The following is a 91,992-nucleotide window of genomic DNA, read 5'->3' on the forward strand; positions in this document are numbered from 1 at the left end:
GGAGATAATCATCCTTTGACACAAAATGTTAATGAATTAGTCATTGATTTTGATGTTTGGATTGAAGGACTATCTTCCGATCAACAACGTTATAGAGCCGCTATGAATATCAACTCACCAAGCGGTTTAGAAGGTTTAGTCATTGCTTCACCTGAAACCAAGGGGATATTGATTTATGGGGTAACACACTGGACAACTCGCACTGCTTCTTTGTTTGATATGACGATTAGCATGAGTGGTTTAGATGTAGAGATTAACCGTTTTGTAACACGAAAAAATGCCATTATTAATATATTTAAAACCTGTATCTCCACTCAGGAATGGATGAATGTCATTCAACATGTGCATCCTCGTGCTGAAACCCAGTCCAAAAGTAATATGCAAAAAATTGAAGGGGATATTATTCGCTTTTTAAACTATGGTGAAGATGCCAGTATTGCTGAAGATATTATTATTGCGCTCAATTCGCGGCAAGATTACGCAGGTGGTCGAGAGAACCAATGGTTAAAAGATTTCCTCAAATACCGTAAGCAGGCAAAACCGATACAAGGCTACCCTTTGAATCATTTAATTGTAAAAAATCAAGATGATATGCAATTTAAACAGTTAGATTATATGGGGGGTTATGCAGACAATACTGCTATTCTAGCATCAAATTTAGATATTCTAGCGCCATTTGAAGATCAGGAAATACAACTCTATCAAACATGATAGAGTTGTATTGGGTGAGACTACATAATTTTTTTAGTTTGGTTTACTACACAGCGTACAGAGTTGTCAAAGTTTGGATTGATTACTCCCTTAAATCTTTCAGGGAAATCTATTGGTTGAATAGGGTGGGTATGACTACGCCGTACGGTTAAACCCTCTCCCATCTGCAAGGTTTGTCCATCTAAAGGTTTAGCACTACGTAGTACTTTTTCGGCACCTGTTTTAGGGCCTTGCGGGTTTTTTTCTGGGGAGTGTTGATAGTAATCTGCTGCATACCAGTCGAGCATCCATTCGTAATTGTCTGTCGTTAAATCATAAAAACCTAGAGCTGAAGGTGGGTATTGTCCTACTTCAGAGATAAGTGACTTAGGTGCTTTATATTTTTTACGTAACTGTATACGTTGCTCAAAACTCCACACATTTACTCCATCTTCAATTTTTCCTGTATTGGTTGGAAAATGAATTTTTTGACCTCTATTACGAGCAGCATATTCCCATTGGGCTTCGGTCGGGAGATCTATGTCAAGTTTTAGTTGTTTTCCTAACCATTGGCAATAATTTCGTCCCTCTTGCCAAGAGACACCAGCAGACGAGTTAGGATATCTTGCTTTTGAAGATAAGGATTCAGTTGAGACCACTTTAGGCGTATTGGTTGCAGCACTGTATATGTCTAAATCTGCATAGGTGGCTTTATAAGCAGACATGCTAAAGCTATCTAGAGTTACTTTGTGAACAGGTTTGCTATCAATCTTGCTGTCATAATGATCAAAATCTCCCATCATAAAAGTACCACCTTCCACAAAAATCATGTTCTTCTTGGTTTTTTCTAGCAATTTTTGAATTTGTGCTTGTAATTCGGGAGAAACATTTTTTTGATTAGTAGAAGGAGTTTGTGGCTCATTCGCACTTTTTGCACAAGCACTTAAAGCAAAAGTAGATAGTAAAATAATGGCTAAATTTCGATTGATCATATTCTTTAAAATTATAGAGTTGTTAAAATACTGCCAAAGAATAAAGCAATTTTAATATCTCAAAAAGAGAGTTTTTGTTATTTAAACCCTTTAGATGTAAAAAAAGCCCCTCAGGGCTTTTTTAATATAAATCAAGGCAACTGCTTAATCGGACTGCCACCCAACGCCTGCATTAAAGTCACATAAGCATTGTATTGACTTTGCTTGGTTTGAACCAAAGATAGTCGAGCATTACGTGTGGTCTCCTGTGCATCAAGCAAGTTTTTCAACGCAATTGCACCATTTCGATAACGTACTTCAGTCAAACGCTCAGTCTTTTCTGCAAGCTGTACATTACGTTCTTGCAAAGCAACTTGTTGACTTAACTCAGTGCGGTTGGATAGCGCATTTTCCACATCGGCAAAAGCCTGATACAAGGTCTGACGATATTGAATAATAGATTTTTCATAATCTAAATCACTAATCGCAAGGTCTTTCTTCATATCGTTATATTGCAAGAAAGGTAAACTCAAACTCGCACCCAAAGCCAAAGCAGGGTTTTGTAATAAATTACTCAAAGAGGTACTACTCGAGCCTAAACTGCCAGTCAAACTGATCGAAGGGTAGTAACTCGCTTTCGTTGCATCTTTATTTGCCAAAGCTTTACGTAATCTTAACTCGCTTGCTTGTAAATCTGGACGGCGAGACAACAACTCGGCTGGTAAACCCGCTGCAATCGTCGGTAATGCAATTCGAGGTAAACGCTGCGGCTCTGAAATATTCAGTTGTTGCACAGGTTGATGTAATAACACAGCCAATGCAGTACGTGTTTCCACTTTTTGTTGGGCAATTTGGCTTAAGGTCGATTTTTGACTTTGGACCGACTGTTCGGCTTGCGTCAAATCCAAACCTGAAACAGCACCCGCTTTGTACTGAACTTTGACTAGATCATACGTCTTTTGCGTGCTGGCTAAATTCTGCTGAGCAATGCTATAGCGCTCATTTAAATAACCGAGCTGCCAATAGAGATTAGCAGTCGTAGCAATTAAACTTTGTGCAGTGGCTTGTAAATCTTGCTCAGTTGCCAAAGCTTCCCATTTGGCTGCTTCGGTTTGACTTGCCAGACGTCCAAACAAATCCAGTTCATAGCTTACACCTGCGCTAGCAGATAGTCCCCTAGAAGAATCATCCCCTGAGTTCAGATCAATATTGTGCCCAGTCGACACACTTGAACTCACGCGTGGCCCTTGTTTATTTTCAGCTAAACCTGCTTGTAGTCGAGCTTGCTGTAAATTAATACCTGCAACAGCAAGGTCTGTATTGGCAGCTAAAACTTGATTCACCAACTGGTTTAATTGAGCATCATTAAACAATGTCCACCATTGGTCAGCATAAGTATCTGCATGAACTTGCTGACTCATGGCTTTCGCATTTTGAAATTGCGTCGGGATTTGTGTTGCAGGGGCTTCATAAGGCGTCTTAACCACAGCGGCACAGCCGACTAAGCTACTTCCGAGAATGAAGGCACTTGCAAGTTTAGTTAAGGTCATTTGCATCATTATTTCCTTATTCGCGAGAAAGCGCATCGACAGGGTTAAGCTGTGCGGCATTACGTGCAGGAATAAAGCCAAACACAATACCAATCATACTTGAGCAGACAAATGCAGCAACGATAGACGTCGTTGAATAGGCCATTTGGAATGTTCCACCGGCAAAATGACTAATCAATTGTCCAATACCTAAAGATAATAAAACCCCAAGCACACCGCCTAAGATACACACCAACACCGCCTCAATCAGGAACTGCTGTAAAATATCACTTTGACGGGCACCCACGGCCATACGTACACCAATTTCTTGAGTACGCTCAGTCACCGAAACCAACATAATGTTCATGACCCCAATACCACCGACGATCAATGAAATCACCGCAATCGCTGAAACCAGTAAAGTCATTGTTGCAGTGGTTTGTTGAATGGTTTCACGGATACTATCAGAGTTTTGTGTAAAGACATCTTGCGCGCCATGACGTTGCACCAACAAGTTCAATATGGCGTTCTCAGCCGCAGCACTTGGGTATTCATCTTTTACGCGGACAATGATGCTGCGTACATTCGACTGACCTAACATACGACTCATGACCGTTGAATAGGGCAAATACACATTCAGGCTATCTGAGTTGCCCATCATGCTTTTTTGTTCTTCGATCACGCCAATGATACGGCTCGGCACACTGCCTAATAAAATCACTTGACCCACAGGGTTAGTGCCATCTGCAAAGAAGGTATTTTTAGTATTACTATCAATCACCACATCTTGCGCTTGCTCATTCACACTTTCTTTATCAAAAGGCTGACCCGAAGCGAAGTTCATTCCTTTGACATAGAAGAAATCTTCACTCACGCCATTCACTGTGGTCGACGCTTCTGTGTCTTTAAAACGTGCTGTGACAGATGAATTGACTGAAGGACTAACGCCATCGACATAAGGCTGCTCAGCAAGGGCCGTCGCATCGGCTGGAACCAATGTTTTTACTTGGGAGGATCTGGAATTATCACCAAAGCCTCGACCTTGATACACCGTGATGGTATTGGTACCTAAACTGCTGATATTTTCTAAAATTTGCTTTTGTGAACCATTCCCAAGAGCCACAACAGAAACCACAGAAGCGATACCAATAATGATCCCGAGCATGGTTAAAAATGTTCGCATACGGTGAGCATTCATGGCTAAAATCGCCATACGGAAGGCTTCACCTAAACGGTCAACGGCAGAGCGCCAGCTTGAGGTTTTTTTCTGTGTGTTTGGAACGAGTTGCTGTTTTTCTAAAGGTTCATCATCTGTTTCAGGCACATTGGACTGATCTGAAATGATATTACCGTCAGAAATTTCAATAATACGCGTCGCATTTTTTGCAACATTATGGTCGTGCGTGACCAAAATAATGGTATGACCTTTGGCATTGAGTTCGCGCAAAATCCGCATTACTTCAATACCACTATTCTTATCTAGTGCACCGGTCGGTTCATCGGCAAGAATAACATCGCCACCATTCATGAGGGCACGCGCAATCGATACACGTTGTTGCTGACCACCCGAGAGTTGGCTCGGACGGTTTTGGGTTTTTTCACCCAGTCCAAGATCGGTTAGTAGTTGCTTGGCACGTGCATTGCGTTCGGTTGCATCTGCACCGGCATAGATTGCGGGAACTTCGACGTTACCTGCAGCATTCAAATCACCGAGTAAGTGATAACGCTGGAAAATAAAGCCAAAATATTCACGGCGTAACTGTGCCAGTTCATCTGGTTCAAGTTCACGAGTTTCACGCCCCTTGACTTTGTAACTGCCATTGGTTGGCTTATCAAGGCACCCCAAAATATTCATGAGGGTAGATTTACCAGAACCGGACTGACCTACAATCGCTACCAGTTCACCTGGATAAATCTCAAGATTCACCCCTTTTAGAATCTGGACGGTGTTTTCTCCGGCAGGGAATTCACGCGTCAGATTCTTGACCTCGAGTAGAGGTGTTTGATGTTGACTCATGATTACATTCTCATTGGGCCGCCAGCACCACCACGGTTGCTGCGTTTCGCTGAATCATTAGAGGTATCTGAACCGTCGGCAATCACGACTTTGTCACCTTGTTTTAAGCCACGGATCACTTGTGCGGTCACACGGTTATTTAAACCAAGTAATACCGGTTGAGGTTGCGCAGAACCATCGACTTGTAGTACACGCACCATGGCAACGCTCGCTTTACCTTGTTTGACCAATGTTTTTTCAGCTTCAGTCAGTTCTAAACGTTTAGGACGGTTTGGATTGTCTTTGTTCGATCTAGTTTCTGCGCTGGCTTTTTTATCAGCAGATTCACCATTTGCAGATGCATTATTACGGCTACGTTGTGGACGGTTCGAGGTTTGAACGGCTGCGGCAGGTACAGTCAAGACATTCTTGGCTTCATCTAAAATGATATACACCTGAGCAGTCATATCGATACGCAATTTACCGTCTTCATTTGGGACATCAAATAACGCGTTGTAGTAAACCGCAGTACTTGAAGACGAAGAGGTGTTGTTGTTACTTTCGGTGTTAATTGAGTTTGGCGCAGGTTCAACTTGGCGCAGGGTAGCATAGTGTTTTGTTTCACTGTCGCCCAAGGTTGTAAAATAAACGTTTTGACCTTCTTGGACTTTCATCACATCGGCTTCAGAAATTTCCGCTTTAATGGTCATGGTGTCGAGTTTTGCCAATTTCACAATGGTTGGCGCACTTTGGTTGGCATTTACGGTTTGGCCTTCTTCAGTCACAATCGCCACGATGGTTCCATCCATAGGTGCAACAATTTGTGTATAGCCTAAGTCTTCTTTTGCAGTCGCTAAAGTTAAACGTGATTGTTCGATTTGTGCATTAATGGCTGCAATATCAGCTTGCGCAGTTTTATAACTTGCTAGCGCAGATTCAAGTTCTGCACGACTAGTCGCGTCTTGAGCGTACATTGCTTGTTGACGATTATATTCAGCTTGGACTTTTGCAAGATTTGCTTGTTTAACTGCCAATTGCGCTTGTTGGTTTTTGATGCTAGCTTCTGCAGTTTTTAAATCATTTTCCTGACGTACCGAGTCAATACGGGCAATCAGCTGACCTTGTTTAACTTCATCGCCGAGCTGCACATACATCTTTTTCACCTGACCAGAAACCTGTGCACCAACACTCACCATTTTGGTTGCTTCAAGTACACCTGTTGCAAGCACAGAGTTTTCAATGTCACCACGACTCACTTCAGCAGTAATATATTGCGGCTGAGTTTCTTTAGGTTTTAGGAAATGCCATGCAGTGACAGCGATTGCCAAAGCAACGATGATGGCTACGATCAATTTTGCTGGTTTTATTTTTGTCATGATTGGCAGTTAAAAGTTTATAAAGATGATTGAATTATAAGATTTAAATACGGATAAATTGTGAACTTTTTGAACAAACAGTAATGATAATTATTCTTTTATACTGGAATGTAAGTTATTACAGCCTTTTATTAGACTAAAAGAGTCTGCGCCCACACAAGCTGGCAATAGCTTGTTGTACCAAGTGCTCAGGATTTTCATGACCTAAACCTTTTATTGACGCGTCTAAACGAAGTAATAGGGCAGGCCAAGTCAAAAAATCGTTCGCATTTAAACGGCGTAACGCTTGTTGATACAGCCCGACTTTGGTTTTCCAAATACCAATTTGCAAGGCATTTTGTGGCTGCTCAAACAGTTGCATCAGCAAACGCATTTCCTTACTGATACTCCATAAAATCAGCGACATCGGCTCGCCTGAAGCGATTAAGTATTGAAAAATTTTAATTGATTGCGCCAAATTGCCTTGCAGCATGGCATCATTTAAATCATAGGTGGTGTAGCGTGACTGATCTTGTAAGCAAGAGTACAGATGATCTATCTGGATCATCTCTGCTTCAGGAAAAGTATCTGCAACACGCATTAAACTATTTTTTGCAGCCAGTAAGTTGTGCTCATGATGCTGTTCTAGCCATTGCCAAGCATCATTGGCGAGTTTAATGCCGAGCTTTTGTGCTTCAACGGCCAAAATTTGCTGACGATCTTTAGGGTAGTTTGCAGTCAGTGCAACATTGACTCCATTGGCATCAATGGTTTGGAAAAAACTGGTCTTTAAACTCGCACTGTCTTGCTTCGGCATGACCACGAGCAGCAAGTTACTTTCATTTTGCTGCAAATAGCTTTTTAACAATTTTAGTCCATTGGCATCGGGTTTAATGCTGCCATGTGCCTCAATTGCCAGTTGACTGGAAAATAATGACAAGCTATTTAAAGCATTAAAGACATTTTTCCAATCAGCAGCAGAGCTAATGTCATACCGTTGACGCTCGACTTCTCGAGTGTTCCAACTCTTACGAAATGCATCGAGGAGATTTTGTTCAAGTAATGGCTCTTGACCATGTAGCACCCAGGCACCTTGCGCTTCATCTACACGTTTTAATGCCTGAAGATAGTCAAGTTTCATAAATCAAAATTACTCAGCTTTGGTTGGTGCAGTTAGTGGGTTCGCTTTTGGTAAACGGTTTGATGAAATTTGGCGCACGATCTGTTGTGCAATGTCATCAATAATCACTTGTTTTAAATATTTTTCTTCTTGGTCATCGGTGTTCACGGTTGCTACGTCGTATTGGTAGCTACGTGTTGCCATCAATGTGCGGGGTTCAGTCACAGGGTTGCCTTGGGCATCTTCAATTTGGAACGTCACATTCAAACGCAGTAAAGTTTCAACCAATTTACCATTGAGTTCTAAACGTCGCGGAGTGTAATCCAACACATGTAAGACATATGCATTTTGATTATTGCTCAATTGCACGCCTGCAGAACCTAAATAAATCGCTAACTTTTCATGTAAGTCATCTGTATCTTCAGGAAGTGCCAATCGCATATTGGAATAGGCTACAGGTACAGCAGCAGGGTTGGTGCCTTTTAAATGAAAACCACAACCGACCATGCCTGCGCTCAGGCCCATAGTTAATACAATTGCAGCAACACGTTGAACCAAGTGCATAAAGTGTCCTCTGTTTCCCGAAGGGATAATGTTGAAATCCTGTGTGGATTGTAAAGTCAAAGCCCGTTGACTCGCAACGGGCTTTGTTTGGGAATTGTTTTTTAATCCCTCCCGACCTCCCTTTAAAAAAGGGAGGAGATCCGATTTTTTGTTGGGAGCGGGAAGTCCCCCTTTTATAAAGGGGGATTTAGGGGGATTAAATTAAACCACCAAATTCACTAATTTATTCGGCACCACAATTTCTTTCTTGGTTGGACCAGTCAAGAATTGCTGAACTTCAGGTAATGCTTTTGCTTGTGCCAAAATGTCATCTTTAGAGGCATCGACAGACACTTCTAATTTGCCACGAAGTTTACCGTTCACTTGCACTACAATCGTTTGTGTATTGCGAGTCAGCGCAGATTCATCTACAGCTGGGAAGCGTGCTGATGTTAATTCGATACCAAACTCAGCCAATAAGGTTTGGCTTAAATGTGGTGCAAACGGAGCAAGTAAAGTTAGAAGGGTAATGATTGATTCACGTGCAACAGCGGCATCGTTATCATCTTTTACTTCAAACTTATTGTTTGCGTTTAGAAGTTCCATCATCGCAGCAATCGCGGTGTTGAAGGCGTGACGACGTGCAATGTCATCACCCACTTTTTGAATGGTTTCGTGTGTTTTACGACGCAAGTCTTGTGCAGCGGTAGATAGTGTCGCTTTGTCGATGTTTGCAGCAGAGTTGCCTTGTTCAAGGAAACCAGATGCTAGGCGCCATACACGTTTTAAGAAACGGTTTGCACCTTCAACACCTGCGTCAGACCATTCAAGTGATTGATCTGGCGGCGCAGCAAACATCATGAATACACGTGCAGTATCTGCGCCATATTGGTCAATAATCGCTTGCGGGTCGATACCGTTATTTTTCGATTTCGACATTTTCTCTTGACCACCAACCACGACGTCTTGACCATCACCTTGATATTTCGCAGAAATGATACGGCCTTTTTCATCACGTTCTAAATCGATGTCAGCAGGGTTAAACCAAGTTTTCTTACCTGACTCTGATTCACGGTAGTAAGTATCCGCAAGCACCATACCTTGAGTAAGCAAGTTAGTGAATGGTTCGTTACCTTGTACTACACCTTCATCACGCATCAATTTATGGAAGAAACGTGCATAAAGTAAATGTAGAATCGCGTGTTCAACACCACCGATGTATTGGTTCACAGGTAACCAAGTTTGACCCGCTTCAGGTTTCACCATACCGTCAGTGAAATCTGGAGATGCATAGCGTGCATAGTACCAAGACGATTCTACGAAAGTATCTAAAGTGTCTGTTTCACGACGAGCATCGCCACCACAGCATGGACAAGTTGTTTCGTAGAATTCAGGCATTTTGTTTAGTGGGTTGCCTGAACCATCCGGCACCACGTCCGTTGGCAATACAACTGGAAGCTGTTCTTCAGGTACTGGAACCTGACCACATTTTTCACAGTTGATCATAGGAATTGGACAACCCCAATAACGCTGACGAGAAACACCCCAGTCACGTAAACGGAATTGAACTTTTACATTTGCAAGCTTTTGAGGCTCAAGTTTTGCAAGGAATGCATCGAATGCGCCTTGGAAATCTAAACCGTCAAATTCGCCTGAATTCACCAGTTTGCCTTCTTTAGAACCGTACCATTCTTGCCAAGTGGTTGCGTCAAAGTCTGCATCGTCTGCACCTTTGGCATCAATCACTTGCTTGATGGTTAAGCCATATTTGTTGGCAAATTCGAAGTCACGTTCATCGTGTGAAGGCACTGCCATCACCGCACCTGAACCGTAAGACATCAAGACGTAGTTTGCGATCCAAACAGGAACTTCTTCACCTGTAACTGGGTGCTTCACAGAAAGACCAGTTGCCATGCCTTTCTTTTCAGCAGTCGCAAGATCAGCTTCTGCAACAGAACCCATACGGCATTCTTCAATAAATGCAGCAAGCTCTGGGTTGTTTTCCGCAGCTTTAAGTGCCATTGGATGCTCTGCTGCAACTGCAACATAAGTCACACCCATTAAGGTGTCAGCACGAGTGGTAAATACAGTTAAGCCATCTGCATAAACGTCTGGATTCGCTGAAGGGAAGGTAATTTCCATACCCTGTGAGCGACCAATCCAGTTACGTTGCATGGTTAAAACTTGCTGTGGCCAGCCGTCTTTTAATGTGTCTAGATCGTCAAGTAATTCTTGCGCATAGTCAGTGATGCGGAAGTAGTACATTGGAATATCACGTTTTTCGACCAATGCACCTGAACGCCAGCCACGACCATTTTCAACTTGTTCGTTTGCTAAAACAGTTTGGTCTACAGGGTCCCAGTTCACTGTTGAAAGCTTACGGTAAATTAAACCTTTTTTATAAAGCTGAACGAATAACCATTGTTCCCAACGGTAGTATTCAGGTGTGCAAGTTGCAAATTCACGATCCCAATCTACAGAAAGACCTAACTTTTTAAGCTGATTACGCATGTAATCAATGTTTTCAAAAGTCCATTTTGCGGGTGCCACCTGATGTGCAATTGCCGCGTTTTCAGCAGGCAAACCGAAAGCATCCCAACCCATGGGTTGTAGCACAGTTTCACCTTGTAAACGGTGGAAACGGCTGATCACATCACCAATGGTGTAGTTACGCACATGACCCATATGCAGTTTGCCACTTGGATAAGGGAACATAGAGAGGATATAACGACGTGGTCCTTCTACTTGGTCGGCAACTTTAAAGGCTTTGCGATTTTCCCAGTCTTGTTGGACTGTAGGTTCAATCGCACTGGCTTGATATTCAGGGTCAATGTGAGTAGTCATAAACGTAAATAGAAATAACGGTTAAAAAGTTTGTGCTACAGCATAGCGCAAAATACGCCTAGAGTGAATTTTGCGATGCTGTGTAGATGTAAATAATTTAAGTCAAAATTGAAGGCTTTGGCGTAAATTATTGTGGTGCGGAGGCTACGGCTTGACCTTGGCGGAGCGCTGCATTGGCTTCGCGTTGTTGTTCCGCTAGTTGCTCATTTTGTTCATTCGACTGTTCGGCTTCACGTGAAACCTCTTCTTGGTTTTTTGCTGGAGTTGATTGCGTAGTCGTTGTTGCACCATAGGTATTCACTTTACCTTTACGCTGCGCATTTTTTGGCGGTGGCGTGGTGGTGTAATGCGTTGAACCTTTTGCATCCACCCACTTGTAATATTCTTTCGCTGAAAGGTCCAAACTGGTCAGGCAAAATGCCATGCTAGATAAAATACAGGCAGTGCGAGCAATCGTCTTCTTCATCATAAATTCAGTCCCATAGTTAGAGTGATCATGCAAAATTATGCTGAAAATTTTGCGCTTTTTTGACAGTAGAATCTATGCATTTTTTAGCACAAAGGATAAAAGGGGCATCGTGTGGAATGAATAACTTTGTGAATGATGAATTGTGGAATTAATAAGCAATCAAAATATTGTGTTTTTATCATTTAATCCATGCCTTAAGTTGAAAGTGAGGCAATTGAATTAAAAACCCACAGCAATTCATTTAATTTATTTATTAGATTTATAAAAGTATTTTATTAAATACATGCTAACTGGTTATAAATAAACAAACTACAAAGAATGCAAAGAACGGGAGTGTGCTTAAAAAGCAAACGGTCTGTAAGTAATCAGAAAAAAGCCCATTTTTAAACTTGACTTTAATGGTTGAAACTACAAAAATGCTGTCTTTAGTTTTATATGCCTTAGATCGATCACCCTTCGAATGAGTGCATTTTAGCAATGGACTTCTTCTCTAGCCGAGACGTTGAACAAAGCCAACAAAATATGTTTATCCCAACATGTTTTAGACCCCATATTGCTCAAACAGCAAGCAGGTCAGATTTTTTTCTTATTGCTATGAAAACTATGAAATTTGTGTGCTATAACAGAGCACACAGTTAATGAATTAACCACGACAAATGCCCTCCATTTGTGCGTGAAAAAAGATTAGGGTGAATCACGTTGGAACTTTTATCTGGTGGTGAAATGCTTGTTCGCGCTTTAGCGGACGAAGGCGTTGAACATGTTTTTGGATACCCAGGCGGCGCAGTACTCCATATTTATGACGCGCTATTTCAACAAGAAAAAATCAATCATTACCTAGTGCGCCACGAGCAAGCTGCTGGTCATATGGCTGATGCTTACTCACGTGTCACAGGTAAAACAGGTGTCGTATTGGTGACATCTGGTCCTGGTGCAACAAATACCGTAACTCCAATTGCAACTGCCTATATGGACTCAATCCCAATGGTGATTTTGTCAGGTCAGGTTGCAAGCCATCTTATCGGTGAGGATGCGTTCCAAGAAACGGATATGGTCGGTATTTCGCGCCCAATCGTAAAACACAGCTTCCAAGTACGTCATGCAAGCGAAATCCCTTCGATTATTAAGAAGGCATTTTATATCGCTTCAAGTGGCCGTCCGGGTCCTGTTGTTGTTGATATTCCAAAGGATGCGACGAATCCAGCAGAGAAATTTGCTTACGAATATCCTGAAAAAGTGAAAATGCGTTCGTATCAACCGCCGCATCGTGGTCACTCAGGTCAAATTCGTAAAGCAATTGATGAATTGATTCATGCTAAACGCCCAATTATTTATTCAGGCGGTGGTGTGGTTCAAGGCAACGCTTCTGCACAGTTGACAGAACTTGCACATTTATTGGGTTATCCAGTAACCAGTACTTTAATGGGTCTTGGTGCGTATCCGGGCAATGATGAACAATTCATTGGTATGTTGGGTATGCATGGTACTTATGAAGCCAATATGACGATGCACAATGCAGATGTGATTTTGTGTGTAGGTGCGCGCTTCGATGACCGTGTAACCAATAACCCAGCGAAATTCTGTCCAAATGCGAAAGTCATTCATATTGATATTGACCCAGCAACGATTTCAAAAACAATTATGGCGCACATCCCAATTGTGGGTGCAGTAGAGCCTGTATTGACTGAAATGTTGGCGCAATTAAAACAATTGAATGTGTCTAAACCAAATCCTGAAGATATCGGGGCTTGGTGGAAACAAATCAATGAATGGCGCCAAGTTCATGGTTTGAACTATGACAAACCAACTGATGGTTCGATGAAGCCACAGCAAGTTGTTGAAGCGTTGGATAAAATTACCAATAGTCAAGCCATCATTACTTCAGACGTTGGTCAACACCAAATGTTTGGTGCGCTTTACTACAAATACACACGTCCACGTCAATGGATCAACTCAGGTGGTCTAGGAACCATGGGTGTAGGTTTGCCATATGCTATGGCAGCTAAACTTGCCTTCCCAGATCAACAAGTAGTGTGTATTACTGGCGAAGCATCGATTCAGATGTGTATCCAAGAACTATCTACATGTAAGCAATATGGCTTGAATGTAAAAATTCTATGCTTGAATAACCGTGCATTAGGTATGGTTAAGCAATGGCAAGACATGAACTACGAAGGTCGTCACTCAAGCTCGTATGTTGAGTCACTTCCAGACTTCCCTAAATTAATGGAGGCGTATGGTCATGTAGGTATTCAAATTGACCATGCAGATGAACTCGAGTCGAAGCTTGCTGAAGCGATGGCGATCAATGACAAGTGCGTGTTTATTAACGTGATGGTTGACCGTTCAGAGCATGTATATCCAATGTTGGTTGCTGGCCAGTCAATGAAAGACATGTGGTTAGGCAAAGGAGAGCGCACACAATGAGACATATTATCTCTGTACTTGTAGAAAACGAAGCAGGTGCGCTTTCACGTTTGGTAGGTTTATTCTCTCAGCGTGGTTATAACATTGAGACATTAAACGTAGCGCCAACAGAAGATCCGACGCTTTCGCGTTTGACTTTAACCACGTATGGCGATGAGCATAAAATTGAACAAATCACCAAACAACTCAACAAGCTTGTCGAAGTTGTTAAAGTTGTTGATTTGTCTGAAGGTGCTCATATTGAACGTGAATTGATGTTAATTAAAGTCAAAGCACTTGGTTCAGCGCGCGCAGAAATTAAACGTACTGCGGATATTTTCCGTGGACAAATCGTAGACGTAACACCAACGACATATACCATTCAAATCGCAGGTACAACTGAAAAGATAGATGGTTTTATTGATGCCTTAGCTGAAAATACAATTCTAGAAGTTGTACGTTCAGGTGTTTCAGGTATCGCACGTGGCGAAAAAGTTTTAACTATCTAATTTTATAATTCACCTCACTCCTATGGGTGAGGTACTTGAAACGTGAATAATCAAACAGAATCACGGTATCAAGTTAAAGGAAACGAAAGCATTTTAGCGGAGACAGCAATGCAAATTTTTTACGATAAAGACACAGACTTATCTATCATCCAAGGCAAAAAAGTAGCAATCATTGGTTATGGTTCACAAGGCCATGCTCATGCGCTTAACCTTAAAGATTCAGGCGTTGACGTAACTGTAGGTCTACGCGCTGGTTCTACTTCTTGGAAAAAAGCTGAAAATGCTGGTCTTAAAGTTTCAGAAGTTCCTGCTGCTGTAGCTCAAGCTGACTTAGTTATGATTTTGACTCCAGATGAGTTCCAATCACAACTTTACCGTGACGTAATTGAGCCAAACATCAAGCAAGGTGCAACGCTAGCATTTGCTCATGGTTTCTCTGTTCTTTATAACCAAGTTGTTCCACGTGCTGACCTTGACGTAATCATGGTTGCTCCAAAAGCGCCAGGTCATACTGTACGTTCAGAATTCCAACGTGGTTCAGGTGTACCTGATCTTATCGCTGTTCACCAAGATGCTTCTGGTAATGCACGTAACGTTGCGCTTTCTTACGCTTCAGGTGTTGGTGGCGGCCGTACTGGTATTATCGAAACTTCATTCCGTGAAGAAACTGAAACGGACCTTTTCGGTGAGCAAGCAGTTCTTTGTGGTGGTGCTGTTGAATTGGTTAAAATGGGCTTCGAAACTCTTGTTGAAGCTGGTTATGCACCAGAAATGGCTTACTTCGAATGTCTACACGAACTTAAATTGATCGTTGACTTAATGTTCGAAGGCGGTATCGCGGACATGAACTACTCAGTATCAAACAATGCTGAATATGGTGAATACGTAACTGGTGTTGAAGTAATCAACGAACAGTCTCGTGAAGCGATGCGTAATGCGCTTAAACGTATTCAATCTGGTGAATACGCGAAGATGTTCATCCAAGAAGGTGCGTTGAACTATCCTTCTATGACTGCTCGTCGTCGTCAAAACGCGGCGCATGGTATCGAAGTAACTGGTAACAAGTTACGTGCGATGATGCCTTGGATCCAAGCGAACAAAATCGTTGATAAAGAGAAAAACTAATTTCTTGAATCAATTGATTTGAATATGAAGACCCACTCATTTTGAGTGGGTTTTTTAATATCTAAAGTTACGTGCCTTAAAAATAGAAAAGCATACTTTTCTATTTTTGCGTACCTTGGATCCAAGCGAACAAAATCATTGATAAAGAGAAAAACTAATTTCTTGAATCAATTGATTTGAATACGAAGACCCACTCATTTTGAGTGGGTTTTTTAATATCTAAAGTTACGTGCCTTAAAAATAGAAAAGTAGTGCTCTCATTCCTTACGCGTCACTCAAAACAGTGTGCTGCCTCGTTGTACTTCGTACAAAACAATGTTTTGTAATCGTTCATACTTTGGATCCAATCGAACAAAATCGTAAGCAAAGAAAAGAATTTATTTAATTATCTTTTGAGTTTTATGATACAAGGAACCCAATATTAGCGTGGGTTAGAATAATGATTTTATATAAATATGTGAGTTTTGAAGCTGCTTTAACGATTTTGAAAACAAAATCTCTAGGTTTTTCACATTTAGAAGATTTTAACGACCCATTTGAATGCACTGGTTTTGGTTTTTATGATTTGGATGTACCGACATCCGTAGCAATAGGGGCATTCCGTAATCAGTTTTCTAGAAAGTATGTGATTTTAAGTTTGACTAGAACCGCTTTAAATCCACTCATGTGGTCACATTATGGGGATAGTTACAAAGGTGTTGTGATCGGAATTGACACATGCAAAGCAGGTTTTGAAGATGGTGATCAATTTATTATTCCTTCAACAAAAGGAGAGTTGAGATATTTAAAAACAGCGCCGAAGCAGGCCAATGTGGCAAGTGTTGAAAAATTAATGTCGGTAGGAAATTCAAATATTTTAAATTGGGATAATGAAGAAGTTTTAATAAAGCATGGTTTGCTTTATAAAATGCAGGAATGGGCATACGAAGAGGAAGTACGTATTGTAAAGAATATTAGCGATGCTCAATTCGGGTATCACTTTTCTACAAAAACACATGCATATATCAATGACCAACTTTGGCAAAGAGTCCAATTGCAAACGCGTCCAATTTATACATTAAAATTGCCTGAAGAAGCCTTTGTTGAAGTATATGTTGGGAAAAATGCATATATTGATCTTAGAAGAAAGCAAGAGCTTGTGAAACCAGTAATTGATCATAAGGTAGATCAGTTTGAATTGCTGAAAGATCTATGTATTCAATTTAATATTGGTTTGAAATGCATTTCATTAGATTTGGAAACTTGGGCTTTAAAAGCGACTCCAATTTAATCTGATGATTTGAGTTGTAGGTGGTTTCAAAACTCCTATATTTGTGTCATCTGTGTTGAATTTAGGTTGTGATAGAGTAGGCATTATTCATGCTGTATGGAGTGTGTAATTGCAATGAAAATATCAAAAATCTCTCTTTTACTCGCTCTTTGTCTACCAGTGGTGAGTTTTGCACAAGAGGCAGATATAACACTGCCTGAGTTAAAGCCTTTACCTGATGTTCGGATATCCATGCAGCGGATGCTTCGCTCGACTGAAGGACGCTATTTCTTAGATTTGTATGCTGGTATATGGAATCCGCACGGGACTTTGACTGATCTGCAAGAGCCCAAACAAATTAACTTTAAAGGGACTCAAAAAGCTGATTTTATAGATCTGAATTCAGTCAATGTTGGGACTGAACAAAGTGCGGCAACTGCTTATCGATTGGCAGGAACCTTGAATGCAAATACAGGCTCGTTTAAAGCTGAACTGATGGAAAAAACGGCATCACCATCTACAAGTTATCTACAGTTTGAACCTGCGTTTAAAGCAGTAGATAAACCTATCCTGTTGTTTAAGTTCTATGGAGTGCAATCCGCAGATCAGCCTTATGGCAAATCTCTAAAGCGCGTAGATGTAATAAATAAGTCAAATGGCGAGGTACTACAGTCATTACAAGGCTTTAATGCCTTTGGGAGTAGTATGGGATTCTTAGATGTAAACTTTGATGGATACTATGATGTTGTACTCTCAGACACTTCTGATGGTCGAAAAATAGAAGATAAGCGATTTATTTATTGGATGTACAATCCTAAAACGAAGAATTTTCAACGCTCACCGCAATTGGAGAAAATTGCTGGCTTCCCAAAATTAAAAGGAGAGCTGCAGCAGATCGACTTTGGATCAGGTCAAATCTTTCGAGTCGATCAAGGATTGCTTTATCCAGTCAGTGAGTAAGTTAAATTTTTTAAAAAGCCCCATAACTTGGGGCTTTTTTATTTATAGAATTTTCTAAAGAAGAATTCAGGCAGTTTTAAAAGAGGTAGTCCGTATTTTGAATAAAAAAGCAAAGTAAAATGAGTGTTGAAAGAGAGGCGGTGAATTTCTATATATGTGATAAATCACGTAATAAATGAGATTCTAAAAATTTGAAAAACAAAAACTGAAATTTCAATAAAGAAAATATGATTTACAAAAGCTTAACATTGGAAACTAAGACGTGTTTCAAAACCTGTAATTTAATACAAAGGCTCAGTATTTGGTGACGTAATTCTTGTATTGCGTTTCAAAAGACATACCTGAAAGTAGTGATTATATATTTAAGATTCTATTTAAAATTTAAATTTAATCGGTCTTTACTATTAATATAGTTGAATATTCACGTAGTATTTTTTTGTTTGAAAATTATTTTGAACTATTTCACAAATATTTGGTGAAATATGTAACAGCCTATATTATTTTTAATGCTACTAAATTTAATGAAAACAATAAGATATAATATACCAAAAAATAGGGATATGAAAAAAATCCCCAAAATTTGGGATAAAGAGGAAAATTAAATAAAAACATAAAAATTAAAAATATTTAATATATTACAAACACATAATTTAAATATTTGTAAAAAATAATATTACATGAATATTCGTGTGAAATTTCCATTTTAGGTTCTTTTTTTCTCAACATGATTAAGAATGAATCAGCACCTAGGGAAAGTAAGATTAATTAGTTTTTCTTAATAAATATCCTTTGATGCACATACTAATAAATCTCATATGAGAATGGAGAAGTGAAATGTCTACATCTAAAATTTTAACCGCAGTACTATCTGCAACATTGTTCGTAGCACTTCCAGCAACATCTGCAATCGCTGGTGGTAAAAAAGAATCTAAACAATGTGGCGGTGCGCCGTGTGAAGGCGAAATCGACATCGAGTTACAGATTCTGAAAGCATGTGAGCTTTTGGTAGGTAAAGACATCAAACTCGTTGAAGACAGTTATACAGGTGCTAGTAGCTTTCAAGTTACAACAAACACCCCATATACACTGAATTTATCTACACTGAATGCAGGTACAAGTGCAGATACTTTTGTAAAACATGAAACGACTACTGATAAAGTAGCTACAAAAATCACGACTTCAAAAGGTGGTGTGAATTATCCAATAGGCTCTACACCTGTAGCTGGTATGAGTGTTGATAACTTCACAGTATCTGTTGCTCCAAAAACTGCAATTTCAGCGACTCAACGTGCTGGTACATACAAAGATACTTTATATATCAAAGTAGCTTACTAATCCAAATTTAGGGAGTTGATTCTACACAGTTAGGGTCAACTTCTTTTTATTTTGAATTGATAATAATATTTAAATGTACTGGGGTGAGTATATGAAAAGTTTATTCAAAGTCGTTTCATTAAGTTTAATGACTTGCTTATTGAGTGCTCAAATATTTGCAGGTATTTCAATTAGCCCTGTGCAGTTATATTTAACCGATAAATCTAAACAACGCAGTGCGACATTTACTTTGGAATCGAAAGGGGATGATGAGACACCACGTATTTTTGAAGCTCAAGCATTTAAATGGACTCAAAATGCTGCAGGTGAAGATATTCTTTCACCTGAATCCAATATTATTATCAATCCGAAAAATTTCATTCTAAAACCAAACTCAAAACAAATGGTTCGTGTGGGTTTTACTCAATCTGTAGAGAGTATGAATCTACAACAAGAAGAAGCATGGCGTATTATTTATACTGAGCTACCTCAAGTGACGAACTCTGAATCGAAAATTGCACTGTTATTAAGTATTAATGTGCCATTTTTTGTCGGCAAACAAGAACCAGCTTATTTAAAATTTATTGCCAAAAAAATGAATGGTCGTACCATTATTCAGGTTGAAAATTTAGCAAAATCACACATTCAAATCCAAAAACTTTATGTCATCGATAAAAGCAAAAAAACAGTCGCTGAATCTTCCGATATGAAATATTTATTGGCATTAGGTAAAAACCAATACGACATCGGGAATGTTTCTTTACAAGGCGCTAGTAATTATAAAGTCGTTGTGGAAACAGATAAAGGTGACACTCCTTTGGAGTTTAATTTAGTTGAGTAGTGGCTATGAACAGAATGACATTGCTTCTATATTGTATTTTATGTGCTAATTCTGCTCATGCAGAAGCCGTTGATATGCCTGATGATTTATTTCCAACCAGTATTTGGGTAAACGAAGTAGACCGCAAGAGCGAAGTATTATTACTGACTGAAAATAACAAGTTTTATATAGAGTGCGCAGATCTTGATAAGCTGCAAATCAAAGTAGAAATTCTGAAACGACATGCAACTAAAAATTCATTTTGTTTGGTAACGGATCAAGATATTCAGTCTGGATTTGATCCTCAATTGCAAGCTGTCAAAATTAATCTTCCATCAAAATATTTCTTTGGGCTAGAAACTGATACCTTAATCAGCCAGCCGATGCCTGCAAATTTTGGTGCATTTCTTAATTATGAAATGCATTTTGAAAATAATACTCAACATAATAATTTTGGTGTGCTACCTGAACTGGGCGTGTTTAAAGACAATTGGATTTTAAGAAATAATGCCTTTTATCGAAATAATAAAGGGGATGATTATCGTGAAGAAAAATTCGTCAGGTTAAATAGTAGTCTTGAGTTTGATTTTTCTAAAAGTGCGACCAAACTGATTATTGGTGATACGACCTCTGCATATAGTGCATTAATTCATGGTGTGCGATTTGGTGGTTTGAGTTTTGGTACAGACTATATGTCACGCCCAGATTTTGTGTATTGGAATATTCCAAGTCTAAAAGGCAGTGCGGTTTTACCTTCGACTGTTGATTTATATATTGATGGCGTAAATATTTATCAGAAAAAGATTTCACCTGGAGATTATAACTTACAAACAGGTGCCAATATTGAAAGTGCCGGTACAGCGCAAATGGTTGTACAAGATGTATTGGGGAATACTACTGTTAGAAGCTTCCCGGTATTAATTAGTAGTAAATTGCTTAAAGAAGATTTAAATGATTACAACATATCATTAGGGAAACTACGCTTCAGTTATGACGAAGAAAATAGTGATTATCGCGATTTTTTTAGTTCAGCCTATTGGCGTAGAGGTGTCACCAGTCGTACCACGTTGGGTGCAAGTGCAACCTATAGTGACAAAGTAAAAAATGCAGGACTGCTATGGACGCAAGCGGTCAATCGATGGTTTGTTTTAGACAGTATTTTTTTAGGCAGTAAAACCGATGACGACGATGGTTATTCTGCAGGTTTGGCTATCAGTCGTAATTTCGGGAAACTCAATTTTGGTGTGAGTTCACGCTACGCTACAAATGATTATCGGGCGCTGGGCTATGAAGATAATCATATTTTTCCAAAATTTGAAAATATGGCGTATTTAAGTTTTGCTAATTTTCCATTCTTTCAAAATTTAAACCTGAACTATATCGAACAAACCCAGTATGAATCTAATGATCCTTTATTTGAATTAGAGGATCGCAAAATGCTCACAGTGGGTGTGAGTCGCGAAATCACACAGAATTTAATGTATACCGCCAATTATTTTAAAGAATTTGGTGATAGCGATGACTCAGGTGCCTTTATTACATTTTCTTATAATTTTGGTGGTGGTAAGCGTATTCAGGCTGATGCAGGTACCAATAAATCCGGCGGTGTACGTTTCATCCAAAATGCATTTGGTGAATATGGTGCAAATTATGCGCTAGGTGTGGATTATCGTAATGATGAAACAGTATTAAATGCCTATGGTGGTTTGTCCACTGATGTAGGTGATTTAACCCTAAGTCATCTCTATAGTGAAAATGATTCAACAACCCAGGTTGGCTACCGTGGTGCTATGGTGTGGTTGGGTGGTCAATACGCATTGACCAGTTTTGTAGATAATGCCTTTGCTTTAGTGAATGTTGGTGGTCGTGAAGATATTGATGTCATGCGATCAATGTCTCCAGTCGCGAAAACCAATAAAAAAGGCTATGCCTTTGTACACGATATCGTTCCTTATATTAATTACGATATTTCATTTGATGAAAACCAATTGCCGATCGAAAGTAAAGTTCCAAATGCTGCACATCGTTTAGTCGCATTAAGACAGCGTGGTTATAACATTAATTTTTCAGTATTTGATACACAACAAATATTGGTCAAAATATTGGATGAACAAGGTCATCAATTTGTGGCAGGAAGTGAAGTTGCAATTGATACCCCAGAAGCTGATGTTTATCCAGTGGGTTCAGATGGCACGGTAATGTTATATGGTTTGGTTGAAGGCTACTACAAGTTGACGGTGAGGACCAGTGGTGGTCGATCTTGCCAAACAGCATTAACAGTGCCGAAAAAGGTAGAAAACCAAACTCCTGAATTAATTACATTGCAGTGTAAATAAAGGAGTATTTCCAATGAAAAGTATTTTATTCATCTCAGCAGCGTTATTTAGTTCAATGACATTTGCAGCACCGAGTCGTTGTGAAATGGGACGAATCAGTGAAACCAATATGCGCTTGGCAAATTACTATAATAGTCAAGCGGCGAGTTCATTTAGTGTCGATTGTTCAGGTAAATACCGCATACGCTTTAATAGCCGAAATTTGCAGGATACTTCGGGCAGTAGTTTTGTGACGAATGGCCCGATTAAGCTCAAAACACGGATGACTGTTTCAGGTGCGATGGAAAATTTGTGGAATGTTTCTACCGAGCAAGGCGCTGGCAAAAATAACTATGTGATTGCAGTGCGTTTGGTGGAGCGAGTGAATGCAACGACACCTGCAGGAATCTACCGCGATACAGTCTTTGTAAATATGGTGTTTTGAGTTGCTTAGCGACAAAATTTATTTCAAGGCCAAGATGATTATATGCAGAGTGCTGATTTCGTTCATACCGCTAGATTGAAGCTTGAGGATAGATATTTAGGTGAATCTTGGGCTTCAATCTAAGGAGCTTAATTTTCTGTTATGCGTATAAAGTCAGAAATGAAGAAAATTTGATTTCAGCATATGCTTCCCCGAAAACTACTTTGGGTGTGGCGATTATTTTTGCACTACGCTTGACTAAAAGTGTAAGACGAATTGAAAAATTTAATGGCACTTTGGCCACACTGGTCACACAAACAAATGAGAGTAAATACACATTTTACACAATCATTATCAGTTGGAAATGGAAAATACTCGCTTGCAAGAGCGTATTCAAATAGCACATGACCTACATGATGGCTCAGCTCGATCATTGCGATTAATGGCATAGGCTGAGCAGAGCGCCAAAGATCTGACTAATCCACAATTTTTATCGATGTTGAAAATTTTAAGAGATGATTTACGACAGATCATTGATAGTGGTCCTAGTTTAGGCACTAAACTGCCTGAAACCCCTTTGTTATGGATGGCACCCTTTAGACACCGTTTTAATCAGTTATTTGATGAGCTCGATGTACACGCTAAATGGTCAGTTCCTGCAAAATGGGAAGTGGATGTTACCCCATTGGAATGTCTAAGCTTACAGCGTGTAGCTGAAGAAGCATTAACCAATATTGTGAAGCATAGTCATGCGACCGTGGTGCAGATCCGAATTTATTATGAAAACTCGGCGTTGATAATGGAAGTTGAAGACAATGGCGTGGGGGGGATGTGGATCTGGTTAATCAAGCTGGTTTAAGTGTGGGGCTTCGTAGTATGAGTGGGTGTTTAGTACGGATGAGCGCAGATATGCAAATCACTTCTAATGCGGGTCAGACGATTTTAAAACTGATTAAAAATTACGGATAAATCATGATTTTGTAGATGAAATAAGATAATTTTTTTTCAACAAACTGTCATCAAATAATCATCAAAATGCAAAAAACTGCTGCTTAAACTGTGGATATACATTTATAAGAAGCATGTAAGATCATGACAGAATCGGCTATCAATTTAGGGCGTATGCAGGATGAACCTGCACGCTTTCAGTTCCACTTTAAGCATATGCAATCACGAATGGATGTGCAAACGGTCTCAACTTTAATCCGTCCAGGTCTAAAAATCGCCATTGTTACAGATACGTGGGCGCCAGAAATTAATGGTGTTGCACATTCTTTATTACAACTGTGTAAGGGCTTGCAGCAACAAGGCAACTCAATTTTTTTAATACGTCCTGAACAGTCCAAAAGTTGTCAGGATTTTCGACCTGATCAGGAATGTTTGGTTCGAGCGCAGTCGATTCCTAAATATTCAGGTTTACAATTTGGCTGGCCGCAACTGATCAAACTCAGTAAAGCTCTAAAAAAAGCCCAAGTCGACATTGTGCATATAGTCACTGAAGGGCCTTTGGGATTTGCTATGCTTCAACTGGCGCGTTCTTTACAGATTCCTGTGTCCAGTGGTTTTCATTCGGCCTTTCATGATTTTAGTCGATTCTTTGATTTAGCGTTTTTAATGAAGCCTGTACAACATTATTTACGATGGTTTCATAATAATACTCAACTCACCTGTGTCCCGAGCCAAGATACTGCGGATGCCTTGCATCGATTAGGTTTTAGTTGTCCATTGGTGGTGGTGGGGCGAGGTGTGGACCATAGTCGATTTTCTCCCTCACATTATCGAGCAGATCTGAGACAACAGTGGCGAGCAGATGAACATACCCGCGTGATGCTGTATGTCGGTCGGCTATCTCCTGAAAAAGAGGTAGATGTTTTAATTTCAGCCTATCGTTCGATGTTGGCCATGGATGCACGAACGAAATTGGTCATTGTGGGTGATGGGCCTGATCGTGAACGATTAATGCAACTGGCAAAATCCCTAGGTGTTATTTTTATGGGAAGTTTAAGTGGTCAGGCTTTATCGGAAGCCTATGCTAGTGCGGATGTTTTTGTTTTCGCAAGTCAGGTTGAGACCTTTGGTAATGTGGTTTTGGAGGCGATGGCCAGCGGATTGCCTGTGATTGCATATAATGCTGCATGTGCCCAACTGCACGTGAGAAATCAGCTAACGGGCTGGTTATGTCATTTATCCCGAACCGATGAATTTATTCGTCTTATGCAACAATTGCCGCAACGTGCTAAATTAAAAACCATGGGCATCGAGGCGGCAAACGACGCAGCTAAAATCGGATGGCAATATCCTGTACAGCAATTTGAGCAAGCGCTATATCGCGTGGTGGATCAAGCCATGATGAGCCAATGGAGCTAGCGCTATTGGTTATATACTGGTTGAGCATCCTCATAACCAATATTCATTGAACTGTCATCAAAGCATCATTGCACTGTCAAAAAGATAACTTAAGCTGAGTCAAGTACAGATCTCAACTTGTAAAAATAACAACACAAATCTAGCTCAACCCCAACACAGTCAGGCTTTGACTGTAGATAGGAGATTAGCGATGAATTTTAAAAATGCAAAAACAAGAATGCTGCATCTCGATTTAAAAGGCTGTATTTATCTCAATCATTTTTCACATCAACAAGTTGTTGCTGACATATTTAAAATGGTGAGTCGACTTGGTGATGGTATGTTTTGGTATGTCATGTTGGCGACGGTTTGGATCGTGCAGGGCATGTCTTACAGTGTACAAATCGTCTATGTATTACTGGGTGGTTCCGTCGGCACCTCGATCTATAAACTCCTCAAAAAGAAAACTGTGCGCCCAAGACCGTACCAAGTGCATCAAGTGATTCGCTTAGGTGAACGCCCTCTAGATCATTTTAGTTTTCCATCGGGGCATACTCTACATGCGGTCATGGCAACAACAGTGCTGGGCTATATTCAACCCATGCTGTTGGTCCTGATGTTGCCCTTCAGCTTATTAGTGGCATTATCTCGCATGATCTTAGGTTTGCATTACCCGAGTGATGTTGCCGTCGGTGCTGCAATAGGCGCTGCAGTGGGTGCCGCAATGATTCTCTGTGCACCTCTTTTCGGTTTGGTTTTATAGTTTGATGTGGACATCTCAATTGCAAAATCTGGTAATAAAAAAAATTAAAAGGGTTTATCACGTCGAATTGCTGAAATTTGTTAAAGTAAGCCATCATTCTATAGACGATGTTAGGAAGACCCATGGGTTTACGCTGGACAGATACCATTGATATCGCAATTGAGCTGTATGAAGCTCACCCTGATGTTGATCCGCAATGGATTCGCTTTACTGACCTACATGCATGGGTATGTGCATTGCCAAATTTCACTGATGACCCAGAAAAGTCGACTGAAGGTCTGCTTGAGGGAATTCAGATGGCCTGGATTGATGAGGCAAGTTAATCCCTACATCGAAAAAAGCAATTTTTTTGTATAGCAAAAGCAGAAAATAGCGCATTATTCGGTATAATGCGGCAAATTTTTCACGTCAAATTGACTTAAGGAGCCTCTCATGGCTATTGAACGTACTTTATCTATCGTTAAACCAGACGCAGTTGCTAAAAACCACATCGGCGACATCTTTGCTCGTTTCGAAAAAGCTGGTCTTCAAATCGTTGCAACTAAAATGAAACACTTGACTCAAGCTGAAGCTGAAGGCTTCTACGCTGAGCACAAAGAACGTGGTTTCTTTGGTGACCTAGTTGCATTCATGACTTCTGGTCCAGTTGTAGTTTCAGTTCTTGAGGGCGAAAACGCAGTTCTTGCTCACCGTGAAATCCTTGGCGCAACTAACCCTAAAGAAGCTGCTCCTGGTACTATCCGTGCAGACTTCGCTGTAAGCATCGACGAAAACGCTGCTCACGGTTCTGACTCTGTAGCATCTGCTGATCGTGAAGTTAACTACTTCTTCGCTCAAACTGAGATCGCTCCACGTACTCGTTAATTCGAAGTATTCAAACCAGATAAGTGGTATACTGCTTGTCTGGTTTTTTTATTCTCTGAATAATTCTTCGCTCAAATACTGAGCATCTCCTTTGATCTTTAGACATGGTTTAGGTAATTACACATGAGTACTGAAGTAGTCGCTACATCAGCTGTTTCTGATGCACAGCAACAATCTCCATCCGCTCCGACGCAGCAAAACACTGTGGAGAAAGTGAATTTACTGGGCATGTCACGTCCACAAATGGAAAAATTCTTCGAAGATATGGGGGAGAAGAAATTTCGTGCTGGGCAGGTGATGAAATGGATTCATCAGTTCTTCGTGACTGATTTTGCTGAAATGACCAATATTTCAGGCAAATTGCGTGAAAAACTAGAAAAGATTTGTGAAATTAAAGCGCCTGAAGTGGTGCATAAAAATTACTCAAAAGACGGTACTCGTAAATGGGTGTTCCGTGTAGGTGAAGGTGCAGGTTCATTGGTTGAAACTGTGCTCATTCCTGCAGAAGATAAAACCGGCGCACGTAAGACCTTGTGTATTTCATCACAAGTGGGCTGTGCTCTGGACTGTTCATTCTGTTCAACTGGTAAACAAGGCTTCCAACGTGACTTGAGTCAAGCTGAAATTATTGGACAGCTTTGGGTGGCGAACTTCTCTTATATGGAAGATGTGCCAGTTGCTGATCGTGAGCGTTCAGTGACCAACGTGGTGATGATGGGTATGGGGGAGCCACTGTTGAACTATGATGCCGTATTGAATTCAATGCGTATCATGCTGGATGACTTTGCGTATGGCATGTCGAAGCGCCGTGTGACTTTATCAACCTCCGGTGTGGTACCTAAAATTGACCAATTGGCACAAGACATTGATGTAGCCTTGGCAATTTCACTCCATGCGCCAAATGATGAACTACGTAACGAACTTGTTCCGATCAATAAAAAATATCCGTTGGAACAGTTGATTGCAGCGTGTCAGCGTTATATCGCCAAAGATGGTAATGAAAGTTCACGTAAACACGTGACCATCGAATACGTGATGTTAGATGGTGTAAATGACCATCCTGAACATGCACAGCAAATGTTAAAGCTGTTGAAAAACCTACCAAGCAAAATTAATTTAATTCCGTTTAACCCGTTCCCGCATGCGCCATACGGTCGTTCAAGCCGTAACCGTATTATTTCTTTCCAAAAAACTTTGTCTGATGCCGGTTTTGTGTGTACGATTCGTCAGACACGTGGTGATGATATCGACGCTGCGTGTGGACAACTCGTGGGGCAAGTTGCTGACCGTACTCGTCGTGCGGAGCAATGGAAAAAGAAAGTTGCGCAGCAAAATGAGATACTGCGCTCACAAGGATAATAAAGAGGCAGCCAATTGAAAAAGTTAACGTATAAGTTCACTTTCGTTTCAGCTTTATGTGCATCGGTTTTGGCATTAACAGCATGTCAAACGCCTGAGATTGGGAAAAAAGACCCAGAGAAAGCCGTAAAAATCAGAACGCAATTGGCTGTTGAACACCTGAAAGCAGGGGATTTGGACTCTGCTAAACGTGCATTAGATCAGGCTTTAGAGGTGGATTCTCGCGATTCCCAAGCCAATATGATGATGGGTGTCTTACTACAACGAGAAGGCAGTCCAGCCAACTTAGAAAAAGCAGATAGTTATTTTAAGCGTGCAATTTCAGCAGACTCAAAAAATTCTCAAGCACGTAACAACTACGGTACGTATTTATACCAAGTTGAGCGCTATAATGATGCGATTGAACAGTTCAGCATCGCAGGTTCAACTTTAGGTTATGATCAACGTTTCAAAGCATTGGAAAATTTAGGTCGAATTTACCTGAAAGTGGGTGATGTGGCGAATGCTGAAAAATCATTCAAACAAGCTTTGCAGGCTAATCGTGATTCCTATGTTTCAATGTTAGAGTTGTCTGAAATCTTTTATTTGAATCAGCAGTTCCCTGCTGCCACACAAATGTATGAACAATTTGTACGTGCAGTAGGACAAAAAAATCAGGGTGCGCGTGCACTCTGGATTGGCATTCGAACAGCGCGTGCCAATGGCGACAATTTGGGTATGCAAGTACTGGTCAATCAGTTACGTGCTTTGTTCCCAGAAAGTCCTGAATACCAACGCTATTTGCAATTACAGTACAGTACTGAGGCCGTATGGAAGTAAATCCTAATTCACCGCAATCGAATGGTTCGAGCGTAGCTCCAAATGCATTAGGAAATGTACAACGCCCAGGTGAGTATTTACGTCAAGTACGTATTACGCAAAAACTGGAACTTGAAGCTGTCGCATCAGAACTCAATATTCCATTAAAAACACTGACTGCACTTGAGCAAGATGATTATAAGTCATTGCCTGAAGCGACCTTTATTAAAGGTTACTACCGCACTTATGCCAAATATTTAAAAGTTGATGCCACCAATATCATTCAACGTTTTGATGATATTTATGCCAACGATACGGGATTGTTGCCAAATCACGCGTTAAACAATTCACCGATTAAAATTATGGGTAAATTACCCGGTTCTAACCGTGACCGTAATCGTAAATGGATCAAACGTGGTCTGATTGCATTGGCGGTGTTGGTGGTCATTGGTGCGATCGTGGCAGCGATTCAGGGCATGACCTCGGGCAGCGATAATGAAGACGCTGTGACCAGTGAAGTCGCTTCAGAAGTTCAAGTCCTCGACATGAATGGCGGGAATGCAACAGTCAGCGGTGATCAATTGACATTGACCTTTAGTAGCCCGACTTCAGTACATATTGTTGATTCGACGGGTAAGGTGTTGGCGACTGGTCGTCAAGCATCGACGCTCAACTTAAACGGTGAAACACCATTCCAAATTCGTTTGGATGATGCAACAGCAGTGTCATTAAGCTTAAATAATGAAAATATTTCATTGTCACCATATACCGTAAACGGCAAAGCAGATTTCCGTTTATCACGTTAAGGGACAACAGAGCAGACTGAACAATGATTGAAAATCCAATTAAGCGCCGTCCAACGCGTAAAATTAAAGTAGGTTCGGTGTATGTCGGTGGTGATGCGCCGATCAGCATCCAAAGTATGACCAATACTGAAACCTGTGATGTCGAAGCGACCGTGGCACAGATTCAGCGCTGTGTAGATGTCGGTGCGGACATCATGCGTGTTTCTGTACCGAGTATGGAAGCTGCTGAAGCTTTTGGTGAAATTCGTAAACGTGTGCAAGTGCCACTGGTTGCCGATATTCACTTTGATTATAAAATTGCTTTACGTGTTGCAGACCTTGGTGCAGATTGTTTGCGTATTAACCCGGGTAATATTGGTTCTGAAGCCAAAATCCGTGAAGTGGTAGCTGCTGCACAACATAATGACATCTCTATGCGTATTGGTGTCAATGCAGGCTCACTGGAAAAAGATATTCAAAAGAAATATGGTGAGCCTACAGGTCAGGCCTTGCTTGAATCTGCAATGCGCCATATTGATATTTTAGACCGTTTAAATTTCCATGAATTTAAAGTGTCAGTCAAAGCATCGAATGTATTCCTGACTATGGATGCTTACCGATTACTTTCTGCACAAATTGATAACCCATTACACTTAGGTGTGACTGAAGCAGGTGTCTACCGCACGGGTTCAGTCAAATCTGCTATCGCTTTAGGCGGTTTGTTGATGGAAGGCATTGGTGACACCATGCGTATTTCATTGGCAGCAGAGCCTGAAGAAGAAATCAAAATTGGCTTTGATATTTTAAAATCATTGGGCTTACGTTCAAACGGCATTAACTTTATTGCATGCCCAAGTTGTTCACGCCAAGAGTTCAATGTCATCAAAGTCATGCAAACATTGGAAGAGCGTTTAGAAGATATTCGTACCCCAATGGATGTATCGGTGATTGGTTGTAAAGTAAATGGTCCGGGTGAAGCCAAAGAAGCCGATATTGGTGTAGTAGGTGCAAGTCCGCGTTCACTGGTGTATCGTAATGGCGAAAAGAGCCATTTAATTGACACAAATCAGTTGGTTGACGAAATCGAAGCGATGGTTCGTCAACGTGTTAGCGATCTTGAAGACGCTAAAGCTAAAGAGATTATTCGCACAAGTTTTTCTGAGTAGATCATGAGTTCAATCGTCGCAATCAAAGGTTTTAATGACATTCTCCCTACGCAAAGTCCTGCATGGAGACGTCTAGAACAGCATCTATCTAGCCTGATGGATGCTTATGGTTATCAGCAAATTCGCTTGCCGATTGTGGAGCAGACTCATCTGTTCAAACGTTCTATTGGTGATGCAACGGATATCGTTGAAAAAGAAATGTACACATTCTTAGACAAAGGTAATCCGCCTGAGTCTTTGACTTTGCGTCCAGAAGGAACAGCAGGGTGTGTGCGTGCAATGCTTGAACATAATTTACTTCGTGGTGCTACACCGCGTGTATGGTATGTCGGCCCAATGTTCCGCTATGAAAAACCACAAAAAGGTCGCTACCGTCAGTTCCATCAATTTGGCGTAGAAACCTTTGGTGTTGCAACACCAGATCAAGATGCAGAATTGATTTTAATGACTGCGCGTTTGTGGAAACGCATGGGCGTTGCAGATAAAGTTCGATTAGAACTTAATACTTTAGGTGAGTCTGATGAACGTGCTGCCTATCGTGCGGCATTGGTTGAATTTTTAGAGTCACATAAAAATGACTTAGATGAAGATTCACAGCGTCGTCTAACTACGAATCCACTGCGTATTTTGGATTCTAAAGATGCAAAAACACAAAGCATTTTGGAAAATGCGCCAAAACTTCACGACTTTATGGGTGAAGAAACGTTGGCTCACTTTGCTCAATTGCAGCAGTATTTGACTGACGCAGGTATTGGCTTTGTGATCAATCAAAAATTGGTTCGTGGTCTCGATTACTACAACAAAACGGTCTTTGAATGGACAACTACACACTTAGGTTCTCAAGGAACGGTATGTGCTGGTGGTCGTTATGACGGTTTAGTCGGTCAGCTTAAAGGTAAAGCAGACCAGTCGGTGCCTGCTGTTGGTTTTGCAATGGGTATGGAGCGTTTGCTTCTTCTACTTGAACAAGTGGAAGACAATACCCCAGTGCGTGACTGTGAGCTATTCTTGGTTTCAGATCCTGCAACTCAAGGTAAAGCATTGGTACTTGCTGAACAAATTCGTGATCAACTTGAAGCGGCGGGTAGCAACATTCGCTTAAAAGTTGGTTCACAAGGTTCAATGAAATCGCAAATGAAAAAAGCCGACCAATCGGGCGCTTTATTTGCTGTGATTTACGGTGAACGTGAGCAAGCAGCTGGGCAAGTGCTGGTAAAAGAGCTAGCCATTGCAGAACAACACGAAGTGAATGTGGCAGACTTTGTTGCCTTCATTATCGAAAAAATTTCTTCAAAATAATCCCTATAACATAAGGAAAAAGGTAATTTCATGAGCGCATTGAGTGAAGAAGAACAACTTGATAATTTAAAATCGTTTGCTAAAAAATATGGCTCTGCCATTGTTAGCGGCATTTTAATTGCGTTGATTGCCTTTTTCGGATGGGAATACTGGCAGAAGAAAACTTTGGCTGAATCACAAATGCAAACAGCCAAAGTCCAGCAGTTAATGGATGATGCTCAGTCGGCGACGGGTGACGCTTTTACACAACTTTCTGCGACTGCAGATAAAATTGTAAAAGAAGCACCAGATTCGCCACAAGCCATTCAAACTCAGTTGCTTATGGCAAAATTGGCGTATGATAAAGCGGATTATGCCAACGCTGAAAAAGCTTTGAAAAAAGTTGAAAATTCAAAAGTTGACGATGCGGGCTTAGTTCAATTGGTGAAATTACGTTTAGCGTATGCACAATTGGCACAAAAGAAATTTGATGAAGCATTAAAAACTTTAGAAGCGGTTAAAGAACCTGCTTTTCAAGCGACTGCAGATGAAGCCCGTGGCGATGTCTATGTTGCAAAAAATGATATCGAAAATGCAAAGAAAGTTTATCAAAGTGCATGGGATGCTTTGGTTGAGCGACAAGAAGAACGTCAAATTTTACAAATTAAACTCGAAAGTGTAGGCGTTTTAGTTGATGATCCTGAAATTGAACGTCCGATTATAGATACACAAGTGGAAGCAACTGAATGAATAGAAAATACAAAATTACCTGTGCGCTGACAGTTTTAACACTTGCTTTGGCTGGTTGTGCAAATAAAGGAAAAGTAGAAAAAGTAAAACCAAATCCTTTACCAAAATTGGAACAGGCAAAAACTTTAGCACCTGTATTTTCAAACAGTGTGGCTTCAACTGAAGAAGCAGATCCACTGCGTTTACGTATGGATGCAGATAATGGCGTTGTTTTTAGCGTAAATCCTAATGGTGAAGTTCAAGCCTACAAAGGCAAAGAGCGTTTATGGCAGAAGAAAATCTCTAAACAAGGTTTGACTGCAGGTGTAGAAGCAGCTGACGGAATTGTGGTTGTTGGTAATGCAAAAGGTCAATTATTTGCATTAGATCAGGCAACAGGTGAACAAAAGTGGACTGCGCAATTAACCGGCGCGTTACTTTCACCGTCATTGATTCAAGCAGGTCGCGTTATTTCAGTTACCAATGATGGTACGGTATACGCAAACGATGTGGCAACGGGCCAACAAACTTGGACCTATAACTTGCCAAATGTGCAGTTTAGTTTACGTGGTATGGCAGCACCGGTATCACTCGATGCGCGTCATGTTCTCATCGCTTCTTCAAATGCCTATATCTATGTGATTGATGCATTGAGCGGTATTCCGAAAATGCAGCGTCGTGTTGCAGTGTCAGACGGTCGTTCAGATGTACAACGTCTCATTGATATTGACGGTGAACCGACTGTAGCAGGTCAATTTTTAATTACCACCAGTTACCAAGGCCAAGTGACAGCACTTGATCTTGCATCACAACAAGTGATCTGGAGTAATGATGCGAGCAGTATTCAGCGTCCTGAAGTTGCAGGCAATGGTGTCTTTGTAACACAAACTGATGGTAAAATTGTGGCTTACGAAATTACCACTGGTCAAACATTGTGGGAAAATGACCAATTGCTTAATCGTAATTTGAGTAACCCAGTGATGTTAGGTCAAGACCTTGTGGTTGGTGATCTGGATGGTGTACTTCACTTAATCAACCCAGCGACAGGTGAGTTGGTTGGTCGTTCTAAAACCAGTGGTGAAGTGCGTTCACTACGTGTAATTGACAACCAATTATATGTGTCGACACGTAAGGGTGCATTAAGCATTTGGCAGAACCGTTAATTTTTCTGCGGCTTATGTTAAAATAAGCCAAACCGTATTTTTAACGCGGGGGATTGAATCATCAATGCCCCGTGTTTTTATTTATTTTAGGCATTTATCCTATTTCCATTCTTCCTAAGCTTTCTGATGTTCAGACCAGACCAAACTGGCTGATCTGGAATAAAGGTTAATCTATGAAACCCGTAATTGCGCTCATTGGTCGTCCGAACGTCGGAAAATCAACGTTGTTTAACCAGATAACCAAGAGCCGTGATGCTCTCGTTGCTGACTTTGCCGGTCTGACTCGTGACCGTAAGTATGGTGACGCGACTTATCAAAATAAATCCTTCATCGTCGTTGATACTGGGGGTATTGGCGAAACTGAGGGCGGTATCGACTCGTACATGGCAGAACAGTCAAAAACTGCCATTAATGAAGCAGATATTATTGTCTTCGTGGTCGATGCGCGCGCAGGCTTATTGGCATCTGATGAGCAAATTGCACGTGACTTACGTACGCTAGGTAAAAAAGTTTATCTTGTTGCCAACAAAGTTGATGGTGTACATGCCGAAGCAGCTTTAGTTGAATTCTTTAAATTGGGTATGGGTGAACCACTTCAAGTGGCTGCCAGCCATGGTCGTGGTGTTCAGCAAATGCTTGAAGAAGTGTTAGCTGAAGTGCCTGAAGATGAAAGTGAAGAACAACACGATAAAGACACAGGCTTACGTTTAGCGATTATTGGTCGTCCAAACGTGGGTAAATCGACTTTAGTGAACCGTTTGTTGGGTGAAGACCGTGTGGTTGCATTTGACCAGCCGGGTACTACACGTGACTCAATTTATATTCCATTTGAACGTGACGGTCGTAAATATACGTTAATCGATACTGCGGGTGTACGTCGTAAAGGTAAAGTGGACGAAATGATCGAGAAATTCTCGATTGTGAAAACTTTACAAGCGATGAAAGATGCGCATGTTGTCGTTATTGTTGTGGATGCACGTGAAGGGATCGTTGAGCAAGACTTGCATTTGATCGGTTATGCGCTTGAAGCAGGCCGTGCGATGGTGATTGCCATCAACAAATGGGACAACATGTCTGACTATGACCGTAAACAGTGTAAATTAGATGTTGAACGTCGTTTTGACTTTATTCCATGGGCAAAAATTCACTTAATTTCTGCACTTCACGGTACAGGTGTTGGTGATCTTTATCCATCGATCCACCGTGCTTATGATTCTTCGCATTTGAAAGTATCACCTGCGAAAATCACTCAGATCTTGAATGATGCAACTGATGCGCACCAACCACCAATGGTTCAAGGTCGTCGTATCAAAATGCGTTATGCGCATATTGGCGGACAAAATCCACCGACGATTGTGATTCATGGTAACAAAGTCGATAAAACGCCAAATGACTATCGTCGTTACCTAGAAAACGTGTTCCGTAAAGTTTATAAACTTGAAGGTACGCCAGTCAAAATTGAATTTAAAACCTCTGATAACCCATTTGAAGGTCGTAAGTCGCAAATCGATGAGCGTACGGCTGCACGTAAACGTCGTTATGTTCAGAAGTTCAAAAAAGCGGAAAAGAAATTCAAACGCTAAGTTTGGATAAGAAAAAAAAGCCTGCAGATATGCAGGCTTTTTTATTTCACTTTATTTATCTAAAAAGATGTAGAAATTAGTTTTTACACTTTTTAGCTTGGCGGTAAATATCAATATTATCCAGATTAGCTTGAGCAATTTCCATGGCTTGCTGTGCGCTGCTGCTATCCTGTTGTGTATTTTTATTGCCAGAAAAAGCCGTAGCAAATTGTCCCATACGCGCCGCTGTTTCAGATTGACCTGAAAATGCGGATAGCGCGTTGCCAGCAAGACCCGCCCATTTTGAAACTTGATTATTTTGCTGTGCAGACGCTTGGCTTAATGCCAGTTGCGATGCTTCCAATGTACGTTCGAAAGTTTTACGTTCAACGCTCAGATCAGTGCAATCTAAGGTTTTTAAATAACTGGTGCTATAAACACTATTGTTGGTTTGGTTAGCTTGATTGAAATTTGAGGCATAGCCACGGTCTGCTTGAGCCACGGCATTGGCAGCTTCTTGACGGCTTTGATTCATACGAGCTTCAGCTTGGTCCATAATCGCGCCATTTTTGGCACCCATTACTGCAACAGCTGCATCCAATAAGCCTGCTTGAGCGAAACATGGTAGGACACAAAGTGAACTGATTAACGTGATTTTTCTTAGCATCTGATTTACCCCGAGTTTTAAATTAAAGTTATAAGAATCTAGAGTATTTTATCTAATTGAAGATGTATTTAAAATATTTATTATACTTAAGTATTTGAATATATTTATAATATTAAGTATTTCTTAAGTGGGTTAAAATATTTTTAAACTGAGTTTTAAAATCTCGACGAGTCAAAGGACCGATGCGCTCATCTGTATTGTGGTGTATTTTGTGTCGGAGAGTCGCATAAAATATAGCGTCATGGACGTAGTGTAAAAGATATTGGATCAATAACTTATGGCGAAAATTCAGCTTGAATATAGTGCAATTACTGACTTCTTTGTGGAGCCGCATGGCTTGAGTCGTCAAGAGGTAATTGCTGTGCGTAAACAAGCCATTTACCAATATCGCAATCAATTACTTGGGCAGCGGCTAAATAGGTCAGTTGAAAATTCAGATTTTTCAAAGTCTGCATTTGGTAAGCCTTTTCTTCCTGATTTTCCACACTTTCATTTTAATCATAGTCATAGCCAGCAGCATTATGTTTTGGCCAGCAGTGAAAAAATCGTCAATATTGGTGTTGATATTGAGGATTTAAATCGAAAAGTGCGTTTTGATGCGATGGCTCAACACAGTTTTCATCCCGAAGAATTGCTTCATTGGGAGAGCTGTGAGCATAATCCTGATTATTGGTTTAAAGTTTGGACCACCAAAGAGGCGGTACTTAAAGCGTCAGGTTTAGGGATTCGAGTGAACCTGAATGAACTGAATACACAGTGTCATCCTGAGCAGAATGGTGGGATGTGTAGTCATCCCGCAATTGGCACTTTTGCTTATCAGAATATTCAACTGCCGCATGTGATGTTGACGGTGGCATGGGAAAGTGAACAATCTTGCCGAGGCTTTCATTTGCCGAAAATTGAGTTGAATGTCTTATAAATCGGTATGAAATAGAAATCACCATGAAAAAAGCCCTGTTCTGGCTGAACATGGCTTTTTTAAATCAATCTAAACTGGCTTTAGATTAGATTTTGCATTTTTTAGAACCTTGGTAGATACCAATGTTGTCGATGTTTGCTTGAGCAGCAGATTTGTTCGCTTGTTGAAGTTCAAGGTTGCCTGCATCAGAAGTATCTTGCTCACCAGCCAAGCTGTTTGCAATGTTGCCTGCACGAGCAGCTTTTTCAGAGTTACCACCGAAAGCAGCAAGAGCGCCACCCGCTAAACCAGCAAATTTGCTCAATGATTTGCCTGGCGCTTGAGCAGATGCTTGGATGTTTGCAATGTTTTTGTCAGCAGCTTCTAAAGAGCGCTTAGCATTCGCTTTTTCAACAGCAAGAGTTGCACAATCCATCGCTTTTAATTCTGAAGATGCGAATTGAGTTGTAGCAAAAGCAGAAATTGAAATAGAAGTAACAGTTGCAAGAACAAGTAATTTTTTCATGAAATAATTCACTTTTATTGTTAGAAAATAAACGCCCGAAAGTAATGGGCGGGTGAATATTATTCAAAAAAAGGAATTTTGTCCTGTTAAAATGTGACAATTGTGTAACTTTGTGTAATTTGCGTACAAATATGATTGCAAAATTAAATGATTAGTAACACGTTGCTATTTGGGTTTTTGTGCAATCCAAATATTACTTAAGCGGTTGACAAATTGCGGGCTAAACTTCGATAAATTAAATAAAAATTTAGCTTTCATCCCCACAGGTGTATGTGTGGCCATTAAGACCGAATCCCGTTTTTGTACCAAGGCATAAATTTGCTGAGCGACATCGCTCGGTTGAAGATTGACGCCCATTTTCTTAATGCTTTGGGCATCCATGTCTTGCACCATCGCGGTTTGAACAAATAAAGGCATCACATCTAAAACGCGAATATTGTATTTTTGCCATTCAATATCCAAGCTTTCAGTGAACCCACGTACAGCAAATTTAGATGTGGCATAGCTGGCTAAATCAGCTTGTCCATAAATTGCTGAAGCTGAAGAGAGGTTAATCACACGAGCAAAATTGCTTTGTTTTAAATAGGGGAATGCCGCATAGCAACCGTTTATCACCCCTTTGACATTGATATCAATCGTACGGTGGTGTGCAGACAATTCCGTATGTTCAAAGCTGCCTGAATACAGAATTCCGGCATTATTGACTAAGATATTCAGCTGACCTGCCCAAGCAACAAATTCAGCTAAAGCGCTTTGCCATTGCTCTGGTTGTGTCACATCTAAAAGCCCAGCTTTGGCATGGCTACCGAGTTCAGCAGCTAATGAGGTGACTTGAGATTGGTTGATGTCGTAAAGCCCAACTTTATAGCCTTGTTGTATGAACAGTCGTGCAATTGCTGCGCCAATCCCTTGTCCTGCACCGCTAATAAAAATACTTTGCATGTTATGCTTCCCTGAATTGAGTTGCTCATTCCCTGAGTGAATTTTGAGCATATCAAATTCTGTAATCGAAACAATGTACTGATGAGTAAATAGCTGGAGTTCACATGGAACAATTATTAGCAGTGATGAAAGAATTACGTGAAAAATGTCCATGGGATCAAAAGCAAACCCCAGAAAGTTTGACTCGTTATGCCATCGAAGAAGCCTATGAAGTTGAAGCGGCAGTTCGTTCAGGTCAGAGTGATGATGTACGAGATGAACTGGGGGATTTGTTGCTGCAAGTGGTTTTTCAGTCGCAGATGTATAGCGAACAAGGCGCATTTGATTTTCAAGATGTGGTGCAAGCCATTACAGATAAATTAATTCGCCGTCATCCCCATGTGTTTCAGGCAGAGCAATTCTCAGCACTCAATGCGGATGATGTGGCAACACTATGGAAACAGATTAAACAACAAGAAAAAGCAGGGAAATCAGTATCTAGATTAGATGAAGTTAAACATGGTCCTGCATTAAGCCAAGCAGATGAAATCCAAAAAAATGTGGCGAAAATTGGCTTTGATTTTCCAGATATTGAAGAGGCTTATGGCAAGCTTGAGGAAGAGCTAGGGGAGTTAAAAGAGGCCTTAGCAGGCAAAAAATCCGACGAAATATTTGATGAATTCGGTGATTGCTTATTTTCTCTAGTGAATGTTGGACGTAAGATTGGCATCTCAAGTGAGATGGCACTTTTAAGTACCATTCATAAATTTAGAAGCCGTTTTGCTTATATTGAAGCACAGGCCACATTACAACAAAAACATGTAGAAGACTTGTCCCTGACTGAAATGGATCAGTTGTGGGAACAGGCAAAACAACAATTAAAACAACAGGCTAAATATGTACCACACCCTAAAGAATAAATACTTTACACAACTACTTGTCTTGGTTTTGAGTTTAATGGCAAATTTGACTTATGCTCAAAGCCCTTCGGGCTACGCGGAATGGAAAGCCATGCAACAAGCTCAAGATTAACAATTAAAAAAGCAATCTGAGGCTCCTAAGTCTAATGTGACAACTGCATCCAGCAATGCTAACTATTATTTGTCACGACCCACCACCCAACAAAATAGTCGAACAGATCAGGTACGTTTAAATACAGCCTCAGTCGATGAACTGCAAACATTACATGGAATTGGTCAGAAAAAAGCAGAAGCCATTGTGCAATATCGCAAAAGTAATGGCTTATTTAAAACGATTGATGATATTCAACAGGTTAAGGGAATCGGTCCTGCGCTGTTTGCTAAAAATAAAGCAAAATTGGCACTTTAAGTGAAGTGTAAAAAAAAGAATTAGGTTAAGCTCAGCTTGAGCATCGAGATAATCAAATTGCCCTTTGATTGTGTTAGAGATATCATTAGCGACATCTTAAGAATTTTACGTTCAGACGTAGGAGACAGCGTCTTTTGCAAACTTTGCGCGCGTCCAAATGTGGTTTATCAACCGCACAATTACCTTCTTCCATTTTAGATGTGATTGATGCCTTAACTAAGGCAGGCTATGAAGCTTATATCGTGGGTGGCAGTGTCCGCGACCTAATGTTGGGTCATGCACCTAAAGATTTTGATGCCGTAACTAATGCGACACCAGCTCAGGTGAAAGAAGTCTTCGGGCGACGTTGCCGGATTATTGGTCGTCGTTTTGAGCTGGCGCATGTCTACTCAGGACGTGAACTGATCGAAGTTGCGACCTTCCGTGCGCCGCCTAAAAAAGCCGTGACTTCTGCTGCGGGCATGATTTTACGTGATAATAATTGGGGTACGATTGAGCAAGACTTTGCACGTCGTGACTTCTCGATCAATGCAATGTATTACCAACCACGCAAAGGTGAAGTGCTAGATTTTTGTCATGCAGTAGATGACATTAAGCATAAAACGTTGCGTTTATTGGGTGATCCACAATTACGTTTTGAAGAAGATCCTGTGCGGATGCTTCGGACTTTACGTTTTGCAGCCAAATTAAACTTTAATATTGATGAAAAAATTCTGGATGTCTTTACTCCAGAACTTACTCAATTGCTGCGTGATGTGTCTCCACATCGTTTATACGATGAGTCACAAAAGCTCTTTACCATGGGGCATCTCAATCGCGTCTTACCGATGCTGATCGATTTTGGTATTTGGTATCAGTTATTTGCAGATATCAAACCGGTCGTAACCCCATTTATTGAGTTGGCTGCAAAAAATACCGATCAACGTATTTCGATTGGGAAAACCATTAACCCTGCATTTTTCTATGCCGTGTTATTGTGGATTCCGTTCCAAGAACGTTGTACGTTCTATCTAAACAAAGGTGTAGTTCCTGCTGAAGCACGTGCTCAAGCTGGTTTAGATGTATTGAAACGTCAGGCTACACGAACCATTATTCCACGCTTTGCAGAAACATTTATTCGTGAAGTTTGGGAAATGCAAACCCGTTTACTAAGTCCAAAACCCCAGCAAATTGAAGCACTTTCAGGTCATGCACGTTTCCGTGCAGGCTTTGACTTTCTGCTGTTGCGTGAAAAATCGGGCGATACAAGCACGCAAGGCATGGGGCAGTGGTGGGATGCTTATCAGCAGATGAGCACTGACGAAAAAGAACGAGCAATTAGCCAATACAATCGTCAACGTGCCAAGAGTCGTCGTAAAGCGGCGCATGAAGATGTGGAAGCCAAAACTTCTACTCATCAGCAAGTTGAAATTGAACCGCTGGTGAATGAACCAGAAAGCAGAAGTCGCCGTCAACGTAAGCCTAAATCACATGCCAATAGTCTAGAGACAGTGTCAATCGTTGCAGCGTCAGCCTGTGGTGAAATTGGTGCAGATCATCCGATTTTAAAACGTAAACGTGTGAAACGAGATTTGACTCAGGTTATTTTTGGGCCAACACAATGACGCTGACATATATTGGTTTAGGCAGTAATTTAGGTGATTCTCTACAGATCCTCAGTGAAGCGGTGCATAAACTTGCAACGCTCGGAAAAGTGAAAGTCTCAAAACTGTATCAAAGCCCGCCAATGGGGCCACAAGATCAGCCGAATTATTTAAATGCAGCGGTTGCATTAGAAACTGATCTAGCACCTTTGGCCTTGTTGGATGAATTGCAACGCTTTGAACAAGAGTCGGGGCGTGTACGCCTACGTCATTGGGGGGAGCGTACACTGGATTTAGATTTACTGATTTATGGTGAACAGCACATTCAAAATGAACGTTTGACGGTGCCTCATGTTGGTGTTTTAGAACGTGATTTTGTGTTGAAACCTTTGTTGGATTTAGATGAGAATCTACAGATTAAAGGACAACCATTAAAAGATTTACCTATTTTGAATAATCCAAATTTAACTGTATTGGATGCAGGAAACTGGGCCCATCTTTAATTTTTGTATGACCACTTGAGAAAGCCGTCATCTGAGGAATATTGAAATGATTAGTCTAAGTGACTTGAAAAAATTTAAAGCGGAAGGTCGCAAATTCTCCTGCCTGACTTGCTATGATGCGAGCATGGCAAAAGCAATGGAAGTTGCTGAAGTCGATAGTATTCTGATTGGTGATTCATTGGGGATGACCATTCAAGGGAATGACTCAACTTTACCTGTCACTGTTGAAGATATGGTATATCACACTGCAGCAGTGCGTCGTGGCAATAAACATGCGTTTATTTTGACTGATTTGCCCTTTATGACCTATGCCACTTTGAATGACGCTTTAGTGAATTCAAAGATCGTGATGCAAGCAGGCGCGCAGATGGTCAAATTGGAAGGTGGCGCATGGTTGTCAGAAACAGTTGAAGTATTGACCCGTAATGGTATTCCGGTGTGTGTGCATTTAGGGTTAACTCCGCAATCGGTTCATGTGTTTGGCGGTTATAAAGTGCAAGCACGTACACGCGAAACCGCGGATCAACTCATTGCAGATTGTAAAGCTGTGGTTGATGCAGGTGCAGCAATTTTACTTTTGGAATGTGTTCCTGCCCAAGTGGGTAAAGAAATTAGTGAATTATTCCCAAATACACCTGTGATTGGGATCGGTGCCGGTGCAGAAACGGATGCTCAAGTCTTGGTTCAACAAGATATGTTGGGACTGACGTTTAGTCACGTGGCGAAATTTGTTCGCAACTTTATGAAAGAGCAAGCAGGGGAAACAGCAATTGTGGATGCGTTTAAGGCGTATCATGCTGCCGTACTTGATGGTAGTTTCCCTGCCAAAGAACATACATTCCAAATTGAGCTGTAAGACATGAAAACTGAAACAACGATTCAAGGTTTAAGTGCATCGCTAAATCCAGCACGTGCTGCGCGCAAAATCATTGGTTTTGTACCAACGATGGGGAACTTGCATGAAGGTCACCTTAATTTAGTTCGTGAAGCACGTAAACTGTGTGATGTCGTGGTGGTGAGTATTTTCGTTAACCCAATTCAGTTTGGTCCAAATGAAGACTTTGACAACTATCCACGTACTTTGGAACAAGATCAGCACTTATTGGCTGAAGTGGGTTGTGACATCGTGTTTGCACCGACTGTTGAACAAATGTATGGCAACAAACCGCGCTTAACCAATATTAGCGTGGGCGGCATTACCAATGATTTGTGTGGCGAACAGCGTCCGGGTCATTTTGACGGTGTTGCTGTTGTTGTGACAAAACTCTTTAATATTGTTCAACCGAATTTTGCATTCTTTGGGCAAAAAGATTACCAGCAACTTGCAGTGATTCGTCAGTTTGTACGTGACTTAAATATTCCACTAGAAGTGATTGGTGTGCCGATTACTCGTGCCGAAGATGGTTTGGCATTGAGCTCACGTAATGGTTATTTAAGTGCGGAAAATCGTGCGATTGCACCAACGATTTACCAAAGCTTGAAAACGGCTGAGGCAGAATTACATGCTGGAACTCGACTTGCAGATGTGTTAGCGAATATTAAAGCAACATTGACAGCAGCGGGTTTTGTTGTGGACTATGTTGAAGCACGTACACCTGAATTACAGAAAATTGAAGAATTTGATCAAGATGTGGTGTTGTTTATTGCGGCTAAATTAGGCGCAACACGTCTTATTGATAATATGCAGGTTAAATATACTGCAGTTTAAAACGGCTATGGGGTAGCAAGCGATGAAGCGCATTTTAATTGTTACAGGACAATCTGGATCTGGAAAGTCATCTGCATTACAGATACTTGAGGATTTGGGCTATTACTGTATCGATAATTTGCCATTGGCCTTACTCCCCGAAATTGTTGAAAAACTCGATTCAGAAAATAATCTTGAACAATTGGCACTGGGTGTGGATGTCCGCAGTACACGTGCAGATTTACAAGAGTTCGATTTGGTTTTTCAACAGCTACAACGCCATGGCTCAGTCGATATTATTTATTTGACCACGCGTGATCAGGAATTGATTGCGCGATTCAGTTCATCTCGACGTCCCCATCCGTTGGCAAGTCGTTTCAAAAGTTTAAATGAGTGCATACAGGAAGAAAAATCTTTACTGTTGCCGATTCAATTACGCTCGACAGTACATATTGATACTACAGATAAGAGTGTACATGATTTAAAACATACCTTGCTGTCTAAACTTGGACAGGCAGATAATTTAATTTTGATCTTACAGTCTTTTGGCTATAAGCATGGTATTCCACTCGATGCAGATTATGTTTTTGACGTCCGTCATTTGCCCAATCCGCACTGGGATATGGAATTACGTAAGTATTCAGGATTAGATGAGCCAGTTCGTCAGTTTTTACAACAAAGTGAACAAACCAATGAAATGTTCCAAGATATTTATCATTTTTTGGATAAATGGCTGCCGGCATTTGCCGAAGGGCATCGTCATTACATGACGGTGTCGATCGGTTGTACAGGTGGGCAACACCGTTCGGTATATATCGTAGATAGACTAAAAAAAGCACTTGAGGCAAAATGGTCTATTCAGGTTCTACATAGAGAAATGAAGCACTGGTCATGATCGACACAACTGTTGACGTAATTAATAAACTGGGTTTACATGCGCGTGCATCTGGCAAGCTAATCGAAGTCACGACCAAATTTCGCTCGTCGATTCAAATTGGTAAGGGTGGAAAATTAGTAGATGCCAAAAATATTATGTCTTTGCTGATGCTTGGCGCAGGCAAGGGCACAACTTTACGCTTAGTGATTGAAGGTGCAGATGAAGAAAAAGCTTTATCTGAAATTCAAGCACTGTTTGCGGCAAAATTTTACGAGGCAGATTAAACGTGGCACGTCGACCGAACCGCTATACCGAAGAAGACTTTGAATCCTTAGAAGGACGTGCAAGTAAAACTGAGCAAAAGAAAGCTGTACAGCGTATGGCTGCTTTGGGCGAGGAACTTGCAAAACTGAATCCTAAACAGATTAAAAATCTTCCTGTTGAAGAGCGTCTGATCGAAGCACTACTAGATGCACAAACAATTACTTCACATGAAGCGCGACGCCGTCAGTTTCAACGTGTAGGTAAATTACTGCGTAATGAAGATGAAACCATGATTTTATCTTACTTAACCCCGCAGCAAGGTGCGAAAAAAACAGCGCAGCTTCAACGCTGGACTGAACGTATGATTGCCCAAGGTGATCCCGTCATTAAAGAGTTCATGAAAGCACATAATGCTGCTGAACATCATCCTATTCGTCAGCATATTTTGCGTATTCAACGTGATATAGCAAAAAATGTAAGCGAAGAAGAACTGACTGCGTCAAAGTTGAAATTGTTTAACTACATTCAACAAGTGGCTTTATTATCTGATAACTAATGCATGATTAGATAGCCAAGTGCATAGATAGCTCAATGATCAGAGAATTCAACATGATCTGATCATTGAAGCAAAACGTGAAGTTATAGACTTCATATCAAAAAAGCGACCTGATTAGGTCGCTTTTTTTGCTTAAATGTTGAGAAAATCATGCTTGGCTTTTGAGTTTTAACATTAACCAAATTCACCAACAGCGCGCTCTTTAGCCCATTCACGGAGAACGAACTTCTGAAGTTTACCTGTCGAAGTTTTTGGAATTTCGGTAATCACTACATCTTTAGGTACTTTGAAACGTGCAAGGTGCTGCTTACAGAATTCGATCAGTTCTTCAGGCGTTGCTTCTTTACCTGCTTTTAATTCAATAAAGGCACAAGGCACTTCTTGCCAACGAGGGTCAGGTTTTGCAACCACTGCAGCTGTCAGTACAGCAGGGTGCTGATATAGAATTTCTTCTACTTCGAGCGATGAAATGTTTTCACCCCCTGAAATGATCACATCTTTAGAGCGGTCAGTAATTTTGGCATAACCGTCAGGTTGGCAGACTGCTAAGTCGCCGGTATGGAACCAACCACCGGCAAAGGCTTCAGCCGTTGCTTCCGGGTTTTTCAAATAACCTTTCATTACGATGTTGCCACGGAACATGATTTCACCCATGGTCTGGCCATCATGCGGAACAGGTAACATGGTTTCAGGATCAATGACTTTCATGCCATCTTGAAGCGGGTATGGCACACCTTGGCGAGAATGCAACTGTGCTTGTTCTTGAATGGAAAGATCAGACCAACCAGCTTGCGATGCGCAAAGTGCTGATGGACCATAGGTTTCAGTCAAACCGTAAACATGTGTGACATTGATACCAATATTACGCATCCCTTCAATAATCGCTGCAGGTGGCGCTGCACCAGCAACCATCACTTCAACGCGATGGTCAAATTGCGCTTTTTTCTCTTCAGGCGTATTGATCATCATTGAAAGTACGATTGGCGCACCGCAGAAATAATCTACTTTGTGCTCTGCGATCAGTTTGAAAATCAGTTCAGGGTCGATTTTACGTAGACAAATATTGGTTCCGCCATTGGCTGCCATCGTCCATGCAAAGCACCAGCCATTACAGTGGAATAGAGGAAGCGTCCACAGATACGTTGCACGTGGCGTCATGCCGCAAGCAATGATGTTACTCGCTGCATTGATATATGCGCCGCGGTGATGATACACCACGCCTTTGGGATTCCCTGTGGTGCCTGAGGTATAGCTTAAACTAATCGCATCCCATTCATCTTGAGGTAAGTGCCACTCAAAGTTGGCATCGCCTTGCGCCAACCAGTCTTCAAATTCAATTTGTCCAATCGGTTGTGCTGTGCCTTCAAATTCAGCATCTGCAACATCAATGACATAAATGTCTTGATCGATCAAAGCCAAAGCTTCGGTGGCAACTTGAGCAAATTCAGGGTCAACCAACAGGACTTTGGTTTCTGCATGTTCCAGCATGAAGGCAATGGTTTTCGCATCAAGGCGTGTATTTAGCGTATTTAGTACAGCACCCGCCATCGGTACGGCAAAGTGTGCTTCAACCATAGCCGGAACGTTCGGTAATAACACAGACACGGTATCGTTTTTGCCAATGCCTAATTGTTGCAACTGATGTGCAAATTGACGACAACGATTATACGTTTGGCGCCATGAAATATGACGATTGCCGTGGATAATGGCATCCTGATCAGGATAAATATAGGCTGCACGCTCTAAATAACGTAGAGGCGAAAGTGCCACAAAATTTGCCGGGGTCCGTGGCAATTCATCGTATGCGCTAACCATCGTGGTACTCCAAGTCCATGTCTATTTGTTTTAAATCTGACTTAACAATAATTCAGTCCGTAGCTTCTCTGCATTTATGCTTTAGTCGAGTATTTACACTAAATTTTTAAGTGATTGAAATTTAACATAATAAAAACAATAAGGTGACGAAAATGAACCCCGTGGTTCTCAAAATTGATTTTTTAGCATAAATAATTTAGTTGAAAAATATACAGGGTTTGTTGGTTTTTTATACTAATTTAGCAGATATTTCCGTGTGATCTTTTTTATTGATTCGGTTTGAATGATGCTTAACGAATAATGTAGAGCGCCTTGAATAGTCTTTGTGGCTATATAGATGAATTATTTTCTCTTTAATTGATCGTGGCTTATTTGCGGTTTTATAACAATAAACTTAAATTTGAGAAGATACAGAACTTCGTATAATCTAAGTAAAAAATCAAGATGGCTTGTGCATTAACATTGCAAAAGCGGAAATCAAAAATAAAACAATACGGCTAAATACAATAAAAAGTATGGCGACAAGGATGAATATGACAATTCAACACGACATTGCATGGGAAAATTGGTCAGGTGTTCAGAAGTCGATCCCGAAGTCATTTATACAACCGCAAAATCTTGAGCAATTAATGGATGTGGTGCAATCCCATCCTAAGATTCGCTTGGTTGGCGCAGGGCACTCATTTAGCCCTTTGGCAAAAACCACAGATACCTTAGTAAGTTTAGATCATCTCAAAGGCATTCTAGATATCGATGCTGAACGCTGCCAAAGCACCGTCCAAGCTGGTACACGATTATTTGATTTGGGGAAGAAGCTCGCGTCTTTTGATCAGGCACTGATTAATCAAGGTGATATTGATCGTCAAAGTTTGGCTGGGGCTATTGCAACAGGGACGCATGGTACCGGACTCGAATTACCATGTTTATCGGCACTGGTTACGGGGTTTAAATTATTAACCGCGCAGGGCGAATTACTACAATGCAGTGCTGAACAGAACAGTGAAATTTTCCAAGCAGGGCGTGTTTCACTCGGGAGTTTAGGCGTGCTGACGCATGTACAGCTGCAAAACCGACCGATGTATAAACTCAAAGAACAAACGCGATTATGTCCGCTGAAAGATGTCTTGCAGAATATGCAGCAATGGCAATATGAACATCGACATATTGAGTTCTGGGCATTTAGTCATGCCGATCAGGTTATTTTAAAAACCTTAGATGAGACGGAAGATAATCTTCAACCGCGGAAAGAACAGTGGTTAGATGACGACGTATTACTCAAATTTTGTGCAGAATTGACGCGATTCTTTCCACCACTGAATCCATGGCTACAAAAATTATTAGGTGTTTTTGTCAAACCTTCGATGAACGTAGACTGGTCAAGTCGAATTTTTCCTTCTGCTCGAAATACCAAATTTAATGAGATGGAATACCAGATTCCGCTGCAACACGGGATGAATTGTTTAGAAGAAATTTTGCATACCCTTCGACGACATAAGGTTCCGATGTTTTTCCCGCTAGAGTATCGACTTGTACGTGGGGATGATATTTGGCTCAGTCCGTTTTATCAGCAAGATTCGGCCTCAATTTCGGTGCATCAGTTCTATAAGCAAGATTATCAAGTCATCTTTAAGCTAGTGGAGCCGATTTTTTTAAAATATGGCGGGCGACCGCATTGGGGGAAATTGCATAGCCTAAATGCACGGCAGCTTCAAAATGTGTACCCCAAGTGGCAGGATTTTTTTAAAATTCGACAAGAATTAGATCCGAAGCAAAAGTGGCTCAGTTCAGAGCTACAGCAATTACTGATTGAATAAGCATCGTGGAAAGTTAAACATTGAAGACCAATTGAACGATATAAAAAAGGGGATGGCATGGATGCATATTTTCAACAGTTGAATACGCTGTTAAAGCTAAAAGGCACTGGGATGCCCCAGTTAATCGTGGATGTTGATGCATTAAATCACAACTTGGTGGTCACTCAGCAGCAAATGCCAAAAGGGCTGCATCCGCGCTTGGTGGTGAAATCCTTGGCCTGCATGGCATTGCTTCAACACTGTGCTACTCAGCTTCAGGCACAACGTTTCATGCTATTTCATTTTGCACATCTAAAAACGCTTTTCGAATCGATTCCGCAAGCCGATGTGTTGTTTGGAAAACCGATGCCGATTCAGGCCTTAAACCATGCAGACAAAGCATTTTTGCAGGCAACGCAATCGCAAGTGCAATGGCTGATTGATAGTGAACAGCGTTTAGCCCAATACCTCAAATTTGCTGAGCAGCATCAACTGTGTCTACGCATCAATATTGAAATCGATGTGGGGCTACACCGTGGAGGCCTGAAAACGATCGATGAGCTAAAGGCTGTTTTGGATCTAATCGTTCAACATCCCCAACATTTAAAATTTTCAGGATTAATGGGCTATGACGCACATGTGGCGAAGATTCCACGGCTGATCCAATCTGCTGAACAGACTTATCAACAGTCCCAGCAAAGTTATCAACAATTCAAAGCTTATTTACAACAGCGCTACCCAACCTTATGTGATGAACACACCTGTTGGAATGGTGGTGGTAGTCCTAGTTTTAGTTTTCATTGTCAGCAGAGTGTCTGTAACGAAGTCTCGTTTGGCTCGATGCTGTTAAAACCCGCAGATTTTGAACTGAAAAATTTACAAGCTTTCCAAAGTGCCTTGTGGATCGCCACGCCTGTGTTAAAAGTGTTGCCACGGACTGAATTACCACAGTTAGAATGGCTCAGTCGTTGGGCAAAATATCAGGCTGTATTTATTTATGGAGGCTATTGGCGAGGGGACTATGTTTATCCTCAAGGCAGTCAGCCCCATGCGTTATATGGTCGCAGTAGTAATCAGGAGCTTGTGCAAATTCCACAGACAAGCAGCATAGATGTAGATGATTATATTTTTTTACGCCCTACCCAGAGTGAAATGATCATCCCTCAATTTGCACAGCTTTGGTTGTACCAAGCTGATCAATTCATGGCCTTTGAGACCTTCAGAGAATAAAAAAGAGCCCGTATGGACTCTTTTTAGGTTCAATTGTTTTGAAAAAAGCTCATGATTTGAAGCTTACTCAAATCCACTGTAGTGAATACCCGTGAGGTTCGACATTTCTTTTTTCCATGTGGTCAGGTCATCTTTGCAGAATTGATTCAGATGATGATGTCCGCAGGCACGAGCCATGACTTGCATCAGTTCAACGGATGCATTTAGAAAATTCGCCAGTTGTTGTGCCGATTTGTCTATTTCTAAACGACGACGTAAATGATCTTGTTGTGTGGCAATGCCGACAGAACAATCATTGGTCTGACAGGCACGCATAGCTAAACAGCCAATGGCTTGCATGGCAGAGTTTGAAATCGCGATGGCATCTGCACCTAAAGCTAGTGCCTTAATAAAGTCAGCGGGTACACGAAGTCCACCTGTGATCACTAAACTAATATCTGCCCGTCCTAAACGGTCTAAATGACGACGTGCTCGTGCAAGTGCAGGAATGGTCGGTACAGAGATATTGTCACGGAATAAGGTTGGGGCTGCACCTGTTCCACCGCCACGACCATCTAAAATAATATAGTCCACACCGATGCAGAGTGCTGCGTCAATATCACGTTCAATATGCTGTGCGGAGAGTTTATAGCCAATCGGGATGCCGCCGGTTTCTGCTCGGACATATTCTGCAAATTCACGATATTGTGAAAGATGAGTCCAGTCGGGGAAAGTTGCAGGAGAAATGGCTGCGGTGCCTTCTGGTAATTTGCGCACTTCTGCAATCTTGCCAACCACTTTATGGCCTGGCAGATGTCCTCCCGTACCTGTTTTTGCAGCTTGACCGCCTTTAAAATGAAAGGCCTGACACTGTTTAACTTTTTCAATGTCATAGCCAAAACGGCCCGAAGCCAATTCATAAAAATAGCGTGAGTTGGCGGCTTGTTCCTCAGCAAGCATTCCGCCTTCACCTGAGCAAATCCCTGTACCCGCAATTTCAGCACCTGTTGCAAGGGCAACTTTGGCTTCTTGAGATAACGCACCAAAACTCATATCTGACACAAACAGGGGGATTTTGAGTTTTAAGGGTTTTTTAGCATTTGGGCCAATCACTACTTCGGTTGCTACGGGTGCATCATCTAATAATGGAATTTTCCACAGTTGTGCGGTGATCAGTTGAATGTCCTCCCATTTCGGGAGTTGATTGAAAGGCACGCCCATCGCCGCTGTCGGACCATGATGTCCAAATTTACTTAAGCCATTTCGTGCAAGTTCCAAGATCAATTTATTATGTGGTTCTTCTGGCGCGGGCGCTGAATCAGCATATAGGCCTTGGTATTGATCACGCTTATATTGTTGAGGATTTCTTTTCTCCCACGCTTGAATTTCTTCAAGATCGACATACACCTGATCGCCTTCCACCCACGCTTTAAACTTTTGCAGATTTTTATTCAGATAACGTGGGTTGATACCAGTTTTATAAATATAGTGCGAGCCATGCAGCCCACAGACGATTTTATCCCCTTGAATATGGGCATCAGCCATGAGGGCGCCGCGATGCTGACAGCGACCATACATGACCACGACTTTTTCTACATCATCATCTTCGAGCCGTAAGACCACAAGATCGACATTGGCTGCAAGGGCATAAGCGGGTTGGAGCGGTTTTAAACTAGACCAAGATATAAGTGAATGTGCTTGCATGATACCTGCCTACATAAAGATTTCAGTGGGTATAGGTGTTCGAAATTCGGAATAATTTTATGAATTAGAACGTGATTATTATGTTGACAGCATAAAGCGTATTTCGGCTGAAATCTGCTTGAATTATCAGGAGTCTTGTAAAAGGCAGCAGAAAAATCAACTTCCATGGGATTAGAGGTTTATTAAAGTTGGCAGGGCGTGTAAAATTTAGGTCGAATTTTATTTATCCACCGTTTTTATCTTTTGAGGGTCTCCCTCGATCATAATCTCGCGGTGACATGCTCCATTGTACGGGGCATCACTCCTTAAGGATTTTTATATGCCAATTATCACTTTGCCAAATGGCGATCAAAAAGAATTTGATCATGCCGTGTCTGTGATGGAAGTTGCTCAAAGCATCGGTCCTGGTCTAGCAAAAAATACAGTTGCGGGTCGTGTAAACGATCGTTTAGTTGATGCGTCTGATTTAATTACAGAAGATGCTAGCCTGCAAATTATCACGCCTAAAGATGAAGATGGTATTCACATCATTCGTCACTCTTGTGCGCACTTGGTGGGTCATGCAGTTAAGCAATTGTTCCCAGAAGCAAAGATGGTCATTGGTCCTGTCATTGAAGAAGGTTTCTACTATGACATCTGGATGCCACGTCCGTTTACTTTAGATGACATGGCAGCAATCGAAGAGCGCATGAAAAAGCTCATCGACCAAGACTATGATGTCATCAAAAAAATGACTCCACGTGATGAAGTGATCAAAGAGTTCACTGCACGTGGCGAAGAATACAAACTGCGTCTGATTGAAGACATGCCTGAAGAAACTGAAATGGGCTTGTACTACCATCAAGACTACTTGGATATGTGCCGTGGTCCGCACGTTCCAAATACTAAATTCTTAAAATCGTTCAAGTTGACTAAAATCTCTGGTGCTTACTGGCGCGGTGATGCGAAAAACGAACAGCTGCAACGTATTTACGGTACAGCTTGGGCTGACAAAAAACAGTTAGCTGCGTATATCAAACGTATTGAAGAAGCTGAAAAACGCGATCACCGTAAAATTGGTAAAGCGTTAGACTTGTTCCATATGCAAGAAGAAGCGCCGGGTATGGTGTTCTGGCATCCAAACGGCTGGACTATCTACCAAGTGCTTGAACAATACATGCGTAAAGTTCAACAAGCCAACGGTTACCAAGAAATCCGTACACCGCAAGTGGTTGATTTCACGCTTTGGGAAAAATCAGGTCACGCAGCAAACTATGCTGAAAACATGTTTACGACTCACTCAGAGAACCGTAACTATGCTGTAAAACCAATGAACTGCCCATGTCACGTGCAAGTCTTCAACCAAGGTTTGAAATCTTACCGTGATCTTCCAATTCGTTTGGCTGAGTTTGGTTCATGTCACCGTAACGAACCATCGGGTTCATTACACGGCATTATGCGTGTACGTGGCTTTACACAAGATGATGCGCATATCTTCTGTACGAAAGAACAAATCGGCACTGAAGTTGCAGACTTCATTAAATTGACTTTAGATGTTTATAAAGACTTTGGCTTTGAAGAAGTACAAATGAAGTTGTCGACACGTCCAGAAAAACGTGTAGGTGATGACAAACTTTGGGACATGGCAGAAAAATCTTTAGCAGATGCTTTAGATGCTGCAGGCCTAGAGTGGGAACTTCAACCGGGTGAAGGTGCATTCTACGGTCCGAAAATTGAATTCTCATTGAAAGACTGCTTAGGTCGTGTATGGCAGTGCGGTACAATTCAATGTGACTTTAACTTACCAGAACGTCTTGACGCATCTTATGTGACTGAAGATAACGACCGTGATCAGCCTGTAATGTTGCACCGCGCAATACTTGGCAGTTTCGAGCGTTTTATTGGTATACTTATTGAACACTATGCTGGTTTCATGCCACCTTGGTTGTCTCCAATTCAAGCATGTGTGATGAACATTACCGATTCACAAGCTGAAGCATGTGAGTCAGTCGTCGCTAAACTTAAAGAAAGCGGTATCCGCGCGATTTCAGACTTGAGAAATGAGAAAATCGGCTTTAAGATTCGTGAACGTACTTTAGAGCGTATTCCTTACTTATTGGTTCTTGGAGACCGTGAAGTTGAGGAAGGTACTGTAAACGTCCGTACTCGCTCTGGAAAAAATTTGGGTACTATGTCAATTGATGCATTCGTTGACCTAGTAAAAGCAGCCGTAGCCGAACGCGGCCGGTACATTGTGGAGTAAAAGCGATTAAACAGCCTGACCGTAATCAACAGGGCGGAAAATCAAACCGTCCTGCCTTGAATGATGAAATTCGTGCAAAAGAAGTCCGTCTAGTAGACGAAAATGGCGAGCAAAAAGGGATTGTATCTCTTGCTGACGCTTTGCGTGCTGCAGAAGCAGTAGATCTTGACCTTGTTGAGATTGTTGCTAATGCTGAGCCACCAGTCTGCAAAATCATGGATTTCAACAAGCATTTGTTTGATCTAAAACAAAAGCAAAAAGAAGCGAAGAAAAAACAACATCAAGTACAGGTGAAAGAAATCAAGCTACGCCCTGGTACTGATGTTGGTGACTACAACGTTAAACTACGTGCCATTATCAAGTTCCTTGAAGAAGGCAATAAGGTAAAAATCACGCTTCGTTTCCGTGGTCGTGAAATGGCACACCAACAGTTAGGTTTGGCTCAATTGCAAAAAATTGAAGCTGACGTGGTTGACTATGGTGTTGTTGAACAAACACCAAAAATGGAAGGCCGTCAAATGGGTATGCTGCTTGGTCCTAAAAAGAAAAAGTAAGTATCCATTAAAAAAGCACTGCATTTGCAGTGCTTTTTTTTGCCTATATTTTGGTTTTTAATCTCAATGATGTTCAAGGGCACCAATAATTTTTGCTGCGTATTGATTGTAAAATAGAGCAAAATTCATGAATGCGAACTTATGTCTGAGGGTATTAAGTAAGTTTCTTTAAGAAAGACAAATTTGATTATATTTTAATTGATATTCAATCGTTGTTTCGATTCAGACGTTTTGAAATGCTTTAATTTAGTTTTAATGTAGGTATGAAGTGAGCAAAGCTTTTTATTGAGCTAACTATGTGAGATCTTTTTACATAAAACAGGCCGTGAAATAGGGGTTTTCAGTACCCTCCAATAGATTTTCATCTTGGTAATATTAGGTCGTATATTCCATGTCATAAAAGCGATCAGAACAAAGTACATTTCATATAAATAGATAGTAATACAGAGTAGGATTATTTTTTGCAAGATACGCCAAAATTTAAAAAGAGTAGATGAACAGCTTGTAAGCCAGACCCACCAAGGATTCATTAAAAACACCTATGGGTAAGATTAAGTTTAGAATAGATAAAAAACGAAACATATAAATTGGAATCGAGACACTATATTTTTGAGATGGGATGGTCTTAATTCTTTTTTATCATGTTACGAATTTAACTATTTTTTTCAAAAAAAAGACCCCGAAGGGTCTTTTTTTTATGAGGGTTTACTCAGCGCTATTTTCTTGTACAGGACTTTCTAACAATGCCTTTTTGCCAATTGGAATTTGGCGTGGTAGTTTTTCTTCAGGAATAATACGCTGTAAGTCCACTGTCAATAAACCATTTTCATATAGGGCTTGTTGCACTTCTATATGTTCATCTAAGCGTAAAGACAGTTTAAATGTACGACGCGCAATGCCTTTATGCAGGAATTCCACAGTTGTATCTTGCGCTTCAGTTGGTTTACCTAAAATGCTTAGCACTTGATTTTCTAAGTTTAGCGAAAGTTCATCTTCTGTAAAACCTGCGGTTGCCACCACAATGCGATAGCTATTTTCAGCCGTTTTTTCAATATTGTATGGCGGGTAATTTGGTGTGTCGCTTTGCATGGCATAATCAAATAAATCGTTGAAACGATCAAAACCAATGCTACGACGGAAAAGTGGGTTAAGATTTAAACTACTCATAATTAGAACTCTCTTTAATAAGCAAAGTTGTAACAATAAGAAATGTTCAGTGATGCTTGGCATCCACTGTTCACTAACAAGATCGTTTGATCCTTGTACATGTATCAATATCGGTCTGTGCTGATTTTTTTCAAGGGATTTTTATAAAAAAATTATATTTTTTGAATTTTTGTACCTTAAGTGATTTTAAAAGCAAAGTGATAATTCACATTTTAACGTTACTTTTCAGAAAAACTGACAAGCTTTCACTGGATTAAACATGTTATACATAAAGCAAAATGAGATTGCCTTACTGAAAATTAAAAAGGAATATAGATGATTGATCTCTACTATTGGGGTACACCCAATGGACATAAAATTACCATCGCTTTAGAAGAAATGGGTTTGGAATACCAAATTTTTCCGATTAATATCTTGGAAAATGATCAATTTCAGCCAGACTTTTTGAGAATTTCTCCGAACAATAAAATCCCTGCAATCGTGGATCAGAATGGCCCACAAGGAGAGTCGATTTCAGTTTTTGAGTCTGGTGCGATTCTGCAATATCTTGGACGTAAAACAGGTTTGTTTTATCCAGAAGATGAGTTTGAGCGCGTTGAAGTTGAACAATGGTTGATGTGGCAAATGGGTGGTTTTGGGCCCATGTTAGGACAAAATCATCATTTTAGTCGTTTTGCACCTGAACGTATTCCGTATGCAACTGAACGTTATGTGAATGAAACTAAACGCTTATATAAAGTTTTGAACCATCAGTTGATTGGTCAAAAATTTGTGGCTGGAGAGTATTCGATTGCAGATATGGCTATTCTGCCTTGGGCACTGCGTCATGAATGGCAGCAAATTCAGCTGGAAGATTATCCATACGTGAAAGACTATATCGATCGACTGACGGCCCGTCCAGCGGTACAAAAAGCCTTAGCAATACACGTTTAAAAAAAGAGCATGGAAACATGCTCTTTTTTTTATGAAATGAATAGAAGCTTTTTCCACCAAGGTCTTTGGTTTTCTTTCAGGGTCTTGAGTGAGAAGGGCTGTAAGGCAACAAAGGGGGAGGCTACACCATTTTCGATATAAGGTTTGAACTTGGCACGTAAAAGTGACTGCTCAACCCGCTTATCAATGTGTGTAAGTCCAGAGCTTTTGATTAATTCAGCTTTTTGAACTTCGCCGGTGGCTAAAACATACAATTTAAAACTAAGGTCACGATTTTGATTGCCCAGATCGTCATTGTTGAAGTTAAAGATAGGTCGCTTTTTCCAAATCATTTGATCTTGTGTAATCACGTGTTGTTTGGCAACTTCAGAAGGACTTTGTGCATATAAAGCGGTCAAAATTTGTAATAACACAATAAAACTTAAGCAAAGAATTTTTTTCATAAAGTGAGTTAAAATTATTCAATATTTGCGTGGCAGATTAGAAGTCTCATGTATAAAAGTAAAATGCGGAAAGACTCACCTTAAGACTTTAGATAGGACGGAAGAAAATTCTAACGCTGTGTTAGAATGCGGCGCTGCCGAAAAGAACGCGTTGTTGACGGCTTAGTTGGACGATTTTGCGATGAAAGACTTTTTCTTAAATTTTACCCGTATTGTTGAAAATAACCCAAGAATCTATTGGAGTATTATTTTTGGTATTGCAGGCTGCTTAGTGCTATTTGTCGCTGAAATTGTGCATGTTCAAAATATTCTTGCAGATTTACATACCAAAGATCAAAACTTGATGCGGGCTGCAATTGAACCGATTTCTTCACAATATAAATGGTCGAGAATCGTTGTAATTGTTGCAGCAGTGCTTTGGTCAAATTTTGAATATTTGAAGTCGAAGAAAAAATTAGGTCTCTAAGCATTCGTTTCGATGTGGTCGTTTTTAGTTTTATTCTTCGCGGCATTTGGGGCTGCGACCTTACTTCCTTTACAGTCCGAAGCCGTATTGCTCGGATTGTTGAGCTATGGTCAACACAATCCATGGCTACTGATTTTGGTGGCCAGTATCGGAAATATCCTCGGTTCTTGTGTGAATTGGTGGCTCGGTTTAAAAGTAGAACATTATAAAAATAAAACATGGTTTCCCGTGTCAGAGCCAAAAATGCAGCAGGCACAGGGCATTTATCACAAATATGGCTATTGGTCTTTGCTACTGAGTTGGCTGCCGATGATTGGAGACCCAATTACGTTAATTGCGGGTTTAATGAAAGAAAACTTCTGGCGCTTTGTGTTCATGGTGACCGTAGCGAAAACCGGGCGTTATCTCTGTATTTATCTTATATTTTTAGGTTTTTTCTGAAATAAAAAAACAGGGCATTGAAAGATTCAATCCCTGTTTGAAATGTTGAATCTATTATTTATTTACAGCCATTCACTTTAAATTGAATTTCATCTTTAAAGTTCGACTTTTTGTAGATCCAAAGGGTGCTCGCAGTACGTTTAACCGAGATCTGACTATTTCTCAATGCTTCAACGACTTTCTGATCGAGTGCATAAATGCCAGAGCCTTGCTTGATCTTCACCTTTTTTACTTGTCCGTGTTTATTCACTTTAAAGTTAAATTTGACTTTACGATCGTGCTGTTTCAATTCATGACTAGTGAGATCTAATTTTGGTTGAGATACATATTGGAATGGCGTTTTCTTATTTGCACTTTGTGCATTCCAAACTTTTGAATCAAAGTTGAAATCACATTCAGGCGTATTGCCTTTAACTCTCAAATTAAACGCTTGATAGCCAATAATGGCTTTGGCTTCACCATTTTCTAAATGTGGTTTGACTTTAGCCTTTTTGACAGCAGAAATTAAGATTCGGTCGAGTTGATCGACACCTGTACTTTCTTCAACACTTGCATCGGTAATGGTGCCTTTTGCATTTGCTGTAACACGAATAATGGCCGCGCGGTCACGTTGCTTGAGGTCTTCATTGGCATATACCGGTTTTGGAAAAACCGACCAATTTAAACGCGTGGTTAAATGCGCAGGAGCAACTTCAATATTCTGTGCCGGAAGTTGATGGGTTTTGGTTGAAGCACTAAACGCTGTAGAAAATGGAGCGCAGGCCAAAAGGGTTAAGCACAGATATTGTTTCATAAGTCTATTCTAAGATCACAAAGTGAGTGATGAATGCGTCGATATTGCTGGGCAGTATTTCCTGTATTGGAAATACTGGCAAGGTTTAAATGGAAAATATGCCATTATTTTTTTGACTGATGGGTAATGTCGATCTCAAACAAATCACGTGTTTTTGCCCAACTGATCGCAACTACAGCCATGGTCATACAGCCACCAAAAAGTGTCGCCATGATCGTGCCCATGTATTTTGCAGCCAATCCAGATTCAAAAGCTCCAAGTTCATTACTGCTAGAAACAAACATGCCATTCACCGCAGCAACACGACCCCGCATATTTTCAGGTGGATAAAGTTGCAAAATGGTCTGACGAACCACCACAGACACGCTGTCACATGCCCCAGTCATTGCCAGTGCAAAGAGTGATAACCAAAGATTGCTTGAAAATGCGAATAAAATGGTAAATACACCAAAACCCGCTACAGCCAATAACATATTACGCCATGCATGATGAGTTGGAGGGAATTTGGTCAATGCAATCATAGTGATCAGGGCGCCAATAGACGGTGCTGCCCGTAAGTAGCCTAAACCTTCAGGCCCCACTTTTAAAATATCTTCGGCAAAAATCGGTAAGAGGGCAATCACGCCACCAAAAAGCACAGAAACTAAATCGAGTGAAATCGCCCAAAGGACAATTTTGGTTTTCCAGATAAATCGAAAACCTTCACTTAAACTATCTTTTAAATTGTCAGATTCAATTTTAGGAAAACTGCGTTTATTGAGTAGGTTAATGAGAACGAAGCAGACCGTTAGTAGCGCCGCAACACTGAGTAAGCTGGTTTCACGGCCTAAAAATGCCAACATAAAACCGCCAAGCATTGGCCCAATAATCACCCCACTTTGCCAACCAATCGTTGTCCATGTTGCACCATTGGCATAGAGCTCCCGCGGGATTAAAAAAGGTTTAAGCGACGTTGCCGAGGGATTATAGAAACCACGGATCGTTCCAAGCCCAAAAATGACCACATAAATACCCCAAGACAGTTGGGTGACATCAATTTGCCCGAGACCATATTGGTGAAAAAGCCCCCAAAGAATCAGTGGCATCGGTACAGAAAAAAACAGACAAATTTTCATAATGGTCTGTTTATTGAAACGATCTGCAAAATATCCTCCCCACAAAGAGAGAGCAATAAAAGGAATTGCTTCGGCTAAACCAATTAAGCCCAGTGTTAGCGGGTCTTTGGTGATTTGATATAGTGAATAAGCAACGATAATTTCTTGAATCAAAATGGCTAAGGTTAGACAAAATTGATTGAGCGTAACAATCGAGAAATCCCGATAACGTAGGGCTGCAAAAGCATCCTGTGCAGGTTTCATAATGGACATTAATAGTTGGCGTGCCGACATTATATAAGCCTTATTGGGCATCGCTTCTAAAATCATCGGAAAATCTATATCAGAAAATTAATTAAGTTCGATATTCGGTAGAAAGATTCGCTTTTGTTTTGAGCAGAGATGCTTTAGAATACTCGCTCCCTTACCTGCAGGGCGTCTTTGCAATGGTGCAGACGTGCCGAACAGGTTGTTCAAAAGAGGTTCTTATGCCTAAGATGAAAACTCGCCGTGGTGCAGCTAAACGCTTCAAGCCAACTGCAAACGGTTTTAAACGTCACCAAGCGTTCAAACGACACATTTTGACCAAAAAATCTGCTAAGCGTATCCGTCAATTACGCGGCTGTGTAATGGTTCACGTAAGTGACGTTGCTTCAGTTCGCCGTATGTGCCCATACATCTAAGGAGATTATAAATGGCTCGTGTTAAACGTGGTGTACAGGCTCATCGCCGTCATAAAAAAATTCTTGCTCGTGCTAAAGGTTACTACGGCGCTCGTTCACGCGTATATCGCGTAGCGTTCCAAGCAGTAATCAAAGCAGGTCAATATGCTTACCGTGACCGTCGTCAAAAGAAACGTCAATTCCGTGCTCTATGGATTGCGCGTATCAATGCTGGTGCTCGTCAAAATGGTTTGTCGTACAGCCGTATGATCGCTGGCTTGAAAAAAGCTCAAGTGATTATCGACCGTCGCGTACTTGCTGACATCGCTATGCATGACGCAGTTGCGTTTGCTGCTTTAGCTTCTAAAGCTAAAGATGCATTAGCTGCATAAGTCTTTATGACTTAAAAAGGGACCGCTTTTAGCGGTCTTTTTTTTGGGCTTTAAATTCTTATGTAAGCTTAACCAATATTAATCGGTTTTTGTTTTAAGCTGGACATAAGCAAGGTCTAGGTGCTGAAAATGATAGTTATGCCAATGATAATAAATGGGAAATTCATAAATTGCATTTATTTTAAAGTGCGTGTTGTAGAAAGGTGTTTTGGGTAAAATATGAAAAGTTTGCTGGTTGTCTAATAACAACCATTTCTGACCATCTGCATCCATTGAGAGTAATTGCGCATCGGTCATTTTATGAGTGCCAAAATGCAAAGCATAATAACTATGCAATACCGGCATTAGAAAAAAGCTCAGGCTCAGCGTTAAAAATGTACTGGACAGCACGCTTCCTGTAAACGCCATTTTGGGAATATCTTTTTGTATCCACAATACGCTTGGAATGAAAATCAGCAGAAAAATAATGGCCAAACACAGCAAAACCGGATAATTGGAAATGTAAAAGAACTGCGCTTGCGCGTTTAAATATAAGCCCAAAATACCAATAGGAACGCTGCCGATAAGCAGGTAGGCGATCCGCGGGCTGATCTTGGTTTGCAGAATTAAATTTTGCAGATCTTCTTGAGAAAGCGTCAGCGCCGCAATCTCATCCTGAAAATTATAATATTGTTTGAGTATTTGAATCAGCTGCCCTTTTTCATGTTCACTTAAGCATGCAAGGTGCAATTGAGATTGAACATTTTTAAGGGGGAAGAATAAAAGCTGTGGATTTTCTTTGTTGGCAGTCTGATAAATGGGACGCTGCAGCCATGAGATCCGTTTTGGGCGTTTTATACCAAGAATGGCAAATTGACAGTATTCTACCTCCTGCCGCTGAATGAATGTGCTGAGAGGTATTTTCCACAAGCGGTAATAAATTTTATCAGGCGTAATGACCAGTTTAATCTGCGTTTTTAAGTAATCAATGACAATTATAGATACGATGTAGAGCAGGATCAGCTGGGCATGATCGGCTTGCAGCTTGTAAATCGGGAAATTTTTTAGGGTGAATTGCAGGTATTCAATCACTATGCTGACGTTAAGCGGTTGAGCTTGATCTCTAAACCATTTGAAAAAAGGTATAATAAAGACCATCGCAATGCCTAGTAAAATAAGCATTAAAATTGTTGGCCATGAAATCAGCGGTTTTTTAGCATAAATGTCAAATTCTGTTTTCATAAAGTCTCATAATAATTATGTTGAAATTTTATATTTAAGTGTTTGGTTACTATATTTAAATTTTGAATATTTGATCGATGCTTAGCGCTAAATTATATCTAAAAATGAATAGGCTAGGTAGGTGCTGCGCCCCGAGCCACGGTTTGTGCGTATTATGTCGTGATTTCAATGTTTAGCTTCGATCTTGTTGCCTGGCCGGTTTGTTTAATGCTCAGTTGAAGGCCCGCACATGCACACGGCGCTTTTCGCTCAGAACGGGAAGGTATTTATATTGCGCATGTTCATCATAATTGCGGGCAGAATTAATTCATTCATCTGGGGACAGCTAGAATCTGTTTTTTTATAAGGCGTGCAGATAGGGGGGACAGCCATAAATGAATGGATAAATACCAACTGAAAAATTATTGGATCAATATAGTCTGTGAAAAGTGTGTTTTTATACTGCAATTGAACCTGACTTTATCAATATCGATGCAGATCTTTTGGATTATCGTGAAGAATAAAAGTTAACCTACAGATCCAATGCTGTTATCTTGAAGTAGATTCACCAGACTCAAGTAGATCATCATGACAATGAAAAGAATAAATGTAGTCGGTACATCGGCCACTGGAAAATCAACCTTTTCCAGAGCTTTGGCGGACAAATTAGGACTAAATTATATAGAACTGGATAATCTATTTTGGCTAGATGATTGGCAGGAGTGTCCTGACGAAATCTTTTTTGCACGTATCGGAGCTGAAATTGCCAAAGCGAAAAATGGTTATGTTATTGATGGCAACTATACTCGAACGATTCCTGTTAAATGGTCTGAAATAGATACGGTGATATGGTTAGACCTTCCGTTTCCAGTCAATTTATACCGCTCTGTAAAGCGCGCAATTTCTCGGGATAAGTCCAAACAAGATCTTTGGCCAGATTCAAATAATCAGGAAAGTTTGTGGCGGATGTTTGGTCGAGATTCCATTGTCTGGTGGATGATTAAGACCCATAAAAAGAATCGTGAAAAATATCTACAGATGATGAATGCACCTGAATATCAACATATTCAATGGATTCGTTTAAAGTCTGCAAATGCAGTTGATGCATTTTTAGAACAATTGGACTCTTATGTTTTTGATGTTTAAGTTTTGATGTTTTATCAATAAAAAGTGCAGTTAAGTTACAGAAATAATCTTTATACCGCGCTTTGCGCCATGCCTAATGTATGGATAGAAAAGAACAAAAGGAAAATAAAATGTTGGCTGAAATAGTTGGTATGGGTCAAGGTAGCATCACTGTAGAGCTCGAAATGATTCCCCGCAAAGGTGAGGCGGTCAAAATCATGTATGGTGCAGACGCAGAGCTTGAGGGGGAAGTAGTCTCTGTCAGTCATTATATTAATCAACATGCCGATCAGCATCGCGTTCGATTAGAAATTCGTCCGTTTAATTATTTAACGACCTCATAATTTTGAGGTCTTTCATACAGAAGTATGTTTATAAAAAAAGCCCTTCTATGAGAAGGGCTTTTTAAAGTCAATTACATTTATACAGTTAAAGTCCGAAGTAATAAGCCAATAAGCAAATCACTACCGTAATAATAATTAAAGTAATCACTCCACCTGCACCGGGTTTATTGGTTGGATTTGGCGTGTGTGCATGTTGAGGATATGATTTTCTTTGCTCAGTTTTAAATCCATCCAGAGGAGAGCTTTCGACCACAGGAGTTAAACGTGCAGTTTTATAGTGATTGGCGACTTTTACAATAAATTTAGCCGTTAAATCTTCAGTTTTTTGAGCAAAATGGCGCAAATTTAACTGTTCTTCAGGTGTATAGATGCTGCCATCTGCATGATAGGGATGCTGAATTTTAGACTGAATATGGCGGTTTAATGCATCTAAGCGATGCAAGCTATCATGTGCGAAATCCGCTTGTGCATCCGTTGGCAAGAGTGCAAGTTTTGCGGATTCATTCGATTCGCTGCTTAGATCAAGCTGCGTACCATAATAAGGTGTGCCTAACACCTCCGGCTCAATAAAACCTTCCGCAGGTTTTTGTAAAAATAATTCTGCTTCAGTGAAGTTATGAATATCATCCCATCTTGGTAACTGCATATCCGCTTCGATGCGTTTAATGAGTTTATGGTTCAGCTCATAGCGCCAAAAGGTTTCTCGACGAATTTGCGGTTGTTGGGATGCCGGTGCGTCATAGTCATTTTCTGCGTTATACCACTCGGCAAGTTCTTTACCAAAAATCCATGCCTGCTTTTTATTTTTTTCGTGGCTCACAATAAAATGGGCAAAGGGAAGAAGTTCAACGTTAGCATTCGGATTTTGTTCATCATTCAGTAAGCTGGAGCTATGTAAACTTAAGCGTTGTACCCCTTGTTTTTTTAAGCCTTCTAGCCAAATTTGGAAATGTTGAGCCAATAAATGCTGTGATAGCAAATCACGAAAATGGAAACTGTGCTGATCAAAAATGTGGTGATTTAACCAACGTTGAAAACTTAAACCTTGGTTGAGAAATTCATTGCCATAAGTGACGAGTGTGAGCTGTTGTTTCCAGATTGGATCGAGTGCCATAAAGATTGGATCCCATTGATATTGTGTTTATCTTATACTTTTTTTAAAACTTGATGTTAATGCAATTTTAACTTGTGAATGCGCTTCATCATAACGGCTAAAAACTGTTAGAATAAGGGGTTTATATTATTTTTTTAAATTGTTGCTTTGAGAGTTACTATGTCACTGGAAGCCCTGACCACTGAAGCGCTCGCTGCGATTGCAGCAGCAGAGGACCTTGCTACACTCGACCAAGTGCGAGTGCAATTTACAGGGAAGAAAAGCCAGCTCGCGGAACAATCGAAGTCGCTCGGTAAAATGGACCCAGAAGAACGTAAAGTTTTTGGTGCTCAAATTCATGCCGTTCGTGAATCGATTACTGGCGCACTGACTGCTCGTCAAGCTGAATTACAAAAAGCTGCATTAGAACAAAAGCTTGCTAGCGAAACGATTGATATTACTTTACCCGGCCGTGGTCAAACGGTCGGTAGTATTCACCCTGTGACTCAAGTTCAAGAACGTATTTGCCAATTCTTTACCAAAGCTGGCTTTACTGTTGCGACCGGTCCAGAAGTTGAAGATGATTATCACAACTTTGAAGCATTGAACATTCCGGGTCATCACCCTGCACGTGCGATGCATGACACTTTCTATTTTGATGCGAATCATTTACTTCGTACTCATACCTCAGGCGTGCAAATTCGTACGATGGAAACTCAGCAGCCTCCAATCCGTATTGTGTGTCCTGGTCGTGTTTATCGCTGTGACTCGGACCAAACGCATTCGCCAATGTTCCATCAAATCGAAGGTTTGTATGTGGCTGAAAACACCAGCTTTGCAGAACTTAAAGGTTTGTTGGTGAACTTGTTAAATGAATTCTTTGAAAAAGATTTGAAAGTACGTTTCCGTCCATCTTATTTCCCATTTACAGAGCCAAGTGCGGAAGTGGATATCATGGATGAACGTGGTAAATGGTTGGAAGTTTTGGGCTGCGGTATGGTGCATCCAAACGTTTTACAAGCCGCTGGCATTGACCCAGAAAAATACAAGGGCTTTGCCTTCGGTTTAGGTGTAGAACGTTTTGCAATGTTGCGTTATGGCATTAATGACCTACGTATGTTCTACCAAAATGATGTGCGTTTCTTACGCCAATTTGCTTAAACAGTTTTATACCTCTCCCTAACCTCTCCTAAAAGGAGAGGGGTTGTCCATCATGACTTAGGGTTCGTCCTCTTTCTTTAAAGGGGCGCTAGAGGGGATTAGAAATTTAGAATTAATAGGTTTTTATACAATGAAAATTAGCGAAAATTGGTTGCGTACATGGGTTAACCCAGCCATTGATAGCGATACACTTTCTGACCAACTGACCATGTTAGGTTTAGAAGTTGATGATTTATCTCCTGCTGCAAAACCATTTACTGGTGTAGTAGTCGGTGAAGTTTTAACAGTGGTTCAACATCCCGATGCTGACCGTTTACGTGTCACTACTGTAAACATCGGTTCAGGCGAGCCGTTACAAATCGTTTGTGGTGCTCCAAACGTACGTGTAGGCATGAAAGCTCCTGTAGCAACCATTGGTGCAGTACTTCCGGGCGATTTCAAAATCAAAAAAGGCAAGCTTCGTGGTGTTGAATCGCAAGGCATGCTGTGCGGTGCGTCTGAAATTGATCTTGAAGACAAAATCGACGGTCTATTGGAGCTTCCTGCAGATGCTCCTGTAGGCACAAATATTCGTGAATACTTAGATCTTGATGATAATGTAATTGATATTAGCATCACGCCAAACCGTGGTGACTGTTTCAGTATTCGTGGTATTGCACGTGAAATTGGTGTGATTAATCAACTCCCTGTGACTGCCCCTGAAATTAAAGAAGTTGCTGCAACAATTACTGATGAGAAGAAAGTTGTTGTTGAAACTGATGGTTGCCCACGTTACTTAGGTCGAGTGATCAAAAACGTTAATACCAAAGCACCAACTCCTGAGTGGATGGAGCGTGCATTAGCTCGTGCAGGCATTCGTCAGCATAGTATTTTGGTCGATATTACCAACTACGTTTTAATGGAATTGGGTCAACCTTTACATGCATTCGATGGCGGTGAAGTTGAAGGTTCTGTTCGTGTACGCCAAGCAACAGCAGCAGAAAAATTAACGTTGTTGAATGAACAAGAAGTTGAATTATCTGAAAACGTGATGGTGATTGCGGATGATCAAAAAGCTTTGGCGATTGCAGGAATCATGGGTGGCCTAAGTTCAGCGGTTTCTGATGATACCACTGAAATTTTCCTTGAGTCGGCGTTCTTTGATCAACTCTATATCGCAGGTCGTGCACGTAGTTTTGGTTTGCATACTGATGCATCTCAGCGTTATGAACGCGGTGTAGACTTTGAATTGCCAATGACGGCAATGCACCGTGCTTCTCAACTTATCGCTGATTTAGCTGGTGGTGAGTTTGGTCCAATTACTGTTGCTGAAAAAGTAGAGCTATTACCAAAACGTGAAGCCATTGAACTGAACCAAGCGCAAGTCGATCAACTGCTTGGTTATAAAGTTGAATCTGCATTTATTACCGATGCTTTAACGCGTTTGGGTTGCAATGTCACTGTGAAAGCAGAAGGTGAGTGGACAGTTGTACCGCCATCACACCGCTTTGATATGGCGATTTATCAAGACCTGATCGAAGAAGTGGCACGTATTCACGGTTACGACAATATTCAAATCAGCTTGCCAGTGATTGATGTCAAACTAGCGAAATACCAAGACCAATTTGAATTGGTTCAGTTACGCCAAACTGCAGTTACTTTGGGTTATCAAGAAGCGATTAGCTTTAGCTTTGCAGATGCGAAACTAGAGAAACAATTGAATCCACAGGTTCAACCACTAGCGCTTGCAAACCCGATTTCTAGCGACCTTGCAGTGATGCGTTCAACCTTATTATCAAGTTTGATCCCATGTGTGCAATACAACGTGAACCGTCAGCAAAACCGTGTGCGTTTCTATGAGCTTGGTCTACGTTTTGATTATCAAGGTGCGAACAGCATTCATGATCTCAAACAGATACCAACCTTTGCACTAGTTGCAACAGGTTCGCGTACGACTGAATCTTGGCATGGTAAAGCACAGCCAATGGATTTCTTTGACTTTAAAGGCGATGTAGAGGAGATTTTAAATTCTGCACGTTTAAATGTTGAATATGTACGTTCAGAGCGTACGTGGTTACATCCAGGTCAATCTGCTGAAATCTTAGTCAATGGTCAATCAATTGGTTACTTTGGTCGTTTACACCCATCTTTAGAAGATGAGTTGGATTTGGCGACTACTTGGGTCGCTGAATTAGATCAATCGGCTGTTTTGCAAACTTATGTATCTAATTTTACAGAATTATCACGTTTTCCGTCGGTTCGACGTGATATTGCGCTTTTAATTAGTGATAAGATTAATGTTAGTGAAATTCAGCAACTTATCGAAAAAACCGGCGGTGAGCTTTTAGACGCAGTTTGGTTATTCGATGTGTACACTGGTCAAGGTGTCGAAGAAGGCAAGCGCTCATTGGCATTTGCAATTCAATGGCAACATCCAACACGTACATTAGAAGATGCTGAAATCAAAACCGGTATGGATAACATACTTCAGGTGTTGGAAAACACTTACCAGGCGACATTGAGGGCTTCATGACAGCATTAACAAAAGCAGAAATGGCTGATCATTTAAGTGAGCTCACGAGTTTAAACCGTCGTGAAGCAAAACAAATGGTCGAGTTATTCTTCGATGAGATTAGCCAAGCGCTAATCTCTGGGGAACAAGTTAAACTCTCAGGTTTCGGTAACTTCGAGTTGCGTGATAAACGTCAACGCCCAGGCCGTAACCCGAAAACGGGTGAAGAAATTCCGATTTCTGCCCGTCGTGTAGTGACCTTCCGTGCGGGACAAAAATTCCGTCAACGTGTTGGAAATGAGCAGATCAATTGATCTGCTTTTTTTTTCCTTTGATTTAGGAGGCGCAGTGCTCATCATCTATCGCACAATTCATGTTGAAGAATATTCGTTTTAAAGTGAGACGATATACTTGAGTTGAGTTGAGTTGAGTTGAGTTGAGTTGAGTTGAGTTGAGTTGAGTTGTCGTAAAGATTGATTGTGGCTTTCTTTGAGCTAAATCTTCAGTTTTTATTTTTCAATAAGCATGGGTTTAGTATTTTGAATTTTAGCTATTTTTATTAACAAAGGTTTAAAGTTTGAGGCAATAAAAAAGAGAGCCAAAGGGCTCTCTTTTTGTGCTGAATAATCGGTTAGATTATTGAGCAGCAGCTTCAGAAGCAGCAGTAGTAGCTTCAGAAGCAGCAGCAGTAGCTTCAGAAGCAGCAGCAGTAGCTTCAGAAGCAGCAGCAGAAGCTTCAACAGCAGCAGCGTCAGACGCAGCAACTACTTCAGAAGCAGCAGCTTCAGATGCAGCAGCAGGAGCAGCTTCTTCAGTTTTTTTAGCACAACCAACGAAAGCTAAAGTAGTAGCAACTGCAGCAGCAATAGCGATTTTTTTGAATAACATGGCATCACTCTCTAAAATATGAGATTAAAAAATAACCTGCGTTAGTCTGTTGTGTGCTTTTATTATGCCTAATTTGAATAGGTATTAAAAATGCATAGAGCAGTCTAACTGGTCTGCGTGTATGCTATCACTGAGTATTTTGAAATGCTACTAGTGACTTTGAAAAAACCGTTAAAAATAGGTGAAAAACGGCCATTTTTTAACAGAAAATAACAATTAAGAGAAAGTTTTATATTGGCTAAATAGCAAATAAACTACTAAAAAGAATAGGGTTTTTTAACATATATTTTTTATAATCATCAACTTGAAAATAAGTTTACATGGAGATCTATCAAATGTTTCTTTGTGTAACTAAAGTCAACCAAATAAAAAGGCCATCGTTATAGATGGCCTTTTCAGTCAAACATTCAACTTAGTTGGATGCTTTACGTTTCATTTGATCGAAGAAATCATCATTGGTTTTGGTTTCTTTCATGCGATCAAGCAAGAATTCCATCGCTGCAAGTTCGTCTTGTGTATGAAGCAATTTACGTAAAATCCAAACTTTACGTAGGTTATCTTCAGACATCAAACGCTCTTCACGACGTGTACCTGATTTTTTGATGTTCATCGCAGGGAACACGCGTTTTTCAGCAATACGACGGTCTAGGGTAATTTCTTGGTTACCTGTACCTTTGAATTCTTCGTAGATCACTTCATCCATCTTACTGCCAGTTTCAATCAAGGCAGTTGAGATAATTGTCAGTGAACCACCTTCTTCGATATTACGTGCTGCACCGAAGAAACGTTTTGGACGTTCTAAAGCATGGGCATCCACACCACCAGTAAGAACTTTACCAGATGAAGGGATTACGGTGTTGTAAGCACGTGCTAAACGAGTAATTGAGTCTAGCAAAATCACCACGTCTTTTTTGTGTTCTACAAGACGTTTCGCTTTTTCGATCACCATCTCTGCAACTTGTACGTGACGAGCTGGTGATTCATCGAATGTTGAAGCAACTACTTCACCACGAACAGTACGTTCCATTTCTGTTACTTCTTCAGGACGTTCGTCAATCAGAAGGACAATCAAGAAACATTCAGGATTGTTACGAACAATCGACTGTGCGATGTTTTGTAACAACATGGTTTTACCCGCTTTTGGTGGTGCAACGATAATTGAACGTTGACCTTTACCAATCGGAGCAACCAAGTCAACCACACGCGCAGTTAAGTCTTCTGTTGTACCATTACCTAATTCCATTACCAATTGTTCGGTTGGAAATAAAGGTGTTAAGTTTTCGAAAAGAATCTTATTACGTGAGTTTTCTGGTGTGTCGTAGTTAATTTGATTAACTTTTAATAATGCAAAGTAACGTTCGCCTTCTTTAGGTGGACGAATCGTACCTGTAATAGTGTCACCAGTACGAAGGTTGAAGCGACGGATTTGTGATGGGCTCACATAGATATCGTCAGGGCCGGCTAGGTAAGAACCCGCTGCAGAGCGTAAGAAACCAAAGCCGTCCGACAGAATTTCTAGAACGCCATCACCAAAAATCTCTTCGCCGTTCATTGCGTGGCGCTTTAAGATGGCAAAAATAATATCTTGCTTACGGTTACGAGCCATTCCTTCGAGGCCCATAAACTCGGCAATCTTGATGAGTTCGCCAATCGGTTTTTTCTTGAGTTCGGTTAAGTTCATAGGTGGTCAGATAGAATCTAAAATTCTGAGGTACAGGTTGGAAAAGGGAGCAACAAATGTGCCGCGATCATGCAAGAAACGATAGCAATTGGTTTGCACAAAACAATTCAGAGATCTGATTCGTTATATGAAGAGAGATGTGAAAAACAATTCTGTTGCCGAGCGGCATTTTATGTGTTGTGTTGTAAGAAAATGACAGGATTTGAGATCCTTAATTTCTTGAGTAAACAATATAAGAGAGAACACAGCATTTGTCAATTTATCAACCAAAAAAATACGCTGTGTAAAACAGCGTATTTTCGAGTGTTTTTATCGAAAAAATATTAGATGTTTTCTTCGATGAAAGCTGTCAATTTAGATTTTGGTGCTGCACCGACTTGGGTTGCTACAACTTCGCCGTTTTTAAACATTAATAACGCAGGAATGTTACGGATGTTGTAGTTTACAGCTGTTTGTTCGCAAGAAGTTACGTCTACTTTAACGATTTTAACTTTGCCTTCAAACTCAGTTGAAAGTACTTCAAGTACAGGTGCAATGGCTTTACAAGGAGCACACCAACCTGCCCAGAAATCTACAAGTACAGGAGTATCAGACTCTAGTACATCGGCTTGGAAGTTTTCATCAGTTGTATTTACGATATTGCCAGACATGGATTTTGCTCCGGAATTAATTTTTAAGTTGACTCTATGTTTATAAGTATTACATAGCCAACTATAACAATGTAGGGGGTTATGTAAATTTTCGACCTGAATGGCGAGTTTGTCTAATGGATGATCACGATGCCGATGATCGTGTATGACTATCATTGCTTCAGATAAAAAATCGATAAGTTCCGCCCGAACTACTCATAAATGGCTTTTAAATTACATGTATGTGAATTAATCTAAGCACAATTCTGAACAGGTTTTTTTGAATAATGTCTGATTTTTTGATTGATGAAGAATTACTTGCTGCTATCGATATGGGATCGAACAGCTTCCACTTGGCTATCGCACGCGTAGACCATGGTGAAGTGAAAAAAGTTGCATCAATGTCAGAAAAAGTACAGCTTGCCGCAGGTCTAGACGAAAATAAAAATTTGACTGAAGCCGCACAGCAACGAGGATTAGCCTGCCTAGCACGTTTTGTGGGGCGTTTAAATCCTGTACAAGCTAACCGTTTACGTATTGTGGCGACTAATGCCTTGCGTCAAGCAAAAAATGGTCATGAATTTATTCAAAAAGCCGCTGAGATTTTACCAAAACCAATTGAAATCATTGCTGGTCGTGAAGAAGCCCGTCTAATTTATTTAGGGGTTTCACATACTATGGCAAATAGTGGTCGCCGCCTTGTGATTGATATCGGTGGGGGGTCAACAGAGTTGATTATTGGTGAAGAGTTTGAACCGATTCATACAGAATCTGTGCAAATGGGCTGTGTCGCTTTTACCAAAGCGTTTTTTGCTGATGGTGAAATTAACCTGAAAAGTTTTGATAAAGCGGTAAATGCTGCTCGCAAGGAAATCGCAGGCATTGCCAACACTTATAAAGCTGCAGGCTGGGATACTGTTGTCGGTTCAAGTGGCACGATCAAAGCGTGTCGTCAGATTTGTGTCAATATGGGCTGGAGCAACGATCAGGAAGAACTGACACGTGACGGTTTATTTAAACTCAAAGATAAATTGCTTAAATATAAGCATGTCAATGAAATGGAATTTGATGGTCTAAAAGAAGACCGTCGAGCAGTTTTGCCAGCCGGCATTGCCATTTTGTATGCCGTCTTTGATGTGCTGAATATCGATAAATTGGTTTATTCTGATGGCGCGTTACGTGAAGGCGTGATGTACGACCTATTGGGACGTTTCCAACATGAAGATGTTCGTGACCGTTCTGTACATGCGTTGATGGGTCGCTACAACGCAGATATGAAACAAGCTGAACGTGTGGTAAATACCGCTCAACAACTGTTTAATGGTGTGGCGACCGCACTGAATTTGACCAGTGATGACAGTGATTTACTGCGTCGTGCAGCGTATTTGCATGAAATTGGCTTAGCGATCAGTCATAGTGGTTACCATCGTCATGGTGCTTATTTACTGCAACATTCGGATATTCCGGGTTTCTCACAAATTGATCAAAACCATTTGTCGCATTTAGTGGCGCATCATCGTCGTAAGTTACGTAGTGACGCGCGCATTGATGTGATGAAAGTCGGTGGTAACAAACTTGTTTACTTATGTCTATTGCTTCGTTTAGCAGTTTTATTAAATCATAGTCGCAGCGATGAGATGCTTCCTGCCATTGAATTAAGCGTGGACAATGCGCAACAATGGCAACTTAGTGTTTCTGGTGATGCCAAACAGTGGCCTTTGTTGGTTGCAGACTTGCATGATGAGCAGGTGCAATTTAAGCATTGGGATATTGAACTGAATATCCAGTCGGAACAATTTATCAATTAACAGACCAGTTAAGTTAGGGATAATGATCGACCTATGAAAAATAAAGCAGCTCAATCTAAAGCCTGGACTACGGTTCAGATCGCACGTCATCCTGAACGTCCGCAGTTTTTGGATTATGTTGGCGAAATTTTTACAGAGTTCGATGCTTTGCACGGTGACCGCCTATTTGGTGATGACGGAGCGATGATTGGTGGTTTGGCTCGTTTAGATGGTCAGCCTGTGATGATTGTAGGTCAGCACCGTGGTCGTAGTACACGTGAAAAATTACAACATAATTTTGGTATGAGTAACCCCGAAGGTTACCGTAAAGCACAGCGTTTATTGGATATGGCCGAGCGTTTTAATCTGCCAGTCTTTACCTTTATTGATACCATGGGTGCGTACCCAGGTGTGGGTGCAGAAGAGCGTGGTCAGGCCGAAGCGATAGCAACTAGTTTGGCTCAGCTGTCTTCACTTAAAGTGCCTGTAGTAGCAACGGTATTGGGTGAAGGAGGTTCGGGTGGTGCGCTCGGTATTGGCGTAGCTGACCGTGTGATTATGTTATCTCACAGTATTTATTCAGTAATTTCACCGGAAGGCTGTGCATCTATTTTGTGGAAAACTGCAGAAAAAGCAGAGCAAGCAAGTGAAGCATTGGCATTGACGGCAGATAAATTGCAGAAGATGGGCATTGTAGAATACGTGGTGGACGAGGCGGAAGGCGCACATTTAAACCCTGAAAAAGTCATGCAGGATTTGAAAGTGGTCTTGAAGCAAGCTTTAGAAGAACTGCAACCAATGGATGCAAACGAACGATGCGAAGCGCGTTATCAGCGTTTAATGAAGTTTGGCAGCGACAATTTAGGGCTGATTGCTTAAGTCAAATTCAGGCGCTGCCTGAACAAAGCCGATTTTTAATAGGATGTAGTGGTGGCATGGATTCCATGTTGCTGCTGCATCTTATGTCGTTTTTGTGCCCTGAAAAAATGCGGGTAATTTATATTGATCACCAACTACAAGCGTGTAGTCACGCTTGGGGTGAGTTTGTACGTGCTCAGTGTGCAGCGCTAAATCTTCCATTCATTATACAAAAAGTTCAGGTTGCGCAAGGTAACCTTGAAAACCAAGCCCGCTCAGCCCGCTATCAAGCCTTTGCCCAACATTTACAAGCAGATGAAATATTGCTACTTGCGCATCATCAGCAAGATCAAGCCGAGACACTGATATTGCGGCTACTTTCAGGTGCCGGTGTCCATGGCCTTGCTGCCATGAAAAAATTCGATGTACGTGAAGATTTTACATTATGGCGTCCGCTATTAGATCTTTCACGTGAGCAAATTTGCCAATGGGCAGCACAGCTGCATGTGCAAAATATTCAAGACCTCACCAATTTTGATACCGACTATGACCGTGCGTGGAGTCGTGAAATTTTGTGGCCACTACTCAGTGAGCGATTTCCTAAAATGCAGCAAGCTCTGAGCCGAACCAGTTACTTGATGCAAGATGCTGATGAAATTTTATATGAGGTGTTGCAGCAAGATTTAGCGGCCTGTGGTTCATCGCAAATGTTATCTTTGGCTGCTTTACAACAGCTCAGTCAGGCACGTCAGCGTCAGTTGTTATCGCACTGGATGAAAGGTGAGGGGCAATATCGTCCAAGTTTTGAAATGGTACAGCGTTTATTTTCAGAAGTGATTGGCTCACGCGAAGACTCGCAAGCGGCATTACACTGGAATGGATTTTATTATCTGCGCTTTCAACAGCAACTTCATCGGATTGCCAAAGCGGAGTATCTGCCAACTGAACCCATTCAAGAGGTTGAGGTTGTAACTTGTGTTGCAGGTCAGTGCCTCAAGTTGCCTGCAGGACATTTCGTGATTCAACCCTCAGAGGTTGGCTTATCACCTGAATTATTGGGGCAGCAACTGCAGATACGCCCACGCCTTGGCGGCGAAAAAATTCATTTATATGGTCGTGTCGGAAGTTGGCCTTTGAAAAAAGCCATTCAGCAGGCGCAAATTTTTCCATGGCAGCGTCATACTATTCAAATATTAAGCCGAGATAATGTTATGCTAGGCGTCTTTACGCCTCAGGGCTTTTGGTTGGCGCAGTCTGAATTTTGTACTCAAGCTGGCTGGCAACCGACATTATCTCTTAACGCTAAATCTGCAATATCGGATCTTCAATCATGAGCGCAATTCTAAATTGTAATATCAGTTTCATTGGTGGCGGCAACATGGCACAGGCTTTAATTGGTGGCCTGATTGCACGTGGTGTCCCGACTACACGTATTACAGTTTCAGATCCCGTAGAAAAAGTACGTGAGCTTTTGGCTGAAAAAGATTTGCATGTGACCGATGATAATGTTGCAGCAATTCGAGAAGCTGACATTGTTCTTTTTGCCGTTAAACCTCAGGTGTTAGCAAAAGTTTTGGCACCATTACAAGGGTTGCTAGAAGGGAAGTTAGTGATTTCAATTGTTGCAGGTGCAGAAATTGCAACGATTTCAAAATTATTAGGCACAGAGCGTATTGTTCGTGTCATGCCAAATACACCGGCTTTAGTTCAAACCGGTGCGCATGGCTTATATGCAGGTGAAGCGGTTTCAGCTGAAGATCGTGATCTTGCAAGTCAAGTTTTGGCTTCAACGGGTTTAACACTTTGGGTAAACTCAGAAGCGCAAATTGATGCGGTAACAGCAGTTTCTGGCTCAGGTCCTGCATACTTTTTCTATATGATGGAAAGTATGATCCGTGCAGGTAAAAACATGGGCTTGGATGAAAAGGTAGCTACAGCGCTAACCTTGCAAACTGCATTGGGCGCTGCACAAATGGCGATTACCAGTGCCAACAGTCCTGCGGAGTTGCGTAAAAATGTAACCTCTCCAAACGGTACAACACAAGCTGCGATTGAAGTATTTGATCATGCTCAAATTTCACAAAATATTCAGGCCGCTTTAGCCGCAGCGCAAAAGCGTAGCCAAGAGTTGGCACAAGAGTTAAGCGAAAGCACCAAATAATTCGATTTGATTTAGGAAAGTTCAAGTATGGGCTCTGCTCAAATTTTTGGAATCATTATTAACGTTGCAATTTTGCTCGTATTTTTCCGTTTTTTAATGCAGCTTGCTGCCGTGAGTCCATATAACCCTGTGGTTTTGGCAACAGCAAAAGCAACAAAAATTGTCGATATCTTTAGCCGAATTTTCCCTACTTTGGCCAAAGGTCGAGTGAATACCGCAGCATTGGTGTTGGTGGTGATTCTGTATTTGTTAAAAATGTTTGGTTTGATGTATTTGTCTGGCGTGGCGGTGAATAGTCCATTCCATCTGATTATTATGACCTTTGTGACCATGATTCAGGATTTAATCCGTTTCTGTCGTTACTTAATTTTTGCATCGATTATTTTGAGTTGGGTCGTGATGTTTAGTCAGTCACGTTCGCCTTATATTGAAGTGGTTCAAGAATTGGCAGAACCGCTACTTGCGCCATTCCGCCGTATTCTTCCAAATATGGGGATGATTGACTTGTCACCAATTTTTGCGATTTTGGCATTGTTGGTTGCGGAAACCATTATGAAGCAAGTCGCAATTGCATTATTGACTGGTCTTTAATCTGAGCTAAGACGAGTTAAATTAAAAAGGACGCCTCGGCGTCCTTTTTTGTGGATTTAATATGTGGTGTAAAACAAGATATTTCTACTAACTAAGAAACATCTCACCTCCATCCCAACCTTCCTCCTATAAGGAGAAAGGTGTGAATGAACGTGAATTAACGTGAATGAATTAGTGTGCTTCGTCCCAGTTATTGCCTTGACCCACTTCCACAATCAGTGGAACGGAAATTTTCAACACAGATTGCATCACTTCAGTCAGTTGGGCAGAGAGTTCATCGGCAATTGCAGCATCAACTTCAAATACCAATTCATCGTGTACTTGCAGTAACATTTTGGCTTGATCTTTTGGTAAGATTTTATCGACTGCAATCATAGCCAATTTAATAATATCTGCCGCAGAACCTTGTAGTGGTGCATTGATCGCTGCACGTTCAGCGCCTTGTTTCACCATTTTGTTGCTCGCCATAATGTCTGGTGTATACAGACGACGACCTAAAATGGTTTCCACAAAACCTTGTTCACGTGCAACTTGGCGAGTACGTTCCATATATTCCAAAACACCAGGGTAGCGTTGGAAGTATTTACCAATATAGTTACGCGACTCTTCACGAGTGAAACCCAACTGACGAGTCAAACCGAATTCTGACATGCCATAGAGCAGACCGAAGTTCACCGCTTTGGCTTGACGACGTTGGTTGCTAGTCACTTCGTCGAGTGGAATACCCAAAACTTCTGCCGCAGTCCGTTTATGTACGTCTTGTCCATGATTGAAGGCATCGACCAATGCATGATCTTGCGAGAAATGCGCCATTAAACGTAATTCGATTTGCGAATAATCGGCTGCCAATAAAATGCGACCTTCAGGTGCAATAAAGGCTTTACGGATTTGACGTCCAATATCTTCACGGACAGGAATGTTCTGTAAGTTGGGATCTGTGGATGATAAACGACCTGTAGCTGTTAACGCTTGGTGATAACTGGTATGCACACGATGTGTGTCATTATTCACTTGCTTTAACAGACCGTCGGTATAGGTGCTTTTCAGTTTAGAGAGACCACGATATTCCAAAATTAAATCAGTAATCGGATGATCGATTTTTTCTAACACACTTTCACTGGTACTGTACTGACCTGTAGAAGTTTTCTTACCGCCTTTTAAACCTAATTTATCAAACAGAATCTCACCAACTTGTTTTGGTGAGCTGACATTGAAGCTTTGACCCGCAAGATCGGTAATTTCTGTTTCTAAATTTTGAATGGTATTGGCAAATTCCACACCGAGTTGGTCGAGGAAGTTCATATCCAATTCAATGCCGTTTTCTTCCATAGAGGTTAGAACACGAGCAACAGGCATTTCAATACTGTGCAAAATATTGATCAGCTCCGGGTGAGCTTGTAACTTCTTATCGAGTACTTCATACAGACGATAGGTCACATGGGCATCTTCTGCGGCATAATGGGCTGCCGTTTCTAGCTCAATTTGGTTAAAGGTCTTTTGTTTTGCACCTTTGCCGGCCACTTGTTCGAACGTCGTTGTGAGATGACTTAAATACAAACGCGCAACGTCATCCATTCCATGACGAGTTGCCACAGAGTTAAGGACATAAGAGGCCAACATGGTATCGAAATACCAACCTGCCAAATGAATGCCATGATTTTCTAAGACATGTGCATCATATTTGAGATGATGACCAATTTTTTTTACGTCATTATCTTCAAGTAAAGGTTTGAGTTGATTCAGGATCGTGTCGCGATCAAGTTGTTGCGGCGCACCTTCATAATCATGCGCAAGCGGCACGTAATAGGCATCATGTGCATCTAAAGCCACCGAGAAACCCACAATCTGTGCCACGCGGTAGTCGAGGCTAGTGGTTTCGGTATCAAAGGCAAAACGCTTTTCGGTGCTTAGACGTTTAAATAACACATCCCAATCTTCTTGAGTCAATACCGTGTGATAACGTGCTTCACCAAGTAAGTCATCAACACTGGTTTTGTCCGCTTGATCTTCCACTTCAGGTGCATTGGCTACAGTCGCCGTGGTGTTAATGGCTTTGGCTGCTTGTTTGTAGGTTGCGCCATTGGGGTTGTTCGGATGATCTAAAGACTGCAGTTGGTTACGGAATTCTAGTTCCGTATATAAATCACGCAGTGCTGGAATATTTGGATCGGCAAGTTTCAAATCTTCGTATTTAAGACCCATGTCGAGGTCACAAACAATACTCGCCAGTTGGTGGTCAAGAGCAATCCCTTCGATATTGTCTTTAATGTTTTGACCGACTTTACCTTTAATACTGTCGACATTTTCTAAAATGCCGCCAATCGAGCCGTACTCGGTTAAAAGTTTCGCTGCCGTTTTTGCGCCAACACCGGGTACACCACGGATACCATCAGAGGCATCGCCCATCAGCGTGAGGTAGTCAATGATTTGATTCGGCCACACCCCAAATTTTTCAAAAACACCTTGAACGTCCATCGGTTTGTCTTTGAAGCTGTCTTCTAAAGTGACACGCTCAGTAACGAGCTGTGCCATGTCCTTGTCACCGGTGGAGATCAAAACTTGATGACCGGCTGCTTCAGCGCGTTTGGCTAAAGTTCCGATAATGTCATCGGCTTCAGCACCCGGCAACATATGCAGCGGAATCCCTAGAGCACGAATTAATGCATGAAGATATGGAATTTGTTGTGATAATTCTTCAGGCATGCTTGGACGGTCACCTTTATAAATCGGGGACAATTCATGACGGAAGGTTGGTTCAGGTGTATCGAAAATAACGGCCATGTGCGTCGGTTGGATACGACGCATTAATTTTTGGATGGCAGAAATGGCACCTCGGATTGCATTGGTATGCAAACCGGTTGAAGTGGTTAATGGTGGCAGTGCATGGTAAGCACGAAATAAAAAGTATGAGCCATCGACCAAGACAAATGGTGGCATTGATAATTTCCTAATCCTAAAAACGGTTTTATTGTACGTGATTTTTTGCCCGCACGCAGAGTCTAGATTGTATATGTAACTTACCGAATCACTGATGAATAGTTTTAATCCATCCGTCAGGCTCATGTATCATCAAAACATTCAGGAAAATGACGAAGCAGGTATGCTGAAACAGAATAATGAAATCAAGATGATTTGGTTGATGTCGCTGATTATGGTGGGGAGCGGGGCATGGTACTTAGATGTCCGAATCCTGAGTTATATCAGTGGCATCGGTTTTATGCTCAGTGTGATGAATTATGTCGATGATTTACAGCACGGCGCTGATGCACTGAGCTCATCAAAACAACCATTTCAAGTGACATCAAAGGTTCCGTTATATATTGCATCGTTATTAACGGTCGTTGGACTGTTAACAGAATTGGGATACTTGGTTGCGATCGGGATTGGCCTGTGGGTCTATTTTTTTCTGCGTTGGCTGAAACGATTAGAACGTCAGCTGCATCTATTGCAAGGACGTGCGCTTCAGTCGCAATCGATACATGCAGCTACTTCAATATCAGCGTCGACAATAGACCGTCCTGCAAATTTTGATTCTAACGATACACCATCTGTACATCCCGCGACGGCAGTTGGTACAGCTAGACATCAGGCATCATTCAATTCAACGCCTTCTAATACACCATCCAAGTCTGCGCCAAATCTATCTAGTCAAATTCAGCAATGGCTTTTCCAAGGTAATCCCGTGTTAAAAGTGGCGGTACTGGTCTTGGTGATTGGCGTGGTGCTATTACTCAGATTTGCCACAGAGCATTGGCAACTAAGCTTGGCCATGAAACTGCTGATCGTGAGTTTGATCAGTGCTGGTGTTGTCGGACTGGGTTTTTGGCTACAAACCAAAAATCGCAGTTTTGCCTTGGCTCTAGAAGGTCTAGGTCTTGCAGCGCTGTTGTTGACTTTATTTTTTGCCTATTATAATGCCGTCATTCCGGGCTTTGGCATAGCTTGTCTATTATATGCTGCACTTATGGCATTGACGATTTGGCTCAGTCTGAAACAACAGTCGGTAGAACTGGCAATTATGGCAATGCTGATCGCCTATCTTGCGCCATTTACCTTGCCTGTTCGTGATGCAACTGCAACGGAATTTATTGCCTATTATCTTGTAATTAATCTGGCTGTTGCAGTCATGAGTACTTTAAGACCGTGGAAATATCTGAATCAAATCGCATTTTTGATGACGGTAATCATGGGTGGTGGATATGCTTTTTACCACGGATACACCACCGAACGTCAGATGATGAGCGTGCTAGTTTTAGCCCACGCTGCGAGTTTTATCTGGCTAGGTTTTCGTTTTAGCCAGTTATTGGCGAAACAGGATCTTGCGCATTTTCAGCTTAAACCTGCCTTGGATATTGCACTGATTTTTGCTGCACCAGTGCTTGCTTATCTGGCATTGTATTTGATGTATTTTGAGGAAACGGTATGGCAGGCGGGGTATAGCTTGCTATTCGCGGCGCTTTTTGCCGCGCTGTATAGCATCAGTAAACGTAGTGCTGTGATCCCACTGATTGCACAAAGTTATTTGAGTTTGACCTTAATATTCTTGGCATTGATTCCACCGATAGTATTGAAAGAGCAGTGGAGTGTGGTTGGTTGGGCAGTTGAAGGTGCGTTGATATTTATATATGCCCTATACAAGCAGTCCAATATCAGCCGTTATTTAGGCATGGCGCTCTTGGTAATGGCGGGTTGTTCAAGTCTGTACTATTTGGTTCAACTGCCACATTTCCCTGCACAGATGTATTGGGGCGTGTGTTTGAGCTATTTGGCGGCCATTATCGTGACGCACGCTGTTCCTGCATTTCATAAACAGCTTTCAAGTTCGAGTATTGCCTTTCAATGTGTGCAAATGCTCTCAGCAACTACTATGTTCATCATGTTGCTCTTAGATTGGCTGCAGAGTAGTCATCAATTGGCCTTGAGTTTATTGATTGTCAGTGTGGCCTATCTGTTGGTGAATGAAGGCTTGTTAAAACGAAAAGCTTCGTGGAGTTGGTCCATCATTAAATGGACGGGTCTAGTGCCTGTTTATGTGATGGGGCTGTACCAAGTTATTTCAGTGAGTGAGAACGGTCAGTTACTTTGGCATTCAGCGATGGAGCAGATTTATTTTGCATTCGCTGGGCTGAGCTTGACGCTGCTTTGGCTACGACCATTACTCGGTGTGCGTGAAGAAAAAGAATGGGTCAGTCTCGGAATTTTGAGTAGCTTGGCGTGGACCAGTCTGACGCTGATACCCAGTATGCCGTATATCAGTGTGGTAATTTTGCCGCTGATATTTTGTGCATGGTGTTATTGGCAAGCGCAGCAACCGGTCTGGAAAATGTTTTGGCAAGCGCGTAGCAGTTTGTTTTTGGCTTTGAGTTGGATCATTAGTTCGCAATTATTTAGTCAGCAGGCCTTTGTGGGATATGTCTTGCCGATACTGAATCCTTTTGATGCAGTGAGTTTGCTGTTGTTAGCGGCTTTTTTATGGATGTTGAATCAACAGTTAAAAGCCGGTTTAGATCGTAGCTTGGCTGCCGTGTTGAGTGTTCTAGGGCTACTTTGGTTAAGTAGTTATGTTGTGCTTCGTGCCTTACATATGTATCTGGATACACCTTATAACAGTTTAGACATTTGGAGCGATGCGACCGTTCAACTAAGTTTTACCGTGCTGTGGGTGTTATTGGCTTTGGTGAGTATGCGCTTTGCTACTCAGCGCCAATTACGTTCAGTTTGGCTACTCGGTGGCAGTATTTTGGTCTTGGTCACTTTGAAATTGGTCTTGCTGGATTTATCTCATGTCGGCACTCTCATGCGAGTGATTTCCTTCATGGCCGCAGGTTTTGCCATGCTTTTAATTGCTTATATTGCGCCCATGCCGAATGACAAGATTGAACCATGATGAAGTTCTTAAAGGTACGAGATCACGAACCCGCATAGGTCGATTCGATGGCTATAAAAAGTGGATGATAAAAAAGCCCTGCACATTTGAAGATATGCAGGGCTTTTCATATCAAGTCTATAAACTATTATTTGAGTTGAGGCTCTCGTTGAATCTCTTGTGCATTGGCATATTGATCGACGTCGGCATCGCTTGCTTGCGTAGAAAGCGGGTGGTCAACAAAACCCATTTTCGGTACAGGAATTTCAATTTTATTTTCGACAAAGGCATTACGAATCCGTTCCTGCATTTCATCACGGACTTTCAGGAAGTTCTCTCTTTGACACCAAATAGCAAAAAGCAGCTCAATGGAAGATTCTCGAAAGGCAGTGACGGTCACGGCAGGTTTAGGATCGGCCAAGACCAATGGATATTTACTGACGGCATCTAATAAAACTTCACGGACTTTGATGATGTCTTCATGAAAGTTAATCGCAAGGGTAATTGGAATGCGCCGTATTGGAAACTTAGACAGGTTATGTACAGGTGCCCGAATCAGTTGTTCATTCGGCAAACGGACATAGACATTGTCCTGCGTAAGTAATTTGACCGACAGTAAATCAATCGAGATCACTTCACCTTCAATAGTATGTCCACGAATCAGTGTCAATTGAATGGTATCACCAACTTCAAAAGACCCTTCACCGATCAAGAACATCCCGCTGATCAGGTTGGATGCGGACGTTTGCGAGGCAAAACCCAGTGCGACCGTTAAAATACCTGCCGCACCCAAGAAGACGCTGAGTTTAAAGCCGGCTTCTTTTAAACTTGCCATCACAAAGATTAAAAAGATGAAATAGAAAATCCCGCGACGCCAAACCAACTGCTGATGAGCATTGAAACGCATACCCACAGTACGAATAAAGGTATTCGAGATAAAACGGGCAATCAGAAAGCCGATGACTGCCAATAAAACAGCCACCAATAATTCTGTCAGCCGATCGGTATTGAGATTGGCGACCATTCCTTTTAGGCTGCTGGTGATTTCTGTCGAAATATTTAAATCTGCCATGGCTCGCCCTTAGAAAAATGAATCAAACATATTGAACAGCACATTGGCTGACTCGCGTGGCGGATGTAGATAAACAACGTCACCCGCTTGTGGTGGTGTACGGTTTTCAATTTTGACCCGCGGCGGTTTGTCATGACCTTCATGGACGACCCGAATTTGTGAAGTCCATAAACGTCCCGTACTTTCACTATAAAATAATGGCAAAGCCGGTACAGGGACATTCATTCGGTCAAAACGAATCTGTTGGTTACTCACGTTATGAAACTCAATAGGGGTTACTGCACGAAAAGCACGAGGTTTGAGTTGTTTGAGTTCTGTACGACCATCGACTGCTGTGGCATAGCAAATTTCCCCCATTCGATGATTTGGTCCAAACCAAGTATCTTTAGGTAAAATCACAGGTATATCAAACAAGGGTTCTCTAAGACCTTCGACAAAGCCGGCAATCCACAGCGGCGTACTGATATATAGCGTTCCGCGCTGTCCGGCTGGAATATAAATCGGATCGACCGGTTTAATCACCACAGACCGATCTGCCAAACGTGGCATGATTTGAATTTTGTCATGCGTCTGGCGGAACATATAACGTTCCATTTTAATGGGTTGTGGAAAACCAAATTCAGGGTCTTGAATCGGATGCCATTGCTGCTCATAGTCAAACTGAAAGGTCGGGCGATGATATTCCATACGCCACTCTTGCATGCCGCGCGTCACCCGGAACAATAAAGACCCAAACTGCCAACTGCGCGGGTGATTCAGTTCAAATTGATATTCCCCCCACCATTTACGTTTTGGGGATTCCTTTTCAGTCAAATCATTTTCTAATGGCAATGCGTATATCCCTTGTCCTGATAAATCCTAAAAACAGACTTCACGCTGTCAGATGCTTAGAGTACACTCAAAACAACTTTTTTCATCATTATAATGCGTGATGCAAGTACTTAAACAATTACAAATACCATATAGTTTTGCCAAACGTCATGGCGTATTGCTTCGATATGAGGGTGATCAAGCTTTTATTGTACGTCGTGACAGCACGCCACTGCTGGCTTTACAAGAAGCACGTCGCTATTTAGGGCATCCTGCACAATATCAATTATGTAGTGAGCAAGAGTTTAATCAATTACTCAGTGCAAGCTTTGCCGGAGACACCGGTGAGTCTCAACAAGTGGTAGCGGGTCTGGAAGATCATCCTGATTTACTTAGCCTTGCGGACTCTGTACCAGAAGCTGAAGATTTGATGGATCAGGAGGATGATGCGCCGATTGTACGGTTAATCAATGCCTTATTGTCTGAAGCGATCCGTGTCGGTGCTTCAGATATTCATATCGAATCTTTTGAAAAAAAGCTGTCTGTCCGCTTACGTGTCGATGGTCAGTTACGTGAAATTGTGCAGCCACGTCGTGAACTTGCGCCATTGTTGGTGTCACGGATCAAAGTCATGGCCAAACTCGATATTGCAGAAAAGCGAATTCCACAAGATGGTCGTATTTCACTACGTTTGGCGGGCCGAGAAGTTGATGTTCGTGTATCAACCTTACCATCTACCTATGGTGAACGTGTGGTGATGCGTTTACTCGATAAACAAGCTGGGCGTTTAAACATGACCCATTTGGGCTTGATGCAGCATGACTATGATCGATTGAAACAACTGGTACATCGTCCGCATGGCATTATTTTGGTTACGGGACCAACGGGTTCGGGTAAAACCACAACCTTATATGCGGCATTGTCTGATCTAAATGATGGTTCAAAAAATATATTGACTGCGGAAGATCCAATTGAGTATCAACTTGAAGGGATCGGGCAGACGCAGGTCAATACCAAAGTGGATATGACCTTTGCTCGTGCATTAAAAGCCATGCTTCGACAAGACCCAGATGTGGTGATGGTCGGGGAGATTCGTGATTTAGAAACTGCTGAAATTGCAGTACAAGCGTCATTAACAGGCCATTTGGTACTTTCAACGCTGCATACCAATACAGCAATCGGTGCAGTGACCCGTCTTAAAGACATGGGGATTGAACCCTTTCTACTGTCAAGCTCATTGATAGGTGTGGTGGCGCAGCGTTTGGTTCGAACCTTGTGCCGTCATTGTGCGACTTGGCATGATGCCGATGATTTTGAAAAAGACTTATTTAAGCATCTCGATGCCTCGACCGAATTAAAATTGCCACAACCTAAAGGCTGCGAACAATGCTCGCATACTGGATTTACAGGGCGTACCGCAATTTATGAAATCGTCCCGATTGATGAGCAAACACGTCGTCTCATCCATGGTAATGCTGCTGAGTTTGAGTTAGAAAATCATGTCCGTGCAAATGCGGGTTCAATTCGTGATGATGGTTTGCGTAAAGTTTTGGCAGGTAAAACCACCATTGAAGAAGTGCTCAGAGTGACGAATGAAGCGGCTGAATAGTCGGTGTGAAATATAAATAAAGCCCCGAAGTCTGTGCAAGGACTCGGGGCTTTGCTTTAGTTAATCTTTTCAAAATGAATTACAGCATCATATGCTTTGTCTGTCAGAGTGAGGTGGTTTGCATCACTGAGTTTCATTTCAATGCTATTACTCTCTTTATATTTCAGCACATCATGATTCACTTCGGCCATACCGGATGAAGCACTAGAAGTGCGCTCAGTATTATTTTTATCGAGCCAAAATTCGTCTTTAATTTGGTAGTCATCGCCTTGTTTGCTAATGGAAAGTTTGCGTAGGCTCTCCGTGTCAGGTGTTTGTTTCCATTCCCCTGAAAAATCAGGCGCAGGTGTTTGGCTACATGCGGCTAAGGCCAAGCTTAGAAAAAGCATTGAAAAGTATGTTTTCATTGTAAAGTCCTGAAAATGATTTTAATTTTTTTATGGATGTATAGTTAATTATAGTTTGAATATTAAACATTTTTTTAATTTTATTCATTAATCTTTCTATCGAATGTCTCATGATTTTTATTTCTAATTTGAACTAAAAACAGCCCAAAAATATGGGCTGTACGGTCTTTCACTTACCACAAACTGACAACTTTCTTCATCAATTCAGCACGAATGGGCGCGGTTGGGTTACCTGCATTGCGCTGCGTTTCATTTTCATAAAACTTTTGCCAAGTTTGAACCATCTCTAAAGTGACATCTTGAGTTTTAAGCTTTTCAACGTCGGCTTTACTGATATTGGCTAAGCGCGCTGCTGCACCTTCTGGGCCTGTACCCCAACCAATGATGCCTTGGCCATAAGCAGGTAAAGACATGTTGTTCGGTGTTGGCGGTAGCGCAAGACGTTGAATATCTGGATTGACCAAGGATTTAATGTGAGGACGGACTTTTTCAGACAGGGTTAATTCGGCAAAACTCAGTGTAGATGCGCTGGGTAGCAACGTACTGATAAGGAGAGGTTTAAGCATCATAGATCAACAAATGAATGTAAATAAGAATCGTTATATATTTTAGCAAGGTTTTGGCAGCTGAATATGAATATTTAAATGTATTGGAAATGGATAAGATTTTATTTTGAGCTCAGCTGTAGATGTGTAGAAGTAAAAAAGCTCAAAGCACTATTTTATAAGAATTAAAACAGTGCTTTGTATAGATAGGTACAAATGGATTTAAGTCAAAACATTTAAAGTAACATTAATATTGTTTCGGGTCGCATTTGAATAGGGGCACACAATATGTGCAGCATCGACCAATTTCTGTGCCTCGCTTGCATCCATACCCTCAAGATGAATATTAAGCGTCACTTCGATACCAAATCCTGTTGGAATAGGGCCGATACCAACATCACCCTCGACGTAGGCAGCAGGGGTAATCGAAATTTTATCTCGGTTAGACACAAATTTCATTGCACCTAAAAAACAGGCTGAATAACCAGCGGCGAAGAGTTGTTCGGGATTTGTACCATTACCTGTACCCCCCATAATTTTCGGCACCGCCAATTGAACATCTAAATGCCCATCGGACGTCGTTGCACGACCATCACGACCACCAGTGGCTTTTGCATGGGCTGTATAAACTGCTTTTTCTAAAGTCATTTTTCTAATCCCTCAGATGATGGTTCAAAATCATATCGTGGGGGATTTTGTTTAAATAATATTCAGTTTTTTTGTAATTTTATACAGAGTGAAAATCAATATTGAACCAAAACACGGTGCTGCATCAGTGGCATTGATGCGCGAATCTGTTGCTGCTCGTCTAAGTCGAAAGGAACTGTGAGTAGTTGAGCGCCTTCTTCTGCGGTGATTGCTAAAATTTGACCGCGGCAGTTGCTTGCTCCAGCATGCCCCCAAGTTTGACGCTTTTCACCATGCCAACCTTGTTGTGCGGCACCCAGTACAGCACATTGGCTATCCATGGCACGAGCTTGCAGTAACAACTGCCAGTGCATTTCACCCGTGGTATAAGTAAAAGCTGCAGGCGCCGTTAAAATGTTTGCACCTTGGCTACGAAGTTTCAAAGCCAGTTCAGGAAAGCGCAAGTCGTAGCACACCATCAGGCCAATATTGCCAAAAGGTGTTGTTGCAACTACGGTTTCAGTACCAGGTTCAAAAAATTTTGATTCTTGATAGCCACCGACAGCGTCACCAACTTGCACATCAAATAAATGAATTTTGTCATAACGTGCTTCGGTACGTTCAGGGCTGATACACAGGCTGACAGTACGGACACGGCCATCTTGAATGATTGAACCATCTGGACGATAAGGGCATGGGAGTGTGCCCGCAACAATCCAAAGTTGATAACGATGTGCGAGTTGTTCTAGTCGCTGCTGAATACTTTCAAATTGCGCCGCGGTTTCGCGCTGTTTACCTGCGGCAAAGCAGACAAAATTTTCAGGAAATACAATGAGACTCGCACCTTGAGCCTGACTTTGTTGCATCAATGATTCGATCACTTTGAAGTTATCTTCGATGTCATTTTGAGAATTCATTTGTGCAACGGAAAGTAAAGTCATGCGAAGAGGGTCTCTGTTGTGATTAACCTAAATTAGACATTTTGCTGCTTGGGTTGCTCTAGATTGTCCTGCTCTTTTTGCAGTTGTTTGACCAAAGGCTCAAACATATTTTGGTTGCTATCATTTAGTTTCATCAGCGTTTTGTGTGCATCTAAAACCGTATTCAGCATATTGCTATGGGTAATGTGTTCTTCCATAAGTGCGCGAGTGCATACACTTGGATCACCACAATAATTCAAAATAACAAACACCTGACCTAAACCCATGCTATTGGCAAGCGTTGTGATATCAGAGTTTGTAGACAACATTACCGCTTGGATATGGTGAACTTGTTTGAGCTTCAAACCCAGTTTCGCCAAAATGCCAAGGACGGTACTATCGATAAATGTCGTTTGGGTTAAATCAACGATTGCACCGACGACATTTTGTTGCTGTTCAATTTTGTTTAATAACTTGTCTAGACTAATACAAGATTGGGCACGCACTTCGCCAATAAGCTTAAAAATATGCGTTCCGTTCAAGCTTGCATATTCAACATGACCTGTTGACATATAAATGCCATTTGCAGAGAAGGATAGTAAATTATCCCATAGGGGCACAGCTTACTCAAGTAGCCGAGTATGATCAGAAAGTCGTATTCGGTTTAAGTGATTGATTTCGTGATTAATTGATTCGACGTAAACTTAGGATGGCAATATCATCAGCAACATGGTCTGGTGCTTGAAATGATTGATTTTGCAAGTGATAAACCAATTGACCTAGCTGTTCATTCAATCCACCGTCAAAAGGTTCAAGTGCGCCATCCGAGCAAATTACAAAGCGAGAATAACGATTTAAGGTAAATTCAAACTCTTCAACTTCTAGATCTTCAGTTAAGCCGAGTGGGAAGCTGCTGGTATTTAAAATTCGTGCGGGAAGACCGGGTTCAAATAAAATGGCCGGCGGATAATGGCCTGCACTAGACCATTTCAAGACATGCGTATCGAGATTGAGTATCCCCGCAATCATGGTAATGTGCTTTTCAATATTTTCTTGAACCAACATGCCATTGAGCTTTTTGATGAGTTCTCTCGGGGTTTTTGAACGACCGTGGAAAGCAGCCATCCAAGAGGTCAGTAAACTACTCGTCACCCCATGACCAGATACATCTGCAAGATAAAACATTATTTCTTTATCGCTGATTTTCCAGTAATCGTACCAATCACCGGATAAATAGGCTGAAGGCTGGAAGAATGTTTCAATTTTATAGTTGTGGAGTTCAATTGGGTTGGGCAGTAAACGTTTTTGCAAATCTGCAGCAGAAGGGAGATCACGGCTGTCTTGATTGCGTTTGTATTGCGCATCAATTTTAGTGAGTGCCACCTGAAGGTTGGTTGGAATATGGTCCCACACCCATCCTGCTAAAGCACCTTGTTGCCACGCTTGAGCCAATGCAGCGCCCTCATGCTCAAAAGCGAGCACAATGGTAGGAAGTGTCCATTGGTGATTTAAAAAGTCGGCAACATCAGCAATTGCAATGATCGTTGGATCATACAAGTCTAGATCTTCAATGTTAATCATTTGTACGCTAGGAAGCGCATCAAGTACCTGATCTAAATATGGAATATCACGAGTAGGTTGAATGAAATACATAAAGAATTAGATGAATCCTTCGATAGACAATAAGTATACTATAGCAAGCTAATGATGGCTGGAGGGAAAAACCACACCAGCCAATTGAAAAATTTTATTTATTCAGTTAATACCGTGTCGGTATCATCTGAAATGCTATCATCAATGAAATCGGTAGAATCATCAGATGAAACGTCTGTTGAATTATCTTCAGATTCATCAATATCGTCATCTTCTTCATCAATAAATAAGTTTTCTTCAGCAATACCTTTTTTCTCAGCAATAGAATAGTTCAGGCGTTGCAAATAAATATCACGAATTTGAGCGTATTTATCGCCTTGCAATACACCTTCGATATCCAGTAATTGAGCGCGAGTATCGATTCCACGTAAAGTTTGCTCAGACCAATACGCCACATCATGACCATCAAGCATATATTTCTGTGGACGTCCTTGACTATCTACAGCAAGCCCCACAGTTTGACGCAATGTGCTCGGACCAAGCACCGGTAAAACAATATAAGGACCAGAAGGAATACCGTAATATCCTAAAGTTGCACCAAAATTTTCATCTTCGGTTTCTAGACCTAGACGGCTTGCAGGGTCAGCAAAGCCTAAAGTTGTCAGTGTATTAACAGTAAAACGCCCCAGACTTTTTGCGGCACGTGTCGGTCGTCCTTGGATGAGTTGGTTAAATGCATTCCACGGTTCGCCCAAATTTTTACGGAATAAACGATAAGATTCACGAATATCCTTAGGAGTTTTTGCTACATATTGCACAGCAGCAGGGCGGGCAATATGGACATCTAAATAATCATTAAATGCGTAAACTTTCCGGTTGATCGGCTGAAAAGGGTCTTTATCTTCTTCTGATTGTGCTGCATTGGCATTTACAGATAATTTTTTTGCAACTTCAGATGACTTGACCATCGCAGCATGTGCAAGTTGTTGTGTTTTTGATTTATTGGCAGCTTCTGAGTCTTGAGCAACAGGTGCTGAAGCCTCGTCATTTGCAAATACAGGTGTTGTTACGACAAGTGACAATAATCCTGCATATAAAAAAGAAGTTTGGCGCATATATAGTCCTGACGCTTTTAGCGCGGCAAAATGTTTGCCGTATAATAAGTAAAAACGTTCAAATAATCCTGATTTATTACTATTAAACCAAATTTGATCAAAATATGAATGAAAAAATGTAATTTGAGTGAAAATCGTGCGCTCGAAATAATTATTTTAAAAAAAGTGTTGCAACGAATGTGAAATGCTGTAGAATGCACATCCATCGGCGGTGATGAAGATTAAAACTTCTGATAAAACAATGACTTGGTTGAATTGATTGAGTTGGGTTTTATTTGATAAGTTTAAAAATAATTTGAATTACCAGTTGACTCTTTAGAGATAAAGAGTAATATAGCCGACCTAGCTTGCTGGTGACGAACCAACAAGAAGATCATTAAGAGATTATGAAGAACAACTTGTGTGGATTTTTACTGATTGATTGATCGAAATTATTTTCATTGATTGA

Annotated in this window: 85 protein-coding genes and 1 pseudogene (1 of these 86 running past the window's edge); 54 read left to right on the plus strand and 32 right to left on the minus strand. The window is 41.2% G+C overall.

Features of this window, described 5'->3' with window-relative positions; all coding sequences use genetic code 11:
• On the plus strand, positions 1 to 711 hold the 3' portion of the coding sequence (locus FTU02_RS10380) for a hypothetical protein (protein WP_180156999.1). It extends 2,370 nt beyond the left edge of the window; only the last 711 of its 3,081 coding nucleotides appear in the window; its start codon lies beyond the left edge, outside the window; its stop codon occupies positions 709 to 711.
• A 20-nt stretch (positions 712 to 731) separates the two neighbouring features.
• Here the strand turns inward: FTU02_RS10380 and FTU02_RS10385 are convergent, their stop codons facing one another.
• The 8 genes from FTU02_RS10385 to FTU02_RS10420 all read right to left on the minus strand — a co-directional run bounded on the left by FTU02_RS10385 (position 732) and on the right by FTU02_RS10420 (position 11,517).
• Entirely contained in the window at positions 732 to 1,682 is a 951-nt protein-coding gene (locus FTU02_RS10385; protein WP_180157001.1) for an SUMF1/EgtB/PvdO family nonheme iron enzyme, read from the minus strand.
• Between the two features lie 131 nt (positions 1,683 to 1,813).
• On the minus strand, positions 1,814 to 3,217 hold the full coding sequence (locus FTU02_RS10390; protein ID WP_180157003.1) for an efflux transporter outer membrane subunit: 1,404 nt from the start codon (positions 3,215 to 3,217) through the stop codon (positions 1,814 to 1,816).
• Between the two features lie 10 nt (positions 3,218 to 3,227).
• The gene (locus FTU02_RS10395; protein ID WP_180157005.1) at positions 3,228 to 5,207 is read right to left on the minus strand and encodes a MacB family efflux pump subunit; all 1,980 of its coding nucleotides are present in this window, start codon (positions 5,205 to 5,207) and stop codon (positions 3,228 to 3,230) included.
• Between the two features lie 2 nt (positions 5,208 to 5,209).
• Positions 5,210 to 6,562, minus strand: a complete 1,353-nt coding sequence (locus FTU02_RS10400; protein WP_180157007.1) for a MacA family efflux pump subunit — start codon at positions 6,560 to 6,562, stop codon at positions 5,210 to 5,212.
• Between the two features lie 136 nt (positions 6,563 to 6,698).
• Complete coding sequence (holA, locus tag FTU02_RS10405; RefSeq protein WP_180055669.1) at positions 6,699 to 7,682, minus strand: DNA polymerase III subunit delta; 984 nt, start codon at positions 7,680 to 7,682, stop codon at positions 6,699 to 6,701.
• 9 nt (positions 7,683 to 7,691) lie between these two features.
• Positions 7,692 to 8,225, minus strand: a complete 534-nt coding sequence (gene lptE / locus FTU02_RS10410; RefSeq protein ID WP_078192675.1) for an LPS assembly lipoprotein LptE — start codon at positions 8,223 to 8,225, stop codon at positions 7,692 to 7,694.
• A 201-nt stretch (positions 8,226 to 8,426) separates the two neighbouring features.
• Positions 8,427 to 11,048 (minus strand): leucine--tRNA ligase, encoded by a 2,622-nt coding sequence (leuS, locus tag FTU02_RS10415; protein ID WP_180157009.1) that lies wholly within the window; start codon positions 11,046 to 11,048, stop codon positions 8,427 to 8,429.
• Positions 11,049 to 11,175: 127 nt separating this feature from the next.
• Positions 11,176 to 11,517 carry a DUF4124 domain-containing protein gene (locus tag FTU02_RS10420; RefSeq protein WP_257227485.1) on the minus strand — a complete coding sequence of 114 codons (342 nt, stop codon included), beginning with the start codon at positions 11,515 to 11,517 and terminating at the stop codon, positions 11,176 to 11,178.
• Positions 11,518 to 12,216: 699 nt separating this feature from the next.
• Between FTU02_RS10420 and FTU02_RS10425 the strand changes: the two genes are divergently transcribed.
• From FTU02_RS10425 to der, 22 genes are all read left to right on the plus strand, one after another.
• The gene (locus FTU02_RS10425) at positions 12,217 to 13,944 is read left to right on the plus strand and encodes an acetolactate synthase 3 large subunit (protein WP_078192673.1); all 1,728 of its coding nucleotides are present in this window, start codon (positions 12,217 to 12,219) and stop codon (positions 13,942 to 13,944) included.
• Positions 13,941 to 14,432 (plus strand): acetolactate synthase small subunit, encoded by a 492-nt coding sequence (gene ilvN, locus FTU02_RS10430; RefSeq protein WP_078189625.1) that lies wholly within the window; start codon positions 13,941 to 13,943, stop codon positions 14,430 to 14,432. The genes FTU02_RS10425 and ilvN overlap by 4 nt, the downstream gene beginning before the upstream one ends.
• A gap of 108 nt (positions 14,433 to 14,540) precedes the next feature.
• Positions 14,541 to 15,557: a ketol-acid reductoisomerase gene (gene ilvC / locus FTU02_RS10435; RefSeq protein ID WP_078192867.1), complete on the plus strand. Its 1,017-nt coding sequence runs from the start codon at positions 14,541 to 14,543 to the stop codon at positions 15,555 to 15,557.
• 439 nt (positions 15,558 to 15,996) lie between these two features.
• Positions 15,997 to 16,827 (plus strand): DUF2971 domain-containing protein, encoded by an 831-nt coding sequence (locus FTU02_RS10440; RefSeq protein WP_180157011.1) that lies wholly within the window; start codon positions 15,997 to 15,999, stop codon positions 16,825 to 16,827.
• A gap of 114 nt (positions 16,828 to 16,941) precedes the next feature.
• Positions 16,942 to 17,766 carry a hypothetical protein gene (locus tag FTU02_RS10445; RefSeq protein WP_257232776.1) on the plus strand — a complete coding sequence of 275 codons (825 nt, stop codon included), beginning with the start codon at positions 16,942 to 16,944 and terminating at the stop codon, positions 17,764 to 17,766.
• Positions 17,767 to 18,600: 834 nt separating this feature from the next.
• Positions 18,601 to 19,101, plus strand: coding sequence for a hypothetical protein (locus tag FTU02_RS10450; protein WP_180130755.1), 501 nt, complete (start codon positions 18,601 to 18,603; stop codon positions 19,099 to 19,101).
• 91 nt (positions 19,102 to 19,192) lie between these two features.
• A complete protein-coding gene (locus FTU02_RS10455) occupies positions 19,193 to 19,921 on the plus strand; it encodes a molecular chaperone (protein WP_180121586.1) in 729 nt (242 codons plus the stop codon).
• 5 nt (positions 19,922 to 19,926) lie between these two features.
• On the plus strand, positions 19,927 to 22,236 hold the full coding sequence (locus tag FTU02_RS10460; RefSeq protein WP_180157015.1) for a fimbria/pilus outer membrane usher protein: 2,310 nt from the start codon (positions 19,927 to 19,929) through the stop codon (positions 22,234 to 22,236).
• Positions 22,237 to 22,249: 13 nt separating this feature from the next.
• Positions 22,250 to 22,660 carry a hypothetical protein gene (locus FTU02_RS10465; protein WP_078192667.1) on the plus strand — a complete coding sequence of 137 codons (411 nt, stop codon included), beginning with the start codon at positions 22,250 to 22,252 and terminating at the stop codon, positions 22,658 to 22,660.
• A 475-nt stretch (positions 22,661 to 23,135) separates the two neighbouring features.
• Positions 23,136 to 23,498, plus strand: coding sequence for an ATP-binding protein (locus FTU02_RS10470; RefSeq protein WP_180157017.1), 363 nt, complete (start codon positions 23,136 to 23,138; stop codon positions 23,496 to 23,498).
• Between the two features lie 230 nt (positions 23,499 to 23,728).
• Positions 23,729 to 25,006, plus strand: a complete 1,278-nt coding sequence (locus FTU02_RS10475; protein WP_373684237.1) for a glycosyltransferase family 4 protein — start codon at positions 23,729 to 23,731, stop codon at positions 25,004 to 25,006.
• Between the two features lie 190 nt (positions 25,007 to 25,196).
• Positions 25,197 to 25,748: a phosphatase PAP2 family protein gene (locus tag FTU02_RS10480; protein WP_180132660.1), complete on the plus strand. Its 552-nt coding sequence runs from the start codon at positions 25,197 to 25,199 to the stop codon at positions 25,746 to 25,748.
• A gap of 122 nt (positions 25,749 to 25,870) precedes the next feature.
• Positions 25,871 to 26,071, plus strand: a complete 201-nt coding sequence (gene iscX, locus FTU02_RS10485; RefSeq protein WP_078189615.1) for a Fe-S cluster assembly protein IscX — start codon at positions 25,871 to 25,873, stop codon at positions 26,069 to 26,071.
• A gap of 109 nt (positions 26,072 to 26,180) precedes the next feature.
• Positions 26,181 to 26,612, plus strand: coding sequence for a nucleoside-diphosphate kinase (gene ndk, locus FTU02_RS10490; RefSeq protein WP_078189614.1), 432 nt, complete (start codon positions 26,181 to 26,183; stop codon positions 26,610 to 26,612).
• A 123-nt stretch (positions 26,613 to 26,735) separates the two neighbouring features.
• Positions 26,736 to 27,971, plus strand: coding sequence for a 23S rRNA (adenine(2503)-C(2))-methyltransferase RlmN (rlmN, locus tag FTU02_RS10495; protein ID WP_180117161.1), 1,236 nt, complete (start codon positions 26,736 to 26,738; stop codon positions 27,969 to 27,971).
• Positions 27,972 to 27,986: 15 nt separating this feature from the next.
• A complete protein-coding gene (pilW, locus tag FTU02_RS10500) occupies positions 27,987 to 28,790 on the plus strand; it encodes a type IV pilus biogenesis/stability protein PilW (RefSeq protein ID WP_078189612.1) in 804 nt (267 codons plus the stop codon).
• Positions 28,781 to 29,575 (plus strand): RodZ domain-containing protein, encoded by a 795-nt coding sequence (locus tag FTU02_RS10505; protein ID WP_180124989.1) that lies wholly within the window; start codon positions 28,781 to 28,783, stop codon positions 29,573 to 29,575. Before pilW ends, FTU02_RS10505 begins: the two co-directional genes overlap by 10 nt.
• Positions 29,576 to 29,598: 23 nt before the next feature.
• The gene (gene ispG / locus FTU02_RS10510) at positions 29,599 to 30,720 is read left to right on the plus strand and encodes a flavodoxin-dependent (E)-4-hydroxy-3-methylbut-2-enyl-diphosphate synthase (protein ID WP_180011668.1); all 1,122 of its coding nucleotides are present in this window, start codon (positions 29,599 to 29,601) and stop codon (positions 30,718 to 30,720) included.
• A gap of 3 nt (positions 30,721 to 30,723) precedes the next feature.
• Positions 30,724 to 32,019, plus strand: a complete 1,296-nt coding sequence (hisS, locus tag FTU02_RS10515) for a histidine--tRNA ligase (RefSeq protein WP_180157021.1) — start codon at positions 30,724 to 30,726, stop codon at positions 32,017 to 32,019.
• 30 nt (positions 32,020 to 32,049) lie between these two features.
• Positions 32,050 to 32,748 (plus strand): tetratricopeptide repeat protein, encoded by a 699-nt coding sequence (locus tag FTU02_RS10520; protein ID WP_078189608.1) that lies wholly within the window; start codon positions 32,050 to 32,052, stop codon positions 32,746 to 32,748.
• Positions 32,745 to 33,890 (plus strand): outer membrane protein assembly factor BamB, encoded by a 1,146-nt coding sequence (gene bamB, locus FTU02_RS10525; RefSeq protein ID WP_078189607.1) that lies wholly within the window; start codon positions 32,745 to 32,747, stop codon positions 33,888 to 33,890. Before FTU02_RS10520 ends, bamB begins: the two co-directional genes overlap by 4 nt.
• A 173-nt stretch (positions 33,891 to 34,063) precedes the next feature.
• Positions 34,064 to 35,473 (plus strand): ribosome biogenesis GTPase Der, encoded by a 1,410-nt coding sequence (der, locus tag FTU02_RS10530; protein ID WP_078192658.1) that lies wholly within the window; start codon positions 34,064 to 34,066, stop codon positions 35,471 to 35,473.
• Positions 35,474 to 35,549: 76 nt separating this feature from the next.
• Here the strand turns inward: der and FTU02_RS10535 are convergent, their stop codons facing one another.
• The gene (locus tag FTU02_RS10535) at positions 35,550 to 36,119 is read right to left on the minus strand and encodes a hypothetical protein (protein WP_111884741.1); all 570 of its coding nucleotides are present in this window, start codon (positions 36,117 to 36,119) and stop codon (positions 35,550 to 35,552) included.
• A 277-nt stretch (positions 36,120 to 36,396) separates the two neighbouring features.
• Between FTU02_RS10535 and FTU02_RS10540 the strand changes: the two genes are divergently transcribed.
• Positions 36,397 to 37,038: a 4'-phosphopantetheinyl transferase superfamily protein gene (locus FTU02_RS10540; RefSeq protein ID WP_111884740.1), complete on the plus strand. Its 642-nt coding sequence runs from the start codon at positions 36,397 to 36,399 to the stop codon at positions 37,036 to 37,038.
• 85 nt (positions 37,039 to 37,123) lie between these two features.
• Here the strand turns inward: FTU02_RS10540 and FTU02_RS10545 are convergent, their stop codons facing one another.
• A complete protein-coding gene (locus FTU02_RS10545) occupies positions 37,124 to 37,543 on the minus strand; it encodes a hypothetical protein (protein WP_078192655.1) in 420 nt (139 codons plus the stop codon).
• A gap of 165 nt (positions 37,544 to 37,708) precedes the next feature.
• Positions 37,709 to 38,485: an SDR family oxidoreductase gene (locus FTU02_RS10550; protein WP_180157023.1), complete on the minus strand. Its 777-nt coding sequence runs from the start codon at positions 38,483 to 38,485 to the stop codon at positions 37,709 to 37,711.
• A 104-nt stretch (positions 38,486 to 38,589) separates the two neighbouring features.
• On the opposite strand from FTU02_RS10550, the gene mazG reads away from it, so the two are divergent.
• The 9 genes and pseudogenes from mazG to yjgA all read left to right on the plus strand — a co-directional run bounded on the left by mazG (position 38,590) and on the right by yjgA (position 45,263).
• Entirely contained in the window at positions 38,590 to 39,384 is a 795-nt protein-coding gene (gene mazG, locus FTU02_RS10555) for a nucleoside triphosphate pyrophosphohydrolase (RefSeq protein ID WP_180157026.1), read from the plus strand.
• Positions 39,362 to 39,793, plus strand: a pseudogene (locus tag FTU02_RS16520) (ComEA family DNA-binding protein). Before mazG ends, FTU02_RS16520 begins: the two are co-directional and overlap by 23 nt.
• A 134-nt stretch (positions 39,794 to 39,927) precedes the next feature.
• Positions 39,928 to 41,397, plus strand: a complete 1,470-nt coding sequence (gene pcnB, locus FTU02_RS10565; RefSeq protein WP_180157028.1) for a polynucleotide adenylyltransferase PcnB — start codon at positions 39,928 to 39,930, stop codon at positions 41,395 to 41,397.
• Positions 41,394 to 41,879 carry a 2-amino-4-hydroxy-6-hydroxymethyldihydropteridine diphosphokinase gene (folK, locus tag FTU02_RS10570; protein WP_078192650.1) on the plus strand — a complete coding sequence of 162 codons (486 nt, stop codon included), beginning with the start codon at positions 41,394 to 41,396 and terminating at the stop codon, positions 41,877 to 41,879. The genes pcnB and folK overlap by 4 nt, the downstream gene beginning before the upstream one ends.
• 46 nt (positions 41,880 to 41,925) lie before the next feature.
• The gene (gene panB, locus FTU02_RS10575; protein ID WP_180005387.1) at positions 41,926 to 42,735 is read left to right on the plus strand and encodes a 3-methyl-2-oxobutanoate hydroxymethyltransferase; all 810 of its coding nucleotides are present in this window, start codon (positions 41,926 to 41,928) and stop codon (positions 42,733 to 42,735) included.
• A gap of 3 nt (positions 42,736 to 42,738) precedes the next feature.
• Positions 42,739 to 43,587 carry a pantoate--beta-alanine ligase gene (gene panC, locus FTU02_RS10580; protein ID WP_180093389.1) on the plus strand — a complete coding sequence of 283 codons (849 nt, stop codon included), beginning with the start codon at positions 42,739 to 42,741 and terminating at the stop codon, positions 43,585 to 43,587.
• Positions 43,588 to 43,609: 22 nt separating this feature from the next.
• Complete coding sequence (rapZ, locus tag FTU02_RS10585) at positions 43,610 to 44,461, plus strand: RNase adapter RapZ (protein WP_180011688.1); 852 nt, start codon at positions 43,610 to 43,612, stop codon at positions 44,459 to 44,461.
• Positions 44,458 to 44,727, plus strand: coding sequence for an HPr family phosphocarrier protein (locus tag FTU02_RS10590; RefSeq protein WP_067763492.1), 270 nt, complete (start codon positions 44,458 to 44,460; stop codon positions 44,725 to 44,727). Before rapZ ends, FTU02_RS10590 begins: the two co-directional genes overlap by 4 nt.
• 2 nt (positions 44,728 to 44,729) lie before the next feature.
• Complete coding sequence (gene yjgA / locus FTU02_RS10595; RefSeq protein ID WP_078189593.1) at positions 44,730 to 45,263, plus strand: ribosome biogenesis factor YjgA; 534 nt, start codon at positions 44,730 to 44,732, stop codon at positions 45,261 to 45,263.
• Positions 45,264 to 45,437: 174 nt separating this feature from the next.
• Here yjgA and FTU02_RS10600 read toward each other — a convergent pair whose 3' ends face one another.
• Entirely contained in the window at positions 45,438 to 47,078 is a 1,641-nt protein-coding gene (locus FTU02_RS10600; RefSeq protein ID WP_111884733.1) for an acyl-CoA synthetase, read from the minus strand.
• A gap of 533 nt (positions 47,079 to 47,611) precedes the next feature.
• Here FTU02_RS10600 and FTU02_RS10605 point away from each other — a divergent pair.
• Positions 47,612 to 48,892, plus strand: a complete 1,281-nt coding sequence (locus FTU02_RS10605; protein ID WP_180157075.1) for a D-arabinono-1,4-lactone oxidase — start codon at positions 47,612 to 47,614, stop codon at positions 48,890 to 48,892.
• A gap of 57 nt (positions 48,893 to 48,949) precedes the next feature.
• Complete coding sequence (locus FTU02_RS10610) at positions 48,950 to 50,101, plus strand: alanine racemase (RefSeq protein ID WP_180157030.1); 1,152 nt, start codon at positions 48,950 to 48,952, stop codon at positions 50,099 to 50,101.
• 63 nt (positions 50,102 to 50,164) lie between these two features.
• Here the strand turns inward: FTU02_RS10610 and FTU02_RS10615 are convergent, their stop codons facing one another.
• Complete coding sequence (locus FTU02_RS10615; RefSeq protein WP_180157032.1) at positions 50,165 to 51,784, minus strand: glutamate synthase-related protein; 1,620 nt, start codon at positions 51,782 to 51,784, stop codon at positions 50,165 to 50,167.
• Positions 51,785 to 52,103: 319 nt separating this feature from the next.
• On the opposite strand from FTU02_RS10615, the gene thrS reads away from it, so the two are divergent.
• Positions 52,104 to 54,026, plus strand: a complete 1,923-nt coding sequence (thrS, locus tag FTU02_RS10620; RefSeq protein WP_078189589.1) for a threonine--tRNA ligase — start codon at positions 52,104 to 52,106, stop codon at positions 54,024 to 54,026.
• Positions 54,027 to 54,031: 5 nt separating this feature from the next.
• Positions 54,032 to 54,580: a translation initiation factor IF-3 gene (gene infC, locus FTU02_RS10625; RefSeq protein ID WP_078192643.1), complete on the plus strand. Its 549-nt coding sequence runs from the start codon at positions 54,032 to 54,034 to the stop codon at positions 54,578 to 54,580.
• 705 nt (positions 54,581 to 55,285) lie between these two features.
• Here infC and FTU02_RS10630 read toward each other — a convergent pair.
• Positions 55,286 to 55,747: an Hsp20 family protein gene (locus FTU02_RS10630; protein ID WP_180157034.1), complete on the minus strand. Its 462-nt coding sequence runs from the start codon at positions 55,745 to 55,747 to the stop codon at positions 55,286 to 55,288.
• Between the two features lie 315 nt (positions 55,748 to 56,062).
• Between FTU02_RS10630 and FTU02_RS10635 the strand changes: the two genes are divergently transcribed.
• Positions 56,063 to 56,680 carry a glutathione S-transferase N-terminal domain-containing protein gene (locus tag FTU02_RS10635; protein ID WP_180157036.1) on the plus strand — a complete coding sequence of 206 codons (618 nt, stop codon included), beginning with the start codon at positions 56,063 to 56,065 and terminating at the stop codon, positions 56,678 to 56,680.
• 29 nt (positions 56,681 to 56,709) lie between these two features.
• Here the strand turns inward: FTU02_RS10635 and FTU02_RS10640 are convergent, their stop codons facing one another.
• The gene (locus tag FTU02_RS10640) at positions 56,710 to 57,123 is read right to left on the minus strand and encodes an energy transducer TonB (RefSeq protein ID WP_180157038.1); all 414 of its coding nucleotides are present in this window, start codon (positions 57,121 to 57,123) and stop codon (positions 56,710 to 56,712) included.
• Between the two features lie 181 nt (positions 57,124 to 57,304).
• On the opposite strand from FTU02_RS10640, the gene FTU02_RS10645 reads away from it, so the two are divergent.
• Together FTU02_RS10645 and FTU02_RS10650 are read left to right on the plus strand one after the other, a co-directional pair.
• On the plus strand, positions 57,305 to 57,589 hold the full coding sequence (locus FTU02_RS10645) for a hypothetical protein (RefSeq protein WP_078192639.1): 285 nt from the start codon (positions 57,305 to 57,307) through the stop codon (positions 57,587 to 57,589).
• Positions 57,590 to 57,601: 12 nt separating this feature from the next.
• Entirely contained in the window at positions 57,602 to 58,030 is a 429-nt protein-coding gene (locus FTU02_RS10650; protein ID WP_180157040.1) for a YqaA family protein, read from the plus strand.
• 58 nt (positions 58,031 to 58,088) lie between these two features.
• Here the strand turns inward: FTU02_RS10650 and FTU02_RS10655 are convergent, their stop codons facing one another.
• Both FTU02_RS10655 and FTU02_RS10660 read right to left on the minus strand, forming a co-directional pair.
• Positions 58,089 to 58,823 (minus strand): energy transducer TonB, encoded by a 735-nt coding sequence (locus FTU02_RS10655; RefSeq protein WP_180157042.1) that lies wholly within the window; start codon positions 58,821 to 58,823, stop codon positions 58,089 to 58,091.
• A gap of 104 nt (positions 58,824 to 58,927) precedes the next feature.
• Positions 58,928 to 60,181 (minus strand): MFS transporter, encoded by a 1,254-nt coding sequence (locus FTU02_RS10660; protein WP_180157078.1) that lies wholly within the window; start codon positions 60,179 to 60,181, stop codon positions 58,928 to 58,930.
• A gap of 224 nt (positions 60,182 to 60,405) precedes the next feature.
• Here FTU02_RS10660 and rpmI point away from each other — a divergent pair, with 224 nt between their 5' ends.
• Positions 60,406 to 60,600 (plus strand): 50S ribosomal protein L35, encoded by a 195-nt coding sequence (rpmI, locus tag FTU02_RS10665; RefSeq protein WP_065994397.1) that lies wholly within the window; start codon positions 60,406 to 60,408, stop codon positions 60,598 to 60,600.
• A gap of 11 nt (positions 60,601 to 60,611) precedes the next feature.
• Positions 60,612 to 60,971 (plus strand): 50S ribosomal protein L20, encoded by a 360-nt coding sequence (rplT, locus tag FTU02_RS10670; RefSeq protein ID WP_004647525.1) that lies wholly within the window; start codon positions 60,612 to 60,614, stop codon positions 60,969 to 60,971.
• 78 nt (positions 60,972 to 61,049) lie between these two features.
• On the opposite strand, the gene FTU02_RS10675 is transcribed toward rplT, so the two are convergent.
• On the minus strand, positions 61,050 to 62,192 hold the full coding sequence (locus FTU02_RS10675) for a hypothetical protein (RefSeq protein ID WP_180157044.1): 1,143 nt from the start codon (positions 62,190 to 62,192) through the stop codon (positions 61,050 to 61,052).
• Between the two features lie 573 nt (positions 62,193 to 62,765).
• Here FTU02_RS10675 and FTU02_RS10680 point away from each other — a divergent pair.
• Complete coding sequence (locus tag FTU02_RS10680; RefSeq protein ID WP_180157046.1) at positions 62,766 to 63,317, plus strand: adenylate kinase; 552 nt, start codon at positions 62,766 to 62,768, stop codon at positions 63,315 to 63,317.
• A gap of 110 nt (positions 63,318 to 63,427) precedes the next feature.
• Positions 63,428 to 63,640 (plus strand): hypothetical protein, encoded by a 213-nt coding sequence (locus FTU02_RS10685; protein ID WP_111884721.1) that lies wholly within the window; start codon positions 63,428 to 63,430, stop codon positions 63,638 to 63,640.
• Between the two features lie 85 nt (positions 63,641 to 63,725).
• Here the strand turns inward: FTU02_RS10685 and FTU02_RS10690 are convergent, their stop codons facing one another.
• Complete coding sequence (locus FTU02_RS10690; RefSeq protein WP_180157048.1) at positions 63,726 to 64,754, minus strand: hypothetical protein; 1,029 nt, start codon at positions 64,752 to 64,754, stop codon at positions 63,726 to 63,728.
• Between the two features lie 159 nt (positions 64,755 to 64,913).
• Between FTU02_RS10690 and pheS the strand changes: the two genes are divergently transcribed.
• From pheS to FTU02_RS10705, 3 genes are all read left to right on the plus strand, one after another.
• Positions 64,914 to 65,894: a phenylalanine--tRNA ligase subunit alpha gene (pheS, locus tag FTU02_RS10695; RefSeq protein WP_180024390.1), complete on the plus strand. Its 981-nt coding sequence runs from the start codon at positions 64,914 to 64,916 to the stop codon at positions 65,892 to 65,894.
• Positions 65,895 to 66,024: 130 nt separating this feature from the next.
• Positions 66,025 to 68,406, plus strand: a complete 2,382-nt coding sequence (gene pheT, locus FTU02_RS10700) for a phenylalanine--tRNA ligase subunit beta (protein WP_180157050.1) — start codon at positions 66,025 to 66,027, stop codon at positions 68,404 to 68,406.
• The gene (locus FTU02_RS10705; protein WP_004783565.1) at positions 68,403 to 68,699 is read left to right on the plus strand and encodes an integration host factor subunit alpha; all 297 of its coding nucleotides are present in this window, start codon (positions 68,403 to 68,405) and stop codon (positions 68,697 to 68,699) included. Before pheT ends, FTU02_RS10705 begins: the two co-directional genes overlap by 4 nt.
• A 322-nt stretch (positions 68,700 to 69,021) precedes the next feature.
• Here the strand turns inward: FTU02_RS10705 and FTU02_RS10710 are convergent, their stop codons facing one another.
• From FTU02_RS10710 to trxA, 3 genes are all read right to left on the minus strand, one after another.
• Entirely contained in the window at positions 69,022 to 69,273 is a 252-nt protein-coding gene (locus tag FTU02_RS10710; protein WP_111884718.1) for a hypothetical protein, read from the minus strand.
• A gap of 412 nt (positions 69,274 to 69,685) precedes the next feature.
• On the minus strand, positions 69,686 to 70,954 hold the full coding sequence (gene rho, locus FTU02_RS10715; protein ID WP_067731074.1) for a transcription termination factor Rho: 1,269 nt from the start codon (positions 70,952 to 70,954) through the stop codon (positions 69,686 to 69,688).
• Positions 70,955 to 71,277: 323 nt separating this feature from the next.
• Positions 71,278 to 71,604, minus strand: a complete 327-nt coding sequence (trxA, locus tag FTU02_RS10720) for a thioredoxin (RefSeq protein WP_078192629.1) — start codon at positions 71,602 to 71,604, stop codon at positions 71,278 to 71,280.
• A gap of 266 nt (positions 71,605 to 71,870) precedes the next feature.
• Between trxA and ppx the strand changes: the two genes are divergently transcribed.
• Genes ppx through FTU02_RS10745 form a run of 5 tightly spaced genes read left to right on the plus strand, consistent with a single transcriptional unit; the run spans position 71,871 to position 76,980 of the window.
• Positions 71,871 to 73,391 (plus strand): exopolyphosphatase, encoded by a 1,521-nt coding sequence (gene ppx / locus FTU02_RS10725; RefSeq protein WP_078192628.1) that lies wholly within the window; start codon positions 71,871 to 71,873, stop codon positions 73,389 to 73,391.
• 33 nt (positions 73,392 to 73,424) lie between these two features.
• Positions 73,425 to 74,249, plus strand: a complete 825-nt coding sequence (locus tag FTU02_RS10730) for an acetyl-CoA carboxylase carboxyltransferase subunit alpha (RefSeq protein ID WP_111884716.1) — start codon at positions 73,425 to 73,427, stop codon at positions 74,247 to 74,249.
• Complete coding sequence (gene tilS / locus FTU02_RS10735) at positions 74,186 to 75,562, plus strand: tRNA lysidine(34) synthetase TilS (protein ID WP_180077772.1); 1,377 nt, start codon at positions 74,186 to 74,188, stop codon at positions 75,560 to 75,562. The genes FTU02_RS10730 and tilS overlap by 64 nt, the downstream gene beginning before the upstream one ends.
• On the plus strand, positions 75,559 to 76,389 hold the full coding sequence (gene proC / locus FTU02_RS10740; RefSeq protein WP_078192626.1) for a pyrroline-5-carboxylate reductase: 831 nt from the start codon (positions 75,559 to 75,561) through the stop codon (positions 76,387 to 76,389). The genes tilS and proC overlap by 4 nt, the downstream gene beginning before the upstream one ends.
• 27 nt (positions 76,390 to 76,416) lie before the next feature.
• Positions 76,417 to 76,980, plus strand: coding sequence for a YggT family protein (locus FTU02_RS10745; protein ID WP_078189567.1), 564 nt, complete (start codon positions 76,417 to 76,419; stop codon positions 76,978 to 76,980).
• 171 nt (positions 76,981 to 77,151) lie between these two features.
• Here the strand turns inward: FTU02_RS10745 and polA are convergent, their stop codons facing one another.
• The gene (gene polA, locus FTU02_RS10750; RefSeq protein WP_180157052.1) at positions 77,152 to 79,917 is read right to left on the minus strand and encodes a DNA polymerase I; all 2,766 of its coding nucleotides are present in this window, start codon (positions 79,915 to 79,917) and stop codon (positions 77,152 to 77,154) included.
• A 163-nt stretch (positions 79,918 to 80,080) separates the two neighbouring features.
• Between polA and FTU02_RS10755 the strand changes: the two genes are divergently transcribed.
• A complete protein-coding gene (locus FTU02_RS10755) occupies positions 80,081 to 82,867 on the plus strand; it encodes a DUF2339 domain-containing protein (RefSeq protein ID WP_180157080.1) in 2,787 nt (928 codons plus the stop codon).
• A 127-nt stretch (positions 82,868 to 82,994) separates the two neighbouring features.
• Here FTU02_RS10755 and FTU02_RS10760 read toward each other — a convergent pair whose 3' ends face one another.
• A complete protein-coding gene (locus FTU02_RS10760; protein ID WP_180024385.1) occupies positions 82,995 to 83,918 on the minus strand; it encodes a mechanosensitive ion channel family protein in 924 nt (307 codons plus the stop codon).
• A gap of 9 nt (positions 83,919 to 83,927) precedes the next feature.
• Positions 83,928 to 84,749: a hypothetical protein gene (locus FTU02_RS10765; RefSeq protein WP_111884712.1), complete on the minus strand. Its 822-nt coding sequence runs from the start codon at positions 84,747 to 84,749 to the stop codon at positions 83,928 to 83,930.
• A 100-nt stretch (positions 84,750 to 84,849) separates the two neighbouring features.
• On the opposite strand from FTU02_RS10765, the gene gspE reads away from it, so the two are divergent.
• On the plus strand, positions 84,850 to 86,337 hold the full coding sequence (gene gspE, locus FTU02_RS10770) for a type II secretion system ATPase GspE (RefSeq protein ID WP_180157054.1): 1,488 nt from the start codon (positions 84,850 to 84,852) through the stop codon (positions 86,335 to 86,337).
• A 56-nt stretch (positions 86,338 to 86,393) separates the two neighbouring features.
• Here gspE and FTU02_RS10775 read toward each other — a convergent pair whose 3' ends face one another.
• The 7 genes from FTU02_RS10775 to FTU02_RS10805 all read right to left on the minus strand — a co-directional run bounded on the left by FTU02_RS10775 (position 86,394) and on the right by FTU02_RS10805 (position 91,544).
• Positions 86,394 to 86,744: a hypothetical protein gene (locus tag FTU02_RS10775; protein ID WP_180157056.1), complete on the minus strand. Its 351-nt coding sequence runs from the start codon at positions 86,742 to 86,744 to the stop codon at positions 86,394 to 86,396.
• A gap of 173 nt (positions 86,745 to 86,917) precedes the next feature.
• Entirely contained in the window at positions 86,918 to 87,310 is a 393-nt protein-coding gene (locus FTU02_RS10780) for a DUF4951 domain-containing protein (protein ID WP_180157082.1), read from the minus strand.
• A gap of 201 nt (positions 87,311 to 87,511) precedes the next feature.
• Positions 87,512 to 87,937 carry an organic hydroperoxide resistance protein gene (locus tag FTU02_RS10785; RefSeq protein ID WP_111884709.1) on the minus strand — a complete coding sequence of 142 codons (426 nt, stop codon included), beginning with the start codon at positions 87,935 to 87,937 and terminating at the stop codon, positions 87,512 to 87,514.
• Positions 87,938 to 88,032: 95 nt separating this feature from the next.
• Positions 88,033 to 88,857, minus strand: a complete 825-nt coding sequence (locus tag FTU02_RS10790; protein ID WP_180157058.1) for a carbon-nitrogen hydrolase family protein — start codon at positions 88,855 to 88,857, stop codon at positions 88,033 to 88,035.
• A 32-nt stretch (positions 88,858 to 88,889) separates the two neighbouring features.
• Positions 88,890 to 89,408 (minus strand): anti-anti-sigma factor GigB, encoded by a 519-nt coding sequence (gene gigB / locus FTU02_RS10795; RefSeq protein ID WP_078189558.1) that lies wholly within the window; start codon positions 89,406 to 89,408, stop codon positions 88,890 to 88,892.
• Between the two features lie 112 nt (positions 89,409 to 89,520).
• The gene (gene gigA, locus FTU02_RS10800) at positions 89,521 to 90,489 is read right to left on the minus strand and encodes an RsbU family protein phosphatase GigA (protein ID WP_078192616.1); all 969 of its coding nucleotides are present in this window, start codon (positions 90,487 to 90,489) and stop codon (positions 89,521 to 89,523) included.
• Between the two features lie 98 nt (positions 90,490 to 90,587).
• Entirely contained in the window at positions 90,588 to 91,544 is a 957-nt protein-coding gene (locus FTU02_RS10805) for a VacJ family lipoprotein (protein ID WP_180157061.1), read from the minus strand.
• Positions 91,545 to 91,992 lie beyond the last annotated feature (448 nt).

Source organism: Acinetobacter sp. YH12045, from assembly GCF_013419925.1.
Taxonomy (GTDB): Bacteria; Pseudomonadota; Gammaproteobacteria; order Pseudomonadales; family Moraxellaceae; genus Acinetobacter; species Acinetobacter amyesii.

Bases quoted from the DNA above. Each gene is read 5' to 3' on its own strand.
- FTU02_RS10755 (WP_180157080.1), top strand. From the start codon at position 80,081: ATGCTGAAACAGAATAATGAAATCAAGATGATTTGGTTGATGTCGCTG.
- panC (WP_180093389.1), top strand. From the start codon at position 42,739: ATGAAAACTGAAACAACGATTCAAGGTTTAAGTGCATCGCTAAATCCA.
- FTU02_RS10480 (WP_180132660.1), top strand. From the start codon at position 25,197: ATGAATTTTAAAAATGCAAAAACAAGAATGCTGCATCTCGATTTAAAA.
- FTU02_RS10780 (WP_180157082.1), bottom strand. From the start codon at position 87,310: ATGCTTAAACCTCTCCTTATCAGTACGTTGCTACCCAGCGCATCTACA.
- FTU02_RS10455 (WP_180121586.1), top strand. From the start codon at position 19,193: ATGAAAAGTTTATTCAAAGTCGTTTCATTAAGTTTAATGACTTGCTTA.
- iscX (WP_078189615.1), top strand. From the start codon at position 25,871: ATGGGTTTACGCTGGACAGATACCATTGATATCGCAATTGAGCTGTAT.
- pheT (WP_180157050.1), top strand. From the start codon at position 66,025: ATGAAAATTAGCGAAAATTGGTTGCGTACATGGGTTAACCCAGCCATT.
- FTU02_RS10685 (WP_111884721.1), top strand. From the start codon at position 63,428: ATGTTGGCTGAAATAGTTGGTATGGGTCAAGGTAGCATCACTGTAGAG.
- lptE (WP_078192675.1), bottom strand. From the start codon at position 8,225: ATGCACTTGGTTCAACGTGTTGCTGCAATTGTATTAACTATGGGCCTG.
- rapZ (WP_180011688.1), top strand. From the start codon at position 43,610: ATGAAGCGCATTTTAATTGTTACAGGACAATCTGGATCTGGAAAGTCA.
- rho (WP_067731074.1), bottom strand. From the start codon at position 70,954: ATGAACTTAACCGAACTCAAGAAAAAACCGATTGGCGAACTCATCAAG.
- FTU02_RS10450 (WP_180130755.1), top strand. From the start codon at position 18,601: ATGTCTACATCTAAAATTTTAACCGCAGTACTATCTGCAACATTGTTC.
- gspE (WP_180157054.1), top strand. From the start codon at position 84,850: ATGCAAGTACTTAAACAATTACAAATACCATATAGTTTTGCCAAACGT.
- hisS (WP_180157021.1), top strand. From the start codon at position 30,724: ATGAGTTCAATCGTCGCAATCAAAGGTTTTAATGACATTCTCCCTACG.
- FTU02_RS10705 (WP_004783565.1), top strand. From the start codon at position 68,403: ATGACAGCATTAACAAAAGCAGAAATGGCTGATCATTTAAGTGAGCTC.
- FTU02_RS10640 (WP_180157038.1), bottom strand. From the start codon at position 57,123: ATGAAAAAAATTCTTTGCTTAAGTTTTATTGTGTTATTACAAATTTTG.
- FTU02_RS10550 (WP_180157023.1), bottom strand. From the start codon at position 38,485: ATGCAAAGTATTTTTATTAGCGGTGCAGGACAAGGGATTGGCGCAGCA.
- tilS (WP_180077772.1), top strand. From the start codon at position 74,186: ATGCGAAGCGCGTTATCAGCGTTTAATGAAGTTTGGCAGCGACAATTT.
- FTU02_RS10655 (WP_180157042.1), bottom strand. From the start codon at position 58,823: ATGAAACAATATCTGTGCTTAACCCTTTTGGCCTGCGCTCCATTTTCT.
- polA (WP_180157052.1), bottom strand. From the start codon at position 79,917: ATGCCACCATTTGTCTTGGTCGATGGCTCATACTTTTTATTTCGTGCT.
- rlmN (WP_180117161.1), top strand. From the start codon at position 26,736: ATGAGTACTGAAGTAGTCGCTACATCAGCTGTTTCTGATGCACAGCAA.
- FTU02_RS10400 (WP_180157007.1), bottom strand. From the start codon at position 6,562: ATGACAAAAATAAAACCAGCAAAATTGATCGTAGCCATCATCGTTGCT.
- FTU02_RS10790 (WP_180157058.1), bottom strand. From the start codon at position 88,857: ATGACTTTACTTTCCGTTGCACAAATGAATTCTCAAAATGACATCGAA.
- bamB (WP_078189607.1), top strand. From the start codon at position 32,745: ATGAATAGAAAATACAAAATTACCTGTGCGCTGACAGTTTTAACACTT.
- FTU02_RS10690 (WP_180157048.1), bottom strand. From the start codon at position 64,754: ATGGCACTCGATCCAATCTGGAAACAACAGCTCACACTCGTCACTTAT.
- FTU02_RS10635 (WP_180157036.1), top strand. From the start codon at position 56,063: ATGATTGATCTCTACTATTGGGGTACACCCAATGGACATAAAATTACC.
- gigA (WP_078192616.1), bottom strand. From the start codon at position 90,489: ATGTATTTCATTCAACCTACTCGTGATATTCCATATTTAGATCAGGTA.
- FTU02_RS10545 (WP_078192655.1), bottom strand. From the start codon at position 37,543: ATGAAAAAATTACTTGTTCTTGCAACTGTTACTTCTATTTCAATTTCT.
- FTU02_RS10675 (WP_180157044.1), bottom strand. From the start codon at position 62,192: ATGAAAACAGAATTTGACATTTATGCTAAAAAACCGCTGATTTCATGG.
- der (WP_078192658.1), top strand. From the start codon at position 34,064: ATGAAACCCGTAATTGCGCTCATTGGTCGTCCGAACGTCGGAAAATCA.
- gigB (WP_078189558.1), bottom strand. From the start codon at position 89,408: ATGTCAACAGGTCATGTTGAATATGCAAGCTTGAACGGAACGCATATT.
- holA (WP_180055669.1), bottom strand. From the start codon at position 7,682: ATGAAACTTGACTATCTTCAGGCATTAAAACGTGTAGATGAAGCGCAA.
- FTU02_RS10650 (WP_180157040.1), top strand. From the start codon at position 57,602: ATGTGGTCGTTTTTAGTTTTATTCTTCGCGGCATTTGGGGCTGCGACC.
- FTU02_RS10805 (WP_180157061.1), bottom strand. From the start codon at position 91,544: ATGCGCCAAACTTCTTTTTTATATGCAGGATTATTGTCACTTGTCGTA.
- FTU02_RS10460 (WP_180157015.1), top strand. From the start codon at position 19,927: ATGAACAGAATGACATTGCTTCTATATTGTATTTTATGTGCTAATTCT.
- FTU02_RS10600 (WP_111884733.1), bottom strand. From the start codon at position 47,078: ATGGTTAGCGCATACGATGAATTGCCACGGACCCCGGCAAATTTTGTG.
- leuS (WP_180157009.1), bottom strand. From the start codon at position 11,048: ATGACTACTCACATTGACCCTGAATATCAAGCCAGTGCGATTGAACCT.
- FTU02_RS10775 (WP_180157056.1), bottom strand. From the start codon at position 86,744: ATGAAAACATACTTTTCAATGCTTTTTCTAAGCTTGGCCTTAGCCGCA.
- FTU02_RS10520 (WP_078189608.1), top strand. From the start codon at position 32,050: ATGAGCGCATTGAGTGAAGAAGAACAACTTGATAATTTAAAATCGTTT.
- FTU02_RS10760 (WP_180024385.1), bottom strand. From the start codon at position 83,918: ATGGCAGATTTAAATATTTCGACAGAAATCACCAGCAGCCTAAAAGGA.
- folK (WP_078192650.1), top strand. From the start codon at position 41,394: ATGACGCTGACATATATTGGTTTAGGCAGTAATTTAGGTGATTCTCTA.
- FTU02_RS10605 (WP_180157075.1), top strand. From the start codon at position 47,612: ATGACAATTCAACACGACATTGCATGGGAAAATTGGTCAGGTGTTCAG.
- proC (WP_078192626.1), top strand. From the start codon at position 75,559: ATGAGCGCAATTCTAAATTGTAATATCAGTTTCATTGGTGGCGGCAAC.
- FTU02_RS10540 (WP_111884740.1), top strand. From the start codon at position 36,397: ATGGCGAAAATTCAGCTTGAATATAGTGCAATTACTGACTTCTTTGTG.
- FTU02_RS10730 (WP_111884716.1), top strand. From the start codon at position 73,425: ATGAAAAATAAAGCAGCTCAATCTAAAGCCTGGACTACGGTTCAGATC.
- rplT (WP_004647525.1), top strand. From the start codon at position 60,612: ATGGCTCGTGTTAAACGTGGTGTACAGGCTCATCGCCGTCATAAAAAA.
- FTU02_RS10470 (WP_180157017.1), top strand. From the start codon at position 23,136: ATGTTGAAAATTTTAAGAGATGATTTACGACAGATCATTGATAGTGGT.
- ilvN (WP_078189625.1), top strand. From the start codon at position 13,941: ATGAGACATATTATCTCTGTACTTGTAGAAAACGAAGCAGGTGCGCTT.
- FTU02_RS10390 (WP_180157003.1), bottom strand. From the start codon at position 3,217: ATGCAAATGACCTTAACTAAACTTGCAAGTGCCTTCATTCTCGGAAGT.
- thrS (WP_078189589.1), top strand. From the start codon at position 52,104: ATGCCAATTATCACTTTGCCAAATGGCGATCAAAAAGAATTTGATCAT.
- trxA (WP_078192629.1), bottom strand. From the start codon at position 71,604: ATGTCTGGCAATATCGTAAATACAACTGATGAAAACTTCCAAGCCGAT.
- FTU02_RS10445 (WP_257232776.1), top strand. From the start codon at position 16,942: ATGAAAATATCAAAAATCTCTCTTTTACTCGCTCTTTGTCTACCAGTG.
- ndk (WP_078189614.1), top strand. From the start codon at position 26,181: ATGGCTATTGAACGTACTTTATCTATCGTTAAACCAGACGCAGTTGCT.
- FTU02_RS10645 (WP_078192639.1), top strand. From the start codon at position 57,305: ATGAAAGACTTTTTCTTAAATTTTACCCGTATTGTTGAAAATAACCCA.
- FTU02_RS10615 (WP_180157032.1), bottom strand. From the start codon at position 51,784: ATGCAAGCACATTCACTTATATCTTGGTCTAGTTTAAAACCGCTCCAA.
- FTU02_RS10680 (WP_180157046.1), top strand. From the start codon at position 62,766: ATGAAAAGAATAAATGTAGTCGGTACATCGGCCACTGGAAAATCAACC.
- ispG (WP_180011668.1), top strand. From the start codon at position 29,599: ATGATTGAAAATCCAATTAAGCGCCGTCCAACGCGTAAAATTAAAGTA.
- FTU02_RS10745 (WP_078189567.1), top strand. From the start codon at position 76,417: ATGGGCTCTGCTCAAATTTTTGGAATCATTATTAACGTTGCAATTTTG.
- FTU02_RS10385 (WP_180157001.1), bottom strand. From the start codon at position 1,682: ATGATCAATCGAAATTTAGCCATTATTTTACTATCTACTTTTGCTTTA.
- FTU02_RS10785 (WP_111884709.1), bottom strand. From the start codon at position 87,937: ATGACTTTAGAAAAAGCAGTTTATACAGCCCATGCAAAAGCCACTGGT.
- rpmI (WP_065994397.1), top strand. From the start codon at position 60,406: ATGCCTAAGATGAAAACTCGCCGTGGTGCAGCTAAACGCTTCAAGCCA.
- FTU02_RS10440 (WP_180157011.1), top strand. From the start codon at position 15,997: ATGATTTTATATAAATATGTGAGTTTTGAAGCTGCTTTAACGATTTTG.
- FTU02_RS10535 (WP_111884741.1), bottom strand. From the start codon at position 36,119: ATGCTAAGAAAAATCACGTTAATCAGTTCACTTTGTGTCCTACCATGT.
- ilvC (WP_078192867.1), top strand. From the start codon at position 14,541: ATGCAAATTTTTTACGATAAAGACACAGACTTATCTATCATCCAAGGC.
- mazG (WP_180157026.1), top strand. From the start codon at position 38,590: ATGGAACAATTATTAGCAGTGATGAAAGAATTACGTGAAAAATGTCCA.
- ppx (WP_078192628.1), top strand. From the start codon at position 71,871: ATGTCTGATTTTTTGATTGATGAAGAATTACTTGCTGCTATCGATATG.
- FTU02_RS10465 (WP_078192667.1), top strand. From the start codon at position 22,250: ATGAAAAGTATTTTATTCATCTCAGCAGCGTTATTTAGTTCAATGACA.
- FTU02_RS10505 (WP_180124989.1), top strand. From the start codon at position 28,781: ATGGAAGTAAATCCTAATTCACCGCAATCGAATGGTTCGAGCGTAGCT.
- FTU02_RS10610 (WP_180157030.1), top strand. From the start codon at position 48,950: ATGGATGCATATTTTCAACAGTTGAATACGCTGTTAAAGCTAAAAGGC.
- pheS (WP_180024390.1), top strand. From the start codon at position 64,914: ATGTCACTGGAAGCCCTGACCACTGAAGCGCTCGCTGCGATTGCAGCA.
- FTU02_RS10660 (WP_180157078.1), bottom strand. From the start codon at position 60,181: ATGAAACCTGCACAGGATGCTTTTGCAGCCCTACGTTATCGGGATTTC.
- FTU02_RS10590 (WP_067763492.1), top strand. From the start codon at position 44,458: ATGATCGACACAACTGTTGACGTAATTAATAAACTGGGTTTACATGCG.
- FTU02_RS10710 (WP_111884718.1), bottom strand. From the start codon at position 69,273: ATGTTATTCAAAAAAATCGCTATTGCTGCTGCAGTTGCTACTACTTTA.
- FTU02_RS10395 (WP_180157005.1), bottom strand. From the start codon at position 5,207: ATGAGTCAACATCAAACACCTCTACTCGAGGTCAAGAATCTGACGCGT.
- panB (WP_180005387.1), top strand. From the start codon at position 41,926: ATGATTAGTCTAAGTGACTTGAAAAAATTTAAAGCGGAAGGTCGCAAA.
- FTU02_RS10630 (WP_180157034.1), bottom strand. From the start codon at position 55,747: ATGAGTAGTTTAAATCTTAACCCACTTTTCCGTCGTAGCATTGGTTTT.
- FTU02_RS10420 (WP_257227485.1), bottom strand. From the start codon at position 11,517: ATGATGAAGAAGACGATTGCTCGCACTGCCTGTATTTTATCTAGCATG.